Origin of the sequence: Pseudonocardia sp. Ae150A_Ps1 (assembly GCF_001932315.1) — a bacterium.
Classification (GTDB): domain Bacteria; phylum Actinomycetota; class Actinomycetes; order Mycobacteriales; family Pseudonocardiaceae; genus Pseudonocardia.
The window spans coordinates 1,904,007-1,987,744 of record NZ_MCIJ01000001.1 but is presented as its reverse complement, the minus strand read 5'-3'; the positions used below and the strand labels follow the sequence as shown (position 1 = coordinate 1,987,744).

General features: G+C 70.2%; 83 protein-coding genes, 10 pseudogenes, 1 riboswitch and 1 other annotated feature (1 of these 95 only partly in view). Of the genes and pseudogenes, 47 read left to right on the top strand and 46 right to left on the bottom strand.

Annotated elements, in window-relative coordinates:
• The 4 genes from Ae150APs1_RS09055 to Ae150APs1_RS09040 all read right to left on the bottom strand — a co-directional run.
• Positions 1-357 (bottom strand): IS3 family transposase (locus tag Ae150APs1_RS09055; RefSeq protein ID WP_139317632.1); only part of this gene is annotated, 357 nt, incomplete at its 3' end.
• On the bottom strand, positions 354-644 hold the full coding sequence (locus Ae150APs1_RS09050) for a transposase (protein WP_075295029.1): 291 nt from the start codon (positions 642-644) through the stop codon (positions 354-356). The genes Ae150APs1_RS09055 and Ae150APs1_RS09050, both read right to left, overlap by 4 nt.
• 75 nt (positions 645-719) lie before the next feature.
• A complete protein-coding gene (locus Ae150APs1_RS09045; protein ID WP_083680029.1) occupies positions 720-1,073 on the bottom strand; it encodes a WhiB family transcriptional regulator in 354 nt (117 codons plus the stop codon).
• Positions 1,074-1,186: 113 nt separating this feature from the next.
• Positions 1,187-1,609 carry a plasmid replication, integration and excision activator gene (locus Ae150APs1_RS09040; RefSeq protein ID WP_075296907.1) on the bottom strand — a complete coding sequence of 141 codons (423 nt, stop codon included), beginning with the start codon at positions 1,607-1,609 and terminating at the stop codon, positions 1,187-1,189.
• A gap of 232 nt (positions 1,610-1,841) precedes the next feature.
• Between Ae150APs1_RS09040 and Ae150APs1_RS09035 the strand changes: the two genes are divergently transcribed.
• Both Ae150APs1_RS09035 and Ae150APs1_RS09020 read left to right on the top strand, forming a co-directional pair.
• The gene (locus Ae150APs1_RS09035) at positions 1,842-2,684 is read left to right on the top strand and encodes an AAA family ATPase (RefSeq protein ID WP_075296905.1); all 843 of its coding nucleotides are present in this window, start codon (positions 1,842-1,844) and stop codon (positions 2,682-2,684) included.
• A 1,464-nt stretch (positions 2,685-4,148) separates the two neighbouring features.
• Positions 4,149-4,715, top strand: a pseudogene (locus tag Ae150APs1_RS09020) (transcriptional regulator); the annotation flags it as partial.
• A 71-nt stretch (positions 4,716-4,786) separates the two neighbouring features.
• Here the strand turns inward: Ae150APs1_RS09020 and Ae150APs1_RS32685 are convergent.
• The 10 genes and pseudogenes from Ae150APs1_RS32685 to Ae150APs1_RS08980 all read right to left on the bottom strand — a co-directional run.
• Positions 4,787-5,070 (bottom strand): annotated as a pseudogene (locus Ae150APs1_RS32685) (hypothetical protein); the annotation flags it as partial.
• Positions 5,071-5,188: 118 nt separating this feature from the next.
• A pseudogene (locus tag Ae150APs1_RS34265) lies at positions 5,189-5,503 on the bottom strand (FAD-binding protein); the annotation flags it as partial.
• Positions 5,504-5,687: 184 nt separating this feature from the next.
• On the bottom strand, positions 5,688-7,463 hold the full coding sequence (locus Ae150APs1_RS09010) for an ABC transporter ATP-binding protein (protein WP_075296899.1): 1,776 nt from the start codon (positions 7,461-7,463) through the stop codon (positions 5,688-5,690).
• Positions 7,460-9,247 carry an ABC transporter ATP-binding protein gene (locus Ae150APs1_RS09005; protein ID WP_075296898.1) on the bottom strand — a complete coding sequence of 596 codons (1,788 nt, stop codon included), beginning with the start codon at positions 9,245-9,247 and terminating at the stop codon, positions 7,460-7,462. The genes Ae150APs1_RS09010 and Ae150APs1_RS09005 overlap by 4 nt, the downstream gene beginning before the upstream one ends.
• A 2-nt stretch (positions 9,248-9,249) precedes the next feature.
• The gene (locus Ae150APs1_RS09000) at positions 9,250-10,242 is read right to left on the bottom strand and encodes an ABC transporter substrate-binding protein (RefSeq protein WP_075296897.1); all 993 of its coding nucleotides are present in this window, start codon (positions 10,240-10,242) and stop codon (positions 9,250-9,252) included.
• Positions 10,239-11,087: an ABC transporter ATP-binding protein gene (locus tag Ae150APs1_RS08995; protein WP_349289877.1), complete on the bottom strand. Its 849-nt coding sequence runs from the start codon at positions 11,085-11,087 to the stop codon at positions 10,239-10,241. The genes Ae150APs1_RS09000 and Ae150APs1_RS08995 overlap by 4 nt, the downstream gene beginning before the upstream one ends.
• Positions 11,081-12,115, bottom strand: a complete 1,035-nt coding sequence (locus Ae150APs1_RS08990; RefSeq protein WP_075296896.1) for an iron chelate uptake ABC transporter family permease subunit — start codon at positions 12,113-12,115, stop codon at positions 11,081-11,083. Before Ae150APs1_RS08990 ends, Ae150APs1_RS08995 begins: the two co-directional genes overlap by 7 nt.
• Complete coding sequence (locus Ae150APs1_RS08985) at positions 12,112-13,152, bottom strand: iron ABC transporter permease (RefSeq protein ID WP_212567186.1); 1,041 nt, start codon at positions 13,150-13,152, stop codon at positions 12,112-12,114. The genes Ae150APs1_RS08990 and Ae150APs1_RS08985 overlap by 4 nt, the downstream gene beginning before the upstream one ends.
• Entirely contained in the window at positions 13,149-13,340 is a 192-nt protein-coding gene (locus Ae150APs1_RS32675) for a hypothetical protein (RefSeq protein WP_083680027.1), read from the bottom strand. Before Ae150APs1_RS32675 ends, Ae150APs1_RS08985 begins: the two co-directional genes overlap by 4 nt.
• The gene (locus Ae150APs1_RS08980; RefSeq protein WP_083680026.1) at positions 13,274-14,986 is read right to left on the bottom strand and encodes a siderophore-interacting protein; all 1,713 of its coding nucleotides are present in this window, start codon (positions 14,984-14,986) and stop codon (positions 13,274-13,276) included. Before Ae150APs1_RS08980 ends, Ae150APs1_RS32675 begins: the two co-directional genes overlap by 67 nt.
• A gap of 156 nt (positions 14,987-15,142) precedes the next feature.
• On the opposite strand from Ae150APs1_RS08980, the gene Ae150APs1_RS08975 reads away from it, so the two are divergent.
• The 3 genes and pseudogenes from Ae150APs1_RS08975 to Ae150APs1_RS08965 all read left to right on the top strand — a co-directional run bounded on the left by Ae150APs1_RS08975 (position 15,143) and on the right by Ae150APs1_RS08965 (position 19,904).
• Entirely contained in the window at positions 15,143-16,669 is a 1,527-nt protein-coding gene (locus Ae150APs1_RS08975) for a helix-turn-helix domain-containing protein (RefSeq protein ID WP_139316847.1), read from the top strand.
• A gap of 288 nt (positions 16,670-16,957) precedes the next feature.
• Positions 16,958-17,409 (top strand): annotated as a pseudogene (locus Ae150APs1_RS08970) (IS3 family transposase); the annotation flags it as partial.
• Positions 17,410-17,600: 191 nt separating this feature from the next.
• The gene (locus Ae150APs1_RS08965; protein WP_083703813.1) at positions 17,601-19,904 is read left to right on the top strand and encodes a DPP IV N-terminal domain-containing protein; all 2,304 of its coding nucleotides are present in this window, start codon (positions 17,601-17,603) and stop codon (positions 19,902-19,904) included.
• A gap of 107 nt (positions 19,905-20,011) precedes the next feature.
• Here Ae150APs1_RS08965 and Ae150APs1_RS08960 read toward each other — a convergent pair whose 3' ends face one another.
• The 16 genes and pseudogenes from Ae150APs1_RS08960 to Ae150APs1_RS08910 all read right to left on the bottom strand — a co-directional run bounded on the left by Ae150APs1_RS08960 (position 20,012) and on the right by Ae150APs1_RS08910 (position 28,499).
• Entirely contained in the window at positions 20,012-20,398 is a 387-nt protein-coding gene (locus Ae150APs1_RS08960) for a hypothetical protein (protein WP_256385578.1), read from the bottom strand.
• A 196-nt stretch (positions 20,399-20,594) separates the two neighbouring features.
• Positions 20,595-21,008, bottom strand: a complete 414-nt coding sequence (locus Ae150APs1_RS31965) for a hypothetical protein (protein ID WP_170918065.1) — start codon at positions 21,006-21,008, stop codon at positions 20,595-20,597.
• Positions 21,009-21,060: 52 nt separating this feature from the next.
• Positions 21,061-21,240, bottom strand: a pseudogene (locus Ae150APs1_RS34585) (cold shock domain-containing protein); the annotation flags it as partial.
• Positions 21,241-21,342: 102 nt separating this feature from the next.
• Positions 21,343-21,507, bottom strand: a pseudogene (locus Ae150APs1_RS34580) (cold shock domain-containing protein); the annotation flags it as partial.
• 75 nt (positions 21,508-21,582) lie between these two features.
• A pseudogene (locus Ae150APs1_RS34575) lies at positions 21,583-21,762 on the bottom strand (cold shock domain-containing protein); the annotation flags it as partial.
• 30 nt (positions 21,763-21,792) lie between these two features.
• Positions 21,793-21,990 (bottom strand): annotated as a pseudogene (locus tag Ae150APs1_RS34570) (cold-shock protein); the annotation flags it as partial.
• Between the two features lie 280 nt (positions 21,991-22,270).
• Positions 22,271-22,546, bottom strand: coding sequence for a methylated-DNA--[protein]-cysteine S-methyltransferase (locus tag Ae150APs1_RS32670; RefSeq protein WP_212567185.1), 276 nt, complete (start codon positions 22,544-22,546; stop codon positions 22,271-22,273).
• On the bottom strand, positions 22,471-22,800 hold the full coding sequence (locus tag Ae150APs1_RS32665) for a hypothetical protein (RefSeq protein WP_212567184.1): 330 nt from the start codon (positions 22,798-22,800) through the stop codon (positions 22,471-22,473). The genes Ae150APs1_RS32670 and Ae150APs1_RS32665 overlap by 76 nt, the downstream gene beginning before the upstream one ends.
• A gap of 128 nt (positions 22,801-22,928) precedes the next feature.
• On the bottom strand, positions 22,929-23,657 hold the full coding sequence (locus Ae150APs1_RS08940) for an alpha-ketoglutarate-dependent dioxygenase AlkB (RefSeq protein ID WP_075296893.1): 729 nt from the start codon (positions 23,655-23,657) through the stop codon (positions 22,929-22,931).
• 1 nt (position 23,658) lies between these two features.
• Positions 23,659-23,919 carry a hypothetical protein gene (locus Ae150APs1_RS08935; protein ID WP_249266272.1) on the bottom strand — a complete coding sequence of 87 codons (261 nt, stop codon included), beginning with the start codon at positions 23,917-23,919 and terminating at the stop codon, positions 23,659-23,661.
• A 72-nt stretch (positions 23,920-23,991) separates the two neighbouring features.
• Positions 23,992-24,867 carry a methylated-DNA--[protein]-cysteine S-methyltransferase gene (locus Ae150APs1_RS08930; protein ID WP_083680022.1) on the bottom strand — a complete coding sequence of 292 codons (876 nt, stop codon included), beginning with the start codon at positions 24,865-24,867 and terminating at the stop codon, positions 23,992-23,994.
• A complete protein-coding gene (locus Ae150APs1_RS08925; protein ID WP_075296892.1) occupies positions 24,864-25,490 on the bottom strand; it encodes an RNA polymerase sigma factor in 627 nt (208 codons plus the stop codon). Before Ae150APs1_RS08925 ends, Ae150APs1_RS08930 begins: the two co-directional genes overlap by 4 nt.
• A gap of 40 nt (positions 25,491-25,530) precedes the next feature.
• Positions 25,531-25,665: a hypothetical protein gene (locus Ae150APs1_RS34255; protein ID WP_256385577.1), complete on the bottom strand. Its 135-nt coding sequence runs from the start codon at positions 25,663-25,665 to the stop codon at positions 25,531-25,533.
• Between the two features lie 10 nt (positions 25,666-25,675).
• A complete protein-coding gene (locus Ae150APs1_RS08920) occupies positions 25,676-26,410 on the bottom strand; it encodes a 2OG-Fe(II) oxygenase (RefSeq protein ID WP_075296891.1) in 735 nt (244 codons plus the stop codon).
• 344 nt (positions 26,411-26,754) lie between these two features.
• Positions 26,755-27,708, bottom strand: coding sequence for a hypothetical protein (locus tag Ae150APs1_RS08915; protein WP_075296890.1), 954 nt, complete (start codon positions 27,706-27,708; stop codon positions 26,755-26,757).
• Complete coding sequence (locus Ae150APs1_RS08910; protein WP_170918064.1) at positions 27,705-28,499, bottom strand: enoyl-CoA hydratase-related protein; 795 nt, start codon at positions 28,497-28,499, stop codon at positions 27,705-27,707. The genes Ae150APs1_RS08915 and Ae150APs1_RS08910 overlap by 4 nt, the downstream gene beginning before the upstream one ends.
• Before the next feature lie 176 nt (positions 28,500-28,675).
• On the opposite strand from Ae150APs1_RS08910, the gene Ae150APs1_RS08905 reads away from it, so the two are divergent.
• The 26 genes from Ae150APs1_RS08905 (at position 28,676) to Ae150APs1_RS08785 (ending at position 51,227) form a co-directional block, all read left to right on the top strand.
• On the top strand, positions 28,676-29,728 hold the full coding sequence (locus tag Ae150APs1_RS08905; RefSeq protein WP_075301884.1) for an ATP-binding cassette domain-containing protein: 1,053 nt from the start codon (positions 28,676-28,678) through the stop codon (positions 29,726-29,728).
• A 58-nt stretch (positions 29,729-29,786) separates the two neighbouring features.
• Positions 29,787-30,464, top strand: a complete 678-nt coding sequence (locus Ae150APs1_RS08900) for a TetR/AcrR family transcriptional regulator (RefSeq protein ID WP_139316846.1) — start codon at positions 29,787-29,789, stop codon at positions 30,462-30,464.
• Complete coding sequence (locus Ae150APs1_RS08895; RefSeq protein WP_083680020.1) at positions 30,457-31,122, top strand: TetR/AcrR family transcriptional regulator; 666 nt, start codon at positions 30,457-30,459, stop codon at positions 31,120-31,122. The genes Ae150APs1_RS08900 and Ae150APs1_RS08895 overlap by 8 nt, the downstream gene beginning before the upstream one ends.
• 172 nt (positions 31,123-31,294) lie before the next feature.
• Entirely contained in the window at positions 31,295-32,017 is a 723-nt protein-coding gene (locus Ae150APs1_RS08890; protein WP_349289876.1) for an ABC transporter permease, read from the top strand.
• Between the two features lie 57 nt (positions 32,018-32,074).
• Positions 32,075-32,929: an ABC transporter permease gene (locus tag Ae150APs1_RS08885; protein WP_083680019.1), complete on the top strand. Its 855-nt coding sequence runs from the start codon at positions 32,075-32,077 to the stop codon at positions 32,927-32,929.
• Between the two features lie 4 nt (positions 32,930-32,933).
• Positions 32,934-34,220, top strand: a complete 1,287-nt coding sequence (locus Ae150APs1_RS08880) for an MCE family protein (RefSeq protein WP_075296887.1) — start codon at positions 32,934-32,936, stop codon at positions 34,218-34,220.
• The gene (locus Ae150APs1_RS08875) at positions 34,217-35,101 is read left to right on the top strand and encodes an MCE family protein (RefSeq protein ID WP_083680018.1); all 885 of its coding nucleotides are present in this window, start codon (positions 34,217-34,219) and stop codon (positions 35,099-35,101) included. The genes Ae150APs1_RS08880 and Ae150APs1_RS08875 overlap by 4 nt, the downstream gene beginning before the upstream one ends.
• Complete coding sequence (locus tag Ae150APs1_RS30365; protein ID WP_083680017.1) at positions 35,095-35,274, top strand: hypothetical protein; 180 nt, start codon at positions 35,095-35,097, stop codon at positions 35,272-35,274. Before Ae150APs1_RS08875 ends, Ae150APs1_RS30365 begins: the two co-directional genes overlap by 7 nt.
• Entirely contained in the window at positions 35,271-36,350 is a 1,080-nt protein-coding gene (locus Ae150APs1_RS08870; RefSeq protein WP_075296886.1) for an MCE family protein, read from the top strand. The genes Ae150APs1_RS30365 and Ae150APs1_RS08870 overlap by 4 nt, the downstream gene beginning before the upstream one ends.
• A complete protein-coding gene (locus Ae150APs1_RS08865; RefSeq protein WP_075296885.1) occupies positions 36,350-37,624 on the top strand; it encodes an MCE family protein in 1,275 nt (424 codons plus the stop codon). The genes Ae150APs1_RS08870 and Ae150APs1_RS08865 overlap by 1 nt, the downstream gene beginning before the upstream one ends.
• Complete coding sequence (locus Ae150APs1_RS08860; protein WP_075296884.1) at positions 37,621-38,937, top strand: MCE family protein; 1,317 nt, start codon at positions 37,621-37,623, stop codon at positions 38,935-38,937. Before Ae150APs1_RS08865 ends, Ae150APs1_RS08860 begins: the two co-directional genes overlap by 4 nt.
• Positions 38,934-40,307, top strand: a complete 1,374-nt coding sequence (locus Ae150APs1_RS08855) for an MlaD family protein (protein ID WP_083680016.1) — start codon at positions 38,934-38,936, stop codon at positions 40,305-40,307. The genes Ae150APs1_RS08860 and Ae150APs1_RS08855 overlap by 4 nt, the downstream gene beginning before the upstream one ends.
• Entirely contained in the window at positions 40,304-40,873 is a 570-nt protein-coding gene (locus tag Ae150APs1_RS08850; RefSeq protein ID WP_083680015.1) for a hypothetical protein, read from the top strand. The genes Ae150APs1_RS08855 and Ae150APs1_RS08850 overlap by 4 nt, the downstream gene beginning before the upstream one ends.
• Positions 40,870-41,631, top strand: a complete 762-nt coding sequence (locus Ae150APs1_RS31085; protein WP_139316845.1) for a hypothetical protein — start codon at positions 40,870-40,872, stop codon at positions 41,629-41,631. Before Ae150APs1_RS08850 ends, Ae150APs1_RS31085 begins: the two co-directional genes overlap by 4 nt.
• 229 nt (positions 41,632-41,860) lie before the next feature.
• Positions 41,861-42,274, top strand: a complete 414-nt coding sequence (locus Ae150APs1_RS08840) for a hypothetical protein (protein WP_075296883.1) — start codon at positions 41,861-41,863, stop codon at positions 42,272-42,274.
• A 32-nt stretch (positions 42,275-42,306) separates the two neighbouring features.
• Complete coding sequence (locus tag Ae150APs1_RS08835; RefSeq protein WP_075296881.1) at positions 42,307-42,501, top strand: ferredoxin; 195 nt, start codon at positions 42,307-42,309, stop codon at positions 42,499-42,501.
• Positions 42,502-42,503: 2 nt separating this feature from the next.
• On the top strand, positions 42,504-43,676 hold the full coding sequence (locus tag Ae150APs1_RS08830) for an FAD-dependent oxidoreductase (RefSeq protein ID WP_170918063.1): 1,173 nt from the start codon (positions 42,504-42,506) through the stop codon (positions 43,674-43,676).
• 46 nt (positions 43,677-43,722) lie between these two features.
• On the top strand, positions 43,723-44,964 hold the full coding sequence (locus tag Ae150APs1_RS08825; RefSeq protein WP_075296877.1) for a cytochrome P450: 1,242 nt from the start codon (positions 43,723-43,725) through the stop codon (positions 44,962-44,964).
• Positions 44,961-45,365, top strand: coding sequence for a nuclear transport factor 2 family protein (locus Ae150APs1_RS31960; RefSeq protein WP_075296875.1), 405 nt, complete (start codon positions 44,961-44,963; stop codon positions 45,363-45,365). Before Ae150APs1_RS08825 ends, Ae150APs1_RS31960 begins: the two co-directional genes overlap by 4 nt.
• 67 nt (positions 45,366-45,432) lie before the next feature.
• Positions 45,433-46,623 (top strand): thiolase family protein, encoded by a 1,191-nt coding sequence (locus Ae150APs1_RS08815; protein ID WP_075296873.1) that lies wholly within the window; start codon positions 45,433-45,435, stop codon positions 46,621-46,623.
• Positions 46,624-46,653: 30 nt separating this feature from the next.
• Positions 46,654-47,424: an SDR family NAD(P)-dependent oxidoreductase gene (locus tag Ae150APs1_RS08810; protein WP_075296871.1), complete on the top strand. Its 771-nt coding sequence runs from the start codon at positions 46,654-46,656 to the stop codon at positions 47,422-47,424.
• Complete coding sequence (locus Ae150APs1_RS08805; RefSeq protein WP_075296869.1) at positions 47,421-48,182, top strand: crotonase/enoyl-CoA hydratase family protein; 762 nt, start codon at positions 47,421-47,423, stop codon at positions 48,180-48,182. Before Ae150APs1_RS08810 ends, Ae150APs1_RS08805 begins: the two co-directional genes overlap by 4 nt.
• Positions 48,183-48,202: 20 nt before the next feature.
• Complete coding sequence (locus Ae150APs1_RS08800) at positions 48,203-49,387, top strand: acyl-CoA dehydrogenase family protein (RefSeq protein ID WP_075301874.1); 1,185 nt, start codon at positions 48,203-48,205, stop codon at positions 49,385-49,387.
• 103 nt (positions 49,388-49,490) lie between these two features.
• Positions 49,491-50,297 (top strand): hypothetical protein, encoded by an 807-nt coding sequence (locus tag Ae150APs1_RS08795; protein ID WP_175579856.1) that lies wholly within the window; start codon positions 49,491-49,493, stop codon positions 50,295-50,297.
• Between the two features lie 7 nt (positions 50,298-50,304).
• A complete protein-coding gene (locus Ae150APs1_RS08790; RefSeq protein WP_083680013.1) occupies positions 50,305-50,928 on the top strand; it encodes a cytochrome c oxidase subunit 3 in 624 nt (207 codons plus the stop codon).
• Positions 50,929-50,948: 20 nt separating this feature from the next.
• A complete protein-coding gene (locus Ae150APs1_RS08785; RefSeq protein ID WP_075296865.1) occupies positions 50,949-51,227 on the top strand; it encodes a cytochrome C oxidase subunit IV family protein in 279 nt (92 codons plus the stop codon).
• A 6-nt stretch (positions 51,228-51,233) separates the two neighbouring features.
• On the opposite strand, the gene Ae150APs1_RS08780 is transcribed toward Ae150APs1_RS08785, so the two are convergent.
• The 7 genes from Ae150APs1_RS08780 to Ae150APs1_RS08750 form a co-directional block, all read right to left on the bottom strand.
• Positions 51,234-52,838, bottom strand: a complete 1,605-nt coding sequence (locus Ae150APs1_RS08780; RefSeq protein ID WP_075296863.1) for an NAD(P)/FAD-dependent oxidoreductase — start codon at positions 52,836-52,838, stop codon at positions 51,234-51,236.
• Between the two features lie 10 nt (positions 52,839-52,848).
• Positions 52,849-53,580: a hypothetical protein gene (locus Ae150APs1_RS08775; protein WP_075296861.1), complete on the bottom strand. Its 732-nt coding sequence runs from the start codon at positions 53,578-53,580 to the stop codon at positions 52,849-52,851.
• A 57-nt stretch (positions 53,581-53,637) separates the two neighbouring features.
• Complete coding sequence (locus Ae150APs1_RS08770; RefSeq protein WP_075296859.1) at positions 53,638-54,426, bottom strand: enoyl-CoA hydratase-related protein; 789 nt, start codon at positions 54,424-54,426, stop codon at positions 53,638-53,640.
• A complete protein-coding gene (locus Ae150APs1_RS08765) occupies positions 54,423-55,922 on the bottom strand; it encodes an AMP-binding protein (RefSeq protein WP_075296857.1) in 1,500 nt (499 codons plus the stop codon). The genes Ae150APs1_RS08770 and Ae150APs1_RS08765 overlap by 4 nt, the downstream gene beginning before the upstream one ends.
• Positions 55,923-55,980: 58 nt before the next feature.
• Complete coding sequence (locus Ae150APs1_RS08760) at positions 55,981-57,774, bottom strand: AMP-dependent synthetase/ligase (RefSeq protein ID WP_075296855.1); 1,794 nt, start codon at positions 57,772-57,774, stop codon at positions 55,981-55,983.
• Between the two features lie 83 nt (positions 57,775-57,857).
• The gene (locus tag Ae150APs1_RS08755) at positions 57,858-59,012 is read right to left on the bottom strand and encodes an acyl-CoA dehydrogenase family protein (protein ID WP_075296853.1); all 1,155 of its coding nucleotides are present in this window, start codon (positions 59,010-59,012) and stop codon (positions 57,858-57,860) included.
• Positions 59,013-59,189: 177 nt separating this feature from the next.
• Complete coding sequence (locus Ae150APs1_RS08750) at positions 59,190-59,813, bottom strand: TetR/AcrR family transcriptional regulator (protein WP_075296851.1); 624 nt, start codon at positions 59,811-59,813, stop codon at positions 59,190-59,192.
• Positions 59,814-60,023: 210 nt separating this feature from the next.
• On the opposite strand from Ae150APs1_RS08750, the gene Ae150APs1_RS08745 reads away from it, so the two are divergent.
• Together Ae150APs1_RS08745 and Ae150APs1_RS08740 are read left to right on the top strand one after the other, a co-directional pair.
• Positions 60,024-60,422 carry a PaaI family thioesterase gene (locus Ae150APs1_RS08745; RefSeq protein WP_075329510.1) on the top strand — a complete coding sequence of 133 codons (399 nt, stop codon included), beginning with the start codon at positions 60,024-60,026 and terminating at the stop codon, positions 60,420-60,422.
• Positions 60,419-61,231, top strand: a complete 813-nt coding sequence (locus tag Ae150APs1_RS08740) for an alpha/beta hydrolase (protein WP_075296849.1) — start codon at positions 60,419-60,421, stop codon at positions 61,229-61,231. The genes Ae150APs1_RS08745 and Ae150APs1_RS08740 overlap by 4 nt, the downstream gene beginning before the upstream one ends.
• Positions 61,232-61,280: 49 nt before the next feature.
• Here Ae150APs1_RS08740 and Ae150APs1_RS08735 read toward each other — a convergent pair whose 3' ends face one another.
• From Ae150APs1_RS08735 to Ae150APs1_RS08730, 3 genes and pseudogenes are all read right to left on the bottom strand, one after another.
• Positions 61,281-62,075 (bottom strand): acyl-CoA dehydrogenase family protein, encoded by a 795-nt coding sequence (locus tag Ae150APs1_RS08735; RefSeq protein ID WP_349289875.1) that lies wholly within the window; start codon positions 62,073-62,075, stop codon positions 61,281-61,283.
• A 32-nt stretch (positions 62,076-62,107) separates the two neighbouring features.
• Positions 62,108-62,329: pseudogene (locus Ae150APs1_RS34565) on the bottom strand (acyl-CoA dehydrogenase family protein); the annotation flags it as partial.
• 74 nt (positions 62,330-62,403) lie between these two features.
• Positions 62,404-63,900 (bottom strand): carotenoid oxygenase family protein, encoded by a 1,497-nt coding sequence (locus tag Ae150APs1_RS08730; protein WP_075296848.1) that lies wholly within the window; start codon positions 63,898-63,900, stop codon positions 62,404-62,406.
• Positions 63,901-64,266: 366 nt separating this feature from the next.
• On the opposite strand from Ae150APs1_RS08730, the gene Ae150APs1_RS08725 reads away from it, so the two are divergent.
• Together Ae150APs1_RS08725 and Ae150APs1_RS08720 are read left to right on the top strand one after the other, a co-directional pair.
• Positions 64,267-66,219, top strand: coding sequence for an NAD(P)-binding domain-containing protein (locus Ae150APs1_RS08725; RefSeq protein ID WP_075296847.1), 1,953 nt, complete (start codon positions 64,267-64,269; stop codon positions 66,217-66,219).
• Positions 66,216-67,355 (top strand): CaiB/BaiF CoA-transferase family protein, encoded by a 1,140-nt coding sequence (locus Ae150APs1_RS08720; RefSeq protein ID WP_212567183.1) that lies wholly within the window; start codon positions 66,216-66,218, stop codon positions 67,353-67,355. Before Ae150APs1_RS08725 ends, Ae150APs1_RS08720 begins: the two co-directional genes overlap by 4 nt.
• Positions 67,356-67,388: 33 nt before the next feature.
• Here Ae150APs1_RS08720 and Ae150APs1_RS08715 read toward each other — a convergent pair whose 3' ends face one another.
• Both Ae150APs1_RS08715 and Ae150APs1_RS08710 read right to left on the bottom strand, forming a co-directional pair.
• On the bottom strand, positions 67,389-67,727 hold the full coding sequence (locus tag Ae150APs1_RS08715) for a MaoC/PaaZ C-terminal domain-containing protein (protein ID WP_083680010.1): 339 nt from the start codon (positions 67,725-67,727) through the stop codon (positions 67,389-67,391).
• A 132-nt stretch (positions 67,728-67,859) separates the two neighbouring features.
• Positions 67,860-69,413 carry an aldehyde dehydrogenase family protein gene (locus tag Ae150APs1_RS08710; RefSeq protein WP_075301868.1) on the bottom strand — a complete coding sequence of 518 codons (1,554 nt, stop codon included), beginning with the start codon at positions 69,411-69,413 and terminating at the stop codon, positions 67,860-67,862.
• 233 nt (positions 69,414-69,646) lie between these two features.
• Here Ae150APs1_RS08710 and Ae150APs1_RS08705 point away from each other — a divergent pair, with 233 nt between their 5' ends.
• From Ae150APs1_RS08705 to Ae150APs1_RS08690, 4 genes are all read left to right on the top strand, one after another.
• Positions 69,647-70,378 (top strand): nitroreductase, encoded by a 732-nt coding sequence (locus tag Ae150APs1_RS08705; protein WP_083680009.1) that lies wholly within the window; start codon positions 69,647-69,649, stop codon positions 70,376-70,378.
• 164 nt (positions 70,379-70,542) lie between these two features.
• Positions 70,543-71,373, top strand: coding sequence for a mycofactocin-coupled SDR family oxidoreductase (locus Ae150APs1_RS08700; protein ID WP_075296846.1), 831 nt, complete (start codon positions 70,543-70,545; stop codon positions 71,371-71,373).
• A 251-nt stretch (positions 71,374-71,624) separates the two neighbouring features.
• On the top strand, positions 71,625-72,560 hold the full coding sequence (locus Ae150APs1_RS08695) for an alpha/beta fold hydrolase (RefSeq protein WP_075296845.1): 936 nt from the start codon (positions 71,625-71,627) through the stop codon (positions 72,558-72,560).
• Between the two features lie 58 nt (positions 72,561-72,618).
• On the top strand, positions 72,619-74,055 hold the full coding sequence (locus Ae150APs1_RS08690) for a wax ester/triacylglycerol synthase domain-containing protein (protein WP_083680007.1): 1,437 nt from the start codon (positions 72,619-72,621) through the stop codon (positions 74,053-74,055).
• Between the two features lie 2 nt (positions 74,056-74,057).
• Here Ae150APs1_RS08690 and Ae150APs1_RS08685 read toward each other — a convergent pair whose 3' ends face one another.
• On the bottom strand, positions 74,058-74,609 hold the full coding sequence (locus Ae150APs1_RS08685) for a TetR/AcrR family transcriptional regulator (protein WP_075296844.1): 552 nt from the start codon (positions 74,607-74,609) through the stop codon (positions 74,058-74,060).
• A gap of 77 nt (positions 74,610-74,686) precedes the next feature.
• Complete coding sequence (locus Ae150APs1_RS08680; protein ID WP_083680006.1) at positions 74,687-75,871, bottom strand: acyl-CoA dehydrogenase family protein; 1,185 nt, start codon at positions 75,869-75,871, stop codon at positions 74,687-74,689.
• A gap of 872 nt (positions 75,872-76,743) precedes the next feature.
• On the opposite strand from Ae150APs1_RS08680, the pseudogene Ae150APs1_RS08665 reads away from it, so the two are divergent.
• The 3 genes and pseudogenes from Ae150APs1_RS08665 (at position 76,744) to crcB (ending at position 79,041) form a co-directional block, all read left to right on the top strand.
• Positions 76,744-77,990, top strand: a pseudogene (locus Ae150APs1_RS08665) (IS3 family transposase).
• Positions 77,025-77,153, top strand: a sequence feature (AL1L pseudoknot). (Overlaps the previous pseudogene by 129 nt.)
• A 160-nt stretch (positions 77,991-78,150) precedes the next feature.
• Positions 78,151-78,214, top strand: a riboswitch (Fluoride riboswitch).
• Between the two features lie 60 nt (positions 78,215-78,274).
• Positions 78,275-78,670, top strand: coding sequence for a CrcB family protein (locus Ae150APs1_RS08660; RefSeq protein WP_075296842.1), 396 nt, complete (start codon positions 78,275-78,277; stop codon positions 78,668-78,670).
• A complete protein-coding gene (crcB, locus tag Ae150APs1_RS08655) occupies positions 78,667-79,041 on the top strand; it encodes a fluoride efflux transporter CrcB (RefSeq protein WP_075296840.1) in 375 nt (124 codons plus the stop codon). The genes Ae150APs1_RS08660 and crcB overlap by 4 nt, the downstream gene beginning before the upstream one ends.
• On the opposite strand, the gene Ae150APs1_RS08650 is transcribed toward crcB, so the two are convergent.
• Both Ae150APs1_RS08650 and Ae150APs1_RS08640 read right to left on the bottom strand, forming a co-directional pair.
• A complete protein-coding gene (locus Ae150APs1_RS08650; RefSeq protein ID WP_139316842.1) occupies positions 79,038-79,559 on the bottom strand; it encodes a response regulator transcription factor in 522 nt (173 codons plus the stop codon). The genes crcB and Ae150APs1_RS08650 overlap by 4 nt on opposite strands.
• Before the next feature lie 442 nt (positions 79,560-80,001).
• A complete protein-coding gene (locus tag Ae150APs1_RS08640) occupies positions 80,002-80,499 on the bottom strand; it encodes a GAF domain-containing protein (RefSeq protein WP_075296834.1) in 498 nt (165 codons plus the stop codon).
• A gap of 88 nt (positions 80,500-80,587) precedes the next feature.
• Here Ae150APs1_RS08640 and Ae150APs1_RS08635 point away from each other — a divergent pair, with 88 nt between their 5' ends.
• The 5 genes from Ae150APs1_RS08635 to Ae150APs1_RS08615 form a co-directional block, all read left to right on the top strand.
• The gene (locus Ae150APs1_RS08635) at positions 80,588-81,298 is read left to right on the top strand and encodes a GntR family transcriptional regulator (protein WP_227013342.1); all 711 of its coding nucleotides are present in this window, start codon (positions 80,588-80,590) and stop codon (positions 81,296-81,298) included.
• 169 nt (positions 81,299-81,467) lie between these two features.
• A complete protein-coding gene (locus tag Ae150APs1_RS08630; protein ID WP_029239851.1) occupies positions 81,468-81,872 on the top strand; it encodes a heme-binding protein in 405 nt (134 codons plus the stop codon).
• A gap of 10 nt (positions 81,873-81,882) precedes the next feature.
• Entirely contained in the window at positions 81,883-82,794 is a 912-nt protein-coding gene (locus Ae150APs1_RS08625; RefSeq protein ID WP_083680003.1) for an MIP family channel protein, read from the top strand.
• Entirely contained in the window at positions 82,791-83,213 is a 423-nt protein-coding gene (locus Ae150APs1_RS08620; protein WP_010239681.1) for a diol dehydratase small subunit, read from the top strand. Before Ae150APs1_RS08625 ends, Ae150APs1_RS08620 begins: the two co-directional genes overlap by 4 nt.
• Position 83,214: 1 nt before the next feature.
• Positions 83,215-83,738: the start of a propanediol/glycerol family dehydratase large subunit gene (locus Ae150APs1_RS08615; protein WP_075296830.1), read on the top strand. 1,189 nt of this gene lie beyond the right edge of the window; 524 of the gene's 1,713 nt are visible here — the first part of the coding sequence; it begins with the start codon at positions 83,215-83,217; the stop codon falls past the right edge of the window.

The window sequence follows — 83,738 nt, the reverse complement described above, 5'->3', positions numbered from 1 at the left end:
CGTTGCGCGGTCCTGACGGGCCAGCCCGTTGCGTCTCTTGATCCGGCGCGCGACCAGGCCCTGGCGACGCATCGAGTCCGCCACAGTCTTCTCCGAGACCTGCCAGCCGGCCTCACGCAGGTCCGCGTGCAACCTCGGCGAGCCGTGCAACCGCTGGGCAGCGTCGAACGCCACGCCCACCGCGGCGTCGAGCCGGGTCCGCCGCTGCTCGGTCGCGGTCGTGCCACCGTCGGGGCTGCCGGCGCGCTGCAGCCACTTGTACAGCCACGAGATCGACACCCCGAGCAGGGCACAGGCCAGCGTGTGCGGCACCCGGTGGAAGGTCCTCTGGTCGGCGATGAAACGGGCCACGCTCACCTCGTCGCCTCCTTGACCCACAGGACCACGGATCGCTTGAGGACATCACGCTCCATCCGCAGCTCGGCGTTCTCCGCACGCAACCGCTTGAGCTCCTCGACGTCCCCGCGGGACAGGCCCTCGGTCTCCTCACGGGCCTCACGGGCGCGGGCCACCCAGTTGCCCAGCGTGCCCTCGTTGACCCCCAGGTCTCTGGCGACCTGGGCGATCGGCTTGCCCGTCTCCTCGACGATCCGGACCGCCCCGTCACGGAACTCCCGGTCGTATCGCTTCCGTACCTCTGGCATCGCTACCCCTTATAGCTGATGCCTCCCCGATCATGGGGGAACCGCAGCCCGTGTCGGTGCCTGCGCTGTCGGGGTTCATGCCGCAGCCCTCCCCGGCATCGAGGTCACAGCGGCCCCAGCCTCACGGCGGGCGGCGACACGTGCGGTGCGATGCAGACGATCCCGCTCCGCTGGGGTCGTGGCACCGACGACGCAGTACCGGCGGGCCGGGTCCTCCACCAGCAACGCCTCCACCAGACAGATCCCACGAACCCGGCAGCGACGGCACACCGCCAACGCAGACTCGGCAGCCCTCGGACGATCATCGACGGGGAAGAACAACCCCGTGTCCATCCCCCGACACGCCGCCCCAGCAACCCAGCTGCGTTCGCCAGCACCGGTCACACCCCCGAGCCGAACGGCAGGGGATGGAGAAAACTCAACGTTCATCTATGCTCGGTGTCCTTCCGAGTCGATCGAGTGCCTGCTACGGCCACAACATGAGACGAGGAAGACCTCGTGGAGGAGCCCGCCACTAACGGGCTCCTCCACACCACACCCGGTCAGGCCGCGTCCTGGTTCTTGCCCGCCTGCCCACGCTGCGGACCAGGGGAACGCATCCCCGCCGCGCGGAAGCTGTAGGCCACACGCGGACGACCACCCGACTCCTGCACATACGGAGTCACCGTCAGGCCGTCGAACTCCACCGGCCGGAACGGCAACCCCCCAGCCGCCTCCGGCGGCACCGGCTGATGCGCCGCCGCGATCTTCACCACCACCGTCTTCTCCGACCGCCGCGCCTCCGGATCAGCATCCAGCACCGACACAGACCACACCGGCAACCCCGACTCCCGATCCACCTGCTGCACCGGACGCCCCGGCGAAGACTTGTCGAAGTCCCGCACCGCCTCCACCTCCGACACAACGAACGCGCCGTGCGGGAACACATCACCCATCGCCACCACAAACCTGTTGCTCCGCGCCATGCCAGCTCCTCCGTCGTTCGCTCTCTGCGTTCAGCTGCAAGCTCTACGTGAAGCTAGCAGTTGACAGTTAAGCATGTCAACTGAATGGCAACGACCTCTTGACGGGGGTGCTGACCAGCTACAACGCTCGCTGCGTTGGTAGAATTTCCGTGCACCGCGCGCGCCGGGGTGCGAGTGGAACACCGGGCAGCTAGCTAGAGCGGCCGAGCGGGACGGCCAGGAAGTCGAGATCATGGAGCCACTACGACGGACACTGTCGCGGGGCGAGGCGCTGCACGCGCAGATTGCTCGCCACATCGCCAATGACATCTCAGCGGGCCGCCTAATCAACGGCGCGACTCTCCCCTCAACCAAGGTGCTCGCATCCGAGTGGGGAGTTAGCCCCTTCACGATCTCTGAGGCGATGAAGCTCCTTGCTGAGGATGGCCTGATCGTAAACGAGCCGAGGTCCAGGCGGACCGTTCGTGCTCCGAGGCAGGGGCGGCCTGATCTTCGGCGAGACCGCCGCCCGCAAGTGATCTTGATAGGGGGTTATCCAGGTAGCGGAAAATCTGAATTGGCGCGCACTATTGCTCGCGAGGTCGGCTGGGCTGTGATTGACAAAGACACCGTGACTCGCCCGCTAGTGGAACAAGTGCTAGAGGTCCTTGGGCGGTCTCCCCATGACCGCGAATCTGCCGTCTACCTCAAGCAGGTGCGTCCTCGCGAATACGAGGTGGTCGCTGCTGTCGTGACCGAGAATCTCCAGTGTGGTAACAGCGTCATCGCTGATGCCCCTTTCTTGAGAGAGTTTTCTGATCCGGCATGGCTACGTCGCACGATTGACTCCCATGCTGCATTCAATGCAGACACCACCCTCGTTTGGGTTGCCTGTGATGCACGGACGATGCATAGCTATCTTCGTCGGCGCGGAGCAGCCCGGGACGCGACAAAGCTTGCAGATTGGGGGGCGCATCTGGATGGTCTCGATCTTAATTTTCGACCTCCGGTCGACCACTTTGTTGTAGAGAACTCTGCATCAAGTGAGCCGCTTCAGTCGCAGGCTCGCCGGATCATCGAAAAGATCTCAGTATGACCCGCGGGATTCTGCTCTATGGGCCGCCCGCGGCAGGTAAGAACACTGTCACGGCGGCGCTGACTAGCTGCGATATGCGTTTCCACTTGTTTCGTCGTATAAAGTGTGGTCCCGGTAGAACTGATGGTTACCGGATGGTGGATCGATTGGTGTGCGATAGGCTGACTCGCTCCGGTTGTGTAATTTGGCAGAACAGTCGGTACAGCGCTACCTATATTATTGACAGAGTCGGACTAAGGCAAAGTCTCGCTAGCGGTTGGCCAGTTTTGCATCTAGGTCAGCCGGAAGCCGTTGACGCCGTTGTTGCTGCGACTCCAGAGACTCATTGGCTCGTTCTCGCTCTCTGGTGTCCCCGTGATGTGGCAAACAGTAGATTGCAGCAGCGAGGAAGCACCGACCTCCAGGCGCGGCTCGATGCTTGGGACGCCACGCCACTCTTGCCTCCGCCGGCGACGACTTTGGATACCTCGATGGTCACGCCCGTCGACGCCGCCCACCACATCATCGCTTCTTTCAACCGCCATGATGCGTCCGGTGGCTGACCTCGTTGCCGGCGCTGTTCCGCCCGAGCTGGCTTGCAACACGTCGTCTGCCTAGGTCGTGCGTGTTGCCGAATTGTGCTTTAGGGGATCAAGGCGCCGCCTTCGGCGGCGCGGGGTCGGGCACGCCGCCCCCGCCGCTCGCTCACTACACCTCCGGCCCGTTCGCGGCGGCGGGCTCGGCTACCCGACCCCAAACCACCAGGCAGTCGCCTGAACCCCAGAGAGTCGCCGACGGCACGCTTGCACGATGGTCGCCGGTGCTCCTGCTCCGCGTCGTGTCGCGCCGCTGTCGATGCGGGACCGCCGTCCGTCCGCCCTGTAGGCCGGGCGTGCCGCCCGAGGTGCCTCCGGCGGCCGGGCTCCGCCCGAACCCGACACCGCTCGGAGATCGGGGGGAGTGCGGCAGGACTGGTGATCTCCTCACGGCGCGCCGAGACGGCAACCAGGCCGAGGGGCGGGGTGCAAGGCTGAACCCCGTGCCTTGCACCCCGCCCCTCGGCCTGGCAGGGGTGAACCCGCGCCGCGAGGAGATCACCAGCAGGGCCGGGCGCGTGGGAAAAAAGACACCCGACGGGGTCTGATCGTGCAATGAGCGTGCGAGTACTGGCGGACAACCACGGTCACTCACGGTCAGTCGACCGGCGCAGGCCGCGCAGGTGGACAGCGCATTGACCGCAGTCTTCCAAACTGGCTACGCGGGTTCGATTCCCGTCGCCCGCTCAGGTGGTTCTACCAGCGGAAACGGCGCCCACTCCCGATCTTGGGAGGGGTGCCGTTTCTGCTTCGGGCGATTGACGCGGAACGCTCGCATCTGTTCGACCTGCATCGCAGCGCCTCGGTCAATCGCCCGCGCCGACGCCCGCGCCGGGCAGGCGGCGAACCCTGACACCCGGCGGCGGGCTCGCCGCCACGGCCCGAACTCCAACGCTTGCTCGACGTCATTGCCGCTCCGGCCTTCGTGCGCAACGCCCGTCAGGACCTGGTGTGTGCGAACCTGCTCGGCCATGCCTTCTACAGCGTCCTGTATCCCGACCCGGACCACCCGGACCCGTCACTGTCGGTGAACTTCGTGCGGTTCTGCTTCCTGGACCCGCGGGCCCGGGAGTTCTACCCGGACTGGGAGTCGATGGCCGACAGTGCGGTGAACCTGCTGCGCACCGACTCGGGGCGCGACCCGTTCGACCGTGGGATCAGTGACTTGGTGGGGGAGCTTTCCACCCGCAGCGACGAGTTCCGGGTGCGATGGGCGCGGCACAACGTGCGCCTGCATCACAGCGGCACGAAGTCATTCCGGCATCCGATAGTCGGCGAGATGACGATCAGCTTCGAGAGCCTGCCGGCACCCTCGGACCCCGGACTTGTTGTTGTCGCCTACACGGCCGAACCTGGGGAGTCGTCGGCCGACGCCCTGACCCTGCTCGCCGGCTGGGCGGCCGAGCGGGTCGGCGCTTGCTCCGCACAACCTCGGGAGGACACAGCCTTGTCGTAGGGCGCCGCCTCGCGGAGGCCTCGGGGCTTGCGGGGGCCAGATCCGCTCAGCCGGGGTGGCCGGCGGGTGGCTCAACGATCCAGGAGTTGGGCCAGGTGCAGTGCCGGCCGGTCGCGCAGGTCGGCGATCTGGGCGCGGCAGGAGAAGCCGTCGGCGAGTACGACGGCGTCGGGGGCGGTGTCGAGTGCGGGGAGCAGGTTCTGTCCGGCCACGGCGACCGACACCTCGTAGTGGCCGCGTTCGACGCCGAAGTTGCCGGCGAGCCCGCAGCAGCCGGGTCGTCGGGCAGCAGCTCGCGGACGTCGGAGCGCAGCACGGCGGTGCACGAGGGCTCGATGCCCACGATGGGGATGCCGGTGCGGGCGTCGTCGGCGAGTGTGGCCCCGCGAGATCGCGGCCCGGACGCCGGAGACGACGGTCTCCGAGCCGCGGGCGACGGCGACGCCGTTCTCGTAGCCGGTGACCAGACGGTCCCCGGCGGCGGTGAGCAGCCCCAGGCCGGCGACGTTGTCCGAGGTGCGTCCGTAGGCCAGCGAACGTGACCCGCAGGCGTTGTTGCCGATCATCCCGCCGATCGTGCATCGGGGGTGGGTGGAGGGGCCGGGACCGAAACGGACGGTGGGCCTCCCCGCGGCGGCTGGCGACACAGACGATCTCGGGGAACGCGAGATCAGGACGGATGCGTCGGGATCGCATGGCCGTCGGTCAGGTCGAGTGGGGTCGGCGGGCCAGGGGGGGGGGCCGGCCAGTTGGTCCGGACTGGTCGGCCGCCGGCCGGGCTTGGCCATCGGCCCTGACAGGACGCCTCCGGTGCTGTGAGGTAGCCCGCCACTCGCGGCACCTCGTGGTAGCGCAGGCCGAGGTCCATGAGGCCTGGTCGTGTGTGCGCTCCCGATCTCCGCGGCGGCAGCCCGCATCGGAGGAGAGCTGGTGGCTTGCGACGGCTGAGATCTCACGGAGGGTGCGTTCGGATCAGGTGTGGTCGAGCTGCGGTGTGATCGGCCACGAGGTAGGCCCCGACTCGGCGCTCCACGACTCCCACAGCCGCGCGTAGCGTCCGCCGGAGGCGACGAGTTCGTCGTGGGTTCCGTTCTCGACGATCCGTCCCCGCTCCATGACGATGATGCGGTCACACGCCGCTGCCTGGGACAATCGGTGGGCGATGACCAGCCCCGTGCGTCCGCGCAGGGCGGCGTCCGCGGCGCGGTCGAGCTGTGCGGAGTGGGTCGATCCGGCTTCGGCGGTGGCTTCGTCGAGGATCACGAGGTCGGGGTCGGCGAGCAGTAGCCGGGCGAGTGAGACCTGCTGGGCCTGCGCGGGGGTCAGGGCCTTGCCGCGGGTGCCGAGGTCGGTGTCGAGGCCGTCGGGCAGCGTCTCGAGCAGCCCGATGGCTGCGGTGTCGACGAGCGCCGCCCGGATGTGGTCGTCGGTGGCCTCTGGTGCGGCGAGGGTGAGGTTGTCGCGCAGTGTTCCGGCGAAGACGTGTGTCTCCTGGGTGATGACCGCGGTGCGTTGGGGGCGGGCGACGGTGCCGGTGCCCGGTGTATGGATGCCGGCGACGACTGCTGCGAGGGTGGTCTTGCCGGCACCGGAGGCCCCCACCAGGGCGACCCGCTCCCCGGCTGCCACGGTGAGGTCGATGCCGTCGAGAACGAGCGGCGCTGTCGCGTCGTATCGGAAATCGACGTGGCGGACGCTGACGGCAACGTCCGGTCCGCCGGGTTCGGTGCGGGCCGGCGGCGGTGTGGGGGTCGTGCCGACGCCGATGATGCGACCCAGTGAGGCGAGCACGGATTGCAGCTGGTCGAGTGCGAGCAGGAAGCCGTAGACCGGTCCGGTCAGGCGCAGGAACATCAGCGTCGCGGCGGTGGCTGCGCCGATGGTGGACAGCTCTGCTCCGATCAGCCAGTACCCGGTGAGCAGGATCGCGGCCAGGCCCAGGAACTCTGCGCACGTCAGCCGGTTGCCGAACATGTTCTGCACGGTCCGGGCGCGGAGGGTGTGCCCGGACACGGTCCATGAGGCGTCCTGCAGGCGTTGGTGGCGCCGGTCGGCGAGACCGAATCCGAGCACCGTCGCGAATCCGCGCTGGGACTCCACGATCTGCTGGGCGCGGCCGCTCATCGCGGCCCGTTCGGCGCGGTAGACCGCCGGTGCGGTGCGCAGGTACCAGCGCATGGTCAGTACGTACACGGGCAGTGTCACCAGCAGGGCGGCCCCGTAGCGCCAGTCCAGCGCGGACAGCCCGGCGAGGGTGACGACGATGGTGAACGTCGCGGTCGTGACTGCGGGGATGATCTGTGGCGCGGCGTCGACGATCTCGCCGACGTCGTCGCTGGAGCGCGACACGAGGTCCCCGGTGCCGGCGCGTTCGGTCACCGCTTGGGGCAGCGACATCGCGTGCTCCACGAGCTGTTCGCGCAGTTCGGCGAGAACAGCGTGATAGCAGCGGCCGGCCAGGACGATGGTCGCGCCGACGCCGGCCGAGCCCACCGCGGTGGAGACGATCGTGGCGCCGGCGGCCCAGGCCACCGTGACGAGTGTGGCGGTGCCTGCCTGGACACGGTCGATGAGGTCGCCGATCACCACCGGGGTGACGAGGTTGGTCGCGGTGCTCAGTACACCCAGCACCAGCACCCCGAACAGGGTCAGGTGGTGCGGTCGGGCGAGCCGGGTGATCTCGCGGCGGACGGTGCGGGAGTCGGCGACGGGGAAGGCCCGCGGCGATGCGGTGTCGGCGACGCTCATCGCAGGGCGCTCGCATCGGCGACGGCGGCCTCGTCGGGCGCGGGCCGCAGATCGGTGACCTGGTCGCAGACCTCGAGCAGGGCGGGGGAGGCGGCGATGAGGACGGTGGTGCGGTCGCGCCGGAGCTGCGCGAGGCCGCGGCTGATGCGCCCCTCGGTCATCGGGTCGACCGCGGTCGTCGGGTCGTGCAGCAGCAGTACCGGGGCGTCGCGGGCCAGCGCCCGGGCCAGTGCGACCCGCTGTGCCTGGCCGCCGGACAGGCGGTTGCCCTGCTCCCCGAGCTCGGTCCGTGCCGGGTCGGCGACGAAGTCGTCGCAGGCCGCGGCCTGCAGGGCGGCGGCGCGGGTCGAGCAGGATGCGCCGGGTACGTCGAGGTTGTCGGCGACGGTGCCGCTGAACAAGGTCGCATGGTGCGGCGCGACCAGCAGGTGTTCCCGGTAGGCCGCAGGGTCGAGCAGGTGCGCCGGGACCCCGCCGATCCGGACGACGATCTCCGCGACATCGCCGACGCCGCTGCCGCTTCCGTCGCTGGGGTCGCCTCTTTCGTCCACGCCGTGCGGGTCGAGCACGGTCTCGGCGATCGCGGCCGCCGTTCGGTCGTCGGTCCGTACCCCGACCATCTGCCCGGGTCCGGCCCGCACCACGCCCTGCCCGGGCACGGTGATCTCGACCGTCGCGCCGGCCGGTACGGGTTCGCTCGCCCGGTCGGGGCCGGAGGAGCGTTCCGCAGCGGCGCTGAGCACGTCGAGTACCCGGCTGCTGGAGGCGAGTCCGGCGACCCAGCCGGGCACTGCGTTGCGGGAGATGAAGAACAGCTGTGGGAGTAGGGCCTGGGCGAGCCCGACGGCGGCGATCAGCCCGCCGACTGTGAGGGCGCCCTGTACCGCGAACAGCCCGGCGAGCGCGGCGACGACGGCGACGTAGATCCGGCTCACGGCCCCGCTGGTGCCGATGAACCGTCCGAGCAGCGCCTGGTTGCGGTGTGCGCCGCGCAGGGTCTCGCGGCTCGCCGCGCGGTAGCGGCGGGTCGCCTCGGTCTCCGCGCGCATCCCTTTGATCACCCGGTAGCCGTGAACCAGGTCGGTCGCCCGCCCGACGGTGTCGGCCAGCAGTCCCTGGTAGACGCGGCTGTCGCGGGTGAACCGCCCGCTGAGCACGCTGGTGAGCCACAGCGCCACCACCGCCCCCACCAGTGCGACGATGCCGAGGGGCCAGTGGACGAACAGCAGTGCCGCGGCGATGAAGGCGATCGCCAGGATCTCGGCGAGCGCGAAGACCCCGAGCCCGACCATGGCGGTGCGCTGCACGTCGTTGGTCATCAGCGAGACCACGCTGCCGTCGGGCCGGCGTCGTGCGGGCCGGGTGGGGTGCAGCACCGCCCGCGACAGGGTCGCGCGCAGTCGCAGCTGCGCGAGCTGCGCGGCGTGAACGGTGAGTTGTTGTGCGAACCGGGAGCACAGGGCGAGCACCGCGACGTTCACTGCGAGCACGGCCGACCAGAACAGCATCTGGGTGTGATCACCGGTGGCCAGGGCCCGGTCGATGGCGGCACCGACGATCACCGGCACCAGCGACTGCGCCACCATCAGCAGGGTCGCGCACACCGCCGCGGGGACCGTCAGGTGCGTCACCGAGAAGATCACCTGCAGAAAGAACCGCCGCGGCGTGGTCGCGGGGGCCACGACGTAGGGCCGGGCCGTGGGCGTGTCGGGTGCGGCCTGCCCGTACACCGGCAGCCGGCGGGTCAGCGGACCACGCCCGAGCCCGGCGGGATCGTCCCCCATCTCTAGCCCTGCATGCCGGTGAGTGTCTGCTCGATCTGGTCGAGGGCGAAGTTCGCGTCGGTATAGCCGGTGACCTGCGGTTTGAACACCCCGACCCGGTTCGCCCGCACCGCGGGCAGGTCGCGGTAGAGCTGGGTCTGCTGCAGAGCGGTCACGACGGGGCTGAGCCCCCCGTTGAGGTCGGAGCCGAGGAACAGGACCTCGGCGTCACCGACCGATGTCGTGATGCGTTCGAAGGAGACGTTCGCGATCCCGTTCTGCGCCCCGGCGGCCACGACGGTGGCTTGGGGCGAGTAGGTGAACCCGAGCGAAGTCACGATCTGGCCGATGCCTGATTCCGCGGCGAACACCGAGGCGTTGTCGTCGCGGAATCCGGTGACCACGGCGGCCGTGGTGCCGTTGATCTGGTTGGCGTGGGTCTGGATGAGCTGTTGCTTGCGCTGCTCGAAGGCCGAGGCCAGCGTGCCGGCTTCGGCGGTGCGTCCCAGTACGTCGGCGAGCTGGCTGGTGCGCTCGGACCAGCTGGTGGCGTTCGCGCCGCCTGCCGAGACGTCGACGACGTAGGTGGGTGCGATCTCGCGGAGTCTGCCGATCACCTGCTCGTCGTTGAAGGAGGTGGCCAGGATCAGGTCCGGTGATTGTGCGGCGATCTTCTCGAGTTCGGGCTCGGCGGTCTGGGAGGCCACCACGGGTACGTCGGCCAGCGTCGCCGCGTAGCGGTCGGTGACGTTGGCCGGAGCCCACACGGCGGTGCCGACCGGGGCCACCCCCAGGTCGAGGGTGCCCATGGTCAGCAGGAAGTGTGTGGTCACCACGCGCTGCGGGGCGACCGGCACCGTGACCTGCGTCCCGAAGTCGTCTGTCACGGTCCGGGTCTCGGCGGCGCCGCCGGCGGTATCGTTGTCATCGCCGCCACCGCCGCCACTTCCGCAGGCGGTGAGCAGCATCCCCAGGATGGTGGCGATGACCAGGAACCGGATTCTGTTGTCGTTCATGCCGTGGCCGTTCTCTCGTGAGTGGTGGTCGCGCGGTCGCGACCGGGGTAGCCGGTGACCACCAGTGGGCCGCCGTTGAGTGGGTCGGGGATGATCACGGCCTCGATGCCGAACACCTCGGCCAGCAGTGGTGCGGTGAGCACGTCGGCGGGCGGACCCTGGGCCACGATCCGGCCCTCGGACATGACGATCAGGTGGCCGGCGTAGCGGGCGGCGTGGTTGATGTCGTGCAGCACCGCGACGACGGTGCGGCCGCCGCTCCGGTTGAGTTCGGCGAACAGCTCCATCAGCGCCAGCTGGTGGGAGATGTCGAGGAAGGTGGTCGGCTCGTCGAGCAGCAGGATCGAGTTCTGCTGCGCCAGCGCCAGCGCCAGCGCCATCGCCACCCACGCCCGCTGGCGCTGGCCACCGGAGAGCTCGTCGACGGCGCGGTCGGCGAGTTCGGTCATCCCGGTCGAGGCCAGGGCGTGGCGGACGCTGCGCTCGTCGTCGGTGCTCCAGCGCGACAGGACCGATTGGTGCGGGTAGCGGCCGCGGCTGACCAGGTCGAACACGGTGATCCCGGGTGGGGTGAGCGCGGACTGGGGCAGCAGGCCCAGCCAGGTCGCGACGTCCTTCGTACGCAGCGAGGCGATGTCGCGCCCGTCGAGGTGCACGGCGCCCTCGATCGGTGTGAGCAGCCGGGACAGGGTGCGCAGCAGCGTGGACTTGCCGCAGGCGTTGGGCCCGATGATGACGGTGAACTCCCCGTCGGGGATGTCGACCGAGAGGTCGCGACCGATGACCCTGCGCTCGTAGGCCATCGTGACCTCGACGGCCCGCAACGCGGCCTCGTTGTTCACCACGCCGATGTCCTGTTCTCCCGGATGATCAGAGTCATGAGGTAGAGCCCGCCGCCCACGACGGTCACCACACCGACCGGATAGGACTGGCCGGGTACCAGGTGCTGCGCGGCCAGGTCGGCCGCGGCGAGCAGCAGTGCCCCGGCGCACGCCGCGGGGATCAGCGCGTTGCCGGTGCTTCCCGCCAGCCGCCGCCCGATGTGCGGGGCTGCCAGTGCGACGAGCGCGATCGGGCCGGCCGCGGCGGTGACCAGCGCGACCAGCAGCACGCCGACACCGATCGCGTACAGGCGTGTGCGGGCAGGACGTCCGCCCAGTGTCGTGCCGGTGTCGTCGCCCATGTCGAGCAGATCGAGTCGCCGGCCCAGCAGCACCACGGTGAGCAGGATCGCGATCACCCCGAACAGCATCGGCGCTCCGATGTAGGCGAAGTCGGCACCGTTGAGCGTGCCTGCGCCCCACAGCGCGGCTGCCAGGGCCGCGTCGAGATCGGCGGCCAGCACCAGCCAGCTCTCGGTGCTGACGAGCATCGCGTTGAGTGCGATCCCGGCGATGACCAGCCGGAAACCGGCAGCGCCGCCGCCGCGTGAGAGCAGCACCATCGCCGCGGCCACCACGAGCCCTCCGAGCAGGGCGCCGGCGGCCACGACCGCGAAGCCCGACCCGATCAGCACGATCGCCGCGGTACCGGCCAGCGACGACCCGGCGGTGAAGCCGATGATGTCGGGGCTGCCCAACGGGTTGCGGGTGATGGTCTGGAACAGCGCGCCGGCGACGCCGAGCATCGCGCCGAACACGACCGCGGCCGCGGCGCGGGGCAGCCGCCAGCCGACGACGAACAGCTCTGCCGGTCCGGAGGCGTGTCCGGTCAGCGCTGCCAGCACCTCGCCGGGGGAGTAGACGATCTCGCCCAGGCTCAGGGCCAGCCCGGTCACCACGACACACAGCAGCACCAGAGCGCTACAGACCAGTGCCGAGCGGAGCGCGATCCGGCCCGACAGCGGTGGTGTCCGGAGCACGAGTGTCGTCATTGGGTGTTCACCCGCTTGTCCCGGATCAGCCACAGCAGAACCGGGGCACCGACGAACGCGGTCACGACTCCGACCGGGAGTTCCTGGCGGGGTAGCAGCACCCGCGCGATCGTGTCGGTGACCAGCAGCAGGCAGGGTGCGGCGAGCAGGGACAGCGGGACGATCCTGGTGTGGTTGTTGCCGACCAGCAGGCGCACCGCGTGGGGGACCATCAGCCCGACGAACCCGATCGGCCCGGCGATCGCGGTCGCCGCCCCCACCAGCAGGGCGACGGCGAGCACGGTGCCCAGCCGGGCGCGTCGGACCTCGACGCCGAGTGAACGGGCGACGTCCTCGCCCATGGCGATCGCGTTGAGCGGTGTGGCCAGGGCCAGTGCCACCAGGAGTCCGATGACGACGAAGGGCAGGATCGCGCTCAGGTCGGTCACGTCGCGCCCGGCGACCGATCCCACCGCCCATGATCGGAAGCGCTCGAAGACCACGGGGTCACCGAGCCGGATCGTCGTGGTGATCCCGCCCAGCACCGCCGCCAGCGCCACACCGGCCAGTGTCATCCGGACCGGCGTGGCCGGTCCCCGTCCGGTGGCGGCCAGCAGCAGCACGGCGAAGGTCGCGAGCAGTGCGCCCAGCAGTGCCGGCCACACCAGGTGGGCCGTGGTGTCGGTCAGGCCGAGCCCGATGGCCACGATCACCGCGAGCCCGGCCCCGGCGTTGACCCCGAGGATCCCGGGGGCGGCGAGCGGGTTACGGGTGTAGCCCTGCATCAGTGCCCCGGCGCCCCCGAGCGCGGCACCGACGGCGATTGCTACGAGGGTGCGGGGGATCCGGTAGTGCACCAGCAGGGTCCACGCCTCGGGATCGGTGTCCCAGCCCGACACCGCGGCGGCCAGCATCCGCAGCGGGGAGGGTGTCTCGGCGCCGATGGTGAGGCTGGCGAGCACGGCCACGAGCAGCGCGAGGCTCAGCACGCCCAGGCCCCGCCCGATCGACTGCCGGGGTGGGGCGGTGGCGGTGGCGGTGTCGGTCGCGGTCCTCACCGCGCGAGCCGGTGCAGGGTGCTGCGCCAGCCGAGGCTCTCGGCGGCCTCGACACGCAGCCCGGCCCGCTCGATCACCGCGTGCAGCTCGGCCGGTGTGCGCAGACCGGTGCCGTCGCGGGTCAGTGCGAGCAGGTCGGCCTCGGCGTCGTGCTCGTCGAACGCCTCGAGGTCGAAGGTGTCCTCCACCAGCAACACCCTCTCGCCCGCGCGACGCAGCGCATGCGCCGCGTCGGCATCCGGCAGGGGGCCGAGGGCGTCGACGAGCAGGACGGTGTCGGCGGCCGGGGACGGCTCGAAGATCGACTGTTCGGCGATGTCGACCCGTGCGCGGTCGCGGTCGTCCGGGATCGACTCGGGCAGGTCGCGGCGCAGCCAGTCGGCCTGGGCGGGCAGGGCGGGCAGGGCGTGATCCGCATGTGGGGGTGAGCGGCCACGATCTCGCGTGCCAGGGCCCCCGCGCCGACCGAGTGGATCACCAGGTGCTCGACCCCGGTCAGGGCGGTGGCCTTCGCCAGCGGCTCGGCGAGCCAGGTGACCGCTCGTGCGGCCGTCTCCAGGAACCCGTCTTCGTAGGCCTGGTCGCGGCGCAGGGCGGCGAAGTCGTGGCCGGTGACGGCCGCGTAGCTCGCACCGCCGGTGCGGACGGACTCGCCGAGGCCGTAGAGGCCGAGCGACTGGCGCCCGACGGTGCCGTGCGGGTCGAGTGCGTCGGTCCAGATCTCGGTGGTCAGGAACTCGCCGACCTCGGTCAGCGTGTAGTGCCCGGGCGAGCTCTGGTGCAGGACGTCGATGGTGTCCAGGTAGCGCAGCGGCTTGCCCAAAGCCCGCTCGTCACTGCCGGACCGCTCGGCGAGGTCGGCGACGCCGGTGACGCCGCGGGAGATCAGGTCGCCGATACCGAGCCCTGCGGCGACCCGCAGTGCGATCGGTGGGACGAGTTCGCTGAGTTCGTGGAACTTCTCGAACGCCCCGGTCGTCGCGTCGAGGTCCGGCACCGAAGCGTCGTCGGCGAGCGTGACGGTCGCGGTGCGCCGCCAGTAGCCGGTGTGCTCGACGTCGTGCTTGGCCATGCCGCGTTCCTCGACCAGATGTCTGCGGATGTCGCGTACCTCGGCCTGCTCTCCGGCCACCCAGGCGAACAGACGGCCCGGTGACCACTCGAGCTCGCGGACCGCGGCGAGGAGCAGGCCGGTCGTGCCGGCTTCGGTGCCCGCGCGTACGAGCCAGCGCAGCGTGACGCCCGGGAGCCGGCGCAGCGGCTGGATGTGTGACTGTTCGGCGACCTCGATGATCACCTGCGCCTGTGCGTTCTCGGGCAGCTCGTCGAGCAGCCGCGCGATGGCGGGGAGGGCGGTCTCGTCGCCGACGACCAGCAGCTGCTGCGCGCCGACCGGCATCGCCTTCGACGAGCTGGGCCCGCCCAGGTGGATCCGGTCCCCGGGTGCCGCCCGGTAGGCCCAGGTGGTGGCGACGCCGACGCCGTGGCGGACGACGTCGACGTCGAGCTCGCCGGTCTCGGGATTCCACCGGCGGACCGAGTAGGCCTTGGCCAGTGGTCGGCGGCCAGGGGCGAACGTGACGCCGCCCTCGCCCTGGATCGGGAGTACCGGCTCGGTCTCGCCGGGATAGGGGAAGATCAGCCGGATCGAGTCGTCGAACCCCGGCGAGGTGAACGCCGGCCGCTCGAACCCGCCTGCCGAGGTGAAGGCGCCCAACTGCGGGCCGGCCAAGGTGATCCGGCGCATCCCCGGAGTCAGGTCGACGATCCGCGCCACCCGCGCCTCGCGCACGCTGAGCGGGTGCACCGTGACGGGGCGTGAGGTCTTCGGCACGGGTCTCCTTCAGGTCGTGTCGGGTGCGCGCGGTCCACGGCGCGACGGCGGGGGAGTCGAGCCGTCGACGCACAACTTAGGCATCCCATTGCTAACCTGATGGTGCTGAAGCTGCCAGTCGGTTATCAGCAGAGGGCCGATGCGGAGCGGAGCGGGATGAGAGACGGGGCGGCGGTGTCACCGCCACGCATCCCGGTCTCGCACACCGGGTCCGAGTGGCTGGGGGGTACCCACCTGCTGGTGTGGGTCCGCACCGGACGGGTGCGGGTCGAGCTGGAGCGCGGCCGTGTGTACCGGCTGGATGCGGGTGAGGGGCTCTGGGTACCGGCCGGTCACCCCCGCCGGATCAGCACCGATCCCGGTCCCGTGGCCTTTCCCTTCGCCGTGCCCGCGGATGCGGCGGCGGCGACCGCCCCCGCGGAGCCGGTCCGGTTCGCGGTCCGCCCCGAGTGGCACGACCGGCTGGTCCAGCACTACGTGCACTTCATCGCGCCGGTGTCGAGCTTCGGCTACACCCACGCCTCGCTGCTCGACGTGGTCGGCAGCGCAGGTGGGGCACCGTGGTCCATGACGGAGGGTCGCCCGCCCTGGCCGTCGGGGACCGGTGCGCGCGCGGTGGCCGATTCGCTGGCCCGCGACCCGGCCCTGGACCACAGCGCCCAGCAGTGGGCGGGCCTGGTGGCGTGCAGCGTGCGGACGTTGCACCGGGAGTTCGTGCGTGGCACCGGCCTGACGTTCGGGCGGTGGCGTAGCGCGGTGCGCCTGGCGGCGGCCTGTGAGCTCCTCGCCTCGGGCGAGGACGTCGGCCGGGTCGCGGAGCTGACCGGGTTCGCCGGCCGCAACGGTCTCGCCCGCGCGTTCCGGCGACGTCTCGGTATCACGCCGCGTGAGTACCGCCTACGATCCCGGCGATGGGGCGGCCACCGGTCGCCGCGGCCGGGGACCGTGCCCCGGGCGGGCGTCCTCGGGCAGGTCCTCGAGGGAGCGGCCGACGACCGGCCGCTCCCGGCCACGCAGACCGCGCCGCACGTCAATGGCGTGCACATCCTGAGCTGGATGTATCGGGGATCGGGCTACCTGCGTATCGACGGTGTGACCCATCGTCTCGGCCGGGGGGACGCGATCTGGATCCCGGCCGGGCGGGAGCACCAGTTCGGTACGCACCCGGGGTCGATCGCTTTGCCGCTCGGACACCTCGACGCCGGCGACAGCGAGATCGCGGAGCCGTTGCGCGCACGGTTCCCTCCCAGCTGGGACGCCTACCTGTTGCACTGCTCGGTGAGCGCGCGCACCCTGCTGCGCCCGGACGGCCACGACCCTCGGGCGATTCTCGGGGTGTTCCACGCGCAGCTCGCCGCCGACCGTGCCCGCAGCGTGCCGATGCCTCGCGACGCGCACGCCCGTGCCGCAGCGGAGGATTTCCTACGGCGGATGGAGGAACCGTGGGGCACGGCCGTGGATCGATCGGTTCACGAGGCGTTCCGGCGCGAGACGGGGATGACGTTCACGCGCTGGCGACACGCCGCGCGGATGCGCACCGCCCGTGAGCTGCTCACCGGCGGGAGCACGGCGACCAGCGTGGCGCGCCAGGTCGGCTACACACAGGTGTCGAACTTCAGTCGCGCGTTCAGCACCTTCCACGGCGAGTCTCCTCGCGAGCACGTCGACCGCGAGCATTGTTGACCCGGCCGGTCCGACCCCGGTAGGTGTGGGCACTGCGCCGCGTCGGGAGTGCGCCTCGGCCCTCTCGTCCCGAGCCGTGTTGATCGATACGGCTTGCGACCGATGAGCTGTCTCGGGCTCCGACAGCCCGATTCCATCGGCGGGGGCTGGGGGCTGGGGGGACTGCCGAGGGTTCGGTTGACTCGACGAGCTCGAAGAACCGCTCCTTCTGCTGCTCGCTGTACCTCCGACCGCCCAATCTCAACACCTCCAGTAGGTGTTGCGACGGCTGCTGGAATCCAAGCCCGCGAGGGCAAGCTCTACCTCTGCGCGGTCAAGGACGCTTGCTCGAAGCGGATCGTGGGCTACTCCATCGATGCGCGCATGACCTCGCAGCTGGCCGTGGACGCCCTGCGCAACGCCATCGCACTGCGCGATCCCCAGGCGACCGCGATCGTGCACTCGGACAGGGGCAGCCAGTTCCGCTCCCACGCCTACCAGCGGGTTCTCCGCGGAGCGCTGCTACGAGGCTCGATGGGACGGGTCGGGACCTGCGCGGACAACGCCGCAACGGAGTCCTTCTTCAGCCTGTTGCAGAGAACGTCGTCAACCGACGACGCTGGGACACCCGCGCCGAGCTCCGGCTCGCGATCGTGACCTGGATCGAGAGCACCTACCATCGCCGCAGACGCCAAGACACCATCGGCAGGCTCACCCCAGTCGAATTCGAGATACTCGCATCAGCCGCTCACGCGGCCTGAACACCTACCCGACGCGGGTCAACCAGAGTCTGGGCAGCCCCGAGTCTGTCCGACACGCCGAACGGCATTGCAGAAGCGCTCCACAGCTCCTGAACGTCTCGGGTCTGTGACCTGCCTCGCATCCGTGTGGAGTCCGACGTGGCGTCAGGGTGTTCGGTGATCGGACCGGCTCCCGACGAGAGGTCCCGACCATGACCGACCAGGCCATGCCCGTCCGGCTGACCGCCGCCGACTACGCCCGCGCGGAGCAGATGCTCGCCCCGTACCGGGCCCGGCTGATCCCGGACGCTGCGGTGGTCCCACAGTGGTCCGCCGACGGCTCCCGGTTCCGGTACCGGTCCGGGACTCGGCACGTCCTGGTCGACCCGGCGACGGGCTCCCGACGAGACGCGTTCGACCACGAGCGGCTCGCCGCGGCACCGTCGGAGGCGTCCGGGCACGCGGTGGTGGCCGACGACCTGCCGCTCACCTCGGTGGAGTTCGAGGTTCCCGACCGGGAGCCGGACGTGGTCCGGTTCTCTGCGTTCGACACCGGGTGGGAGTGGTCGGACCGGGCCGGGACCTGCACGCCGGTCGAGAACGAGGGTCCCCCGGTGGGGCCGGGGGAGATCGCGTCACCGGACCGGGAGTGGGTGGCGTTCCGCCGCGACGGTGACGTGTGGGTGCGCAGCCGGGACGGCCGGCAGGAGTTCGCGCTCACCGACGCCGCCGAACCGCACTGGGACTACGGCGGGTTCCCCGAGGCGGCCACGAAGGTCAAGCTCCCCTTGCTGGGCATGGGATCGCTGCTGCTGGCGGAGTGGTCGCCGGACTCCACGCGGCTGATCACTCACCGGATCGACCAGCGCGAGCTGCCGGAACAGGTCCTCGTCGAGGCAGCGCCGAAGGGCGGCGAGCGGCCGGTGGCTCATCGCGTCCGCTATCCGATGCCCGGCGACGAGACGCAGGCGACGATGACCTGGCACGTCCTCGACGTCGGCACCCGTCAGAACGTGACGGCCTCCGGGGGGCCGGAGGTCCTGACCTCCCCCTACCCCCTTTCCCGGCGGTGGTGGACCGGGAAGAACGGCGATGCGGTGCACGTGTTGCACCAGTCCCGTGACGGACGCACCCTGCAGCTGCGCCGGCTCGATCCCGGCACCGGGTCGATGACGACGCTGATCACCGAGACCGCCCGTACCCGGGTGGACCCCTCGCCCTACCTGCACGTCCCGCCGCTGCTGCGCGTCCTGGACTCGGGCGAGATCCTGTGGTGGTCCCAGCGCGACGGCTGGGGCCATCTCTACCGCTACGCCGCCGACGGCGAGCTCCTCGGCCGGGTCACCGGCGGGCAGTGGCTGGTCCGCCGGGTCCTGTGGGTCGACCAGGACCGTCGCCAGGTCTGGTTCCTGGCCTGCGGGCTGCACGCCGATCCCTACATCCGCCAGATCTGCCGGGTCGACCTCGACGGCGGTGGCTTCGTGCGGATCACCGACGACGATCTCGACCACGACGCCCTCGCCCCACCACTCGGCGGCTACCTCCTCGACCGCGCATCCACGGTCGACGCGGCGCCCCGGGCGAGGGTGCTCGGCGGTGACGGGGAGGTGCTGGTCGAGCTGGAGGATCCGGACACCGCAGCACTGGAGGCGGCCGGGTGGACCCCTCCGGAACGATTCCGGACGACCTCCGCCGACGGGCGCACCCCGATCTACGGTCTGCTGTGGCGTCCGCACGGCTTCGACCCGGCACGGCGCTACCCCGTCGTGGACCACGCCTACCCCGGCCCCAACATCCACCGCGCCTCACCGGCGTTCGGTGACCTGTTCACCGGGGAGCCCGAGGCGCTGGCGGCACTCGGCTTCGCGGTCGTCGCCGTCGACGGCCGCGGCACCCCGGGGCGCAGCCAGGCCTTCCTCGACCATTCCTACGGCGACCTCGGCATGGCCGCGGCTATGGACGACCACGTCGCCGCCATCCGCGAACTCGGGCGTCGCCACCCGTGGCTCGACACCGACCGGGTCGGGATCGCCGGCCACTCCGGAGGCGGGTTCTTCACCGCCAGGGCGCTGCTGACCCATCCCGAGTTCTTCTCCGTGGGCGTCGCCCAGGCCGGCCCGCACGACTTCTCGATCTACCTGCCGTTCTGGGTCGAACAGCACCACGGGGAGATCACCGAGAGGACCCGCCCGAAGCTGGTCAACACCCCGCACGCCGGCAACCTGCGCGGCAAGCTCCTGCTGATCGACGGCGAACTCGACGACAACGTGTTGCCGCACCACAGCATGCGCCTGGTCGACGCGCTCATCGACGCCGACGCCGACGCCGACGCCGACGCCGACGTCGACAGGCTCGTCATCCCCGGTGTCGAGCACAACTTCACCGGCCGCTTCCACTACGTCACCCGGCGCACCTGGGACTACCTCGTACGACACCTGCACGGCACCGAACCCCCTGCCTACTCGCTCGCACCGTTCCCCGAGATGCCCAGCTGGGCCGTCGATCCCTCCGACTGATACCCCACGCCGGAGCCACGAGCCGAACGAGACGTCGGGCAGCGCTCATAGCCGTGACAAGGCTTGCCGGCGCGTTGTCGTGCGTCTCGGACGGGGAATCCTCTGCTTCACGGTGGCGTGCAATCAGCATCGGTTGACCACGGTCGAGTACGGAGCGTCGTGTCGTGGGAACCTGTGTCGACGTCCAGCCAGCCCCGCTCGGGGTGTCGGATGCGCTTGAACGCCGATCGCCAGAACCCGACCTCACAGTGCTCCCACCGCTCTCGGAACTCGGGACTACGGACCGTCAGGTCCTGGATCAATCCGAGCAGGTAGGGGTCGTCGGGATAGCGAGCCAGCGCGGCACGTAGCTCCGCCGTGGCCACCCTCAGGAGCTGGTCGTTGCCGCCGGCGTCAAGGAGGCCCGCCTGCCGGCCCGCACCGTGGTGGTGGCAATCCCCAGGAGATCTGATCGGTCGCTGGAGGTCTGTCAGAGCGTGCCATGAGAAGATCACGTCGAGTGTGTGAACACGTACTTCCGCGCTCGGCGGGCGGGTGTACCTCGGACGATGCGTCGGGTGATGGTGGTGATCCCCGCCCAGCGGACCATGGCCTCGCCGCGCTCGCCCGCTCGTTCGAGCTCACCGCCGCTGAACGGGACCACCTGTTCCGGCTCGCAGGCGAGCTGCCGCCCACGCCGTCCGAGCGCGGTCAGCCGGGCAAGAGTCCGCTCGACCACCCACCGGTGGGCAGTACGGAGAATCCGCGCTGCTCAGGCGTCTTACGCACGACCTCGACCGTCGTCTTCAGGATCGTGATCGCCCAGTCGAGCAGCCGCCCGGCGAAACCGGCGTCGGCGTGAACGAACCGAACCCGGATGCGCAGGTAGAGATCGAGCAGGATCAACAGCAGGCCAGGATGTCGGTCGATGAACCGCTTCCGACCGTCGACCTTCTTCTCGGCGTCGTAGCCGCGAGAGCCCTGCCCGACGGTGTCGGCGCCATTGACGTTCTGCGAGTCGATGATCCCCGCACTCGGCTCCGGGACACGACCCTCATCGGCGCGCAGCTGCCTGCGTACGACCGGGTGGATCGCGTGCTTCTCCGGCCGCCGTCCCTGTGCCAAGACGAACGAGCACTCTCTCCGGAAGTGATCAGCCAGTGGTGGGGCCGCCTCGTCAGAGGCGTTCGATGCGGTCGGCCTGCGGGCCCCGGTCGCTCTGACGCACCGCGTACCGGACCCGGTCACCCTTCTGCAGCGGCTCCGACCCCATGACCACGGACACGTGGGCGAAGAGATCGTCGCCGCCTGCGTCCGGGGTGATGAAGCCGAAGCCGCGGTCGCCGTCGTAGCGCGCGACGACGCCTTCGCCGCCTCGCGCGGGAACGTCCCGCCCGGCCGCAGCGGGTGCCGGCCGCTTCGGCGCCGCCCGGGGCTCCCGGACCAGGTGCACGTCGCGGGCCTGCGGGCCCTTGTCCCCACTGGCCACCTCGAAGGCGACGCGGTCGCCCTCCATGAGCCATGTCAGCCCCTCGGCCAGGGCCCGGGCGTGGACGAAGACGTCCTCGTCGCCGGAGTCGGGGTTGATGAAGCCGAAGCCCTTGTCCTCGTCGTACCAGGCCACCGTGCCGTCGGCACCGTCCGCGGTGTCGTTCGCAGCGGAGGTTCCGGCTCCCGCTCCCAGCGGGATCACGTGCCCGGCCTGCGGGCCGCGCTCGCCGTCGACGACGAGGAAGGCCACCCGCTGCCCCTCGGTGACCACGCCGCCGGTCACGATGGCGGAGCTGTGCACGAAGATGTCGGCGCCGCCGTCGTCCGGCGACGCGAAGCCGTACCCCTTGCCCGGCTCGTACCAGTTGACGGTGCCGAGCCGGCCCACGGCGCTGCCGGCGGCCGCGTCGGCGGTGACGCGAACGCGCAGCGCCTGGGGCCCGCGGTCGTTCTCGCCGATCTCGAACTCGACGGCCTGACCCTCGCGGAGCACTGTCGCGCCGCCGCCCCCGACGATCTCGGAGGCGTGCACGAACACGTCCGGCGAGCCGTCCTCGGGCGCCAGGAAGCCGAAACCCCGTTCGGCGTCGAACCAACGGACGGTTCCCTGCTGCATCGAAGGCTCCAGATCGAGAGGACGGGTACCGGCCCAGTCTCTCTGACTGCCCTCGCGGTCCGTCGGGCCGGGCCCACCGGCGGGCGGTGCGGAGCCCGCGACAGCCCGGTACCGGATGACACGACGCGGCCGCCGTCGACCGGGTGGCCGCAGGTCCCGGAGCAGACGCGCAGGCAGCCGACGGGCCTGGGTCGGGTGAGAAGGGTCGATCTCCATGGCCGAGTTCGCGATCTGACGCACGATCGACAGACGGACTCGTGGGTGGATGGTCCGGCTGGGCTCAGCTCACGACGGCGGTGAGGCCGGCGGCGTCCAGCGCGAGCTGGCCGCGCTCCAGGGCGAGCAGCGCCTTCTTGACCGGCAGGCCGCCGGAGTAGCCGGTGAGCGCCCCGGTCGCGGAGACGATCCGGTGGCACGGCACGACGACCAGCACCGGGTTGCGGGCGCAGGCGGCGCCGGCCCGGCGGGGGCCGTCGTCGGTCAGCTCCGCGGCCCGGGCCAGTTGCCCGTAGCTGCGGGTGCTGCCGTAGCCGATCGCGCACAGCTCGCCGAGCACCCGGCGGTGCTCCGGCTCGACGCGGGACAGGTCGACCGGCCCTCGAAGGTGGTGCGGTCGCCGCGCAGGTACTCGCCGAGCTCGGCGACGGCCTGCTCCAGCACGGCGTGCTCGGGGCTGCCGGGCTCGGGCGTCGGGTCCTGCGCGGCTCCGGCCGGCCTGCCGAAGCGCAGCCGGGTCAGACCCCACGGCGAGGCGGACAGGGTGACCGGGCCCAGGGTGGTGTCGTGGACGAGGGTCGTCGGGGTCGACATGGCGGAGGTGCTCCTCTCGCGGAACGGCGAGGTCAGCCGGTTGCCCGGCGGAAGTGGTGGCGGACAGCACCGTCGACGGTGACCAGCCGGCCGGTGCGGTGGTAGTGGTCGTGCAGGGTGCTCGACGGTCACGGTGCAGAACCCCGGACGGGCGCGGCGGGTTGCGGCGGGGCGGCCCGGTCCCGGTCGTCGTCGGTGAACCCGGAGACCCGCAGCGTGATGTTCAGCCGCCCGGCGCCGAGCCCGACGTCGTCGGTCCCACCGCGCTCGGGCGGCAGCACCCTGGGCACGCCGTGGTAGGCGAGCCTGCTGTCGTCGCCGAACACGAGCAGGTCACCGGACCGCAGCTCGACGTCGGTCCACGGCCTGCCGCGGTGCTCGGTGTTGCCGAGCCGGAACACGCAGGGCGCGCCCAGCGACACCGAGACGACCGGGTCCGGCGCGTGTTCGTCGCCGTCGCGGTGCATGCCGAGGCGGGCGTCCCCGGTGTAGTGGTTGATCAGCGCGATGTCCGGGGAGTAGCCGAGGCCGCGCGTGGGGTCGCCGTAGGCGTCGGCGACCGCCTCGCGGCCCAGGTCGCCCAGCCAGGTCGGGAACTCGGCTACCGGTGAGCCGTCCTGGTCGTCGCGGGTCCGGGAGTAGCGGTAGGGGATCCAGTGCCATCCCAGGCAGACGGTGCGCACGCTCATCCGGGCGCCGCCGGGCAGCGCGGCGGCCCGGATCCCCGGGCGCTGCGCCGCCCACTCCCGGCAGCGCTCCACCAGGAACCGCTGCCGGCGCAGGTCCAGCCAGCCGGGCACGTGCACCGCGCCGGGCGCGAGGTCGCGGCGGTCCCGCGGGATCAGTTCCAGGGTCATCTCAGCCCCTCCTCGGGGTCAGTGCCCGTGACACCTGCCGCACGTAGTGGCCGCGGGCGATCGCCCGGGCCGCGGACGGGCAGTCCAGCCTCCCGTAGAGCCGTTGCCTGCGATGCCCGCCGAGGGTGCCCAGGACCGGGCTCGGGTAGGGGTGGCCGTCGGCGTCGAGCAGTATGACGACCCTCAGCTCCCCGACCGGGGTGTCGACGACGCGGTGGTGGTTCGGGGTGCGGATGGCGGTCCCTGCGGTGGCGGTGCTCATCTCGTGCTCCAGGGGATGGTCGGTGCGCGGCCGGCGGGGCGCCCGGTGGTGTGGTCGCGGTGGTCGCGGCGCTCAGGCGGCCGCCGGGCGGCAGGTGCGGCAGGGCCGGTAGCCGGCGCGCCGGGCGTCGTCGAGGGTGGTGAAGCCGTGCCGGTGCGCCCGGGTGATGCGCCGTGCGTCGCGGCAGGTCGGGAAGCAGACGATCCCGGTGGTGTCGCTGGCCAGGTAGTGCACGCCCGTCCGGGCCAGCGTCGCCAGTTCGTCGAGGTCGGCGCCCTCGGCGGTGAGCAGCTCGGCCTTGCGGCCGGTGCCGAACATGTAGCCGCCGAGAGCGCCGTCGGAGCGGACCACCCGGTGGCAGGGCACCAGCAGCGGCAGCGGGTTGCGGGCCAGCACCGTGCCGACCGCGCGGACCGCGGCGGGGTGTCCGGCCTCGCGGGCGACCCAGGCGTACGGGCGGACCTGGCCGGGCGGGATCCGCCGGGTGGCGGCCAGCACGGCGCGTTCGAACGGACTGCCCGCGCCGAGGTCCAGCTCGGGCCGGGCCGCGGCGGTGCCGCGCAGCGACGGGCCGACACCCGCGGGCAGCCGGCCGGCCGGGCGCAGCGGCCGGGCGAACCGGCTGCGGTACTCGGCGGCGAACGCATCGTCGTCGGTGCCCTCCGTGGGTCGCACGAACTGCGCACCGTCGGCGGTGAACGCGACCCGGACGTCGCCGACCCTGCTGGGCGCGGTGGCCCAGCGGGTGAACACCCGGTCGTCGAGCCCGTCCGGCGCGCGGCCGGCGAACCCGGCGAGCGCGGTCAGCAGCGGGTCCGCCCCGGCGTCCCGGCCGGGCTCCGCGTCGTCGGCGGATCCGGCGGACAGGGAGATGACCGTGCGGTGCAGGTCGCCGCGCCGCGCGGCCGGCCGTCCGTTGCGGCGGGCCGGGACCGATGTCGTCGTCATGAGGTCCTCCCTTCGAGGGGACGGGGATGTGCGGGTGGTGTGTCCAGGACGGTCCGCAGCCGGGCCAGTCCGCGGGACACGTGCGACTTCGCGGTGCCGTCGGCGCAGCCGAGTACCTGGGCGATCTCGGCGGTCGGCAGGCCATGGACGTGCCGGAGCACGACCGCGGTCCGCTGCACCTCGGACAGCTCGCCGAGGGCGGCACCGAGTGCGCGTTGCAGCTCACCCCGCTCGGCCGGGCCGGGCTCGGGGCTCGGGTCGTCCGGTGGGCCCGCGTCGAGCGGGTCGAGCCGGGGCGGGGGTGGCGGCCTGCGGGCGGCGTCCCTGGCCCGGTTGCGGGCGGTGTTGCGCAGGATGGTGAGCAGCCACGGGCGTACCCGCAGCTCCCCGATCCGTTCCGCCGCGTACCCGCAGAGCGCCCGGTAGGCGCGCAGCAGGGCGTCGGCGGCGAGGTCCTCGGCGTCCGCGGGACCGCGGACGAAGCTCCGGGCCACCGAGAACAGCAGGTCCCGGTGGGCGTCCACGAGCACGGCGAACCCGGCGTCGAGGTCGGCCGCGAGCGCGCGGGCGACGGCGTCGGAGCCGTCGTCCCCGGTGCCCGGGTCGAGATCGTCGTCGGTCATACCGTGCAGAACACCGTCGGGCCGGATCCGGTTGCGGTGCTCAGCCGTAGTGCTCGGTGGTGCCGTGGGACAGCTCGACGACGGCGCACCCGCTGCCGCCGACCGACCGGCGCGCGCCCGGCTCGGCGTCGTCGGACGATCCCCGCACCATCGGTGCGGACGGGGCGGTGGTCATGACGGTCTCCTCAGCGCGCGTTGTGGAAGATGATGCCCAGCACGTGCCGGTTCCCGCTGTGCACGGCGCTGACGCCGTGCCGCATCTGGACCCGGTGGTCGCCCCGGGTGCCGCGGCGCGGCCGGTTGCGCACCGGGAAGATCACCGCCTGGCCCTGTCCGGGGCGCAGCACCATCGGGCGGGACTGCTGGCGCGGGCGCTGCTCGACGAAGACGCTCTCGCCGCCGGTGAAGTCGACGTCCGGGCGGGACAGCATCACCAGGAACTGCAGCGGGAACGTCAGGTCCCCGTAGACGTCCTGGTGCAGGCAGTTGTAGCCGGACTCGCCGTAGCGCAGCACCAGCGGCGTCGGCCTGGTCTGCCCGTGGGCGGCGCAGGTCTCGAGCAGCCCGTCCAGGGTCTCCGGGAATGTGTCCTCGCCCAGCCGGCGGGCCCAGTCGTTCGCGATCCGGGCCAGCGGCGGGTAGAGCTCGGTGCGCAGGGTCTGCACCAGCTCCGGCAGCGGGTCGGTGAAGTACCGGTAGCTGCCCTCGCCGAAGGAGTGCCGGGCCATCTGGACGGTGGAGCGGAACCGGTCGTGCTCGTCGAACATCGCGGTGATCTCGTCGCACTGGGCGGGCTCGATCAGCCGCGGGGTCGCGGCGACGCCCTCGGTGTCCAGCCGCTCCGTCAGCCGGGCCCAGTCGAGGGCGTCCAGGTGCGGTCCGGCGGTCGCGGTTCCGGCGTCGGCCGGGGTGGTGGTCATCGGCTGCCTCCGTGCTCGTGGCGTGCTGGCAGTGGTCCCAACACCACCGTGGCCGAGCCGGTTGCGGGCGTCCGGCCGGGGCGATCGTGGGACCGATGGCCGCCGGACCGCTGCCCGGCCGTCGAGCAGGGTGGTCCGGGCCCGGCGACCTACGGAACGTCCCGTGAGTGATCCGGTCCTCGACCTGCGGACCCGACGACAGCGTGCGGAGACGGTTCCGGCCGACGCCCGGGACGCCGGAGCACGCACCTGATCGCCGGGGCGGGGCCTCCGCTACGTGCCGGCCAGGGCCCGAGGACGTACGGATCAGCGGAAGGCCGCGCCTGCCCTCCCGGGGCGAGGACTCACCCCGCGGACCTCTCCAGCCCGCTCACCGATCGGCCGGCCTGCAGCTCGACGAGCGCGTCCGCCATGGCGGTCGTGAGTCGCCCGGCCGGGCCTGCGACCACATACCTCCACGGGGGGAGTACCGGAGCGGACAGCGTGCGGGTGACCCGTTCGGAGAAGACAGCGGTTCGGAGGGCGACAAGGCTGTGTGGGTCGGCGAGAGTCGCCTGTGGGCTCTCACCGCCATCGTCGTGATCCGCGGTGTCGCCACAGGCATGGACGACGAGCGAGGTCGTGTTGCGAAGGTTCCGGCCCAACCGGCGTCCGAGTGTCTCGTCGGTGCCGACGACGACATCGACCTGCCGCACGATGCGCAGGTCCCGATCCCGCCCCAGCGTGATCGGGAGAGTGTTCGCGTCACGGAAGAGACGGATGACCTCCTGTCCGAGCGGGGTGTCGGCTCCCGCTACCGCAGCAGTGACGTTGCGACCGAGGAAGGGCTGTACGACGCGCATGACGGCGTGAGCGGTGTCGGAGACGCCGTCCGACGAACGGTCGATGTTCTTCGACGCCGCGATCTCGTCGCGGAGCCCGGCGACCCTGGACGGCACGCGGCCGGTGAAGTGGATCCCTGCGATGCGGGGGTCGGAGTTTCCTCGCCTGATGAGATCCCTGACCTCTGTGGCGGACACCGAACTCGGGACGTCGACCACTGTCGAGGCGAGGCCGAGTTCCCGGAGAAGTCTCGCCCGCGCAGCCTGCGAGGCGGTTTCGCCCGTGCGGATGGGCGCGGAGCGACATCCGGGCCGGAACCGGACGGTGAGTACCTGCCGGTCGTGCTCGACGGCGGCCGTCGCGCAGAGGACGCGGTGAGCCCGACGGACCTCCGCGAGGATCGCGCATCCCGGAATGGAGTAGGGCGCCGGCCGCCCGGCGGTACCTGGGCCGTTCCGTGACAGGGCGAGTCTCATCGGCGGAACACCGGCTGCCGGCGCTCGGCGAAGGCTGCTCTGGCCTCCTGGTAGTCGGGATGATGCTGCGCGGTGCCCTGTGCCGTGGCCTCGGCATCGAGGTGCGCATCGAAGCTCCGGTGGGCCGAGCCGTGCAGCAGCGCTCTGATGGCCGATGTGCTCGATGACAGCGACGCGATCGCCCGGGCGACTTCCGACGCGCGCTCGAGTGCCTCACCGGTCGCGACCACCTCGTTGACCAGCCCCCAGTCCCGAGCTTCCTCGGCTGCGACCTTGCGTCCCAGCAGAGCCATCTCGGCAGCACGGCCGGTTCCCACGGCTCGCGGGAGGAGCCAGGTCGCGCCGGCGTCGGGGACCAGACCGACCCGGACGAAGGCCAGGCTGAAGCTTGCGGTCGTGGCTGCGATCCGCATGTCGCAGGCGAGTGACAGCGACACACCGGCACCGGCGGTCACACCGTTGATCGCCGCGATCAGCGGAGTGCGTGCCGCGATCATCGCGGAGACCAACGGGTTGTAGTAGGTGCGCAGGACCTGCTCGGTGTCGCTGGGCCCTCCCCTGAGGTCGGCGCCCGCCGAGAAGGCCCGGTCGCCGGCTCCGGTCAGGACGACGGCCCGGACCCCGGGATCTCCGTCGCACGCCTCCAGCGCCGTGCGGAGCTCGACGAGGAGCTCGTGGCTCAGTGCGTTCATCCGGTCCGGCCGGTTCAGGGTGATCCGAGCGACCGATTCGTCCAGAGGGTCACGATCGACGAGGACCTCGCCGCGCGCTGGTTCTGCGTTGTCGGGCATGACGCCTCCGGGTGCCGTTCGGGGGTGCTCCGGGCTCGTGTAATTTGAGACTAGCAGCATCAAAAACGACCGGACGCTCCGGCGTCGAGAGTGCCGTGGGGTAGATCTCACCCTTTCGGCCGTATGCTGTAGATTGCTATGAAGCACTCGCTAACTTCGTCGAGAGGGTGGAGCTGATGTCCGGAGTCGTCGTCGACGTCCAGGGGCTCACGAAGTCGTTCGGCAAGGCCAACATCTGGTCGGACGTGACGCTGACGCTGCCGCCCGGTGAGGTGTCGGTGTTGCTGGGTCCGTCGGGTACCGGCAAGTCCGTGTTCCTGAAGTCGCTCATCGGCCTGCTCAAGCCCGAGCGGGGTTCGATCGTCATCCACGACACCGACCTGCTCAAGTGCTCGGAGTCGAAGCTCTACGAGATCCGGAAGCTGTTCGGGGTGTTGTTCCAGGACGGCGCGCTGTTCGGGTCGATGAACCTGTTCGACAACATCGCCTTCCCGCTGCGCGAGCACACGAAGAAGAGCGAGTCGCAGATCAGCGACATCGTGCTGGAGAAGATGGACCTGGTCGGCCTGCGCGGCGACGAGGGCAAGCTGCCCGGTGAGATCTCCGGCGGGATGCGCAAGCGGGCCGGGCTGGCCCGGGCGCTGGTGCTGGAGCCGGAGATCATCCTGTTCGACGAGCCGGACTCGGGTCTGGACCCGGTGCGCACGGCGTACCTGAACCAGCTGATCATCGATCTGAACGCGCAGACGGACTCGACGTTCCTGATCGTCACGCACGACATCAACACCGCGCAGACGGTGCCGGACAACATCGGGCTGCTGTATCGCAAGCAGCTGGCGATGTTCGGTCCGCGCGAGCAGTTGCTGACGTCGGAGGAGCCGGTGGTGTCCCAGTTCCTCAACGGTCGCCGGCAGGGGCCGATCGGGATGTCGGAGGAGAAGGACTCGGCGCAGGCGGAGCGGGAGATGGCCGAGGCGAGGGAGCTGGAGGGGCTGCCGCCGCTCAAGCCGCAGCTCGAAGCATCACCGGGCATGCCGGAGCGCCAGGCGGTCACGCGGCGGCGCGAGCGGGTGCTCTCGATGCTGCCCGAGTTCGAGCCGACTGCACAGGAAGCGATCCGCAGATCGTACGGCATGGTCGGTGCAGGTGCTCCGGCAGGTGCCGGCAGGGGCGGCGGGAACGATGCGCCGACCGAGCAGTTCCCGCGAGTGGGCTGGCACGCGTGGTGAGTGAGGTCTGATGCCCGGTGCGGGCGCGTCCGCGCGCGCCGACGCCTACTCTGGCCGGATGACAGGCGACCGATCAGGTCGCGCCCAGGGAGCGAGGAGGCCGGCTCCCGGTCAGGCGCGTGAGCTCCTGCTCGAGTCGGCACGGGAACTCTTCGCCCGACGTGGTTACACCCGCACGAGCACGAAGGCGATCGCCGATCGCGCGGGTGTCGCCGAGGTGATGCTCTTCCGTCACTTCGGAGGTAAGGCGCTGCTCTTCCGCGCGGCCGTCCACGCGCCGCTGGTGGAGGCGCTCCAGTCCTACGTCAAGGCCTGGGAGGCAGGGGAACACGGTCCGCCGGTCGCCCGAGCGTTCGTCGCGGCGTTGTTCGGCTCGCTGTTCTCGGAGCGGCGCGCCGTCGTGGCGCTGAGTGCCGCGCAGGTACATGCCGACCAGGTCCGCGCGATCCTCGAGACCGAAGAGGACGCGCTGGCCGATGTCCTTCGGCGACTCGAGGCCGTCTTCCTTCGCGAGGCGGCGGACCGCGGCCTCGCCGGTCTCAATCCACCCCTGTCCGTGAGAGGGACGGTCGGGATGGTCGTTGCGGCAGCAGTCACGTGGGACTGGCTGATGAGGACGGGTGCCGGGCCGGGATCGGCGGAGCAGGCGCCCGTAGCTGTGCGCGACGAGCTCGTCTCCGAGTTCGAACAGTTGATGGTCCTCGGGGTCTGGCACCGGGAAGATCGCGATGAGTGACGACGGGACGCCGATGGTCCGGCCTGGCCGGCGCACCACGACCGAGGTGCGGAACCTCCTGCTCCTCGCGGCGGCGAGGTCGTTCGTCGACCACGGCTACGCCCAGACGAGCACCAGGGAGATCGCTCGCGACGCCGGTGTCTCGCAGCCGCTGCTGTTCCGGCACTTCGGCGGCAAGGCGGGGCTGTTCGCCCAGACCGTCGTGGTGGGCTTCTCGGACGCGGTCTCCGAGTTCACCGGTCGCTGGCTGGTTCCGATCGGGATGGAGGAGGTGCGGGCACGGGCCTTCCTCGCAGATCTCTTCGGAGTGCTGGTCGAGAACCGCGAGACCGTCATGGCGATGATCAGCGTCCACGCCTACGAGTCGGAGTCCGACGAACTCTCGTCCTCGGTCGTCGATGTCTTCGCCGGCCTCCTCGCCTGTGTGCGGGACGTGCTCCTGTGTCACGAGGACGGCACTCCCTTCGCGGGGTTGCACCCGGTGACCACGCCGGCCGCAGTGCTGGCGTCCCTGCTCGGGTGTGCCGTGTTCGACGACTGGCTCTTCTCTGCACACCAGCACCGGCCCGACAACTCCGTCGTGGTCGAGGAGTTGTCGTCCATGGTGCTGCACGGGTTCACCCGTCGGCCGGGGTCCCGGGGCGACCAGCGGTTCTGACCACCCTCTCGGGTGAAGCGCGACAGTAGATCCCCAGCTCAGACAGTTATAAGACGCACGGTCTTAAAAAAGTGGTGACCGGCGTAACTTCCGCGCCCGCAGCGTCGTTGGGGCTATCGGAGGTAAAGATGCAGTCACTTACTTCGATGTGCGACGAGGCGGCGGTTCCGCGATGAGCGCAGGACCGATCGGCGCTGCCGTGAAGCCCATCGGCAGCTTCTTCGCGATGGTGCTCGACACGGCCGTGGCGACGTTCAAGCCGCCGTTCCAGTGGCGGGAGTTCATCCAGCAGGCCTGGTTCATCGCCAGCGTCACGTTCGGGCCGACCATCCTGGTCTCGATCCCGTTCACGGTGCTCGTGACGTTCCAGTTCAACAACATCCTGACCGAGGTCGGCGCGATCGACCTCGCAGGAGCGGGCTCGGCCTACGCCACCGTCACCCAGATCGGTCCCATCGGCACGACGTTCGTCGTCGCCGGAGCGAGCGCGACGGCCATCTGCGCGGACATCGGATCGCGGAAGATCCGCGAGGAGCTCGACGCGATGCAGGTCCTCGGTATCGACCCGATCCACCGGCTCGTCGTGCCTCGGGTCCTCGCGACGATGTTCGTGACCTTCTTCATCAACGGCCTGCTCATCGCGATCGGCATCGCCGGCGGCTTCATCTTCTCCGTGTACCTGCAGGGTGCGAACCCGGGCCAGTTCATCGACAGTCTCACCCTCATCACCGGATCCGGCGAGCTGATCCACAGCCAGATCAAGGCGACGATCTTCGGGATGCTCGGCGGCTTCGTCGCCTGCTACCGGGGGTTGCACGTCGCGGGGGTGCGAAGGGCGTGGGCAGCGCCGTCAACGAGACCGTGGTCTACACCTTCGTCCTGCTGTTCCCGGTGAACGTGGTGCTGAGCCAGCTGCCCTATGCACTCGGACTCCTGGACTAGGGGCGCGACCATGGCGACAACGCTCAACAGAGACAACCTGGCCGTGCTCAAGCGGGTGTACGGCGGCCCGCTGTCGACGCTCGAGGAGCTCGGCAAGCAGGCGACCTTCTACACCAAGGCGCTGGCGTGGGTGTACCGGGCCGTCGGCCGGTACAAGCGCGAGGAAGTGCGACTCGTCGCCGAGGTCGGGATGGGCAACGGTGCGCTCGCCCTCATCGGCGGGTCCGCCGTCATCAGCGGTTTCATCCTCTTCTTCGGTGGCACGACAGCCGGTGTGCAGGCCTACCAGGCGCTCAACAACATCGACCTCGAAGCGTTGGCCGGTTTCACCTCGGCGAACATCGGCACCCGACTGCTCGTGCCGATCATCATGGGCGCCGCTCTCGCGGCGACCATCGGAACCGGCTTCACCGCCCAGCTCGGGGCGATGCGGATCAACGAGGAGATCGACGCGATCGAGGTCATGGGTATCCCGTCGATGCCCTACCTCGTGACGACCCGCATCATCGCGGGGCTCATCGTGGTGGTGCCGCTCTACGCCGTGGGTCTGGTGATGGCCTACGCCGGCTGGAAGTTCACCCAGGTCGTCGCCTTCGGTCTGTCGGCCGGGACGTTCGACCACTACTTCGACACGTTCCTGCAGCCCATCGACATCGTCTACGCGATGTTGCAGGGGCTCGCGCAGGTCGTAGTCGTCGTACTGATCCACACCTACTACGGCTTCCATGCATCGGGCGGGCCGGTGGGCGTCGGGGAGGCCGTCGGCCGTGCCGTGCGGCTCTCGCTGATCGCCGTCATGACCGCCGCCCTCGCCGTCGCGATGGCGGTCTACGGCGGAGCCGATACCTTCCGGATCTCGGGGTGAGGAAATGAGCGACTCGACTCTGCGACGGACCGACCTTCGTCTCCGGGGCCTCGCCCTGCTGGTGGTCGTCGGTCTCCTCTTCTGGCTCACGATCGCGATGTACCAGCAGGCGTTCAAGACGACCGTGGACATCACCCTCGAGGCCGACCGCAGCGGCCTGCAGATGCAGGCCGGGAACCTCGTCAAGATGCGCAACGTCGACGTCGGGCGGGTCTCGGACGTCGCCCTGGGGCCCGACGGGAACACCGCGGTCCTGACGCTCGCGATGGAGCCCGGCCTCGTGCAGCAGATCCCCGGCAACCCGGAGATCAACCTCTTCCAGCTGACCGCGTTCGGCAACAAGTACGTCAGCATGTCCGACCCGGCTCAGCCGGCAGGGTCGCTCGGTGCGGGGCAGGTGCTGCGTGCCGACCACGTCAGTGCCGAGGCGAACGAGGTCCTCGCGAGCCTGGAGCGGGTGGTCACCACCGTCCAGCCGGCGAAGCTCGCCTCGACACTCGGCGCGCTGTCGGAGGCTCTCCGTGGTCAGGGCGACCGGCTCGGGCAGACGCTCGACACCTCGTCCTCGTATCTCGCGAAGATCAACAACGACCTTCCGACCCTCCAGCGTGATCTCCAGCTGACCGGGGAGGTCGCCGACATCTACGGCGACGTCGCACCCGATCTCATGAACATCCTGCGGAACGTGACCGTCACCGGCAACACCGTGGTCGAGAAGCAGCAGCAGCTGAACCAGACCCTGGTCCAGCTGACGACCCTCGGAGACACGGTCGGGGACACGCTCGCCGTGAACGGCGACGGCATCGTGACCATGCTCGACACCCTGCGGCCCACCACCTCGCTGCTGGCGCGCTACTCGCCGATGTTCACCTGCTGGATCCAGGGCGTCGACGAGGCCTACAAGCGTCTGCGGGCACCGGTCGGAGGGTCGGTCGGCGGAGCTGCGACCTACACGACGGTCCAGCCGGGGGACGACCCCTACTCGGCAGCCGAGCCGAGCGAGGTCAGTGCCGACAGCGGCCCGGACTGCCACGGCCTGCCCTTCATCGGCCCCGAGGAGATCCCGCGTCCCGCGGACAAGAACGACCCGACGGCGGATCTCGACGCCACCGACAACCGGCTGCAGACCGGCGATCCGACGCTGATCACGCAGCTGTTCGGTCCGCTGTCGGGCACCGGCCCCGGTCCGCTCGACGCCCTCGTCGGTGCCCCGGACCCCGCGGACGACGCACCCGCACCCGGCACCGACGACGACCCCGCCGACGCTCCGGCACAGGAGGGTGGCCGATGAGTACCTCGAAGGCGCTGAGCGTGCGCCGACCCTTGATCAACATCATCATCTTCTTCGGCGCGACGCTGACGGTGCTGATCCTGCTGTTCATGCAGTTCGGCGCGGTACGACTGATCAGCACGACCGACTACGACGCCGTGTTCGCGAACTCCTCCGGTCTGAAGGACGGGGAGTCCGTGCGTATCGCGGGCGTCGAGGTCGGGAAGGTCAGGTCGGTCGAGATCTCCGACGGCACCCAGGCCCGGGTCGGCTTCGACGTCGACTCCGACAAACCGCTGACCGGTGGTACCCGGGCGACGATCCGCTACGCGAACCTCACCGGCGACCGGTTCCTGGAGCTCAGCGACGGCCCCGGCCCGACGGAGCGACTCGTCGAGGACGACACCATTCCCGTCGAGCGGACACAGCCTGCTCTCGACATCGACGTCCTCCTCCAGGGCTTCACCCCGCTCATGCAGGGACTGTCTCCCGATCAGATCAACCAGTTCGCCAACGAAGTGGTCACGGTGCTGCAGGGACAGGGCGGGACCGTGGAGTCGCTGTTCACCAGCACCTCCGCACTGACCCACGCACTCGCGGACCGTGACCAGGTCATCGGCGAGGTCGGCGAGGTCGTCGACAATCTCAACACCGTCCTCGGGACCCTCAACTCGAAGGGCGACCAGGTCACCGACACGGTCGTCAACCTGCAGAAACTGGTCTCCGGGCTCTCCGCCGACCGCCAGCGGATCGGTGGCTCGCTCGAGCACGTGGACGCGCTCACGACCAGCGTCGCCGGCCTGCTGATCGACGGGCGGCCCCGCTCAAGGGGACCCTGGAGCAGCTCGGCCGCACGGCCGGACAGCTCGACGAGGGACGCGACACCGTCGACGAGGTGCTGAAGACGTTGCCGGGTGCCTACTACGCCATGCATCGAGCGGGTTCGCACGGAAGCTACTTCAACTTCTATCTGTGCACCGTTCGCCTGAAGCTGACCGGCCCCGACGGTGATCCGTTCTTCACCCCCTACTTCGGGCCGAACTCCCAGATCGACCGGTGCAAGGACAACCCATGAATCTCCGTTTCAGCGAGAAGAACCCCGTCGTCATCGGCGTGGTCGGGGTGGTGGTCCTCGTCGCGCTCGTGCTCGGCTCGCTCGCCGCCACGTCCCTGCCCTTCGTGGGTGGCACCGTCTACGAGGCCGAGTTCACCGAGGCCGGTGGACTGGATGCCGGTGACAAGGTGCGCGTCGCCGGTGTCGAGGCGGGCGAGATCCGCGATGTCGCTCTCGACGGGGCGAAGGTGGTGGTCTCGTTCACCCTCAAGGACCTGACGCCCGGTGACGCGACCCGTGCTGCCATCAAGACACAGACCCTGCTCGGACAGCGATACCTCGACATCCAGTCGAGTGGGCAGCAGGAGATGTCCAGCGGAGACCTCATCCCGCTCGAACGGACGACCGCGCCCTACAGCGTCAGCGAGGGCATCGAGGACGTGACCCGCACGGTGGGCGACGTCGACCTGCCGAAGGTGTCCGAGGCGCTGGACACCGTGTCGACCACGTTCCGTGACACCCCGGACGACGTCACGGCCACGCTCGACGGTCTGACCCGGATCTCGGAGACGATCAGCTCGCGCGACAAGGCACTCCTCGACCTGCTCAACAACGCCGAGGGCACGACCTCGATCCTGCGCGACCGCTCCGCGGAACTGACCACCATCCTGCGCGACGGCAACGCCCTTCTCGAGGAGCTCGAGTCCCGCCGCGAGGTGATCCGCCGCCTGCTGGCGAACGCCGAGACCGTGTTCGTCCAGGTCCGGGGGCTCATCGACGACAACCGCGAGCAGATCGGACCGGTCCTCGACCGGACCAACAAGGTCCTCACACTGCTGCGGGAGAACGAGGGAAACCTGACCTCCGCGATCGAGCGGCTCGGGCCGTTCGCCCGTTCGCCCGGCGAGATCATCTCTTCCGGCCCGTTCTTCGGCGCGCACATCCAGAACCTGAACCTGGGCAACGTGGTCCCGCTCGAGTCCTATCTCGGCTCCCTGACCGAGAACGCCCCGCCGCTCGGGCCCGGAGTGGAGGACGAACCTCCCGTGAACGAGGGATCGCCGCTGACGGGCCTGCTCGGACAAGGAGGAAACTGATGGCCGCCACGAACGGTCTCCTGGGACGACGGCTGGTGCCGGTCCTGGCCGTCGCGATCGTCATCGCACTGATCGCCGCGGTCGCGGTTCTCCTCCTCTCGGGAGGGACCCGGTCGGGCACTGCCTATTTCGCATCGGTCAAGAACCTCTACGCCGGGGACACCGTGCGGATCCTCGGGGTGAAGGTCGGAACGATCGACGCGGTGGTGCCCGAGGGCGACAAGGTCCGTGTGGACTTCAGCTATGACTCCGAGCATCCGGTCCCGGCCGACGCAGGCGCCGCGATCGTGTCCCCGACACTGGTCAGCACCCGGTTCCTCCAGCTCGCACCTGCCTACTCCGGTGGCCCCGAGCTCGCCGACGGAGCAGTGATCCCGATCGAGAAGACCGCGTCGCCGATGGAGTTCGACGACCTCAAGTCCCAGCTGTCACGGCTGTCCACGGAGCTGGGACCGGATGGAGCGAACGCGGACGGGTCGCTGTCGCGGGCCCTCGACGTGACCGCCCAGAACGCCCAAGGTCAGGGGGGACGTTTCCGCAACCTGCTCACCCAGCTGTCGGGCGCGGTCGACACCCTGTCCCAGGGACGGGGGGATCTGTTCGGGACGGTCCGGAACCTCCAGGTCTTCGTCTCGGCCCTGAGCACCAGCCAGGACCAGATCGTCGAGTTCAACCAGCGTCTGTCGTCGGTGTCGGAGATCCTCGAGTCCAACCGCACGCAGCTCTCGCGGGCACTGACCGAGTTCGACACCCTCGCCGGCGAGGTCCAGACCTTCGTCGCGGAGAACCGGGGGCAGATCGGCCAGACGGTCGATCAGGCGGGCCAGGTCTCGCGGGCCCTGGCGGAGCAGCGCGACGAGATCGCGCTGGCACTGCACGTCGCCGGACCCGCGGTGCAGAACTTCTACAACACCTATGCCGTGGGCGGGAATGCGGTGACCGGCTATCTCAACGTGCCCAACCTGCGCAACCCGGGGCAGTTCGCCTGCTCGGGCATCGCATCGGCGGCGGCGTCGAGCCCCGAGGAGGCGACGAACGCGTGCCAGACCTACCTCGGCCTGCTCGCACAGATGCTTGCCGTCCAGCAGCCCCCGGTCGGACTGAACCCGCTGACCCGCCGAGGTGGCGGGGTCGCACCCTCGACCGTTCCGAACGACACCACGGGGACACCCCCTGCGTCTCCGGAACAGGCAGGGACCCCCATCCCCGGCCAGGGCGGGAACGGCGCCGTGCCGGACCTCGGAGGCCTGCTCACGCCTGGTGGTGGGCGATGAACGTTCGCGGACGGACCGGCCGGCGGGTCGTCGCCGGCATCGCGTTGGTCGCCGGTCTACTCGCGACGACCGGATGTGACTACCGGGGGATCAACTCGTTCCGCCTCCCCGGAACGGTCGGGGCCGGCGACGGGGCCTACACGGTCTCGATCGAGATGCGCGACGTCACGAACATCGTGCAGAACGCGCCGGTGCGGGTCGGTGACATGCCGGTCGGCACCGTCGCCGGCGTCGACGTCAACGGCTGGAACGCCGTCGTCACGGTGAACCTGCGCGACGACGTGGTGCTCCCCGGGAACGCGACAGCCCGTGCCGGCCAGACCAGCCTGCTCGGCGCCAAGCACATCGAACTGTCGGCACCGACCGACACCCCGGCGCAGGGCAGGCTCGCCGACGGTGCCGTGATCCCCCTCGATCGCACCGGAGCGTTCCCGGCGACCGAGGACGTCCTCGCCTCGACGGCGCTGCTCCTCAACGGTGGTGGTCTCGAGCAGGTCAAGTCGATCACCGCGGAGGTCAACCGAGCACTCGGAGGGCGGGAGGACTCCGCGCGCTCGGCGCTGGAGAACCTCGCCACCTTCACGGAAGGGCTCAACGAGCAGAAGGCGGACATCATCACCGCCATCGAGGGGCTGAACCGCTTCGCCGGCACGGTGGCGCGCGAGCGGGCCACCCTCGAGGGCGCTCTCGACAGCCTGCCGCCCGCGCTGCGCACTCTGGAACAAGAGCGCGGGCAGCTCGTCACGACGCTGGAGAGCCTCGGCCGCTTCGGCGACGTCGCCTCCGACGTCATCAACCGCAGCAAGGACGACCTGGTCGGCAACCTGAACGACCTGCAGCCGTCGTTGCGCGCTCTCGCCGACTCGGGGGAGTCCCTGACGAACTCGCTGCGGCTGCTCCCGACAGTGGTCTTCCCGCTCGACACCGTGCACAACACCTTCCGGGGCGACTACGTCAGCCTCTACGCGACGATCGACCTCACGCTCGGCACGCTCGACCGGACCTGGCTGGCCGGCACGCCGGCGGAAGGGTCTCTCGTCACGCTCGAGGAGAACCTGAAAGCCGGTCGAGGGGTGAGTGGTCAGGTCACCGACCCGCTGCGTCAGCCGCTCGGGCTGCCGGGAGCGGAAGGGGGTCTCCCGTTGCCGGGTGCTCAGCCCGCTCCGGGCGCCGTTCCTGAGCCCGCTGCCCCGTCCGGCGGCGCCCCGGCACAGCCCGACAGCCCGGCCACCCCGCCTCCGGCCGGACCCGAACCGGAGGAGAACTCCGACTCCGGCCTGGTCGGATCACTTCTCGGCGGAGGAGACTCATGATCACCCGGTTCGTGAAGATCCAGCTCGTGGTCTTCACCGTCATCTCGTTGCTCGCGATCTGCACGGTCGTGTTCGGCTACGCGAAGGTCCCCACCCTGCTCGGCTACGGGAGGATGTCGATCTCGGCGGACTTCCCCGACGGTGCCGGGCTCTATCCCAACGCCAACGTCACCTACCGCGGCGCGAAGGTCGGGACCGTGACCGGGCTCGCTCTCGGCGAGGGGGGTGGCGTGACTGCGACGATGTCGGTCGACGAGTCGGCGGACATCCCCGCGGACACGACGGCGGAGATCCACAGCGTCTCGGCGATCGGCGAGCAGTACATCGACCTCGTCCCACCGGCGGCCGGCGGGCCCGTGCTGGCGGCCGGTGCTCGGATCCCGATGGACAAGACGTCGGTCCCGCAGCAGATCGCCCCGGTACTGGACCAGACCAACCGTCTGCTCGACTCCGTTCCCCAGGACGACCTGCGGACCGTGGTCGACGAGTTCCACACCGCTTTCCAGGGCAGCGGTCCTGAGCTCCGCCGGATCCTCGACGGTGTGAACTCGCTGGTCGGTGAGGCCGACGCCAACTACGAGCCGACCCGGCAACTGCTGAACGAGGTCGGCCCGCTGCTCGAGACCCAGACGGCGACCAGCGGAGAGATCCGCAACTGGACCCGTGACCTCGCGTTGTTCAGCGACACCCTGCGGGAGAGCGATCCGGCTCTGCGCAACGTCGTCGACAAGGTGCCCGGCGCGGCGGCAGAGGTCACCCAGCTGTTCAAGGACCTCCAGCCGACGCTGCCGATCCTCCTCGCCAACCTCACGACGGTGAACGAGGTACTGGCGACCTACAACCCGTCGCTCGAGCAGATCCTGGTGATCTACCCGAAGATCACGGCGATGGAGCAGTCCGTCACCGACCCCCGGCTCGACGGGCTGATCGGCCTCAACCTGAAGCTCAACGTCAACAACTCGCCCCAGTGCACCGAGGGTTACCAGCCCTACGGCAGCCCGGAAGGTCCGCGGCAGCCCTTCGACCTCTCGGGCGCTCCCACGGCGACGGACAGCTACTGCCAGCTGCCCCAGGACGACCCGGGTGTCGCCCGGGGCGCACGCAATCTGCCGTGCATCGAGGGTGTGCCCGGACGCCGGGCCGCCAGCCCCGAGGAATGCCGTGGCGACAACGGCTTCACGCCGACCGGCACGGCCCCGCCCGTCGCGGGTGTGCCCGGCGGCGCCGTCGTCACGGCCCCCTACGACCCCGCCTCGGGCCAGGTGCTCGGCGCCGACGAACCCCTGTTCGTCGTCGGCGGATCCGGCCAGGCGACGGACGGAAAGGAACGGACATGGGAAGACCTGATGCGCGAGCCGGTGACCCCGTGACGGACACCGGACACGAGCCCACCGCCGACGCTCCGGCCGATGTCCCGGAGCCGGAGTCCGACCAGGCGACGACCGCCGGCGCGGTACGCCGGATCCTCCCGGCCGCAGTGGTCGGCGTGCTGGCGCTGGCATTGCTCGCCACCGCGGTGGTGTTCGGGGTCCGGTGGATCGGCGACCTGAACCGCGACTCCCTGCGCGACGAGGTCCTGCAGGCCGGCCGCCAGGCCGCGGTCAACCTCACGACGATCCACCACGAATCGGCCGAGGCCGACGTCGCGCGGCTGATGGACAGCTCGACCGGCGACTTCGGAGCCCAGTTCGGGCAGAACCAGCAGGCCTTCGTCGACATCGTGAAGCAGGCCAAGGTCGACACGACCGGCGAAGTCGTCGACGCGGCGATCGACCGGGCCGACGACCGGTCGGCATCGGTCCTGGTCGCCATCCGGTCCCAGGTCACCAACGCCGCCACCGCGGAGCCACAGCAGCGGGACTACCGGATGGCCGTGGACCTCGAACTGGCACCGGACGGCCGCTGGATGTCCTCCGGGGTGGAGTTCGTCCCGTGAGCCGGCGCACCGACCTGGAACGACGCGACGAGGAGGTAACCGTGCAGGTGGATCAGGCCCGGCGTGAGACCGAATCAGACGACACCGGTACCGCGGCGTCCTCTGCCGGCGCTTCACCGGAGCACGCCGACACGGACACGACGAGGCGATCGGTGCTTCGTCGTCGAGGCAAGCGCGACAAGCGATCCGAACCGGAGGGTCCGTCGCGGCTCTCTTCCCTGCCGGCGCGCCTGAAGCGCGGGAGCACGGCCGTCCGGACCCGGACGGAGCACCTGCTGCGTACCCGTCGCCGTCGGGTGGTCGCGGCGATCCTGCTGCTGGTGGTGCTCGCGGGCGCGGCCGGTGGCCTCTGGTGGGCGGGTGAGCGCGCCGCGGCAGCGGAGACCGCCCGTGCAGAGGCGCTGGAAGCCGCTCGCGGTGACGTGGTGGCGCTGCTCTCGTACGACTTCCGGACGGTCGAGCAGTCGCTTCCGGCGGCCGCCGAGAACCTGACGGGGCCGTTCCACGACGACTACACGAAGCTGGCCCAGGACGTCGTGATCCCCGCTGCGAAGGAGCAGCAGACGACCACCTCGACGGCGGTCAGCCGGGCCGGAGTGATCTCGGCAGGCCCCGACGACGTCACCGCCCTGATGTTCCTCAACCAGACCACCACCACCGGGGCAGACCCGAATCCGAAGCTGTCCGGCAGCCGGATCCGTGTCGAGCTCGAGCGTGTCGACGGAGACTGGCGGATCTCTGCGCTCACGCCCCTCTGAACACCTCGACCGGTCCGACCTGCTGGGCCCGGTCCGCTGACGTGGCGGACCGGGCCCAGCAGCATGTCGGCGGAACGGTCGTTCACCACGTCCTTGATATTTATGAGACGGCGCGACGTGAATCTCCGTCACGGGCCGGGTTTCCGACCGGCGGCGAGGGAGCCGCCGACGCGGCCGGGTGCGTGTTCTCCGCGGACCGCGCACCGTGCTCCAGGAGGGATTTCCACCGATGGCCGTCTTCGCCAGTTCCGACGACCTCTACAAGGTCTTCGCGCCCTACTTCGAGAAGCTCGCGGCCGATCCGCAGATCGGTCCGAAGTTCGTGTCGGCGAACACTGCGTTCCGGGTGAACTACTCGGAGCCGGAGGCCAGCTTCGCGCTCGATGCGCGCCAGGACCCACCGCGCGTCCTCTCGGGGGACGAGGCGGCTGCCCACGACGTCGAGGTCGAGCTGGCGATGTCCGCCGACGAGGGCCATCGCTTCTGGCTCGGCAAGGTCAACATGCCGGTCGCCCTGGCTCGTCGCAAGGTCGTCGTGACCGGGCCGATCGCGAAGCTGCTGGGGATCCTCCCCGCGCTCCAGCCCGCGTTCGCGATCTACCGGGACCACCTCGCCGAGGTCGGTCACGGCGAGCCTGCCTGATCGACAACCATCCTGTTCCGAAGGAGCCCGCTGTGAAGATCACCGTCGACTTCGCACTCTGCGAGTCCCATGGGGACTGCGTCGTCGCCGCCCCGGACGTCTTCGACCTGGGCGAGGAGGACGAGGTGGTCCGCCTCCTGGAGGAGGACCCCGACGAGAGCCGTCGCACCGCCGTCGAGCACGCAGCTCGGATGTGCCCGGTCGCGGCGATCCAGATCGAGGACTGAGGGTGGACAGGATCGTCGTCGGTGCCGGGCTCGCCGGGCATCGTGCCGCCACCGGGCTCCGGGCCGCCGGCTACGCGGGGCGGCTCACGATGGTCGGCGACGAGGTGCATCGCCCCTACGATCGGCCACCGCTGTCCAAGCAGGTACTCGCCGGTGCTGTCGACACCGAGCGGCTCTTCTTCCCCGTCGACGATCTCGATGTCGACTGGGCGCTCGGTTCATCGGCGACCTCGCTCGATCCGAGCACACGCACCGTGGGCCTCGCCGACGGCAGCGAGCTCGGGTACGACGGGCTCGTCATCGCAACAGGGCGCCGGGCTCGACCGTGGCCCGGTCCCGTGCCCGGTGGCGTGCACGTGCTGAGGTCGCTCGACGACGCGGCTGCGGTGCGACGCGCGGCCGAGACCTGCGGCCGTGCGGTCATCATCGGCGCCGGCTTCGTCGGGTGCGAAGTCGCTGCGACGCTGAGAGGCCATGACGTTCCGGTCACCGTGGTGGACGTCGCAGAGCGGCCGATGGCCGTCCTCGGACCCGACGCCGGCCGGATCGCGACCGATCTCCATCTCGCCGACGGCGTCGATTTCCGGCTCGGCTCGGGGGTCGCCGACATCGAGGGCGACCCGGTCGTGACGGGCGTCCGGCTCTCCGACGGAGAGCTGCTCCCCGCCGATCTCGTGCTCGTGGCGACCGGGTCGCTCCCCAACTCGGAATGGCTCACCGACTCGGGACTGGCCCTGTCCGCCGGGTCCGTTCTCTGTGACGAGCGTTGTCTCGCGCTCGGCGAGGACGGAGTGGTCCGCTCCGATGTGGTCGTCGCCGGTGACGTCGCCGCACGTCCCCAGCCGTACGGCGAGCCCGCCTGCATCGAACACTGGAGCAACGCGCGCGACACGGGTGATGCGGCGCGGAACCTGCTCGCGACGCCCGATGCGCCCGCGGTACCGGTCGCGGGCGTGCCGTCGGTGTGGTCCGACCAGTACGACACGAAGATCAAGACGGCCGGTCACCTGCGCGCCGCGACAGAGTTCGTGGTCGTCGAGGAGGACCCGGACCGGCCTGCTCTGGTCGTCGAGGCCCGCCGCGACGGCATCGTCGTCGGTGCCGTGGTCTTCAACCGCAACCGCACGATCATCGGCTACCAGCGCTCGCTGGCCGCGCCGCCGGCGGCTGCCTGAGCCCGTAGTCCCTCCCGTTCGCCCTGACGTCGAGGAAGAGGAATCCATGACCCGCACACGTCCCGCCATCAGCGTGCTCGACGCCGATACCTACGCCGACGGCGACCCGACCACCTACGGTCTCCCGCTCGATCAGTACCGCTACCTCCGCGAGGAGGAGCCGGTGTACCTGCAGCGGTTCGACGACCCGCTGCTGATCGACGAAGTCCACATCGTGACCCGCAACGAGGACATCGTGCGGGTCGACCGCGACGCCGAGACGTTCGCGGCCGACCGTGGCTACGTCAACATCTGGAAGGTCAACCCGATCGACCCGCAGTTCGGCGGATCGCCGGCCATGCTCAGCCAGGACGGTGCCGATCACCGCAGGCACCGCACCGTGATCAGCCGGGGTTTCACACCCAAGGTCGTCACGAAGCTCGAGGAGAAGTTCCGGCAGTACGCACGGACGATCGTCGACAACGCGCTGGAGAAGGGGACCTTCGACTTCGTCACCGAGGTCGCCCACACCATGCCGATGGAGGCACTCGGCGACGTACTCGGAGTGCCGCCGGCCGACCGCGCGCAGTTCTTCGCCTGGGTCGACAAGTTCGCGGCACCGTTCGACACGCGGATCACACCCTCGTTCGAGATGGTGATGGAGGCGATCGGCGGGCTGATGGTCTACGCCACGGACCTCGCCGAGCAGAAGACCAAGTGCCCCATGGACGACGTCGTCTCGAAGATCGTCACCGCGAGCAAGGACGAGACCCTCTCCGAAGAGGAGATGATGGGCAACGTCGTCCTGCTCGCCAGCGGCGCGGCGGAGAGCATGCGCTCGGCGCTCGCTCACGGGATGCACGAGCTGATGCGCAACCCGGAGCAGATGGCGTGGCTGCGTGATCGTGCCGACGACGTCCCCTCCACGGCGATCCAGGAGATCTGTCGGATCTCGACACCGTTCCTGCACTTCGTCCGGACCGCCACGACCGATGTGGAGATGCACGGCACGGTGATCAGGGAGGACGAGCGGGTCGCGATGCTGCTCGGCGCCGGAAACTTCGATCCGGAGGTCATCCCGGACCCGGACACGTTCGACCTGAGCCGCGACCCGAACATGCACGTGGCCTTCGGTCGCGGATCCCACACCTGCCTCGGCAAGCACGTCGCCGCACTCGAGATGAAGATCCTGTTCGAGGAGCTGTTGCAGCGCACCAAGGACATCCGGCCCGCCGGTGACATCGCCTACGTGCGTGACGTGTTCGCCCGGGGCGTGTACACCCTGCCGGTCACGGTGACGCCCGCATGAGCGCGCGGGAGACCGTCGAGTCGTTCTACCTGGCCGTGGGCGCAGGCGATGCCGATGCCATCGCCACCATCGTCGACGGGTCGTTCACGACCGACGTCGTGTTGTCGCTCCCACGCTCGTTGCCCTACGGCGGTGAGATCAGCGGCGCACACCGGCTGCGTCGCATGTTCGTGGGAGGCGCCTCCGCGGCCACACCCGTCGGGCCGTCAGGTGTGCGACTCACCGAGCTGACCGACGGAGGCTCGGCGATCGCGGCGGAGGTCGTGTTCGACTACTACCCGCCCGGAGGCGGTGACCCCGTTCCGTCCGGTGCCTGCGAGATCTGGACCTTCGACAGCGCCGGTGGCGTCGTCGCGATCCGCGGCTACTACCGGGACACCGCCGAGCTGGCCGGCCACTGACCGTAGTCCGGTGGCTGGGCCGACGAGGTTCCGGCCACCTGGCCGGAGCCGGAACAGGAGTACGCACATGAGCAGGACCGCAGTGATCGTCGACGCCGTACGGTCACCGATGGGCAAGGGCAGGGCGCCGAAGGACGGCCGGCCGGGTGGATCGCTCTCGTCGCTGCACCCCGCGGAGTTGCTCGGCCAGGTGCTTCGCGCGCTGGTCGACCGGACCGGCGTCGACCCCGGTGAGGTCGAGGACGTCGTCACGGGCTGTGTCAGCCAGGTGGCCGAGCAGTCCGGCCCCATCGGGCGCTGGGCCTGGCTCGGTGCCGGACTGCCGGAACACGTTCCGTCGGTCGCCGTGCACCGGGCGTGCGGGTCCTCGCAGCAGGCGGTGGACTTCGCGGCCCAGGCGGTCATCGCGGGAGCGCACGACGTCGTCGTGGCCTGCGGCGTCGAATCCATGAGCCGGGTACCGATGTTCACGTCCCGCATGGGCGCCGATCCGTTCGGCCCGTCGGCCACCGAGCGCTACGCCCCCGGCTTCGTGCCGCAGGGGGTGTCCGCGGAGCTCATCGCGACTCGTTTCGGCCTGGATCGTGCGGATCTCGACGAGTACTCCGCGCGCTCGCACGAGCGCGCGTCCGCGGCCGACTTCAGCCGGGAGATCATTCCGGTGACCCTGCCCGACGGCACGGTCGTCGACACCGACGAGACCGTGCGGGCGGGTACGACCGCCGAGAAGCTCGGAGCGCTGAACCCGTCGTTCCGCAGCGACGAGATGGCCGAGCGGTTCCCCGAGATCGGCTGGCACGTCACGCCCGGCAACTCGTCGCAGCTCACGGACGGTGCGGCGGCGGTACTGGTGATGAGCGAGGAGCGCGCGGAGCAGCTGGACCTGACGCCACGGGCGCGTGTCCACACGTTCGGCCTCGCATCCGACGACCCGATCACCATGCTCACCGGACCGCTCCCCGCGACGGAGAAGGTCCTGAAGCGGACCGGACTCACCATCGGGGACTTCGACCACGTCGAGGTCAACGAGGCGTTCGCACCCGTGCCGCTGGCCTGGATCTCCCATTTCGGCGCCGACCCGTCCCGGGTGAATCCGCGGGGAGGTGCGATCGCCCTGGGCCATCCGCTGGGGGCCTCCGGCGCCCGGCTCCTGACTTCGATGATCAACGGTCTCGAGGAGACCGGTGGTCGCTACGGCCTGCAGACGATGTGCGAGGCCGGCGGGATGGCGAACGCCACCGTCGTCGAGCGCATCTGAGCCGCTCCCACCGAGAAAGAGGACAGACAGATGGACGTCAACGGCATCTCAGCACTCGTGACAGGGGGCGCGTCCGGGCTCGGTCTGGCCACCGTCCGCCGGCTGCTCGACGCCGGTGCGAGCTCCGTGGTGATCGTCGACCTGCCGTCGTCCGACGGCGCCGTCGTCGCGAAGGAGCTCGGCGAGCGGGTCGCCTTCGCCGAGGCCGACGTGCGCGATCCCGACCAGGTCTCGGCGGCCGTCGACCTCGCCGCCGAGCGCGGACCACTGCGGGTGCTCGTGCACTGCGCCGGTCGCGGCGGCGCGGTCCGGCTGGTGAACCGCGACGGATCCGCCGGTTCGCTCGAGACCTACAGCGACGTCGTGAGCATCAACCTCATCGGGACCTTCAACGTCCTGAGGCTCGCCGCCGCCGCGATGAACAGGAACGAGCTGAGCGCCGACGGGGACCGCGGTGTCTGCGTACTCACCGCCTCGGTGGCGGCGTACGAGGGTCAGATCGGCCAGATCCCGTACGCCTCGGCGAAGTCGGGGGTGGTCGGGATGACCATCGTCGCTGCTCGTGACCTCGCGGGTAAGGGGATCCGGGTCAACACCATCGCTCCGGGAACCTTCGACACGCCACTGCTGGCGCGCCTGTCGGACGAGGTCCGCGGCTCGCTCGCGGCCACCGTGCCCCACCCGAGCCGGCTGGGTGACCCGGACGAGTACGCCAAGCTCGCGATGTCGATCGTGGACAACGGCATGCTGAACGGCGAGACGATCCGGCTCGACGGTGCGATCCGGATGTCTCCGCGATGAGCGTCCGTCTCGACGTCGCGGACGGGGTCGCGACACTCGTCCTGGACCGGCCCGAGGTGCGCAACGCCGTCGATCGGCCGGCGGCCGAGGCCATCTCGGCGGCTCTCGACGAGATCGACGTACGGCCGGACGTCTCGGTGGCGGTACTGACCGGAGCAGGCGGAATCTTCTCGGCAGGGATGGACCTCAAGGCGTTCGCCGCGACGAAGGAACGTTCGATCTCCGAGCAGCGCGGGGGATTCGGGATCGTCGAGCGTCCGCCGGCGAAGCCGCTCATCGCGGCGGTCGAGGGCAAGGCCCTCGGTGGCGGGTTCGAGATCGCCCTGGCCTGCGACCTGATCGTCGCCGCGGACGACGCCTGGTTCGGGCTGCCGGAGGTGAAACGTGGTCTGGTCGCCGCGGCGGGTGGGGTACTCCGACTTCCCCGGCGGATTCCGCGCAACGTCGCGATGGAGCTCGTCCTGACCGGGGCACCCATCACCGCCGGACAGGGACACGACCTGGGCCTGGTCAACCGGATCGCCCCGGCGGGCGAGGCGCTGAAGGTGGCGCGTGAGCTCGCCGGCGAGATCGCCGGGAACGCGCCCCTCGCCCTGCGGGCGGCCAAGACACTGGTCGACGCGTCGGCCGACTGGCCGGCGGAGGAGGCGTTCACACGCCAGTCCCCACACACCGATCTCGTCCGCAGCTCGGAGGACGCCGCCGAGGGCGCGAAGGCATTCGTGGAGAAGCGCCGTCCTGTCTGGACCGGCCGCTGATGACGCCGGGAGGCACGTCGATGTTCGACCTGACGGATGAGCAGCGTGAGCTCAAGGAACTCGCGGCACGGCTCGGTGCCGACCTCTACGCCCCGCGGGCCCGCGAGTGGGACACAGCTCGCGCGCACCTCCCGGAGGTAGAACGCCGGCGGCTGGGTGAGCTCGGCCTGCTCGCACTGACCCTCCCGGAGGAGTTCGGTGGCGGGGGCCGTCCGCTCACCGACGCGCTGGTCGTCCTCGAGGAGCTGGCGAAGGCCAGCCCGGTGGCGGCGTGGCCCGTGTTCGAAGCCTCGACCGGACCGGCCCGGGTCATCGACTTGTTCGGCTCGGACGAGCAACGGAAGCGCATCCTGCCGGCAGTCGCGTCGGGGGAGACGACGATCGCGGTGTCGATCTCCGAGCCCGATGCGGGATCGGCTGCCACCGACGCGACCACCACGGCCCGCATCGAGGGGGACGAGGTCGTCCTCAACGGGACCAAGCGCTGGTGTTCCGGCGCCGGCTTCTCCGAGAAGTACCTGGTCTACGTGCGGTTCGGCACGACCAAGGGCGCCAAGGGGATGGGGGCGGTCCTGGTCGACAAGGACAACCCCGGCCTGACCTTCGGCCCGCAGGAGAACCTGATGGGCTTCCGCGGGATCGGATCGGCGGACATGTTCCTGACCGACGCCCGCGTGCCCCTGGCCGACGTCATCGTCCCCGAGGGCGGTTTCGGGAAGCTGTTCACGGCGTTCTCCATCGAACGCCTCGGCAACGCCACGATGTCGCTCGCCGTAGGGCAGACCGCGCTCGACCGCACCGTCCGCTACGTCCGCGAGCGACACCAGTTCGGGCGCGAGATCTCCGAGTTCCAGATGGTCCAAGGAGCGTTGGCCGACATGGTGGCGCAGGTCGACGCGGCCCGGCTGTTGATCAGGCGGGCAGCCGACGAGGCAGGCACCGGCCATCCCGACCCGTTGTCGGCCTCCGTCGCGAAGTGCTTCACCAACGAGATGGCCAAGCGCGTCTCGGATCTGGCGATGCAGCTGCACGGCGGCTACGGCTACTCCGAGGAGTACGAGATCGAGCGTCTGCACCGGGACTCCCACGGCTGGGCCCTGGCGGGGGGGGGCACACCGGCCATGCAGAAGATCCGGATCGCATCCGAGTACCTCGGCCGTCGCTTCGACCAGCGGCCGGCCCGGCCCGCGGACTCCGCCGTCTGAACCGGACGGCGAACGGGGACCGGCCCTGCAGGGGCCGGTCCACCGGTGCAACGACGCACCACCGCCCGTCCGGGCGGTCGACACGAGAGGGAGCACGACGACGATGTCCCAGCGGATCCAAGCCGTGGTGGTGTGGTTCGCACTGGCCACCACGGCCATCTACGGCGTCTGCCTGATCTTCCTGTTCAAGATGGTTCCCCCGCCGTCGGCCGACTGGCCCGCCGAGCAGGTGGCGGCGTTCTACCGGGAGAACGCGACCGGGATCCGGGTCGGAGCGGTGATCGCGGGGTGGACCAGCGCGTTCATCATGCCGCTCGGCATCGTGTGTGCCGTACAGATCCGGCGCGTGGAGAAGGGCCGGATCCTCTCCACCCTCACGGCGTGCGGCGCGACGATCATGTCGATCTTCCTCGTGCTGCCGCCCGTGATGTGGGGTACGGCGGCGTTCACGCCGGACCGTGCGCCCGAGATCACGGCGATCATGCACGAGCTCGCGCTGCTCACACTGGTCACGACCGACCAGTACTTCCTGTTCATGTGGGTGCCGATCGCGGTGGTGTGTTTCGTCGGCAAGAAGGTGCCGCACTCGCCGTTCCCGCGGTGGTTCGGGTACCTGACCGCCTGGATCGCCCTCATGTTCGAGGCCGGTGCCATCGCCTTCCTGCCGAAGACCGGTGTCTTCTCCTGGAACGGGCTGTTCGTGTTCTGGTCCCCGCTGCTGCTGTTCGGAGTCTGGATCATCTGCGCGGGCACGCTCCTGCTGCGCAACCTGAAGCGCCAGCGTCTCGACGCAGAGGCGGCCGAGGATGCTGCAGCCGGTGTCGACCTCGACGCCGCCGAGGCGGGAGACCGGGATCCCGCAGAGCGGGATGCCGACGGGCTCCGTGCACCGTCGGCCTCGGGAGCGTGATCGGGCGATGGTGACCACCTCGGACGAGGGCCGGGTGGAGCCCGGCGCCCCCTCGGCGGGAGCCGGCCGGTGGTTGCGCGGCACCGTCCCGGGTGAGCTCGGCGGCTGGGTCGTCGTCCTCGCGGACATGACGGTGTTCGCCGTGCTCTTCGCGGTCTTCCTGGTGCAGAGAGCAGCCGATCCGACGGGGTTCGCGCAGGCGCGCGGTGAGCTGGACGTGGCCGTCGGGATGGTCAACACGATCGTCCTGCTCACCAGCTCCTTGCTGGTGGTGTACGGGGTGCACGCCTATCGCGACGCTCGTCGGGATCTCGCGGCCCGGCTCTTCGCGGGAGGAGCTGCGCTCGGCGCGGTGTTCCTCTGCGTCAAGGTGGCCGAGTGGGGCGGGAAGTTCGCCTCCGGGATCACGCCGATGAGCGGGGACTTCTTCCTCTACTTTTTCATCCTCACCGGGATCCACGCGCTGCACGTGGTCCTCGGGATCGGAGGACTGCTCGGCCTGCGGGCGCTGGCCCGGACGCGGCGTCCTCGACCGTCACACACGAAGGTCGTCGAGCTCGGCGGCATCGTCTGGCACATGGTCGACCTCCTGTGGATCATCCTGTTCCCCCTCCTCTACCTCGCTTCGTGACCGGACGGGAAGGACGTGCGATGACGGCACCGACGATGATCAGGAACCGCGAGACCGTGGTGTGGGGAGCGCTGGTCCTCGCAACGCTCGTCTCGTTCGGAGCGGGAGCGGACCACGGAGTCGCCGGCGCGACCGGCGTGGTCCTCGCGCTGGTGATCGGGTTCGTGAAGGTCCGCTACGTCGGGCTCGAGTTCATGGAGCTCCGATCGGCGCCTCCGGCGCTGCGGCTGGTGTTCGAGGCGTGGTGTGTGGGCGTCTGCGGGATGGTGGTCGTCCTCTACCTGACCGGTGGTGGCTGAGCAGGATCAGGCGTCACCGTCCGGGTTCGGCTCACGCGTCTTCTCCTGGCGGATCGCGTGCCGCGCGGCGAGCCGGCCCGGCCAGCCGGTGACACCGCCACTGGGGTGGGCCGCTGCACCGGCCAGGTACAAGCCGGTCACCGGGGTGTCGTAGCCGCCGAAGCCTCGGGCAGGACGCAGGGCTCCGAGCCGGTCGATCAGCATGTCGACGTGGAAGTATGCGCCCGCGGGAGCCGCGAACCTGTCCTCGAAGTCCGCCGGGCTGGTCACCGCCCGTCCGATTTCGTGCTCCTCGCCCCCGAGGAAACGCAACGCGGAGTGCCAGATGCCGTCGGAGTATCTGTGCTCGGCCTCCTGCCAGCCTCCGTCCGGGCGCAACGGGACGGGTGAGTGCAGGTACAGGACGTCTCCGCCTTCGGGTGCGATCGACGGGTCGGTCGCCGAGAGGATCGCCATGTAGACGGGAGGGGCGTCGACGGTGAGCCCGACCCGCGCCGCGTTCGTCAGAGCGATGTGGTCCTCGAGAGTTCCCGTCATGAGCGTGGTCCGACGGACGTCCGTGTCATCGCGACGTGCCCGGCGCGCCTCGGCGGCGGGGAAGGTCAGTCGCCCCGCGGACGCGATATCGATCTTGAACGCTGCGGGACCGGACGAGTTCGAGGACACCATCGCCAGCCGGTTGTGTTCGGCGCGGGTCAGCGCCTCCGGCGCGGTCAACCGGCCGAAGGTGATCTGGGGAGCCAGGTTCGACAGCACTGCACAGTGCGCTCCGATCACCTCGCCGCTCTCCAGCCGGACGCCCGCTGCACGGCCCTCCTCGACGAGGATCCCGGCCACCGGTGCCGACAACCGCACCTGACCCCCGTGCGATTCCAGCACGCTGCGCAGCGCTGCGACGAGCCCACTCATGCCCCCGCGAGGTCGCAGCACCCCCGGGCCGCGGTGCACGCCGGCGAATCCCAGGACGTAGGCACCGCTACCGAACGCGTCGGCCGGGCCGATCATGTTCGACCAGTACGCCCACAGGCCACGCATCGCGTCGGACTCGAACGTCTCCGAGATCCATTCGAAGGCGGTATGGGTGAGCAGCGCTCCGATCAACCTCCGGGTCGCGCGGTCCGGCCGGTGCCGAAGCAGGTGACGGCCGAGATCGCGTGGCCGCCACGCCGAGGGATGCCGGACGAACAGGACGTCGACGAGGTCCATGATCCAGTTGATCGGTCCCTGCAGCTCGTCGTAGGTGCGGGCATCGGCCGGGGAGAAGTGGCGGATCTCCTCGACCGCCCTGCTCACGTCGTGCCACAGCAGCAGCGTCTCGCCGTCGGGATCGACCCAGCCGTACGGATGGCTCAGCGGGATCGTGGCGTAGCCGTGTTCGGCGAGGCGCATCTGGCGGGCCAGCGGGGTCTGTGCCATGAACATGTCGTCCATCGCCCCCAGGCTGAGTAGATGGTCGGGTGCGTGGGGGAGATGGGGGTGACTGGGAGACAGGCCGCCGGCGATGTCGAGCCGTTCGAGTACGCAGACCGACCGTCCCTGCTCGGCCAGTGTCGCTCCTGCGGTCAGGCCGTTGTGGCCGGCGCCGATCACGAGGTAGTCGAAGGACTCCATCCGACGCTCCTCACCGCCCCGCGATGGCCGGGGCGGGGTCCGGGGCGGCGGTCGCACCCGCGGCACGCATGCGCTCGACCAGGACGGTCGCCGCCACGAGCATGGCGAACGCGAGTACCCCCGCCGCCAGGTACTGCCAGCTCAGGAACGGTCCTCGGTAGTAGAGGGCCGTGATCCCCCACCACAGCGGCACCATGCCTGCAAAGCAGCCGTACACCACGACCGACTGGGACACCGCCGAGCGTCGACGCAGGATCAACGCCGTGGCGGCGATCGGCAGCAGGAACAGGGTCATCGCGGGGGCGGCCTGGTAGAGTGGGTCGTCCCAGACGACCTTCTGCCATTCCCACAGCACGACGATCGCCGTGACTCCGCCGACGACGAGTGCCGTCCACTGTGCCCGGGTCCCGTCCGGCAGGTACTCGCGGCGGCCGACCCGGACGGCTTGGGCGAGGAAGACCAGTTCGAGCAGGAACGCGGTGAGAAGGCCGACCCAGAACAGCTTGAGGAACCAGTGGTCGTAGGTCACGAACCAGGTCTCGACGCGGACCACGACGCCGAGATCGTGGGCGAACCACAGGAAGGTGCACGGCAGGGGGATCGAGATCCAGCCTTCGCGCCGCGTCATCACCACGGCAGTGACCATCGCGATGTTCTGGAGGACCATCGCTGCGGCGAAGCCGAGCATGACCGGAAGCGTGTTGTCGTCGATGGCGTCGAGGATGGTCTGGGGTTCGTACACCGTGCAGTCCTCCGGTCGGTGCCGTGATCGGATCCGGGCCAGGTCGGGCCGAGCCGGTTACATGCCCCGGAACGACGGCTGACGCCGCTCCCGGAACGCGGTGATGCCTTCGAGAAGGTCCTGCGACCCGAGTGTGCGCTCCTCGTAGGCGAGCGAGAGGTCGACCACCTCAGCCGCCCGGCGACCGGTGACGGTGTTCAGTGCGCGCTTCGTCCCCTGCACCGCAAGTGGCGCGAGCCGGGCTATGCGCTCGGCGATCTCCCGGGCGGTCTTGTAGGCCTCCTCGGCGTTCTCGGCGAGGTCGCTGACAGCGCCGAGGGCGAACGCGGTCTCGGCGTCCAGCGGTTCCCCGGTGAGCAGATGGCGACGGGCCCGGACCATGCCGACCGCCTCGGGCCAGACCAGACACCCACCGTCGCCGGCGACGAGACCGACGTTCACGTGGGTGTCGGCGAATGTCGCACCGTGGGAGGCCACGACCGCGTCGCAGGCGAGGGCGACGGTGGCTCCGAGTCCCATGGCGGCGCCCTGTACCGCGACCACGATCGGCTGGGGCAGCCCGAGGAACGAGTCGAGGAGCCGCCGTGCGTCCCCGACGATCCGGCTCCGGACCGCGGGGTCCTGCCGTGCCTGCTCCATCAGCTCGAAATCGCCGCCGGCCGAGAACGCCTTGCCCGTGGAGGCGAGAACGACGGATCGCACCCGCGGATCCGCGGCGGTGCGCACGAGCGTGTCCGTCAGCTCGTGGTGGAGCACCTCGTCGAAGCGGTTGAGCACCTCGGGGCGGGCGAGGACGATCTCGCGGATCCCACCGTCGTGGTCCTCGACGCGAAGCGCGGTGGTCATGGTGGTGCTCCTTCTTCTCGGCCTGCGACGGCTGCGCGCAGCAGGTGCTTCTGGGCCTTCCCGGACGCGTTCCTCGGGATGGTGGCGAGGACGAGATCTCGGGGGACCTTGTAGGACGACAGCCGTGTGGCGCAGTGCTCGCGGAGTTCGTCGAGCGTCACGGTCTCCCCGGGGAGCGGATCCACGACGGCGACGACGGTCGCGCCCCACTCCGGATGCGGCCGCCCCAGCACCGCACAGTCGCCGACCGCCGGATGGCCGGCTACCGCCTGCTCGCCCTCGGCGGAGTAGACGTTCTGGCCTCCGGTGATGATCAGGTCCTTCAGCCGGTCCACGAGGACGAGAGCCCCGTCCGGATCGACCCGGAACAGGTCGCCGGTGTGCAGCCACCCGTCTCGAAGGGTCTCGGCCGTCGCCTCGGGGGCGTTCCAGTACCGCTTCATCACCGCCGGCCCGCGGAACAGCAGCTCGCCGATCTCGCCCGGCGCGGCGTCACGTCCATCGACCGTGACGATCCGGTGTTCCAGGAACGGTTGGGGCTGGTGTCCGGTCGCGTCCGGTCGTTCGCGCAGCTGGGTCGTGGTCGAGAACAGTCCGGTGGGACCGGCTTCGGTCTGACCGCAGAGCTGGCTGAACTCGACCGTGGGGAACCGCGCGAGCAGCTCGCGCAGCGCGCTTTCCGGCATCGCCGCCGCCCCGAAGACAGCCCTACGCAGCCGGGACAGGTCGCGACGCTCGATGTCGGGGTGGCGCAACAGCTGCTGGTACATCGTCGGGACACCGAGGAATGTCTGGATCTGCTCCTCGTCGAGGACCTTCAGCACTGCACCCGGTTCGAACGGCGGTCCGATGACGTGCGTGCCGCCGAGCAGGGTCACGGCGGAGAGGAAGACCACCCCACCGGAGTGGTGGAAGGGCGAGAGGTGCAGGTATCGCTCACCGTCGCTCATCCCGAGTGAGGTGACCTGCGACAGGCCGGCCCAGATCGCCCTGTCGTGGTCGACCAGGACGCCCTTCGGCCGCCCTGTCGTGCCCGAGGTGTAGGTGAGGTAGGCGTCGCCACGAGGTTCCGCGCGGTCGTCGGGTATCGGCCTCGTCGTCTCGGCGAGTGCCCCGTGGACGAGTTCCGTCAGCGACACGGAACGGACGGTGACGCCGGCCGGGAGCCGGTCGCCCCGGTCGACCACCACGAGCGACGCGTCGGAGTCCTGGAGCACCACCTCGATCTCAGGTGCTGCGAACCGCGCGTTGAGCGGCACGACGACGGCTCCGAGGAGAAGAGCGGCGTACTGGGCGATCACATGCTCGGCGCTGTTGGGTGCCAGTACGGCCAGCCGGTGCCCCGGACGCAGCCCGAGCGCTTCCAGGACACCGGCGACCTCCAAGGCCGCCTCGGCGAGGCCGGCCCAGGTGAACCGGCGGTCGCGGTCGACGATCGTCTCCCGATCGGGGACCCGCCGGGCGTTCTGGAGAAGGGTTCCACCGAGCGTGGGCATGGCGACCTCCGGGTGGGAGACGGGGGATGCGGCGGGGAGCGGCCGCACCCCCCGCGGCTCAGGCCGAGTAGAGCGACTCGATGGTCTCTGCGTACTTGTCGGAGATCGGGCGCCGCTTGAGCTTCATCGTGGGGCTGAGCTCGTCACCGCCCGGGAGCCACTCGTCGGGCAGCAGCACATAACGCTTGACCTGCTCGACCCGCGCGAGCCGCTCGTTGGCGGCCTCGACCGCCGCGTCGATCGCCGCCACGATCTCGGGATGGCCGACGAGCTCCTCGACCCGGGTCGGGCCCCCGACGGTGGAGGCCGCCACTTCCACGTCCAGCACGAGCAGTGCGACGTTGTACGGCCGCGAGTCGCCGATCACGACGGCCTGCCCGACCAGTGGGCTGGCCTCCTTGAGCTTGGCCTCGATGTTGGAGGGCGACATGTTCTTGCCGAAGGCGCTGATGATCAGCTCCTTCTTCCGGTCGATGATCTGCAGCCGACCGTCGGCGTCGTGAGAGCCGATGTCACCGGTGTGCAGCCACCCGTCGGAATCGATCGTCTCGGCCGTCAGTTCGGGCTGGTTCAGGTAGCCGCTCATCAGGAAGGGGCTCCTAAGGAGGATCTCGCCGTCCTCGTCGAGCCGCAGCTCCAGTCCCGGGAGGGGGTAGCCGACCGTTCCGGTCCGGACGTCGTCGAGCCGGTTGATCGAGCCGAACGCCGTGCACTCGGACATCCCCCACGCCTCGAGAGCGGGGAGCCCCAGCGCGAGGAAGAAGCGTACGAGTCCGGGTGGGACGGGAGCGGATCCGGTGAGGGCGACCTCGACCTGGTCGAGTCCCAGTTTCGCGAGAATCGGTGTGAGTACCTGCTCGCGGGCGTGGTGGTAGCGATCGGAGAGCTCGGTGGGAACCGGCTGTCCGGTCTGCTGCAGTTCGATCACCTCGAGCCCGGTGGCGATCGCCTCCCGGGTGGCGACAGCTGCCGGCTCGGCCCCGGCCGAGCGCGCCTCGATGGCCGAACGCAGCTTCTCGAACAGACGTGGCGGGGAGAACACGTAGTGCGGCCGGACGTCGGTGAGGTACTGCGGCACCAGCGACGGGTGCGGGCAACTGGTGAGTGTGAGTCCGTACCGGATGCCGCGGTAGTGCGAGAACATGCGTTCCGCGACATGGGCCATCGGGAGGAACGAGATGACCCGGCCCCCCTCGACGGTGCCGGTGACCTGGTCCAGTGCATCCAGGCTGCCCAGCACCGCACCGTTGCTGAGCACCACCCCCTTGGGGTTCCCGGTCGTCCCGGAGGTGTAGCTGACAGTGACAGGGTCTTCTGGACGGACGGCTCGCCAGGCGGCGTCGAAGTCGAAATCGTGAGGGGCGTCGGCGATCGCGTCGGCCATTCTGCGGTCGCCACCGGTGTCGGCGAGCGAGACGAGGCTGAACGGTCGTGCACCGACCGAACGGGCCTGCTCGAGGACGGGCAGGAAGTCCGCTTCGGCGATCACGACGGAGACGTCCGCGTTCTCCAGGATCCACGCGATGTCGTGCGGGGGCAGCGTCGCATAGATCGAGATCGGGATCGCCCCGATGTGCACGGCGGCTGTGTCGACGAAGCGGAAAGCAGGTCCGTTGGCGGTCATGATCGCGACGGTGTCGCCGCGACGGAGTCCCAGAGCCACGAGTCCGCCCGCGTACTCCCGCACCATCCGGCCGTATGCCGCCCAGGAATAGTTGGTCTCCCCGCCAAGGGTGCGCAGGGCCGTGCGCTCACCGACCCGGGCGACCGTTGCCTGGAATGCCTCGGGGACGGTGGTGACGGCGACGGCTCCGGTGTCGGGGGCGGGCTTCGCTTCGGGGGCAGATGTCACGTGGAACTCCCTGGATGCGTCGTTGCGATCGAACGGGTGTGGCGGCCCGGCGTGTCGGTGCAGAGCTGCTCGGCCGCCCTTGTTCAGCGCAACCCGAAGGTGGACGAGATGATCTCGCGCTGGATCTCGTTCGTCCCCGCGTAGATGGTCGCGGGGATGCTGGTCCGGAGGTGTTCCTCCATGCCGTACTCGGTGGCGTAGCCGTATCCGCCCATGAGCTGCACGCCTTCGAGGGCGACCTGCTTGGCGGTCTCGGTGACCTTCACCTTGGACAGCGAGGTACGGCGAACGAGGTCGTCCGGGTCGCCGCCACCGGCTTCGGCCCGGGCCACCGTGTCGTAGGTGAGGGCACGGGCAGCCTCGATCTCGATGGCCAGGTCGGCTACGCGATGCCGGACAGCCTGGAAAGTGCCGATCGGACGACCGAACTGCTCCCGCTCGCGCAGATAACCGAGCAGATCGTCGAAGGTCCGCTGCGCCATACCCAGTCCCTGAGCGGCAGCGACCAGCCGCTCGCCGTTGAGACCGGCCATGACCTGTTTCCACGCCGCGCCGACGGTGCCGACCACCGCGTCGCCCGGGAGTTCGACGTCGGTCAGGTAGAGATCGTTGACCTCCCGGCCGCCCATGGTCTCGATCGGGCTGATCTGCAGACCCGGGGTGTCGGTGGGGAGCTCGAACATCGTGAGGCCGGCGTGCGGCTTCGCGGAGCGTTCCGTGCGGGCGACGAGCAGGATCGAGCCCGCGTACTGCGCGTCGGAACACCAGGTCTTCTGCCCGTTGATCCGGTAGCCGTCGCCGGTCGGCTCGGCCCGGCACGCCACGGCGGCCGCGTCGGAACCGGCCTGCGGTTCCGAGATGCTGATCGACATCACGGTGCCGCCGGCGATCGCCGCGAGCGCGGACTTCTTCTGCTCCTCGCTCCCGAAGTGCTTGTAGACGCCGGCGACCGTGTGCGAGGGACCCGCACCGTGCAACGGGGCGAGCCCACGGAACAAACCCTCGAACAGCAGGCACTGATCCATCAGCCCGCCGCCGGATCCGTCGTACTGCTCGGGAATCCCGACACCGAGCAAGCCGGCGTCCGCGAACTTCGCGTAGAGCTCCGGGCTGTGGGAGTCGCGGCCACCGTCGGTCAACGCGATGCGTTGTTCGCGCGTCCCCGCCTCCCGGCGGCAGAAGTCCGCGACCGCAGCAGCGAACGCCTGCTGCTCGTCGGTGAATCGTGATGCGCTCACGGCGCATGCTCCTCACGTCGTCGTGGAGGTCGCGCCGGTGGATCACGTGTCGTTGCGTACGGCGCAGGTCAGGACCGGCCGGAGCCGGAGCCTTACTGTCGACTTATGAGTCGAACCGTCTCAATAGTAGGAACGGCGACCGCCTCTGTCAACGGCGATCGGAACGATCGTTCTGGATCAAGTTCGCGGCCGGGGGCTGATGAGCCGGATGACGGACTCTGCGATGTCGTCGGTGGTGTGACCGTCGCTGGACCGGTACCAGCGGGAGACCCAGATGCACATGCCGAGGAGGAGCCGGACGACGACCTGGGGGTCGTCCTTCTCCAGTACTCCGTCGACCATCGCCGCGTCGACGGCGCGGAGCCAGATCTCCTCGTGCCGGCGCCGGAAGTCCTGCCAGCGTTCGTAGACCTCGGGAGGCAGTCCGGCGCCGCCGTAGAAGACGGTCATGTACCGGCGCATGCGGATCGCGGCGTCGACGTGCACGCGGATGAGCGTGTACAGGTGCTCCCGGGCGTCGGAGTCGGCCGAGAGGGCGTCGGAGGCTCGTTCGTAGAGGTCTCTGGTGCTCCTCTCGAAGAGGATGCCGAGCAGGTCGTCCTTGGTCGGGACGGTGCGGTAGAGGGTCGCTCGCGACACCGACAGCTTCTCGGCGGTACCCCCGATCGAGACGTTGTCGAAGCCGCCCTCGGCGAAGAGCTCCGCGACCGCGTCCGCGACGGCGGCCGGGTCGATGTCGCGGCGCGGGCGTCCGCGTGGGCGCCCGGAGGCGGTCTGTCCCTGGCTCGAGCGTTTCGCCACGTCGACTCCCCTGTAGTGCAGATTCTAATTCGAGACGGCGTGAATCATAACCGGAGGAACGTCCAGAGGTCGGTTGACGGCCCGGGGTCCGCCGACGATAGTTATGGAACGATGAGTCTCGAAAATGAAGTCAACGAGGTCGGAACCTGGGTCCCGGTCCCCTACGGCGGAGACAGCGCGGAATGGGCCCGCTGGGCAGAGTCGATGCCCGTGTCGCGCCAGCTCGACATCGAGTGCCTCGACATCGCGGAGGGGCGCGCGCAGCTGCGTCTCACGAGGTCGGACTGGGTCCTGAATGCGAACGGTGCGGTCCACGGCGGCCTGGTCACGGCGTGGGCGGACCAGTGCTTCGGCATCGTCGCCGTGACCGCGCTGGCCGAGGGGCTGCTGCCGGCCACCGCGACGCTGACCGCGGAGTTCCTCCGTGCTGCACATCCACCGCTGCTCTTCGACTGTGCGGTCGACCGGGTGGGCCGAACGCTGGTGTTCGTCTCGGTCGAGGTCACCGGGGCGAAGGGACGGACGGTGGCGCGATTCCGCGGAACGATGGCGGTCGACGGCTCGTCCCGGCATCTTCCGGCCGATGCGGCCGCGAAGGGCACGTCATGAGCGGTGTCGACGTCGGCCAGGGTGTGCGGCTCTTCGTGCAGGATCTGGGTGCCGAGCACCCCGGAACGACACCACTGGTGCTGCTGCCCGGCTTCGGTATGACGCACGAGGTCTGGGACCGGCAGGTCCGTCTGGCCGCTGCGACGCGGCGTGTGCTGGCGCTCGACCAGCGGGGTCACGGCCAGTCCGATGCACCGCTGGACGGTTACGACCTCGACACGCTCGTCCGGGATCTCGTGGCCGTGCTGGACGCGTGCGGGGTCTCGAGGGCCGATGTCGTGGGATGGTCGTTCGGTGGCCAGGTCGCCTTCCGCGCAGCGGCCGCCCACCCCGACCGCGTCTCGCGCCTGGTGCTGGTCGGTTCGAACGGCGTCCGTGCGTCCCGCTCGGATGCCTTCCCGTTCGGTCGCGATGCGGAGAAGGCGGAGAGAGCGATGCTCGACGCCGAGCACGCTGACCGGATAGCCGCCCGCCGCACCTTCATCGCCGCTGCCTTCGCCCGCGAGCCGCGCCCCGACGTCCTCGACCACCTCGGCGGTCTGTCGCTGCGTATGCCGTCCTGGGCCGCGGTCGAGTGCGCCCGGACGATGTTCCGTAGCGATCTCACCGCGGATCTTCCGGCGGTCACGGCACCGGTGTTGCAGGTGATGGGTGCCGCGGACCCTGTGCACCGGATCGAGGGCGCTCGGTGGCTGCAGGAGCGGCTCGCCGATTCTCGCCTGATCGAGCTGCTCGACTGTGGGCACTACCCGATGTTCGAGGCGGCGGACGCCTTCGACGAGGCGCTGTCCGGGTTTCTCGGTCTCTGATGCCGCCGACGGTGCCGCCCCGCCGGGATCGGCAGGGCGGCACCTCTCGTCAGAGGCCGGCCGCCTTCGCGATGATCACCTTCATGATCTCGCTCGAACCTCCGTAGATCCGGCTGACGCGACCGTCGAGGTAGGCCCGGCCCAGCGACGAGCTCCATCGGTACCCGTCGGAACCTGCCAGCTGCAGGCAGCGGTCGACCACCCGTCCCTGCAGCTCGGTGCAGTAGAGCTTGGCCAGGGCGGCATCGGCCCCGTCGAGCTCGCCGGCGACCAGGGAGGCGAGTGAGGTGTCGACGAGTGCCCGCCCCGCGCGCACCTCGGTGACGCAGCCGGCGATCTCGAACTTCGTGTGCTGATCGGTCCGCCGGTCGGCGAGCATCTCGGCGGCCGTGTCGACAGCCGCCTCCGCGGCCGCCTGTGAGTTGATCGCGATCGAGAGCCGTTCCTGGGCCAGGTTCGCCGAGAGATACCGGAACCCCTCGTTCTCCTCGCCCAGCCGGTTCGTCACCGGGACCCGCATGTCCGTGAACGCCAGCTCCGCGAGGTCCTGTGCCTTCAGGCCGAGCTTGTCGAGCTTGCGGCCCCGCTCGAACCCAGGGGTGTCGGTCTCGACCACCAACAGGCTGATGCCGTTGCGGCCGGCAGCAGGATCGGTCTTGACCGCGAGCACGACCAGATCGGCCGCGGCGCCGTTGGAGATGAAGGTCTTGGCGCCGTTGACGACGTAGTGATCGCCGTCGCGCGGACCGCGCGCGTGGCCATCGCCTTCATGTCGGATCCGGCCGCGGGCTCCGACATGCCGAGCGCGACGACGGCCTCGCCCGCGACCAACCGCGGGAGCCACCGCTGCTTCTGCTCGGGGGAGGCGTACTCGAGGAAGTACGGCATACAGATGTCGGTGTGTACCCGCAGTCCTCCGACGGCGAGGAACAGCCGCTGGATCTCCTCGGTGACCACGGCGCTGTGCCGGAAGTCCGAACCGGGAAGGCCGCCGTACTCCGCAGGTACCCCGATTCCCAGGATGCCGAGCTCCCCGGCGCGCCGCCAGAAGTGCCGTGAGGGCCGTCCGGACTCCTCCCACTCGGGGTAGGCCGGCACGACCTCCTCGGTCAGGAACTCCCGGACCGTCGTCCGGAACTTCTCGTGCTCGCCGTCGAACACGGAGCGGGTGATCAACGGAAGTCCATCCAGTGACCGTGCGGGGTCCAGCCCATCATGAAGGGCAGCTCGATCCGGCAGATAGGGCCCTTGGTGATGTCGTGCGTGTCGAAGATCTGGTACTCACCGCGCTTGTCGGCCCACCACGACACCGGGACGATGATGTATCCGTCGCCTTCGGGCGAGTCCTTGTGGCGGGGCGCGAACGTCGCCTCGAGCACGGCCGCGGGCTCGTCGGTCCGGATGACGTGCTCCTGGCTCGCCATCGTCTGCATGTCGGTCACGACGAGGCTGTTCATGCGCATCCCGCCCCGCTTGATCTCGCCACCGACCTGGTAGCCGAAACGGTAGCCCTTGCCGTAGAACCGCTCGTCGACCTTCGGCAGCTCCGAGGGCTGGTCGGAGAGCTGCTCGGACTTCGCCTTGCCGGTCCGGAGGTCGATCGTCCACCTGCCGAGATGACTCTTGGCGATCGAGAAGAACAGCGCGACGTCGTCACCTGCCGCGAAGTCCTGCTCCAGCGGGAACGGTGGACGGTTGAAGATCGGGCCGTCCAACGTCAGGGTGTTGCCGACGACGTTCGCCGACAGAGTGTGCATGACGTACTGCGGCTCGAGGTCGGTGGTGATGTAGCGGACCGGTGCCTGGAGATCGTGGCGCGGGATCAGGGCGAGGACGATGGGGAGGTCGGGTTCCCACCCGAAGACACTGGTCTCCTGCTTGGTGATCCGGTCCTTGTCGATGAGGAAGGGCTGGAACGGCATCACCATCCAGTCGGGAGTGAGCCAGATGTCGTGAGCCACGGTGTTGTACGGGGCATCCCACAGTTCCCGGGTCTCAACTCCGCCGTCGGGGTGGACGACGTGCACCGTGACGTAGGGCGCGGTGTCGCGGTAGGCCCAGCCGTAGAGGATCCCGGTCTCGTGATCCCACTTGGGGTGCGCGGTGAACGTGGCGTCACCGTAGGCCGCCGGCTCGTGGATGCCGGCGGAGAGCTTGGGGGACCAGTTCACGATCCCCTTGGTCTCCAGGGTGATCGGGTCCAGCGCGATCGGAGCGCCATCCTGCTCGGACGAGGCCACCATCTCGCCGGCGAACGGGAAGACGTTGATGTTGTTGGTGCCCTGCGGGACGCCGGTGGTGTACCTGTCGCGCTGCACGTCGCCGTAGCCGTAGGTGCGCCAGTCGTTCCAGGCGCCGTCGGTCCACTCGAACATCCCCCGCTCGTGCTTCTCCTCGAGCAGGTACTTCGGGGTACGGACCCAGCGGTTGCGGAAGTCGGCGCGCCCGTCGCGGATGACCAGGCCCTGCACCATCCCGTCCATGCCGAGCAGGCCGTTCGTGCCCTGCCGGGTCGGGCGCTTCCAGGTCGGCCCCACCCGGTAGAACCCGCCGGCGAGATCCTTCGAGATCTCTCCTTCGGACACGATGCACTCGTCGACGGTGGCCTCGAAGCGCATGGGCTTGAACGGGCCCGTGAGACGTGCTTCCTCCGGCAGTGGATACCCCATGGCACAACCCTTCAGTCGATGTCGGTGAGCGATCTGTCCGGCGCCGTGTGACGTTCGCGGCCCTCCGATCGCCGCTACGACTGCCTCAACTGTAAACGATCGTTCCGCAATGCGACAGGTGGAGTGGATCAGACGGCAACAGGGAGGCAGGTCAGATGCTGTTTCCGGGCAGGCAGGCGATGTCGAGTGGCCCCGGATCGCTTCGGAACGACGCCGCACTTCGTTGCTCCGGTCCGGGGTTGACCTCGCCGACCTGCGTGGCATATATTTGAGACGTTCCGACTCGTAAAAGTGGAGGCATCCACTGACCGCGGTGCGGCGGCAGCTCGGCCGCCGGGGGTCCGCGGCCCTCCGAAAGGGGCAGTGATGAACGACGGCGTTCGAGAGGAGTGGACCGGTGACCCCGGGCGTTCCGACGTCGATGTCGACCGGCTGCGCCAGGCCTTGGCGGGCGGGAACATTCCGACCCTGCTCATGGTGCTGGCCCACGTCACCGGCGACGACTCCTGGCTGGAGGGGGACTTCCGTCCGCAGCGTCCGAAGGGGCTCGACGACAACGATTCCGGTGGACTGCCGGACGCGGTCCAGGCACAGATCCGCGAGGCGGTACTCGATCTCGTGGTCTCGGGCGCCGAACCGGCGTCCGATCCGGCCCCCGAGCGGGTCGCGCGCATGCTCGAGGTGGCGATGGGCGAGGACGTGCCCTCCGAGTACGGGCCACTGCTCAGTGAGGAACTCGGTATCCGGAGCCGGGACGTCCGGATCGACTCCGGCCGGCGCGACGTCGACGTCCTGATCATCGGGTCCGGGCTCTCCGGGCTGTGCATGGCCGTCAAGCTGGAGGAGGCCGGTGTCCCGTACACGATCCTCGAGAAGAACGACGAGGTCGGTGGCACCTGGCTGGAGAACACCTACCCCGGGTGTGGGGTGGACACCCCGAGCCACCTCTACTCGTTCTCCTTCTTCCCGAACACCCGGTGGGACCGCTACTTCGCCAAACGGCCGCAGGTGTCGGCATATCTGGAACGGCTCACGGACGCGCACGGGGTGCGGAGGAACATCGAGTTCGGGGTCGAGGTCGAGAACGCCGAGTTCGATTCGACGTCCGACACGTGGCGGGTCAGCACCGTCGACTCCGACGGCATCCGGGCGACGAGGAGCTCGCGCGTCCTGATCTCCGCGGTCGGAATGGTGAACCGGCCCTCGGTCCCGCACCTGCCGGGGCTCGACAGCTTCGAAGGGCCGACCATGCACACCGCCGAGTGGCGGTCCGACGTCGATCTCGCGGGGAAGCGGGTCGCCGTGGTCGGGACCGGGGCCAGCGCGATGCAGCTCGTGCCGTCGGTCGCCGAGGACACCGAGAGGATCACGGTCTTCCAGCGGTCGAAGCAGTGGGCGCTGCCGCACCCGAACTACCATCGTGCGGTCAGCGAGGACGTGAAGCACCTGATGGAGGTCGTGCCGTACTACGCAGCCTGGTACCGGCTGCGGGCCTTCTGGAACTTCTCGGACAGGCTCCACCCCTCGCTGCAGATCGACCCCGACTGGCCCCATCCGGAACGGTCGATCAACGCGGTGAACGATCGGCACCGCGTGTTCCTGACCGAGTACATCCGTAGCGAGCTGGGTGAGCAGGCCGACGAGCTCCTGGACGCCTGTCTGCCCGACTACCCGCCCTACGGCAAGCGTCCGCTGCTGGACAACGGCTGGTACCGGACCATCCGCCGTGACGACGTCGAGCTCGTGACTGAGGGAGTCGCGGAGATCCGGTCCGGTTCCGTGGTGTCGGACTCCGGTGAGGAGCACCCGGCGGACGTCCTCGTGCTCGCGACCGGGTTCAAGACCTTGCAGTTCCTGTGGCCCATGGAGATCCGCGGCCGGTCCGGCCAGACCATGCGGGACATGTGGGGCAAGCAGGACGCCCGCGCGTACCTCGGCATCACCGTCCCGGACTTCCCGAACTTCTTCATCCTCAACGGGCCGAACACCAACGCAGGTCACGGCGGGAGCGCGATCATCGCGACCGAGTTCCAGGTCCGCTACGTGATGCAGATGATCGGCGCGATGATCTCCGACGGTCTGGCCACGACCGAGGTCCGCAAGGACGTCTTCGACGAGTACAACCGCGAGCTCGACGAGGCCCTGTCCCACTCGATCTGGGTGCATCCCGGGATGACGACCTACTACCGGAACGATGCCGGACGTGTGGTCATCAGCAGTCCGTGGAAGTACCTCGACTACTGGCAGCGGACGCTGCAGGCCGATCTGGGCGACTATCACGTCGAATCCGGTGCCGACGTGGATCGGGCAACGGCGTGAGCGGCGGACCGCTCGCGGGCCTCAAGGTGATCGAGCTGGCCGGCATCGGCCCCGGCCCGTACGCGGCGATGCTGCTCGCCGACATGGGCGCCGACGTCCTGCGGATCGACCGACCGGGTAGCGGGGGGAGTGCCGTCCCTGCTGCGCAGGACGTCCTTCGGCGAGGTCGGCGCAGTGCCGTCCTGGACCTGCGGGACGAGCGAGGGGTGCGGGCCGTCCTCGATCTGGTCTCCTCGGCGGACGTGCTGATCGAGGGGTTCAGGCCGGGGGGCACGGAGCGGATGGGGCTCGGCCCGGACGACTGCTGGGCGGTGAACCCTGCATTGGTCTACGGACGGATGACCGGCTGGGGCCAGGACGGGCCGTTGGCCCGGACCGCGGGCCACGACATCGGCTACATCGCACTCACCGGCGCGCTGCATGCGATCGGTCGGGCCGACCAGCCGCCCACCCCGCCGCTCAATCTCGTCGGGGACTTCGGCGGGGGAGCGACCTTCCTCGTGATGGGCGTTCTCGCCGCCCTCTGGGAGGCGCGCGGGTCGGGCCGCGGCCAGGTCGTCGACGCCGCGATCGTGGACGGCGCGGCGTCGCTGACCGGGCTGCTGCACGGGATGCTCGCCGCCGGTCTCTGGCGGGACCGTCCTGCGTCGAACATGCTCGACACCGGTATGCCCTGGTACGACGTGTACCCGGCGAAGGACGGCGGGCACCTGGCTGTCGGCGCCCTGGAGCCGGCGTTCTTCGCGCAGTTCGTCGACGTACTAGGGATTGAGGCCGACGAGTCGGACCGCCGCGATCCCTCACGATGGCCGGCGCTGCGGGAGCGCATCGCTGAGGCATTCGCTGCTCGTGACCGCGACGAGTGGGCTGCCGAGTTCGCAGCGACCGATGCCTGCGTCGCGCCCGTACTCGGGTTGACGGAGGCGGCGAAGCCCCCGCATCTCAAGGCGCGGGAGACCTTCGTCGAGATCGGGGGCATCGAGCAGCCGGCGCCCGCTCCCAGGTTCAGCCGGACCGCCTCCGAGGTCCCCGACGCGCCGGTGGAGCCGGGCACGCACACCCGGCAGGCACTCGCCGAGTGGGGGATCACGACGGTGGACGAGCTGATCGAGGCCGGTGTGGCACAGCAGCACTGAACCGGTCGGATGACCGGGCCGGCTCCGGCCCGGTCACCCGCTCCGGACGAGGACGCGGGCATCGAGCTCGAACACCGTCACGTCCTTCTCCGTCGCCAGTGTTCCCAGGGTGCGGACGACCGCGTCGCCGCGCTCCGGCCGCGGGGTGATGTCAGCGATCTCCACGTGTCCCGCCAGCAGGTCGCCGGGCCTGCTCGGTGCGCGCAGGTACATGCCGTCGGTACCCAGTCCGGCCACCACGGCGACGCGGGCGAGGAACGCTCGGACCTGCAGGCGCTGGAAGATCGCGAGCACGTGCACCCCGCTCGCGATGAGCCCGCCGAACCGAGCCGCCTCGGGCGACGTCGGATCGAGGTGGTGGGGGGAGCGGATCCCATTCCCGGGCGAACTCTGTGATCTCCGTGCTCGTGAGCCGGTGGCTGCCGATGTCGAACCTCTGTCCGACGGCCAGGTCCCCGGAGAGCAGGAGCTCTCCGGGGACCTCGCGGAAGTCGTCGGCCACGCTCAGCGGCCCAGCCGTCGACGCAGGTCCTTGGCCCCGACGAAACGGGCCAGCTTGCCCATCAGCCGGCTGCGGTCGCCGACCGTGGGATACCAGTACAGCTCGGACTTCAGGTTGAACCGCTCCTCAATGATCGGCTTCGTCCGGCAGTACTTCCGGATGCCGCCCGCACCGCCGAGGCGGGCGCCGATACCGGAGTCGCGACGCCCGCCCATGGGGACGGGGAGCTGGAAGACGTTGGTCATCGCGTTGTTGATGTTCACTGTTCCCGAGTCGACGCGGGCGGCGACGGCCCTGCTGCGCGCGCGGTTCTTGCTGAACACGCTCGCCGCCAGGCCGTAACGGGAGTCGTTGGCCATGCGCACGGCCTCGTCCTCGTCGGCGACCTTCATGATCGGCAGGATCGGGCCGAAGGTCTCCTCCTGCATGCAGCGCATGCTGTGGTCCACGTCGACCAGGACGGTCGGCTCGAAGAACATGCCCGAGCCCGGCGCACGCTTGCCGCCGGTCACCGCCCGGGCCCCACGAGCAAGCGTGTCGTCGACATGAGACTGGATGATCTCGAGCTGGCGCTCGGTTGCGATCGCTCCGACGTCGCAGGTGTACGAACGGGGCTCGTCGGAGCCGACGCGCAAGGTCCGGGTCAGGGCCGCCACCCGGTCGACGAACTCGTCGTACACGCTCGCCTCGACGTAGACGCGTTCGACCGACACACAGATCTGACCGGCGTTGTAGAAGCCGCCCCACACCGCGGCCGACACGGCGCGGTCCATGTCCGCGTCGGACAGTACGATCATCGCGTCCTTGCCGCCGAGCTCGAGGCTGCACGGGACGAGGCGTTCGGCCGCGCGGACGCCGATCCGACGGCCGGTCTCGACCGAGCCCGTGAACTGGATCATGTCGACCTCGTCGACGACGGCTGCGCCGGTCTCCCCGCGTCCGGTGACGCAGCCGAGAACCGGCGGGGCGCCGATCTCCTCGTTCCACCCGCGGACGGCCTCGGCCCAGGCCAGCGGCGTCTCCTCGGACGCCTTGCTCAGTACTGCGCAGCCGGCCATCAGGGCGGCGGGTGCATCGAGCATCTGCATCGACAGCTGGGCGTTCCACGGGGTGATCACCCCGACCAGCTGGTGGGGCGAGTAGGTGATGTTCAGCCGCTTGGTGAGCATCGCCGGACTGTGCGGGCTGCGCCGCTCCGGCCGGAGGAACCGTTCTCCGTGCTTGAGGTAGTAGTTCAGGGTGTCCACGGCAGGCGTGATCTCGCCCAGCGCGAGGTCTCCCCAGGACTTACCGGTCTCCTCGCGCACCATCTCGAGGAGTCGCTGCTCGTTGTCGAGGAGCCAGTCACGGAACCGCCCGAGCCACTTCCGGCGCCCGGCGAAGCCGAGCGCCTCCCACTCGGGCTGCGCGGCGCGCAGGCGCGCAGCCACCTCGCGGACGTGCTCCGCGTCCATGTCAGGGACGGATCCGACGACACGTCCGTCGGCCGGTGACCGCACCTCGACCTCGGCCCCACCACGGTCGACCCCCGTGGACTCACGAATCGCCGATGACATCGCCCGCTCCGATCTCCACCGTTCGCTGGCGACGGTGGTGTAGCTGCTCCGCTGCACCTGCACGGAAGGCGACCGCGTCCGGTCGTCGGAACGATCGTTGACTCGGTGTGCCCTCCGGGGCATTATTGATATCAGATGCCTCAAAATAGGACCAGTTGTTCTGCCGCCAGTGCGCCGGGATCTTCGGCGGCTCCGCGACGAGGCGATCCGCACGACCTGGGAGGTCAGTAACCGTGACGACGACCGCCGGCGGTGCCCGCGCCACCGGTGCCGGCAGCGAGCCGGCGCCGGCCGAGGACACCGCCGCCCTCGCCCGTCTGCTGGACGGGCGCCGCAGCTGCCGCGCCTATCTGGCGGAGCCACTCGAGCGGGCCACGATCGAGGCCGTCCTGGACCTGGCTCGGCGGACGCCGTCCTGGTGCAACACGCAGCCCTGGCAGGTCATGGTGACCGAGGGCGAGGGCACAGACCGGTTCAGAGGGGCGCTGCTGGATCATCTCGCCGGGCAGTCGATGGCGCCGGACTTCCCGTTCCCTGAGCGCTACGAGGGTGAGTTCGACAAGCGGCGCAAGGAGTGTGCCTGGCAGCTCTACGACGCGGTCGGGATCGAGTACGGCGATCGTCGGGCCTCGGCAGCCCAGACGGTGAAGAACTTCGAGTTCTTCGGGGCGCCGCACGTCGCGATCGTGACGACCGAGGCGGCGCTCGGTACCTACGGCGCGGTGGACTGCGGCCTCTACGTCCAGAGCTTTCTTCTGGCGGCGGAGAGCCTGGGGCTCGGGGCGATCCCGCAGGCCGCGCTCGCCGCGTACTCGCCGTTCATCCGCTCGCACTTCGGACTGCCCGAGAGCCGTCACGTCGTGTGCGGGATCTCGTTCGGCCGGCCCGACGTCGACGCCGCGGCCAACGCCTTCCGCACCCGTCGTCGCGAGGTCGACGACACGGTGTCCTGGTTCTCCAGCTGACGCGTCAGGTGGAGTTCCGTCCTATTGTGAAACAGGTCGTCGCAGAATAGTCTCGCCGCATCCGGCCGGGCCACGGTGGCCGAGCGCCCCGCACCCCCGTCGCTCCTCGACAGCGGTGGTGAGGACCGGCCGGAGTCGGTGTCATCGATCGGAGGAAAGACTCAATGGGTATCGCTGAAGGCAAGGTCGCCTTTATCTCGGGTGTCGCTCGTGGACAGGGGCGGTCGCACGCAGTGCGGCTGGCCGAAGAGGGTGCCGACATCATCGGCTTCGACATCTGCGAGAACGACCCGAACGTCGAGTACCCCCTCGCCACCGAGGAGGACCTCGAGGAGACCATCCGGCAGGTCGAGAAGACCGGCCGGCGGATCCACGCGGTCAAGGCCGACGCTCGTGATGCTGCGGCCGTCAAGAAGGTCCTCGACGACGGGGTCGCCGAGTTCGGACGGCTCGACATCGTGCTGGCGAACGCCGGCGTCATGCCGATCACCGGCGAGGAGCGCAACCGGCACGAGTCCTTCGCCACGGCCGTGGACGTCATGCTGACCGGTGCGTTCAACACGGTGGGGCCGTCGATCGCGCACCTGCGGGCGCACGGCGAGGGCGGCGTCGTCCTCATCACGAGCTCCACCAACGGCATCGTCGGTGGCGTGTCGGAGGGCAACCCCGGTGTCACCGGCTACTCGGCCGCCAAGCACGGCGTCGTCGGAATGATGAAGACCCTGGCGAACAGCCTCGCCCCCGAGAACATCCGGGTGAACACGATCCACCCCACCGGAGTGAACACTCCGATGATCGCCAACGAGGCCTTCGGCCGCTACGCCAGCGAGCACCCGGAGATCGCGGCGAACCTGCAGAACCCCCTGCCGGTGCCGAACGGCCTTCTCGAAGCCTCCTACGTCACCGACCAGGTCCTGCACCTGGTCTCCGACGCGGGGCGCTACATCACCGGCCAGACCGTCGTGTTCGACGCCGGGTTCACCAACTTCCACTGAGCGACGGTTCGACGGTCCGGAAGGCCGGGTGCCACGGTCACCGCTGCGTCACAGGTGACGGGACCCGGCCTTCCGACCCGCCAGCTCGGCACTCGAGCGGTTGTCCCGCGGAGCAGGGGCTCAGCGAATCATCGAGCAGCGACGGTGAGGGACGCGCCGTGCCGGCAGCGTTGCCGGGAAACGGAATGGGCCGAATAACGAAGCCGACGGAGACCCCGTGCCCGGCAGGGTATGCATGCCACGACGCCGACGTGGCGGGGCGGGTGATCCGCTACGTCGATGAGGGAGAAGGACCGGCGGTCGTCCTGATCCACGGCCTCGGCGGATCGTGGCAGACATGGCTGGAGAACATCCCGGCGCTGGCGCGGGACCACCGGGTGATCGCACTCGATCTTCCCGGCTTCGGAGGTTCGGAAGCGCTGCCGCCGCAACGGACGACCGAGTGTTTCGTGGACGTCATCGCGGAACTCCTGGCCGGGCTCGGCATCACGCAGGCTGTGATCGTCGGGCACTCGCTCGGCGGGCTGGTGGCCACGATGGTGGCCGAGCAGCGGCCCGAGCTGGCTCGCGGGCTGGTCCTGGTGTCTGCTGGGAGCATCGGGCTCGGCGAGCTACGGCTGGCGATGATCGGTGCAGGTTTCGGCCTCTTCGACGCTCTCGTCCGACGTACACCGCTGCTCGACCTCGTCGTGAACCATCCTCGGATGAGGTGGCTGTTCCTCCGGGGTGCGGTGCAGCGCCCCGCCAGCCTGAGCCCTGACCTGGCGAGCGAGGTCATCCCGGCGATGAAGGCACCGGGGTTCGCCGACGCCGTCTCATCGGCCGTGGAGGTCGTCCGGCGTGCGAACCCGGTCGCCGTGCGCTGCCCCACCGCGATGATCTGGGGCCGCGACGATCACCTCGTGCCGCTGGCGACCGCCTTCACGCTGCGGTCCGCGATCCCTGGTGCACGTCTGGCCGTGCTCGAGGACGTCGGCCACTGCGCCATGTTCGAGTGGCCGGAGGTCGTCGACCAGATCCTGCTCGACTTCCTCGCCGACGTCGACGCCGGCCGGCTCGGCGATCCTCGCGACGTCGGCGACCCCGCGCGGGAGGAACCCGTCGACTGGTTCACCCGGCCGCGCACGACCGGGCTGGTCCCGACGGCCCGGCGGCTGATCGGGCTCGCCCGCCGCCGCAGTGGCTAGCCCGGAACGCGACCCCCACCCCGCACCGACGACCCGACCACTGCCGGCAGGAGATCCGATGACCGAGGTGCACAAGAACGATCACGCCGAGGACGTCCGCCGTGCCTGGGTGGAACTCGCGGCCTGGGGTGCCGAGGTCGAGTTGAACGCGCTCGACTCGTTGATGTGGCGGACGGAGAGCCCCCCGGCGGACTCCTGGGCGGGCGTCGTGGTGATGCTTCTCGACCGGGCCCCCGACTGGGAGCGACTGTGGGATGCGCACGAATGGGCCCTGCGCCTCGTGCCACGGTTCGCCGACCGGGTCGTCGAGCCGGCTCTGCCCACCGGGCCTCCGGTGTGGTCTCCCGATCCCGCGTTCGACCTGGGACACCATCTGTGGCGGATCGCGCTGCCCGGTCCGGGGTCGACCGATCAGCTCCTGCAGTTCGCACAGACGATGGGGGTCGAACCCCTCGACCGGCACCGCCCCCCGTGGCGTGGCGTGCTCGTGGAGGGGCTCGAGGACGGTCGCGCCGCTTATCTCTTGCAGGCGCATCACGTCCTCATGGACGGTGCCGGCGCGACGCAACTCCTGGGGCGGCTGCTCAACCGGACGCGTGAGCACCAGCCGGACAAGCCGGTACCCGACCCGCCCGACCGGAAGGCCTTCGATCCCGTCTCGGCCACCGTCCGCGGCCTCCGTGGCCAGATGACAGGAGCTCCGGGGCTCGCCCGACGCCTGGGTAAGGCGACGCTCGATGCCGCGAGCGGTCCGGCGACGACGCTGGCGTACCTTCGCTCCCTGGTCCGGGTCTCCTCGCCCCCACCTCCCACACGCAGCCCGATCCTCAACGGAGGTGATCGGGTCAACTGGCGGTTCGAAGCCTTCGAGTGCCCCATCGCCGACCTCAAGCGCGCTGCGAAGGCAGTGGGCGGCACGGTCAACGATGCCTTCGTCTGCGCGGTGCTCGGGGGCGTGCGCCACTACCACCTCGGTATGGCCACCGACATGGACGACGTGCCGATCTCGATGCCGGTCTCGGTCCGTGACCCGAACGATCCGATGGGCGGGAGCCGCTTCACCGCCGCGTTCTGGTCGGCTCCGTCGAGCGTGGCCGATCCGGTCGAGCGGATCCGCGTGATGCGCGAACGGGTCGAACGAGTGCGTGCCGAGCCGGCACTGGACTTCCTCAACACCCTCACACCGGCGATGAACCTCGTCCCGCGCGGCCTCGTCACAGCCACCATCGGAGCACTGACCACGGGCGCGGCGCTGACGACGAGCTCCTGGTTGGGCGTTCCCCAGCACGTCTTCGTCGCAGGGGCGCGGTTCGAGCGCATGTGGGTGTTCGGTCCACTGCCCGGCACGACCATGTGCGCATCGCTGTGCACGCATGTGGACACGGCCTGCATCGCTGTGAACGTCGACGCTTCGGTCTACACCGATCGTGAGCTGCTGCGGGAGTCGATCCAGAGATCGCTCGACGAGATCCTGGGCCTCACCGCAGACTCCTGAGTTCAGTCGTCGAGGGCGGCCAGGGCCCGCAGCGCCATGTCCTCCAGCAGCGCTCCGGAGTCCTCCGGGGCGCGGCTACGCGTCGGGCGGGTGGCCTCGGACAGCATCAGGGCGTGTACCGCCCGCATCGCGGTGCTGAGCCGCTCCGGACCCGCGCCCGGATACCGCTTCTCCAGGCTGGCGCGCCAGCGATCGATGTAGCGCTGCTGGCGACGTCGGTAGGACTTGCGATAGGGATCGGCGAGAGACCGTTCCTCGCGAAGCCAGATGGCTGCCAGGCGGGGATGCTGTGCGGCGAACCGGACGTGTGCGCTCACGAGACTTTCCAGATCGGCCGCCGGATCCGCGCCGGGCGCCTGGATGCTCAGCAGCAGCGCGTCGATCGCCTGGTCGAACAGGACGCCGAGGATCTCGTTCTTGCCGTCGAAGTGACGGTAGATCGCGGACCCGGACAGGCCTGCCGACTCACCGATGGCGTCGACACCGACTCCGTCGAAGCCTCGCTCGAAGAAGAGCTGCTCGGCAGCGTCCAGGATCTGCTGTTCACGGCCCATGATCGCCAATTCTAGGAGAACGTCCGGTCCGGGAGAGGTGCGGAGGGCCTCGGCCCTCCGCAACCCGGAGGCGTGGATCAGTACGAACGAGGCAGGCCGAGAGTGTGCTCGGCGATGAAGTTGAGGATCATCTCCTTCGACACCGGGCCGATCTCGAGCATCCGCAGCAGGAACCAGTAGTTGCTCAGCTGGTACTCCAGCGCCACGCCGTTGCCTCCGTGGGTCTGGATCGCGGCGTCGAGGCAGTGCAGACCGGCGTCGACGCCGGTCAGCTTGGCCATGTTGGCGGCCTCGCCACCGTCGCGCCCCAGGTCGTAGAGCATGCAGGCCTTGGCCGTCATCAGGCGGGCGGTCTCGAGGGCGACCTTCGACTCCGCGAGCGGATGGGCGATGCCCTGATGCGATCCGATGGGCGCCTTCCAGACGGTGCGCTCACTCGCGTAGCGCACCGCCTTGTCGAGCGCGTACCGGCCGACACCGGTGCAGATCGAGCTCACGAGGAGGCGCTCGGCGTTGATGCCGGCGAACGCCGCGCGGATACCGTGGTGCTCCTTGCCGAGGATGCGGTCCGTGCCGACCCTGACGTCGTCGAAGTAGACCGTCGACTGCTTCTCCGGGACCTGCAGCGCGGTCGGCAGCGGTTGGTGGCTGACGCCCGGGGCGTCGGTGTCGACGATGAACAGGGTGAGCAGCCCGCGCCCGCTCTTGTCGTCCTGGCCGGTCTTGGCGACGACGATGACGAACTCGGCCTCGTCGAACCCGGAGATGTAGTACTTCTGCCCGTTCAGGATCCAGTCGTCGCCCTCACGACGTGCCGACGTCGAGATGTTGAACGAGTTGTGCCCCGCATCCGGCTCGGTGATCGCGAACGAGCTCATCGTCTGCCCGGTGGCCAGCCCACGCAGCCAGCGATCCTTCTGCTCGTCCGTGCCGTGCTGGGCGAGGATCGTCCCGTTGACGCCGGAGGAGAAGACGGCGGCCAACGCCGGAACGCCTGCCGCGGCGGTCTCCTCCAGGACGACCGCGATGTCGGACAGGCCGCCGCCACCACCGTCGTACTCCTCAGGAAGGTGGACACCGAAGAAGCCGTTCTCGGCCAGCTCGCGCCACAGGTCGGTCGCCGGCTCCCCGGCATCGACGACCTTCCGGAAGTAGGCCGGCCCGTACCGCGCCGAGATCGAGTGCACGGACTTGCGGAGCAGGACCTCCTCGTCGCTCGGTGCGAGTGGGAGCGACGGCTGAACGGTCGGCTGTGTCGTCATCGACGTGTCCAATCCCGGCGGGGGCACCGCCGACGCAGGCAGAAACGATCGTTCTGAATGTGCCGCGAGTATGACATGTCGTTGCTGCTACTGGTACTAGCCAGGCTACTCGGCCAGGCTCAAGGTGCGTAACGGTCGTTCGATCTGTGTGGTCGTCGGAAGGGCGCCGGGAGGCTCCGAGGCGTGCGCGCAGGTCAGGGAAGGGCGCGACGGTCGCCCGCCGGACCCGTGCACCTTCGGTCGCCGCGACGTGAGCGCGACTCACGCGGGCCGTCGTCGTTCTCGACCGCTCGCTGCAACGACACCCCGACTGCATGGGGACGTTGGCGCCATGCCCGCGGCGGCCGGTCGGTCTCATGGGGTCCCGGTGCTGCTCAGGTTCGTGCGCTCTCCGACGGTCCGCAGGTCGTCGCCTGTGGCTGCGACGAGCTTCACTCGTTCGGGTTTTTGCGCCGTTGCGTCGCAGAAACACGTCACTGCGCTCGGGAACGATCGTTTCGCCCTTACAACCCTTGGGTGGCCGAGCCCATGGGGTCGAGGAGAGGGCTGTCAACCATGGGACTGAGGTCCACGAACCGAGCAACGAGGCTGGTCGTGACCACCTGCGCACTCGCCGGAGTGCTGGTGGCGGCGCCTGCCACCGCCTGGGCGGTGACCGTCGTGCCGGAGCCGGGGCGCCCGTGCTCCGCGCAGACTTCCGAGATCGACTGTGTGGTCGATGACGCTGTCGAGTCGGTCGCGTCCGGAGACGGGGACGAAGCGGCCCGGATCATCCGGGATGCGGAGATCGCCGAGCAGTCGAACCGGCTCGCCGACGTCTGTCTCGCGCCGGGTTTGATGGAGGGTGTCAAGCCAGGAGATGATGAGCAGCGATGGCAGCCCCACGGAAGCACCCCAACGAGCTGCGGGAACGAGCGATCCGGCTGGTCCTCGACGCCAAGGCCGACCCTGTCAACGCCGGCACGAACGTCTGCCGCCGTATCGGTGACCAGCTGGGAATCCTTCCGGAAACCCTGCGCGGCTGGGTGAAGCAAGCCGAGATCGACGCTGGATCCCGGCCTGGGACGACGACCGATCAGGCCGCTCGGCTGGCGGAGCTGGAGCGGGAGACCCGTGAACTCCGCCGGGCCAACATCATTCTCAAGTCCGCTTCGGCTTTCTTCGCGGCGGAGCTCGACCGCCCGCAACGGTAGTCACCGACTACATCGACAAGAACAGGAACGAGTTCGGGGTCGGGCCGATCTGTGCCGTGCTGAAAGACGCCGGTATCCCGATCGCCCCGAGTGCCTACTATGCGGCGAAGACCCGTCCACCCTCGGCCCGGGCGGAACGCGACATCCTCGTCTCCGCCGAGATCGCACGCGTGCACGCCGAGAACTACGGCGTCTACGGCGTCCGGAAAGTCTGGGCACAGCTGGGCCGCGAAGGCGGCGTGGACGACCGGCCGGTCGCGCGGTGCACCGTCGGCCGGCTCATGAAAGCCGCAGGCCTGCGCGGTGTCCGGCGGCAGCGGGTGCCGCGGACCACCATCCGTGCCGACAGCCCCGACCTGCGCCCGGACCTGGTCGAGCGCGACTTCACCGCGACGGCCCCGAACCGGTTGTGGGTCGCCGACATCACCTACATCTAGACGCATTCCGGTTGGGTGTATGCCTCGTTCGTCTTGGACGCGTTCTCCCGGAGGATCGTGGGTTGGCAGCTGTCACGTCATCTCTACACCGATCTCGCCCTAGACGCACTCAACATGGGGATCTGGATCAGGGAACGCAGCGGTGCAGATCTGTCGCGGTTAACGCATCATTCGGACCGCGGTGTCCAATACGTTGCCATTCGCTACACTGAGCGGCTCGGCGAAGCTGGTGTCGTCGCTTCCGTCGGGTCGGTCGGCGATTCCTATGATAACGCGATGGCGGAGGCATTCAACTCGTTGTTCAAGGCCGAATTGATCCGCAACAAGGGGCCGTGGGCGGGGATCAGCGACCTTGAACTCGCGGTCGCCGAGTACGTCGACTGGTACAACCACCGCCGACTACACGGCGAACTCGGCTTCGTCCCGCCGGTCGAGTACGAGATCCATAACGCCACCACCACGACCGCCCGGCAGCCCGCCGGAGCATGAGAACTCAGCCTCTACCAAACCCGGCACTTGACAGACGGCGCCGTCCAGCACTTCCAGGTCGCCATGAAGGTCGGGTTCAAGGTCGAGACCGACTGAGGCCCCGACCGCTGCGGTACCACCGGTGCTGAGCCGCCGCTCCCGGCCGGGCCGGGGTACGGTGCCCCTCGACGGCGATGGGGCTCCGCCGACAACCGCCCGCCCGGGCTGATGGCTCCTACCCGACCGGAGACGGCCGTGTGGGAGTGGTGTGCGTGGACGAGCATCGGTCACGGAGGAACCCGCGGATGCCCGCGGTGCTGGGGGCGGTGGCGGCCGGCGGCGTCGCCGGCGCGGAGGCCCGCTGGGTCCTGGGCGTGCTGTTCCCCGACGGGCCGGGCGGCTGGCCGTGGACGACGTTCGTGATCAACCTGTCGGGCTGCCTGCTGATCGGGGTCCTGCTCACCGTCCTGGTCGAGCTGACCACCCCGCACCCGCTGCTCCGCCCGCTGCTCGCGACCGGCGTGCTGGGCGGGTACACGACGTTCTCGACGTGGTCGGTCGACCTGCTGCACCTCGCCGCCGCGGGCCGCATCGCCGCCGCCGTCGGGTACCTGGTGGCGACGCCGCTGCTCGCCGTCGCGGCGTGCGGTGCGGGTGTCGCGCTCACCCGCCGGGCCGCGCGCCGGGGGACCGGCCGGTGACCGCGTCGTCGGCGCTTCTGGTGGCGCTCGGGGCGGCGGTCGGGGCACCGCTGCGGTACATGCTCGACCGGCTGGGCCGCCGGGTGGTCCGGACCGCGTTCCCGTGGGGGACGTTCGCCGCGAACGTCATCGGGTCGTTCGTGCTCGGCGGGCTCGCCGGTGCGTCGGCGGCGCTCCCGCCGTGGGCCCAGCTGCTGGCCGCGACCGGCTTCTGCGGCGCACTGACGACCTACAGCACCTTCAGCTACGAGGTGGTCGCACTCCTCGACGTCCGCGAGCGGCTGACGGCGACGGCGTACCTGCTGGTCAGCATGATCGTGGGGGTCGGGTCGGCGGCCGCGGGATGGGCGCTGGCCGGACTCGCGGTCTAGGCCAGCCGGGCGAGCATCGTCCGGTTGCTCGTCCTGGTCTTGCGCAGCAGCGAGCCGACGTGCTTCTCGACCGTCTTCGCCGAGATGGCCAGCGTGCGGGCGATCTGGCGGTCGGTGAGGCCGTCGGCGACGAGCGCCCGGACCTCCTCCTCCCGCGGCGTGATCCCAGGGAGACCCACGGTGCGCCGCGGCGCGGCGAGCCGCCCGAGCTGCTCGTCGGCGAGGAGGGTCTCGCCGCGTCCGGCGGCACCGACGACGGCGGCCAGGCGTGCCCCGTCGGCGTCCGGGTCGACGCAGCCCTTCACCCCGGCGGCGACGGCGGCGCGCAGCCGCTGGTCCGGGCAGTCCTCGGCGAGCAGGACGACGGCCGGCGGGTCGGGCAGGGCCGCGAGGCGGTCGAGCACGCCGAGGTCGTCGCCGAGCAGTTCGTGGTCCACGACGAGCACGTCCGGGCCGAGGAGCCGGCAGGCGCCGGCGATCCGGTCGGCGTCGGCGGCGTCGGGGACCTCCGAGACCATGCCGAGCCCGGGTTCGCCGAGCTGCAGCAGGCGGACGATCCGGCGCGCACCACCGGGCGGGCCGCGGCGACGAGCACCCCGGTCCGGACCCGGCCCGGTGCGGCCGGGGCCACCGTCGTGCAGGGCACGGTCAGGCGCAGCCGGGTACCGGACCCGGGGCTGCTGTCGATCTCGAGCTCGCCGTCGAGGCGGCGCGCCCTGGCCGCCATGGAACGCAGGCCGAGGCGCGCGCCCGCGGCCGCGACGTGCAGCCGGGTGCCCGCCGAGGCGTCGAACCCGCGGCCGTCGTCCTCGACCAGGACGGTGAGCGTGCCGGGGCCGTGCACCACCCCGACCCGCACGCAGGCCGCGCCGGCGTGCACCGCGACGTTGAGCAGCGCCTCCTGCACCGTCCGGAACACCTCGTCGGCGGTCTCGGCGGGGATCGTCCCGGAGCCGACGGTCACGAGGTCCGCACGGGGGGCCCCTGCGTCTCCACCCAGGCGAGCTCCTGGCGCACGGCCTGTTCGAGGGTGCGCCCGGCGAGCGCACCGCTGTCGGCGAGCGCGAGCGCGGCGTAGTCGGCGAACAGCTCCGCGAGGTGGACGTCGGCGGAGGAGAAGCCGGCGATCCCGCCGGTGACGACACAGGCGCCGACGATGCGGGGGCCGCGCCGGACCGGCACGGCGAGGATCGGGCGGCGCCCGGGGGACTCGTCGTGCACCGGCGCGCGGGTCGCGAGCAGCCGGGCGACGACGTCGCCGGGCACGCCGCCGTCGTCCACCGCCCCCGCCCACGATCCGCGGGCCTCGTCGACGCGCACGACCCAACCGGCACCGCCGGTGAGCGTGCGCAGGTGGTCGGCGATGCGGTGCAGCAGGGGGTCGCCGTCGCCGGGGTGCACGGACCCCGGGGGGCCGGGACGGGCCGCGAGTGCGCCCGACGGTGCCGCTGCGACCACCAGCCGTCCTCCTCGACGCATGAAGCATACAAGATGCATTGATGGGGTGAGAGTAGGGTCGCGCCGAGTCGAGGGCAAGGGCGGTGACGTGGCGGGGAACGGTGGTGTGCCGGCGGGGACATCGGCCAAGGAGCGCGCCTACCGCGACACGAAGTCACGCATCCTCGACGGCTCGTTCCCCGGCGGGGACCTCATCACCGAGGGCCAGGTCGCCGAGACGCTCGCCATGAGCCGCACCCCGGTGCGGGAGGCGTTCCTGCGCCTCGAGGCCGAGGGGCTGCTGCGGCTGTTCCCCAAGCGCGGGGCGCTCGTGGTCGCGGTGTCGCCGCACGAGGTCGAGGACGTGCTGGAGGCCCGCGAGCTGGTCGAAGGGCACGCGCTGGAGAAGCTCTGCGCGGTGTCCGAGGCCGAGCGCGCCGTCGTGGCCCGCGCCCTGCGTGACGTGCTGGACGTCCAGCGCGCCGCGCTGGCCTCGGGCGACCAGCGGGCGTTCGCCGAGGCCGACCGCCGCTTCCACATCACCGTCGTCGAGAGCGCGCGCAACGCGATCCTGCTGGAGCTCTACGCCTCGCTGCGCGACCGTCAGCTGCGGATGAACCTCGGCTCGCTGGAACGGGGGCCCTCCCGGCCGCACGAGATCCTCACCCAGCACGAGGCGATCGTCGACGCGCTGGGCCGCGGGGACCGCGCCGGGACCCGCGAGCGGCTGCGGGACCACCTCGACGCCACCCGCGTCTCCGTGCTGGGGGGCCAGCGGGCCGGTACCCGTCCCGCAGGGGGTCATCCGATCGGCGGCTGACCCCTCGTCGTGGGGGAGATCCCCCAGGGCCGGGGGTGGGGACTCTCCCCGTGGTCGGCCGGTCGGGGCGCTCCTAGTGTCCGTCGTCGCCGGGCGGTGCCCGGCCGCCCCGCCGGACCGTCGCACGGCGACCGGGAGCGGGGCGCCCACCGGATCCGCGGAGGACCGCATGCCGGGACTGACCCTTGCCGAGGCACGCCGGATGCTCGACGCCGGGCTGGCCGAGGCCGACCGCATCGGCCAACCGATGAACGTCGCCGTCGTCGACGCCGGCGGGCACCTGCTGGCCTTCGCCCGCCAGGACGGCGCGATCCGCGCCAGCATCGACATCTCCCAGCGCAAGGCGGTGACGTCGGTCCTCATGGAGGCCCCGACGGGCGCGCTGACCCCGCTGGTCCAGCCCGGCGCCGAGCTGTACGGCCTGGAGCAGACCGCCGGCGGGCTCGTCGTCTTCGGCGGCGGGATCCCCGTCCACCGCGACGGCGAGCTGGTCGGCGCCGTCGGCGTCAGCGCGGGCTCCGTCGAGCAGGACACCCTCGTCGCCGAGGCCGCCGTCGCGGCGATCAAGGAATGAGGGGCCCGCGATGACGCGATCCGTGGCACCGTCGCCGCTCGTCCGTGAGGGCGTCGGCGAGCTCGCCGGCACGTTCGTCCTCGTCGTCTTCGGCACCGCCGCGGTGGCGCAGATGGTGGTCTCCGGCGGCGACGCCGGTGACTGGGCCACCCTGACCTGGGGCTGGGTCGCCGGCCTGATCATGGGCATCTACGTGGCCGGGCGCCTCGGCGCCGGCCACCTCAACCCGGCCGTCACCCTCGCGATGGCGGTCTACCGCGGACTGCCGTGGCGCAGCGTCCTGCCCTACATCGCCGCGCAGACCCTCGGGGCGTTCCTCGCCGCGCTGGTGACCCGCGGGGTGTACGCCTCGGGGATCGCGTCGGTCGACCCCGGCCTGACCACGGCGTCCCAGACGATCTTCTCGACGCTGCCCAACCACGGGATCGGGACGGCGTTCTTCGACCAGATCGTCGGCACCGCGCTGCTGGTGTTCGTCCTGTTCGCACTGCTCGCGACGCTGCAGGGCGCCGCGGGCCAGCTGCTCCCGCTGATGGTCGGGTTCCTGCTGCTCGGGATCGGCTTCGCGTGGGGCACCAACGCCGGCTACGCGATCAACCCGGCCCGTGACTTCGGGCCCCGGCTCGCACAGTGGCTCACCGGCTACGACGGCGCCTGGGGCACCGCCGACGGCACGCCGTACTGGTGGCTGCCGATCGTCGCGCCGGTGATCGGTGCGTTGCTCGGCGGTGGCCTGTACGTCCTGCTCATCGAGCGTCTCGAGGTGCCCGCGGCCCTCGCCGCACCGGCGCCCGCACCGACCCCGGAGTCCGCCGAGGCCGGGGCCGTCGCCGACCCGCGCCACCCGATCACCGCGGTCGAGGTCGTCCCCGGCGACCTGCCGTCCCAGCCGTCCCCGCCCCCGAAGGAGGCGTCCCGATGACCGTCGACCTGACCCCCGCCGACTACCCGCTCTCGGTCAACCGGCCCGAGCTGCTCCGCACGCCCACCGGCAAGGCGCTGTCCGACATCACGATGGCCGCCGTCGTCGCCGGTGACGTCACCGCCGAGGACCTGCGCGTGACGCCCGCGACGCTGGTCATGCAGGGCAGCATCGCCGAGTCGATGGGCCGCCGTCAGCTGGGCGAGAACTGCCGCCGGGCCGCGGAGATGACCGCCATCCCCGACGACGAGGTCCTCGCCATGTACAACGCGCTGCGCCCCAACGCGTCGAGCGCGGACCGGCTCGAGTCGATCGCCGCCCGGCTGGAGGCCACCTACTCCGCCCCCCTGTGCGCCGCGCTCGTCCGCGAGGCCGCGCAGGTCTACGCCGCCCGCAACCTGCTCGCCGAGGAGGACTGACATGACCGCCGTAGCCCCGCGTCCCGACTCGACGGTGCGGACGTCCACGCGCACCGGAATCCTCGAGGACCGCCCGGTCAACCTGGACGGCTTCGTCGAGGAGTGGCCCGAGAAGGGCCTCGTCGCGATGGAGTCCGACTTCGACCCGAAGCCGGGCGTGCGCGTCGAGGACGGCCGGATCGTCGAGCTCGACGGCCGCACCCGCGACGAGTTCGACTTCATGGACACCTTCATCGCCGACCACGCGATCGACGTCGCGACCTGCGAGGACGCCCTCGCGACGCCGTCGATCGAGATCGCCAGGATGCTCTGCGACCCGCGGACCACCCGCGACGAGGTGGTCGCGCTCGGCCGTGGGATGACCCCGGCCAAGATCCTCGACGTCGTCAAGCTGATGAACGTCGTCGAGATCATGATGGGCATCCAGAAGACGCGCTCGCGGCGCACGCCCGCCAACCAGGCGCACTCCACGAGCGCGAAGGACAACCCGATCCAGGTCGCGGCCGACGCCGCCGAGGGTGCGGT

Excerpts from the sequence above, each read along its gene's own strand:
- Ae150APs1_RS08870 (WP_075296886.1), top strand. The coding sequence starts at position 35,271 with ATGAATCTCCGTTTCAGCGAGAAGAACCCCGTCGTCATCGGCGTGGTC.
- Ae150APs1_RS34255 (WP_256385577.1), bottom strand. The coding sequence starts at position 25,665 with ATGACCACCGCCCCGTCCGCACCGATGGTGCGGGGATCGTCCGACGAC.
- Ae150APs1_RS08630 (WP_029239851.1), top strand. The coding sequence starts at position 81,468 with ATGCCGGGACTGACCCTTGCCGAGGCACGCCGGATGCTCGACGCCGGG.
- Ae150APs1_RS08710 (WP_075301868.1), bottom strand. The coding sequence starts at position 69,413 with ATGTCATCGGCGATTCGTGAGTCCACGGGGGTCGACCGTGGTGGGGCC.
- Ae150APs1_RS08920 (WP_075296891.1), bottom strand. The coding sequence starts at position 26,410 with ATGACCACCACCCCGGCCGACGCCGGAACCGCGACCGCCGGACCGCAC.
- Ae150APs1_RS08875 (WP_083680018.1), top strand. The coding sequence starts at position 34,217 with ATGAGTACCTCGAAGGCGCTGAGCGTGCGCCGACCCTTGATCAACATC.
- Ae150APs1_RS08770 (WP_075296859.1), bottom strand. The coding sequence starts at position 54,426 with ATGACCACCGCGCTTCGCGTCGAGGACCACGACGGTGGGATCCGCGAG.
- Ae150APs1_RS09045 (WP_083680029.1), bottom strand. The coding sequence starts at position 1,073 with ATGAACGTTGAGTTTTCTCCATCCCCTGCCGTTCGGCTCGGGGGTGTG.
- Ae150APs1_RS08905 (WP_075301884.1), top strand. The coding sequence starts at position 28,676 with ATGTCCGGAGTCGTCGTCGACGTCCAGGGGCTCACGAAGTCGTTCGGC.
- Ae150APs1_RS08890 (WP_349289876.1), top strand. The coding sequence starts at position 31,295 with ATGAGCGCAGGACCGATCGGCGCTGCCGTGAAGCCCATCGGCAGCTTC.
- Ae150APs1_RS08785 (WP_075296865.1), top strand. The coding sequence starts at position 50,949 with ATGACGGCACCGACGATGATCAGGAACCGCGAGACCGTGGTGTGGGGA.
- Ae150APs1_RS08975 (WP_139316847.1), top strand. The coding sequence starts at position 15,143 with ATGAGAGACGGGGCGGCGGTGTCACCGCCACGCATCCCGGTCTCGCAC.
- Ae150APs1_RS08930 (WP_083680022.1), bottom strand. The coding sequence starts at position 24,867 with ATGACGACGACATCGGTCCCGGCCCGCCGCAACGGACGGCCGGCCGCG.
- Ae150APs1_RS08935 (WP_249266272.1), bottom strand. The coding sequence starts at position 23,919 with ATGAGCACCGCCACCGCAGGGACCGCCATCCGCACCCCGAACCACCAC.
- Ae150APs1_RS08740 (WP_075296849.1), top strand. The coding sequence starts at position 60,419 with ATGAGCGGTGTCGACGTCGGCCAGGGTGTGCGGCTCTTCGTGCAGGAT.
- Ae150APs1_RS08940 (WP_075296893.1), bottom strand. The coding sequence starts at position 23,657 with ATGACCCTGGAACTGATCCCGCGGGACCGCCGCGACCTCGCGCCCGGC.
- Ae150APs1_RS09035 (WP_075296905.1), top strand. The coding sequence starts at position 1,842 with ATGGAGCCACTACGACGGACACTGTCGCGGGGCGAGGCGCTGCACGCG.
- Ae150APs1_RS09040 (WP_075296907.1), bottom strand. The coding sequence starts at position 1,609 with ATGGCGCGGAGCAACAGGTTTGTGGTGGCGATGGGTGATGTGTTCCCG.
- Ae150APs1_RS08990 (WP_075296896.1), bottom strand. The coding sequence starts at position 12,115 with ATGACGACACTCGTGCTCCGGACACCACCGCTGTCGGGCCGGATCGCG.
- Ae150APs1_RS08795 (WP_175579856.1), top strand. The coding sequence starts at position 49,491 with ATGTCCCAGCGGATCCAAGCCGTGGTGGTGTGGTTCGCACTGGCCACC.
- Ae150APs1_RS08660 (WP_075296842.1), top strand. The coding sequence starts at position 78,275 with ATGCCCGCGGTGCTGGGGGCGGTGGCGGCCGGCGGCGTCGCCGGCGCG.
- Ae150APs1_RS08815 (WP_075296873.1), top strand. The coding sequence starts at position 45,433 with ATGAGCAGGACCGCAGTGATCGTCGACGCCGTACGGTCACCGATGGGC.
- Ae150APs1_RS08790 (WP_083680013.1), top strand. The coding sequence starts at position 50,305 with ATGGTGACCACCTCGGACGAGGGCCGGGTGGAGCCCGGCGCCCCCTCG.
- Ae150APs1_RS08880 (WP_075296887.1), top strand. The coding sequence starts at position 32,934 with ATGAGCGACTCGACTCTGCGACGGACCGACCTTCGTCTCCGGGGCCTC.
- Ae150APs1_RS09010 (WP_075296899.1), bottom strand. The coding sequence starts at position 7,463 with ATGAGCGTCGCCGACACCGCATCGCCGCGGGCCTTCCCCGTCGCCGAC.
- Ae150APs1_RS09005 (WP_075296898.1), bottom strand. The coding sequence starts at position 9,247 with ATGGGGGACGATCCCGCCGGGCTCGGGCGTGGTCCGCTGACCCGCCGG.
- Ae150APs1_RS08925 (WP_075296892.1), bottom strand. The coding sequence starts at position 25,490 with ATGACCGACGACGATCTCGACCCGGGCACCGGGGACGACGGCTCCGAC.
- Ae150APs1_RS08730 (WP_075296848.1), bottom strand. The coding sequence starts at position 63,900 with ATGGGGTATCCACTGCCGGAGGAAGCACGTCTCACGGGCCCGTTCAAG.
- Ae150APs1_RS08765 (WP_075296857.1), bottom strand. The coding sequence starts at position 55,922 with ATGCCCACGCTCGGTGGAACCCTTCTCCAGAACGCCCGGCGGGTCCCC.
- Ae150APs1_RS08915 (WP_075296890.1), bottom strand. The coding sequence starts at position 27,708 with ATGAGACTCGCCCTGTCACGGAACGGCCCAGGTACCGCCGGGCGGCCG.
- Ae150APs1_RS08865 (WP_075296885.1), top strand. The coding sequence starts at position 36,350 with ATGGCCGCCACGAACGGTCTCCTGGGACGACGGCTGGTGCCGGTCCTG.
- Ae150APs1_RS08885 (WP_083680019.1), top strand. The coding sequence starts at position 32,075 with ATGGCGACAACGCTCAACAGAGACAACCTGGCCGTGCTCAAGCGGGTG.
- Ae150APs1_RS08810 (WP_075296871.1), top strand. The coding sequence starts at position 46,654 with ATGGACGTCAACGGCATCTCAGCACTCGTGACAGGGGGCGCGTCCGGG.
- Ae150APs1_RS08860 (WP_075296884.1), top strand. The coding sequence starts at position 37,621 with ATGAACGTTCGCGGACGGACCGGCCGGCGGGTCGTCGCCGGCATCGCG.
- Ae150APs1_RS08625 (WP_083680003.1), top strand. The coding sequence starts at position 81,883 with ATGACGCGATCCGTGGCACCGTCGCCGCTCGTCCGTGAGGGCGTCGGC.
- Ae150APs1_RS31960 (WP_075296875.1), top strand. The coding sequence starts at position 44,961 with ATGAGCGCGCGGGAGACCGTCGAGTCGTTCTACCTGGCCGTGGGCGCA.
- Ae150APs1_RS08910 (WP_170918064.1), bottom strand. The coding sequence starts at position 28,499 with ATGCCCGACAACGCAGAACCAGCGCGCGGCGAGGTCCTCGTCGATCGT.
- Ae150APs1_RS09050 (WP_075295029.1), bottom strand. The coding sequence starts at position 644 with ATGCCAGAGGTACGGAAGCGATACGACCGGGAGTTCCGTGACGGGGCG.
- Ae150APs1_RS08895 (WP_083680020.1), top strand. The coding sequence starts at position 30,457 with ATGAGTGACGACGGGACGCCGATGGTCCGGCCTGGCCGGCGCACCACG.
- Ae150APs1_RS08840 (WP_075296883.1), top strand. The coding sequence starts at position 41,861 with ATGGCCGTCTTCGCCAGTTCCGACGACCTCTACAAGGTCTTCGCGCCC.
- Ae150APs1_RS08825 (WP_075296877.1), top strand. The coding sequence starts at position 43,723 with ATGACCCGCACACGTCCCGCCATCAGCGTGCTCGACGCCGATACCTAC.
- Ae150APs1_RS08805 (WP_075296869.1), top strand. The coding sequence starts at position 47,421 with ATGAGCGTCCGTCTCGACGTCGCGGACGGGGTCGCGACACTCGTCCTG.
- Ae150APs1_RS08900 (WP_139316846.1), top strand. The coding sequence starts at position 29,787 with ATGACAGGCGACCGATCAGGTCGCGCCCAGGGAGCGAGGAGGCCGGCT.
- Ae150APs1_RS08965 (WP_083703813.1), top strand. The coding sequence starts at position 17,601 with ATGACCGACCAGGCCATGCCCGTCCGGCTGACCGCCGCCGACTACGCC.
- Ae150APs1_RS08700 (WP_075296846.1), top strand. The coding sequence starts at position 70,543 with ATGGGTATCGCTGAAGGCAAGGTCGCCTTTATCTCGGGTGTCGCTCGT.
- Ae150APs1_RS08855 (WP_083680016.1), top strand. The coding sequence starts at position 38,934 with ATGATCACCCGGTTCGTGAAGATCCAGCTCGTGGTCTTCACCGTCATC.
- Ae150APs1_RS08780 (WP_075296863.1), bottom strand. The coding sequence starts at position 52,838 with ATGGAGTCCTTCGACTACCTCGTGATCGGCGCCGGCCACAACGGCCTG.
- Ae150APs1_RS08690 (WP_083680007.1), top strand. The coding sequence starts at position 72,619 with ATGACCGAGGTGCACAAGAACGATCACGCCGAGGACGTCCGCCGTGCC.
- Ae150APs1_RS09000 (WP_075296897.1), bottom strand. The coding sequence starts at position 10,242 with ATGAACGACAACAGAATCCGGTTCCTGGTCATCGCCACCATCCTGGGG.
- Ae150APs1_RS08650 (WP_139316842.1), bottom strand. The coding sequence starts at position 79,559 with ATGGTCTCGGAGGTCCCCGACGCCGCCGACGCCGACCGGATCGCCGGC.
- Ae150APs1_RS32665 (WP_212567184.1), bottom strand. The coding sequence starts at position 22,800 with ATGTCGACCCCGACGACCCTCGTCCACGACACCACCCTGGGCCCGGTC.
- Ae150APs1_RS08800 (WP_075301874.1), top strand. The coding sequence starts at position 48,203 with ATGTTCGACCTGACGGATGAGCAGCGTGAGCTCAAGGAACTCGCGGCA.
- Ae150APs1_RS08725 (WP_075296847.1), top strand. The coding sequence starts at position 64,267 with ATGAACGACGGCGTTCGAGAGGAGTGGACCGGTGACCCCGGGCGTTCC.
- Ae150APs1_RS08680 (WP_083680006.1), bottom strand. The coding sequence starts at position 75,871 with ATGACGACACAGCCGACCGTTCAGCCGTCGCTCCCACTCGCACCGAGC.
- Ae150APs1_RS08620 (WP_010239681.1), top strand. The coding sequence starts at position 82,791 with ATGACCGTCGACCTGACCCCCGCCGACTACCCGCTCTCGGTCAACCGG.
- Ae150APs1_RS08685 (WP_075296844.1), bottom strand. The coding sequence starts at position 74,609 with ATGGGCCGTGAACAGCAGATCCTGGACGCTGCCGAGCAGCTCTTCTTC.